At 40.9% G+C, this 115,343-nt stretch carries 84 protein-coding genes (2 of these 84 cut by a window edge); 56 read left to right on the forward strand and 28 right to left on the reverse strand.

Annotated features, from left to right (window positions below; translation table 11 throughout):
• From ESA94_RS19650 to galA, 10 genes are all read left to right on the forward strand, one after another.
• Window positions 1-2,444, forward strand: the 3' portion of a protein-coding gene (locus ESA94_RS19650; protein WP_240671110.1) for a SusC/RagA family TonB-linked outer membrane protein. 598 nt of this gene lie to the left of the window's left edge; only the last 2,444 of its 3,042 coding nucleotides appear in the window; the start codon falls outside the window, past its left edge; it ends in the stop codon at window positions 2,442-2,444.
• 18 nt (window positions 2,445-2,462) lie between these two features.
• Window positions 2,463-4,136: a RagB/SusD family nutrient uptake outer membrane protein gene (locus ESA94_RS19655; protein ID WP_129132662.1), complete on the forward strand. Its 1,674-nt coding sequence runs from the start codon at window positions 2,463-2,465 to the stop codon at window positions 4,134-4,136.
• An 82-nt stretch (window positions 4,137-4,218) separates the two neighbouring features.
• On the forward strand, window positions 4,219-5,211 hold the full coding sequence (locus ESA94_RS19660; RefSeq protein WP_129132663.1) for a metallophosphoesterase: 993 nt from the start codon (window positions 4,219-4,221) through the stop codon (window positions 5,209-5,211).
• A gap of 7 nt (window positions 5,212-5,218) precedes the next feature.
• Entirely contained in the window at window positions 5,219-6,427 is a 1,209-nt protein-coding gene (locus ESA94_RS19665) for an acyltransferase family protein (protein WP_205756023.1), read from the forward strand.
• A gap of 21 nt (window positions 6,428-6,448) precedes the next feature.
• Window positions 6,449-8,083, forward strand: a complete 1,635-nt coding sequence (locus ESA94_RS19670; RefSeq protein WP_129132664.1) for a sodium/sugar symporter — start codon at window positions 6,449-6,451, stop codon at window positions 8,081-8,083.
• A gap of 28 nt (window positions 8,084-8,111) precedes the next feature.
• Window positions 8,112-9,875, forward strand: a complete 1,764-nt coding sequence (locus ESA94_RS19675) for a hypothetical protein (protein WP_129132665.1) — start codon at window positions 8,112-8,114, stop codon at window positions 9,873-9,875.
• 25 nt (window positions 9,876-9,900) lie between these two features.
• On the forward strand, window positions 9,901-11,508 hold the full coding sequence (locus ESA94_RS19680; protein ID WP_129132666.1) for a glycoside hydrolase family 28 protein: 1,608 nt from the start codon (window positions 9,901-9,903) through the stop codon (window positions 11,506-11,508).
• An 11-nt stretch (window positions 11,509-11,519) separates the two neighbouring features.
• Window positions 11,520-13,847 carry a GH92 family glycosyl hydrolase gene (locus tag ESA94_RS19685; protein ID WP_240671111.1) on the forward strand — a complete coding sequence of 776 codons (2,328 nt, stop codon included), beginning with the start codon at window positions 11,520-11,522 and terminating at the stop codon, window positions 13,845-13,847.
• Window positions 13,848-13,857: 10 nt separating this feature from the next.
• Window positions 13,858-15,318, forward strand: coding sequence for a glycoside hydrolase family 28 protein (locus ESA94_RS19690; RefSeq protein ID WP_129132667.1), 1,461 nt, complete (start codon window positions 13,858-13,860; stop codon window positions 15,316-15,318).
• Between the two features lie 126 nt (window positions 15,319-15,444).
• The gene (gene galA, locus ESA94_RS19695; protein ID WP_129132668.1) at window positions 15,445-18,843 is read left to right on the forward strand and encodes a beta-galactosidase GalA; all 3,399 of its coding nucleotides are present in this window, start codon (window positions 15,445-15,447) and stop codon (window positions 18,841-18,843) included.
• A gap of 61 nt (window positions 18,844-18,904) precedes the next feature.
• Here galA and ESA94_RS19700 read toward each other — a convergent pair whose 3' ends face one another.
• Window positions 18,905-19,612 carry a FadR/GntR family transcriptional regulator gene (locus ESA94_RS19700; RefSeq protein WP_129132669.1) on the reverse strand — a complete coding sequence of 236 codons (708 nt, stop codon included), beginning with the start codon at window positions 19,610-19,612 and terminating at the stop codon, window positions 18,905-18,907.
• Between the two features lie 172 nt (window positions 19,613-19,784).
• Between ESA94_RS19700 and ESA94_RS19705 the strand changes: the two genes are divergently transcribed.
• The 12 genes from ESA94_RS19705 (at window position 19,785) to mgrA (ending at window position 40,930) form a co-directional block, all read left to right on the forward strand.
• The gene (locus ESA94_RS19705) at window positions 19,785-23,060 is read left to right on the forward strand and encodes a SusC/RagA family TonB-linked outer membrane protein (RefSeq protein ID WP_129132670.1); all 3,276 of its coding nucleotides are present in this window, start codon (window positions 19,785-19,787) and stop codon (window positions 23,058-23,060) included.
• A 21-nt stretch (window positions 23,061-23,081) separates the two neighbouring features.
• Window positions 23,082-24,674 (forward strand): RagB/SusD family nutrient uptake outer membrane protein, encoded by a 1,593-nt coding sequence (locus tag ESA94_RS19710; protein ID WP_129132671.1) that lies wholly within the window; start codon window positions 23,082-23,084, stop codon window positions 24,672-24,674.
• A 97-nt stretch (window positions 24,675-24,771) separates the two neighbouring features.
• Complete coding sequence (locus tag ESA94_RS19715; RefSeq protein WP_129132672.1) at window positions 24,772-25,713, forward strand: dihydrodipicolinate synthase family protein; 942 nt, start codon at window positions 24,772-24,774, stop codon at window positions 25,711-25,713.
• A 6-nt stretch (window positions 25,714-25,719) separates the two neighbouring features.
• Window positions 25,720-26,859, forward strand: a complete 1,140-nt coding sequence (locus tag ESA94_RS19720) for a Kelch repeat-containing protein (RefSeq protein WP_129132673.1) — start codon at window positions 25,720-25,722, stop codon at window positions 26,857-26,859.
• The gene (locus tag ESA94_RS19725; RefSeq protein WP_129132674.1) at window positions 26,856-28,076 is read left to right on the forward strand and encodes an MFS transporter; all 1,221 of its coding nucleotides are present in this window, start codon (window positions 26,856-26,858) and stop codon (window positions 28,074-28,076) included. The genes ESA94_RS19720 and ESA94_RS19725 overlap by 4 nt, the downstream gene beginning before the upstream one ends.
• A 23-nt stretch (window positions 28,077-28,099) precedes the next feature.
• Complete coding sequence (locus ESA94_RS19730) at window positions 28,100-29,686, forward strand: sialidase family protein (RefSeq protein WP_129132675.1); 1,587 nt, start codon at window positions 28,100-28,102, stop codon at window positions 29,684-29,686.
• 8 nt (window positions 29,687-29,694) lie between these two features.
• Window positions 29,695-30,879, forward strand: a complete 1,185-nt coding sequence (locus ESA94_RS19735) for an AGE family epimerase/isomerase (RefSeq protein WP_129132676.1) — start codon at window positions 29,695-29,697, stop codon at window positions 30,877-30,879.
• Between the two features lie 77 nt (window positions 30,880-30,956).
• Complete coding sequence (locus tag ESA94_RS19740; RefSeq protein ID WP_129132677.1) at window positions 30,957-32,444, forward strand: sialate O-acetylesterase; 1,488 nt, start codon at window positions 30,957-30,959, stop codon at window positions 32,442-32,444.
• Entirely contained in the window at window positions 32,441-34,819 is a 2,379-nt protein-coding gene (locus ESA94_RS19745; protein WP_205756025.1) for a glycosyl hydrolase family 95 catalytic domain-containing protein, read from the forward strand. Before ESA94_RS19740 ends, ESA94_RS19745 begins: the two co-directional genes overlap by 4 nt.
• A 3-nt stretch (window positions 34,820-34,822) precedes the next feature.
• Window positions 34,823-37,420, forward strand: a complete 2,598-nt coding sequence (locus ESA94_RS19750) for a family 20 glycosylhydrolase (protein WP_129132678.1) — start codon at window positions 34,823-34,825, stop codon at window positions 37,418-37,420.
• Between the two features lie 24 nt (window positions 37,421-37,444).
• A complete protein-coding gene (locus tag ESA94_RS19755; protein WP_129132679.1) occupies window positions 37,445-39,751 on the forward strand; it encodes a glycoside hydrolase family 20 protein in 2,307 nt (768 codons plus the stop codon).
• 159 nt (window positions 39,752-39,910) lie between these two features.
• Complete coding sequence (gene mgrA, locus ESA94_RS19760) at window positions 39,911-40,930, forward strand: L-glyceraldehyde 3-phosphate reductase (protein WP_129132680.1); 1,020 nt, start codon at window positions 39,911-39,913, stop codon at window positions 40,928-40,930.
• A gap of 128 nt (window positions 40,931-41,058) precedes the next feature.
• On the opposite strand, the gene ESA94_RS19765 is transcribed toward mgrA, so the two are convergent.
• From ESA94_RS19765 to ESA94_RS19785, 5 genes are all read right to left on the reverse strand, one after another.
• Window positions 41,059-44,016, reverse strand: a complete 2,958-nt coding sequence (locus ESA94_RS19765) for an FAD-binding and (Fe-S)-binding domain-containing protein (RefSeq protein ID WP_129132681.1) — start codon at window positions 44,014-44,016, stop codon at window positions 41,059-41,061.
• A 255-nt stretch (window positions 44,017-44,271) separates the two neighbouring features.
• A complete protein-coding gene (locus tag ESA94_RS19770; protein ID WP_129132682.1) occupies window positions 44,272-44,760 on the reverse strand; it encodes a hypothetical protein in 489 nt (162 codons plus the stop codon).
• Window positions 44,732-45,427, reverse strand: a complete 696-nt coding sequence (locus ESA94_RS19775) for a hypothetical protein (protein ID WP_129132683.1) — start codon at window positions 45,425-45,427, stop codon at window positions 44,732-44,734. The genes ESA94_RS19770 and ESA94_RS19775 overlap by 29 nt, the downstream gene beginning before the upstream one ends.
• 3 nt (window positions 45,428-45,430) lie before the next feature.
• Window positions 45,431-46,165: an SNARE domain-containing protein gene (locus ESA94_RS19780; RefSeq protein WP_129132684.1), complete on the reverse strand. Its 735-nt coding sequence runs from the start codon at window positions 46,163-46,165 to the stop codon at window positions 45,431-45,433.
• A 466-nt stretch (window positions 46,166-46,631) separates the two neighbouring features.
• Window positions 46,632-50,330, reverse strand: a complete 3,699-nt coding sequence (locus ESA94_RS19785) for a M4 family metallopeptidase (RefSeq protein WP_129132685.1) — start codon at window positions 50,328-50,330, stop codon at window positions 46,632-46,634.
• 305 nt (window positions 50,331-50,635) lie between these two features.
• On the opposite strand from ESA94_RS19785, the gene ESA94_RS19790 reads away from it, so the two are divergent.
• The 5 genes from ESA94_RS19790 to ESA94_RS19815 all read left to right on the forward strand — a co-directional run bounded on the left by ESA94_RS19790 (window position 50,636) and on the right by ESA94_RS19815 (window position 55,156).
• On the forward strand, window positions 50,636-52,186 hold the full coding sequence (locus ESA94_RS19790; protein ID WP_129132686.1) for a hypothetical protein: 1,551 nt from the start codon (window positions 50,636-50,638) through the stop codon (window positions 52,184-52,186).
• Window positions 52,187-52,222: 36 nt separating this feature from the next.
• The gene (locus ESA94_RS19795) at window positions 52,223-53,065 is read left to right on the forward strand and encodes a hypothetical protein (protein WP_129132687.1); all 843 of its coding nucleotides are present in this window, start codon (window positions 52,223-52,225) and stop codon (window positions 53,063-53,065) included.
• Between the two features lie 116 nt (window positions 53,066-53,181).
• On the forward strand, window positions 53,182-53,727 hold the full coding sequence (locus ESA94_RS19800) for an RNA polymerase sigma factor (protein ID WP_129132688.1): 546 nt from the start codon (window positions 53,182-53,184) through the stop codon (window positions 53,725-53,727).
• Window positions 53,724-54,341, forward strand: a complete 618-nt coding sequence (locus ESA94_RS19805; RefSeq protein ID WP_129132689.1) for a hypothetical protein — start codon at window positions 53,724-53,726, stop codon at window positions 54,339-54,341. The genes ESA94_RS19800 and ESA94_RS19805 overlap by 4 nt, the downstream gene beginning before the upstream one ends.
• Before the next feature lie 515 nt (window positions 54,342-54,856).
• A complete protein-coding gene (locus ESA94_RS19815) occupies window positions 54,857-55,156 on the forward strand; it encodes a HigA family addiction module antitoxin (protein ID WP_129132691.1) in 300 nt (99 codons plus the stop codon).
• 180 nt (window positions 55,157-55,336) lie between these two features.
• Here ESA94_RS19815 and ESA94_RS19820 read toward each other — a convergent pair whose 3' ends face one another.
• The 3 genes from ESA94_RS19820 to ESA94_RS19830 form a co-directional block, all read right to left on the reverse strand.
• The gene (locus ESA94_RS19820) at window positions 55,337-56,116 is read right to left on the reverse strand and encodes a hypothetical protein (protein WP_129132692.1); all 780 of its coding nucleotides are present in this window, start codon (window positions 56,114-56,116) and stop codon (window positions 55,337-55,339) included.
• A 111-nt stretch (window positions 56,117-56,227) separates the two neighbouring features.
• Complete coding sequence (locus ESA94_RS19825; protein ID WP_129132693.1) at window positions 56,228-58,288, reverse strand: penicillin acylase family protein; 2,061 nt, start codon at window positions 58,286-58,288, stop codon at window positions 56,228-56,230.
• A 16-nt stretch (window positions 58,289-58,304) separates the two neighbouring features.
• Window positions 58,305-59,864 (reverse strand): hypothetical protein, encoded by a 1,560-nt coding sequence (locus tag ESA94_RS19830; protein ID WP_129132694.1) that lies wholly within the window; start codon window positions 59,862-59,864, stop codon window positions 58,305-58,307.
• Window positions 59,865-60,065: 201 nt separating this feature from the next.
• On the opposite strand from ESA94_RS19830, the gene ESA94_RS19835 reads away from it, so the two are divergent.
• The 12 genes from ESA94_RS19835 (at window position 60,066) to ESA94_RS19890 (ending at window position 79,930) form a co-directional block, all read left to right on the forward strand.
• On the forward strand, window positions 60,066-61,226 hold the full coding sequence (locus tag ESA94_RS19835) for a 2-isopropylmalate synthase (RefSeq protein ID WP_129132695.1): 1,161 nt from the start codon (window positions 60,066-60,068) through the stop codon (window positions 61,224-61,226).
• A gap of 114 nt (window positions 61,227-61,340) precedes the next feature.
• Window positions 61,341-62,456: a 3-isopropylmalate dehydrogenase gene (leuB, locus tag ESA94_RS19840; protein WP_129132696.1), complete on the forward strand. Its 1,116-nt coding sequence runs from the start codon at window positions 61,341-61,343 to the stop codon at window positions 62,454-62,456.
• Window positions 62,457-62,774: 318 nt separating this feature from the next.
• Window positions 62,775-63,701: a branched-chain amino acid transaminase gene (locus ESA94_RS19845; RefSeq protein WP_129132697.1), complete on the forward strand. Its 927-nt coding sequence runs from the start codon at window positions 62,775-62,777 to the stop codon at window positions 63,699-63,701.
• 83 nt (window positions 63,702-63,784) lie between these two features.
• Entirely contained in the window at window positions 63,785-65,467 is a 1,683-nt protein-coding gene (gene ilvD, locus ESA94_RS19850; protein ID WP_129132698.1) for a dihydroxy-acid dehydratase, read from the forward strand.
• Between the two features lie 38 nt (window positions 65,468-65,505).
• Complete coding sequence (gene ilvB, locus ESA94_RS19855; RefSeq protein WP_129132699.1) at window positions 65,506-67,254, forward strand: biosynthetic-type acetolactate synthase large subunit; 1,749 nt, start codon at window positions 65,506-65,508, stop codon at window positions 67,252-67,254.
• A gap of 106 nt (window positions 67,255-67,360) precedes the next feature.
• A complete protein-coding gene (gene ilvN, locus ESA94_RS19860) occupies window positions 67,361-67,951 on the forward strand; it encodes an acetolactate synthase small subunit (RefSeq protein WP_129132700.1) in 591 nt (196 codons plus the stop codon).
• Between the two features lie 195 nt (window positions 67,952-68,146).
• Entirely contained in the window at window positions 68,147-69,631 is a 1,485-nt protein-coding gene (gene ilvC, locus ESA94_RS19865; protein WP_129132701.1) for a ketol-acid reductoisomerase, read from the forward strand.
• 6 nt (window positions 69,632-69,637) lie between these two features.
• Window positions 69,638-70,888, forward strand: coding sequence for a threonine ammonia-lyase (ilvA, locus tag ESA94_RS19870; protein WP_205756026.1), 1,251 nt, complete (start codon window positions 69,638-69,640; stop codon window positions 70,886-70,888).
• A gap of 136 nt (window positions 70,889-71,024) precedes the next feature.
• Entirely contained in the window at window positions 71,025-75,542 is a 4,518-nt protein-coding gene (gene gltB, locus ESA94_RS19875; RefSeq protein ID WP_129132702.1) for a glutamate synthase large subunit, read from the forward strand.
• Between the two features lie 39 nt (window positions 75,543-75,581).
• Window positions 75,582-77,090 carry a glutamate synthase subunit beta gene (locus ESA94_RS19880; RefSeq protein WP_129132703.1) on the forward strand — a complete coding sequence of 503 codons (1,509 nt, stop codon included), beginning with the start codon at window positions 75,582-75,584 and terminating at the stop codon, window positions 77,088-77,090.
• A 223-nt stretch (window positions 77,091-77,313) separates the two neighbouring features.
• Complete coding sequence (locus ESA94_RS19885) at window positions 77,314-78,714, forward strand: ammonium transporter (protein ID WP_129132704.1); 1,401 nt, start codon at window positions 77,314-77,316, stop codon at window positions 78,712-78,714.
• A gap of 109 nt (window positions 78,715-78,823) precedes the next feature.
• Complete coding sequence (locus ESA94_RS19890; protein ID WP_129132705.1) at window positions 78,824-79,930, forward strand: outer membrane beta-barrel protein; 1,107 nt, start codon at window positions 78,824-78,826, stop codon at window positions 79,928-79,930.
• Window positions 79,931-80,135: 205 nt separating this feature from the next.
• On the opposite strand, the gene ESA94_RS19895 is transcribed toward ESA94_RS19890, so the two are convergent.
• From ESA94_RS19895 to ESA94_RS19945, 12 genes are all read right to left on the reverse strand, one after another.
• Window positions 80,136-81,185 carry an agmatine deiminase family protein gene (locus ESA94_RS19895; protein ID WP_129132706.1) on the reverse strand — a complete coding sequence of 350 codons (1,050 nt, stop codon included), beginning with the start codon at window positions 81,183-81,185 and terminating at the stop codon, window positions 80,136-80,138.
• A gap of 68 nt (window positions 81,186-81,253) precedes the next feature.
• Window positions 81,254-82,129 (reverse strand): carbon-nitrogen hydrolase, encoded by an 876-nt coding sequence (locus ESA94_RS19900; RefSeq protein WP_129132707.1) that lies wholly within the window; start codon window positions 82,127-82,129, stop codon window positions 81,254-81,256.
• Window positions 82,130-82,284: 155 nt separating this feature from the next.
• Entirely contained in the window at window positions 82,285-82,863 is a 579-nt protein-coding gene (locus ESA94_RS19905) for an NAD(P)H-dependent oxidoreductase (protein WP_129132708.1), read from the reverse strand.
• Between the two features lie 57 nt (window positions 82,864-82,920).
• Window positions 82,921-83,484, reverse strand: coding sequence for a Crp/Fnr family transcriptional regulator (locus ESA94_RS19910; RefSeq protein ID WP_129132709.1), 564 nt, complete (start codon window positions 83,482-83,484; stop codon window positions 82,921-82,923).
• Window positions 83,485-83,506: 22 nt separating this feature from the next.
• The gene (locus ESA94_RS19915) at window positions 83,507-83,899 is read right to left on the reverse strand and encodes a DUF1801 domain-containing protein (protein WP_129132710.1); all 393 of its coding nucleotides are present in this window, start codon (window positions 83,897-83,899) and stop codon (window positions 83,507-83,509) included.
• Between the two features lie 5 nt (window positions 83,900-83,904).
• The gene (locus tag ESA94_RS19920; protein ID WP_129132711.1) at window positions 83,905-84,495 is read right to left on the reverse strand and encodes an HD domain-containing protein; all 591 of its coding nucleotides are present in this window, start codon (window positions 84,493-84,495) and stop codon (window positions 83,905-83,907) included.
• A 120-nt stretch (window positions 84,496-84,615) separates the two neighbouring features.
• Window positions 84,616-85,002, reverse strand: a complete 387-nt coding sequence (locus tag ESA94_RS19925) for a DUF7674 family protein (RefSeq protein WP_449405347.1) — start codon at window positions 85,000-85,002, stop codon at window positions 84,616-84,618.
• A 33-nt stretch (window positions 85,003-85,035) separates the two neighbouring features.
• Entirely contained in the window at window positions 85,036-85,764 is a 729-nt protein-coding gene (locus ESA94_RS19930; protein ID WP_129132713.1) for an SMI1/KNR4 family protein, read from the reverse strand.
• Window positions 85,765-85,954: 190 nt separating this feature from the next.
• Complete coding sequence (locus tag ESA94_RS19935; protein ID WP_129132714.1) at window positions 85,955-88,495, reverse strand: phosphoenolpyruvate carboxylase; 2,541 nt, start codon at window positions 88,493-88,495, stop codon at window positions 85,955-85,957.
• 166 nt (window positions 88,496-88,661) lie between these two features.
• Window positions 88,662-88,949, reverse strand: a complete 288-nt coding sequence (locus ESA94_RS19940; protein WP_129132715.1) for a hypothetical protein — start codon at window positions 88,947-88,949, stop codon at window positions 88,662-88,664.
• 10 nt (window positions 88,950-88,959) lie between these two features.
• Window positions 88,960-89,115: a hypothetical protein gene (locus ESA94_RS21530; protein ID WP_164972806.1), complete on the reverse strand. Its 156-nt coding sequence runs from the start codon at window positions 89,113-89,115 to the stop codon at window positions 88,960-88,962.
• 17 nt (window positions 89,116-89,132) lie between these two features.
• The gene (locus ESA94_RS19945) at window positions 89,133-89,609 is read right to left on the reverse strand and encodes a GIN domain-containing protein (protein WP_129132716.1); all 477 of its coding nucleotides are present in this window, start codon (window positions 89,607-89,609) and stop codon (window positions 89,133-89,135) included.
• A gap of 214 nt (window positions 89,610-89,823) precedes the next feature.
• Here ESA94_RS19945 and ESA94_RS19950 point away from each other — a divergent pair, with 214 nt between their 5' ends.
• The 7 genes from ESA94_RS19950 to ESA94_RS19980 all read left to right on the forward strand — a co-directional run bounded on the left by ESA94_RS19950 (window position 89,824) and on the right by ESA94_RS19980 (window position 98,683).
• Window positions 89,824-92,880: a ligand-binding sensor domain-containing protein gene (locus ESA94_RS19950; protein WP_129132717.1), complete on the forward strand. Its 3,057-nt coding sequence runs from the start codon at window positions 89,824-89,826 to the stop codon at window positions 92,878-92,880.
• Window positions 92,881-92,885: 5 nt separating this feature from the next.
• On the forward strand, window positions 92,886-93,995 hold the full coding sequence (locus ESA94_RS19955) for an acyltransferase family protein (protein WP_129132718.1): 1,110 nt from the start codon (window positions 92,886-92,888) through the stop codon (window positions 93,993-93,995).
• A gap of 70 nt (window positions 93,996-94,065) precedes the next feature.
• The gene (locus ESA94_RS19960) at window positions 94,066-94,698 is read left to right on the forward strand and encodes a response regulator (protein WP_129132719.1); all 633 of its coding nucleotides are present in this window, start codon (window positions 94,066-94,068) and stop codon (window positions 94,696-94,698) included.
• A 304-nt stretch (window positions 94,699-95,002) separates the two neighbouring features.
• Entirely contained in the window at window positions 95,003-95,581 is a 579-nt protein-coding gene (locus ESA94_RS19965; RefSeq protein ID WP_129132720.1) for a Crp/Fnr family transcriptional regulator, read from the forward strand.
• A gap of 73 nt (window positions 95,582-95,654) precedes the next feature.
• Entirely contained in the window at window positions 95,655-96,245 is a 591-nt protein-coding gene (locus tag ESA94_RS19970) for a DinB family protein (RefSeq protein WP_129132721.1), read from the forward strand.
• 101 nt (window positions 96,246-96,346) lie between these two features.
• Entirely contained in the window at window positions 96,347-97,648 is a 1,302-nt protein-coding gene (locus ESA94_RS19975) for a S41 family peptidase (RefSeq protein WP_129132722.1), read from the forward strand.
• Between the two features lie 249 nt (window positions 97,649-97,897).
• Window positions 97,898-98,683 carry a hypothetical protein gene (locus ESA94_RS19980; protein ID WP_129132723.1) on the forward strand — a complete coding sequence of 262 codons (786 nt, stop codon included), beginning with the start codon at window positions 97,898-97,900 and terminating at the stop codon, window positions 98,681-98,683.
• A 54-nt stretch (window positions 98,684-98,737) separates the two neighbouring features.
• Here the strand turns inward: ESA94_RS19980 and ESA94_RS19985 are convergent, their stop codons facing one another.
• The 3 genes from ESA94_RS19985 to ESA94_RS19995 form a co-directional block, all read right to left on the reverse strand.
• On the reverse strand, window positions 98,738-102,223 hold the full coding sequence (locus tag ESA94_RS19985; RefSeq protein WP_129132724.1) for a VCBS repeat-containing protein: 3,486 nt from the start codon (window positions 102,221-102,223) through the stop codon (window positions 98,738-98,740).
• Window positions 102,224-102,276: 53 nt separating this feature from the next.
• On the reverse strand, window positions 102,277-103,509 hold the full coding sequence (locus ESA94_RS19990; RefSeq protein WP_129132725.1) for a hypothetical protein: 1,233 nt from the start codon (window positions 103,507-103,509) through the stop codon (window positions 102,277-102,279).
• Window positions 103,510-103,590: 81 nt separating this feature from the next.
• Complete coding sequence (locus ESA94_RS19995) at window positions 103,591-104,205, reverse strand: Crp/Fnr family transcriptional regulator (RefSeq protein WP_240671113.1); 615 nt, start codon at window positions 104,203-104,205, stop codon at window positions 103,591-103,593.
• A gap of 212 nt (window positions 104,206-104,417) precedes the next feature.
• On the opposite strand from ESA94_RS19995, the gene ESA94_RS20000 reads away from it, so the two are divergent.
• The 7 genes from ESA94_RS20000 to ESA94_RS20030 all read left to right on the forward strand — a co-directional run bounded on the left by ESA94_RS20000 (window position 104,418) and on the right by ESA94_RS20030 (window position 111,163).
• Window positions 104,418-104,894, forward strand: a complete 477-nt coding sequence (locus ESA94_RS20000) for a c-type cytochrome (protein ID WP_129132726.1) — start codon at window positions 104,418-104,420, stop codon at window positions 104,892-104,894.
• A 36-nt stretch (window positions 104,895-104,930) separates the two neighbouring features.
• Window positions 104,931-106,916: a Sec-dependent nitrous-oxide reductase gene (gene nosZ, locus ESA94_RS20005; RefSeq protein WP_129132727.1), complete on the forward strand. Its 1,986-nt coding sequence runs from the start codon at window positions 104,931-104,933 to the stop codon at window positions 106,914-106,916.
• Window positions 106,917-106,998: 82 nt separating this feature from the next.
• Complete coding sequence (locus tag ESA94_RS20010; RefSeq protein ID WP_129132728.1) at window positions 106,999-108,009, forward strand: nitrous oxide reductase accessory protein NosL; 1,011 nt, start codon at window positions 106,999-107,001, stop codon at window positions 108,007-108,009.
• On the forward strand, window positions 108,009-109,241 hold the full coding sequence (locus tag ESA94_RS20015; protein ID WP_129132729.1) for a nitrous oxide reductase family maturation protein NosD: 1,233 nt from the start codon (window positions 108,009-108,011) through the stop codon (window positions 109,239-109,241). Before ESA94_RS20010 ends, ESA94_RS20015 begins: the two co-directional genes overlap by 1 nt.
• A 3-nt stretch (window positions 109,242-109,244) precedes the next feature.
• A complete protein-coding gene (locus tag ESA94_RS20020) occupies window positions 109,245-109,946 on the forward strand; it encodes an ABC transporter ATP-binding protein (RefSeq protein WP_129132730.1) in 702 nt (233 codons plus the stop codon).
• 10 nt (window positions 109,947-109,956) lie between these two features.
• Window positions 109,957-110,724, forward strand: coding sequence for an ABC transporter permease subunit (locus ESA94_RS20025; protein ID WP_129132731.1), 768 nt, complete (start codon window positions 109,957-109,959; stop codon window positions 110,722-110,724).
• Between the two features lie 43 nt (window positions 110,725-110,767).
• On the forward strand, window positions 110,768-111,163 hold the full coding sequence (locus ESA94_RS20030; protein WP_129132732.1) for a group III truncated hemoglobin: 396 nt from the start codon (window positions 110,768-110,770) through the stop codon (window positions 111,161-111,163).
• 70 nt (window positions 111,164-111,233) lie between these two features.
• On the opposite strand, the gene ESA94_RS20035 is transcribed toward ESA94_RS20030, so the two are convergent.
• The gene (locus ESA94_RS20035; protein WP_129132733.1) at window positions 111,234-111,785 is read right to left on the reverse strand and encodes a fasciclin domain-containing protein; all 552 of its coding nucleotides are present in this window, start codon (window positions 111,783-111,785) and stop codon (window positions 111,234-111,236) included.
• Between the two features lie 137 nt (window positions 111,786-111,922).
• Here ESA94_RS20035 and ESA94_RS21535 point away from each other — a divergent pair, with 137 nt between their 5' ends.
• Window positions 111,923-112,099: a DUF6728 family protein gene (locus ESA94_RS21535; RefSeq protein WP_164972807.1), complete on the forward strand. Its 177-nt coding sequence runs from the start codon at window positions 111,923-111,925 to the stop codon at window positions 112,097-112,099.
• Here the strand turns inward: ESA94_RS21535 and lpxB are convergent.
• Window positions 112,077-113,201, reverse strand: coding sequence for a lipid-A-disaccharide synthase (lpxB, locus tag ESA94_RS20040; RefSeq protein WP_129132734.1), 1,125 nt, complete (start codon window positions 113,199-113,201; stop codon window positions 112,077-112,079). The two genes, ESA94_RS21535 and lpxB, sit on opposite strands and share 23 nt — an antisense overlap.
• A gap of 424 nt (window positions 113,202-113,625) precedes the next feature.
• Between lpxB and ESA94_RS20045 the strand changes: the two genes are divergently transcribed.
• Together ESA94_RS20045 and ESA94_RS20050 are read left to right on the forward strand one after the other, a co-directional pair.
• Window positions 113,626-114,024 (forward strand): hypothetical protein, encoded by a 399-nt coding sequence (locus ESA94_RS20045; RefSeq protein ID WP_129132735.1) that lies wholly within the window; start codon window positions 113,626-113,628, stop codon window positions 114,022-114,024.
• A gap of 163 nt (window positions 114,025-114,187) precedes the next feature.
• A complete protein-coding gene (locus ESA94_RS20050; RefSeq protein WP_129132736.1) occupies window positions 114,188-115,033 on the forward strand; it encodes a toxin-antitoxin system YwqK family antitoxin in 846 nt (281 codons plus the stop codon).
• 11 nt (window positions 115,034-115,044) lie between these two features.
• Here ESA94_RS20050 and ESA94_RS20055 read toward each other — a convergent pair whose 3' ends face one another.
• Complete coding sequence (locus tag ESA94_RS20055) at window positions 115,045-115,338, reverse strand: hypothetical protein (RefSeq protein WP_129132737.1); 294 nt, start codon at window positions 115,336-115,338, stop codon at window positions 115,045-115,047.
• Window positions 115,338-115,343 carry the 3' end of a 5'/3'-nucleotidase SurE gene (surE, locus tag ESA94_RS20060; protein ID WP_129132738.1) on the reverse strand. Its footprint extends 783 nt past the window's final position, so the window shows 6 of its 789 coding nt (coding positions 784-789); its start codon lies off the right edge, out of view; it ends in the stop codon at window positions 115,338-115,340. The genes ESA94_RS20055 and surE overlap by 1 nt, the downstream gene beginning before the upstream one ends.

A 115,343-nucleotide genomic window follows, 5' to 3' on the forward strand; every position in this document is an offset into this window, starting at 1 on the left:
ATGCAGTTGCGCCGGATGATATTGCTTCAATGGACATTTTAAAAGATGCCTCTGCCACAGCCATCTACGGTAACAGAGCTTCAAATGGTGTTATTATGGTAACAACCAAGAAAGGTAAAAAAGGAAGACTGCAAACTACCTATAACGGTTACGTAGGTTTTGAAAGTGTAAGCAGCAGTATAAAGCTGATGGATGCTGCTCAGTTAAGAGCCTATGCACAAAAAAATAACTTTACACCAAGCACTAACGATGACAAAGGTGCAAATACCAATTGGATGAAGGCTGTACAAAAAGAATCAGCTTTGTCACATAACCATAATCTTTCTTTCAGCGGAGGTACAGATAAAAGTAATTACAGTGCCAGCCTTAACTATCTGAAAAAGGATGGTATTATGTTACAGAGTAGTTTGGAGAGAGTTATCGGAAGAATAAGTGCCGAACAACATGCATTAAACGATCATTTAACGTTTGGCCTCAATATTATGAGCAGCAGCAGTAAGTCATCCAACACTCCGTTGCAAAACATGGTATTTATACAAGCTGTAAAGTACAACCCAATGTCGCCGGTGTACAATGCCGATGGTACATTCTTTGAAAATCCCAACAACACTCAGTATTTCAATCCTGTTTCAATTATCAAAAATGCACAGGACGATACCAAGTACGGTTCTTTGCAGGGAAGCTTTACAGTAGAAGCAAAACTTCCGTTTAACTTAACATACAATGCCAACCTTGCTTACCAGCGTGGTACCTGGCTGCATGGCGAATATTACAATCGTTATTACTCGCAGAACTACAGCACAGGAAGTTTTTATGTTAATGGCGATCCTGGTGGTGGCCGTGGACTACGTACGTTTTACTCCAATGGTCTTGCCTACAGGGGTTATTACCAAAACAGTTCAAAAACATTAGAATCTTATTTAACCTGGGCTAAACGATTTGGTGATCATAACCTCAAAGCAGTTTTAGGTTACAGCTGGCAAAAGAATACCAGCAACGAAGGATTACAGGCAAGTCAAACCAACTTTGTAAACGATTACACAGGGTATAACAATTTTGGTTTAGGTAACTACCAAACAATAGCTGGGTTTGCTGTAGACTTTGGTGGTTCGGCTTACGAGGAAACCAATTTTATTTCCGACTTCTTGCGTGTAAACTACGATTTCAAAGAAAAGATCCTGTTCCAGGCTTCTGTTAGAAGAGATGGCAGCTCCGTATTTGGTAAAAACAAAGAGTGGGGTTATTTCCCTGCAGCAAGCGTGGCATGGCGTCTTTCCGAAGAAGAGTTCATCAAAAACATTGCTTTCATTAATGATTTAAAATTAAGGGTGAGCTATGGTGAAACAGGTAATGCGTTTGGTTTAGGTGCATACACTGCTCAACGTTTATATAACAAATCCGGTACCTATTACAGCGGTGGAACATTTGAATCGGCTTTCAGATCAACACAAGGTGCAAACCCCGATCTGCAATGGGAAGTTACAGCCACTAAAAACATTGGTGTGGATTATGGCTTCCTCAAAGGAAAGATCAGCGGTTCAATTGATCTGTATGAAAAGATTACAACCGACATGATTTTTGGTTACAATGTTGCGCAATCAATAGACCCAAGCGGATTTATGTATTTGAATGTGGGTAAGATCAGGAACCGTGGTATTGAATTTAGTGTAAACATCAATGCAGTAAATCAAAAGAATTTCAGCTGGAATACAGGTTTAAACTTTGCAACCAATCAGAACGTTATCCTTGATTTAAAAGGCCCTGAACAGTTTGGTATAAATGCCGATTCTACCTACTATACTCGTATAGATGGAACTGGTACAACCGGTAGCAGTCTTCAGATAATGGCAGTGGGTGGACCTTTAGGTCAGTTCTATTCATATCAATATACAGGAAAGAATGCAGCAGGTAAATCCCTGTTTTTAACAAGGTCTAAAACAGATACAACAAACCCAACTTCAATTACAGATTATCATCCTCTTGGTAGTCCGCATGCTAAGCTGATGTTTGGGTGGAACAATAATTTCAAATACAAAAATTTCGATTTTAATTTCTTTGTAAGAGGTGTATTGGGCAATAAAATTTTCAATGCCACACGTGCCGAACTTTCTTATGTGGCAACGGCAGGTCAAAACAACATTAGTGCATATGCTGTTGATGATGCAAGAACTGATGCAAGAAATAATCATTTCTCATCACGTTACGTAGAAGATGGTTCTTACCTGCGTTTCGACAATGCTACCTTAGGTTATCGTTTCAATATCAAAAACCAATACATCAGCATGTTAAGAGTTTATGGTACTGTAAATAACCTGTTTGTAATTACAAAATACAAAGGCATTGACCCTGAGATCAACCAAGGCGGTGCATCATTAGGTGTAGACTACAACAGTTTTTATCCGAAAACACGCACTATTCTTTTAGGTGTATCAGTAGGTTTTTAATGATTTAAAAAACATTTTATGAAGAAGAATTTGAAACAATTTTTTATAGTGGTAGCAGCCGGCTTAGCAATGAGCTCCTGCCACAAAATTGAAGTGAAACCCAATTCGCTTTATACAGAAGCAGTGTTTCCAAAAACAGATGCTGAATTTCAGTCGGTAATGGGTACCATTTATACAAGTTTGCGTGGGCATTATTCACTTGGTTACTGGTTTGCACAGGAACTCAGCTCCGACGAATCAATTTTGCCTGTATATGGTAATAACTGGTTGGATGGTCAAGGCTATATTCAGCTGCATCGTCATAACTGGAACAAAGATCATGGCTGGATAACAACCGTATGGAATGATGCAAATTCAATTGTAGGCCTTAGTAATCAAACCATGTATATTTTCAAAAATGCACCGGAAGGCGATACAAAAAATACAGCCCTTGCAGAGTTGAAAACATTACGTGCCTTTGCTTATTGGGAGCTGCTTGATATGTTTGGTAACGTTCCGTTGGATACCATTTATCCAAGCCCCGGTGTACAGGCAAAAGCTACACGTGCACAGGTATTTGCTTTTGTTGAATCTGAATTAAAAGCGGCAATTCCATATTTAAAAACAGCAACCGGCAGCAGCACTTATGGTAAAGTAACAAAGTGGATGGCGAATGCTCTGCTGGCGAAACTTTATTTGAATGCAGAAGTGTATGCAGGTACACCCAAGTACAATGAAGCAATTGCTGCTTGTGATGCAGTTATCGCCTCCGGAAATTTTGCTGTAGAAGCAAGAGGTACTTATCTCAATCAGTTTTCGCCAACAAATGGACCTTCATTTAAAGAATTGATTTTCGCAATCCCTTACGATCCTTCAACAAGTAATGGTTATTTATTCCATGGCCGTTACGATCTCAACCGTAATCTTGGTATTAAATACCGTTACTCCGGAAGTACACCGGGCACTTATACATTTAGTCAAATAGTAATGAATCAAACAACTGGCAATGGTTTGATCAATGCAAGACCAAGTGGGCCCCGTGCTACATTATCCAGTTTTTACAACAGTTATTTTGCAGCCGATGCCAATGATATCAGAAATAATCAGTGGTTGGTAGGTAATCAATTCTGGTCTGATGGCAGCCCTATCATGGTAAGTACAACCAAGAAAGGCTATAACCAGTTTTATACCGGTTCAGATGGTGCCACTGCTATTACTTATCAACTCTATATCGATTCGGTGATTTCTGCAAGGTTAGATCCTGCTGTTATTGATTTAGGGAATGATGAAGTTGCATGGAACATGGGTATCCGTAATATCAAGTTTTCTCCCGACGCAAATTCATCAAGCCGTAACCAAAGTAACGATGCACCGATCTTCCGTTATTCAGACATTCTGTTAATGAAAGCAGAAGCAATTTTGAGAGGTGGTACAGCAACAAGTGGTCATACTGCTCTTTCACTTGTAAATATGGTTCGTAGCAACCGTACTACATCTGCAGCATGGACAGCTGTTACCTTGAATGATCTATATGCAGAACGTGCACGTGAGTTTACATGGGAGTGCTGGCGCAGAAACGATATGATCCGTTTTGGTCAGTATGAAAATTCGTATGGTTTCAAAACAAATGCGGATACGTATCGTCGAATTTTCCCGATTCCAACAGCGGCAATGAACACTAATCCAAAACTGGTTCAAAACCCAGGTTATTAATATTTTCTCAGCAGTTATAATCAATAGTTAATCACCCCGGGGTTGTCAAGCCCCGGGATTTTTCTATCACTTATATTTATAGATGCAATCACTACTCCAAAAATCAATTCTGTTTGTTTCTTTTGTTTTATGCCATCATTTGCTCAAAGCACAGGTATTGGTAAAAGATTCAGCTGCCTTGCCCGCAGCAGATGCAAAACTTATCAAAAAAGAAAAGGCTTTGCACTTTATTGCCATGGGCGATTGGGGGCGTAATGGCGCCGATCATCAATTGCAGGTAGCAAAGCAAATGAGCATTACTGCCAATGAAATAATGTCGCAGTTTACGATTGCCACAGGTGATAATTTTTATCCAAAAGGTGTCATCAGCGAGTTTGATCCGTTATGGAAATATTCTTTCGAAGATATTTATACCGATTTCCGTTTACAATGGGATTGGTACCCGGTACTCGGCAATCATGATTATATCAGTAGTCCGGATGCACAGGTAAGATATTCGGGCATCAGCAGGCGATGGAAAATGACTGCACGTTATTACAGCAAAACATTTGCGATCAATGGTGATACTACAAATCAGGTATTGCTTCTGTTCATTGATACCAATCCGTTCATACCGGAGTTTTATAAAAATGCCGAGTATGGTCCGAATGTAAAAGGACAGGATACAACAAACCAAAAACGCTGGATGGAAAAACTTCTCAGCACAACATCACCCAACATTAAATGGAAAATAGTTGTAGGACATCATCCCATGTACACCGGTGGCAGCCGAACTGAAGGCTATGATACAAAAGCCATCCGCAATACATTGAAACCGATGTTCGATAAATATAAAGTGGATGTGTACCTGGCAGGTCATGAGCATAGTTTGCAACACATGCAAAGTGCCGGTAACATGCACCACATTATTTCCGGTGCAGCATCAGAAAAAACACCTGCACGTTTAATTGAAAACAGTTTATTGTCAGCATCAGAATATGGGTTCTTTGTTTTTTCAGTTACCGGCAATGAATTGTTATTGCAGGCTGTGAACGATACCGGGAAAATTATTTACACGTACACGATCAAAAAATAATTTCTGTTTGAATCAAGCCACAACATATCACCAACCACCAACAACTGCAAACAACAGGCTTTTATCGCTTGATGCATTGCGTGGTTTTGATATGTTCTGGATCGTAAGCGGCGAAGGAATTTTTCATGGACTGGCTGCTGCCATCAAAAACAAATATGGACTTGTACAGGATAAAACAAGCTGGCAGATTGCTGTAACCGATCAGTTGAGTTTTTTTGAACGCCTGCTTGTTGGCATCAGTAATCAATTGCATCACACAGTCTGGAATGGTTTTACATTTTACGATCTCATTTTTCCACTGTTCATTTTTATTGCCGGTGTAAGCATGCCTTTTTCTTACAGCAAACAATTGAACGGATTGCCCGATGCAAAAAAGAAGATCTATCGTTCACTCATTAAGCGAACCATTCTTTTATTGTTGTTAGGTATGATCGTAAATGGTTTGCTGCAATTTAAACCTTATGATGAAACACGTTTTGCAAGTGTACTGGGTCGCATTGCCTTGAGTTGTTTTTTTGCAGCCATCATTTATCTCAATGCTTCTTTCCGTTGGCGCATTGTGTGGATAGTCGTGTTACTTGTTGGTTATTGGTTGCTCTTAACGTTGATTCCTGTTCCCGGTTTTGGTGCAGGTAATTTAGCAGCAGAAGGAAATTTTGCAGCATATATCGATCGGTTATTCTTGCCGGGTAAACTGCACCGCAGCGTGTACGATCCTGAAGGACTACTCTCAACTATTCCTGCCATTGCAACAGCACTGCTGGGCATTTTCACCGGAGAGTTTTTGCGTTTGCAAAAGTATTCAGCAAAAACAAAAGCGTTGTATTTGACGATAGCAGGAGTGCTGTTATTGCTTGTTGGCTGGCTTTGGGGTTTAGCGTTGCCCATCAATAAAAATATGTGGACCGGTTCTTTTGTACTTTACACCGGTGGTTGGAGTTTATTATTACTTGCGCTCTTTTATTTTGTGATCGATGTACTGGGGTATAAGACATGGAGCTTGCCTTTTGTTTGGATGGGTTGCAATTCTATCTTAATTTATATGGCGGCACATGGAGTGGTGGACTTCCTGTCAACCTCTGAATTTGTATTCGGAGGCATCATCAAACAATTTTCTCCGCAATGGAGCGAAGCGTTATTATGGACAGGTGTTGCACTCATTCAATTTGCTGCTTTGTATTTTCTTTATAAACGAAAGCTGTTTCTAAAATTGTAAAACGATTAACGTACTTGCCAAATGCACAAACTATTACCAGCCGATTACATTGTCTTTTTTATCTACTTCATTGCTGTGTCTGCTTATGGATATTATATCTACCATAAGAAGAAATCGGCAACGATGAACTCCAATGATTTTTTTCTTGCTGAAGGTTCGCTCACCTGGTGGGCCATTGGTGCCTCACTCATTGCATCGAATATTTCTGCCGAACATTTTATTGGCATGAGTGGTTCGGGCTTTGCATTGGGGCTTGCCATTTCAACCTACGAGTGGGCATCGGCAGCAACGCTCATCATTGTTGCGGTGTTCATCATTCCGTTGTATCTCAAGAATAAGATCTACACTATGCCGCAGTTTTTGGCAAAGCGGTATAACGATAGTGTAAGCACTATCATGGCCGTGTTCTGGTTACTGGTGTATGTGTTTGTAAATCTCACTTCCATTATTTATCTCGGTGCATTAGCCATTTCTTCTATTTCACCCATCAGTTTTGAATGGAGCATTGTTGGCTTGAGTGTGTTCTCCATTATTGTAACACTCGGTGGTATGAAAGTAATTGGTTATACCGATGTGATACAGGTGTTGGTGTTGCTCATCGGTGGATTGGTGACAACTTACTTGGCACTTTCATTGCTGGCAGATAAGTTTGGCTTTGATGGAAATATCCTGGAAGCATTAGGTGTATTACGCAAAGAAGCACCCGATCATTTTCATATGATCTTTGATAAATCAAGTCCGCATTACAAAGAGTTGCCTGGCTTGTCGGTATTGATTGGCGGTATGTTGATCAACAACCTGGCGTATTGGGGATGCAATCAATACATTGTGCAGCGTGCATTGGGTGCTGATCTGAAAACTGCACGCAATGGAATTTTATTTGCGGCCTTTTTAAAATTGTTGATTCCTGTTATTGCAGTGCTGCCCGGTATTACCATGTATGTAATGCATCAGAACGGAATGTTTCAACAGGAGATGATGGATGCAGCAACAGGCACCATCAAACCCGATCATGCTTATCCAACCTTAATGAATTTATTGCCGGCTGGTTTAAAAGGTGTGGCCTTTGCTGCATTAACGGCTGCTATTGTTGCATCGCTTGCAGGTAAGGCCAACAGCATCTCTACTATTTTTTCACTCGATATTTATAAAAAGTATTTTGATAAAGACGCATCCGATAAGAAAGTGGTGCGTGTGGGTCGTTGGGCCGTGATCATTTCGATGTTGATCGCAGCCATTGTAACGCCTGCATTAAAATCACTCGACCAGGCTTATCAATTCATACAGGAGTATGTTGGTTTCTTTTCGCCCGGCGTATTGGCCATCTTTTTATTGGGTATGTTCTGGAAACGCACAACAGCAGCAGCTGCATTGGCAGGCGCAGTGTTAACCATTCCAATTTCAACGGTGTTGAAATTTTTACCAACATGGACAAACGGTGCATTCCCTGATTATCCATTCCTCGATCGTATGACCATCACCTTCTTTGTAATTGCCATCATTATGATCATGATGAGTTTATTGAAACCAAACAAACCCGGCGATACACATTCAATTGAAGTGGATAAGAGCTGGTTCAAAGTATCAACAGAGTTTATCATTGGCTCTGTAATTATTTGTGGTGTGCTTGTAGCATTGTACACGGTGTTCTGGTAATGTTATGCATGCATTAAATGAAATGAAGATGAACAGAAATGATTTTTTGAAATTAGGAACAATGGCGGCATTGAGTCCGTTGTTTGTAAAAGCAACTGCTGCAGATTTTTCAGCACCAGTTGATACTGAGTTGATGAATCGTTTGCTTACAGCAAATAATCAACAGGCATCGTTGCTGATGACTTCTGTGAAAGAAGGCAACCTGCGTTTCAGTCGCATGATCGCTTATGATATTGCGGTGCTTACAGCTGCTTATTGTGCAAAAGGATCGACTTATTATCATAATGCTGAAGTGGTGAGCAAGATCGATCTGCTTGTGAAGTTTTTGGCAAGTGCACAATCGGCAGATGGTACTGTGAATGTGGGTAATCTTGAATCGCCACCTGATACAGCATTTCTGATCGAGATACTTGGTCCGGCTGCATCCATCATGCGGAAAGACAACAGCAACGATTTAAAAGATGTGCAGCAACAGTTAAAAGAAATTTTATTGAAAGCTGGTGAAGGACTTGTCACTGGAGGTATTCATACGCCCAATCATCGCTGGGTTATTTGTGCGGCATTGGCGCAGATCAATCATTTGTATCCGCATCAGAAATACATCAACCGCATCAACGATTGGTTAGGTGAAGGAGTTTATATTGATGCTGATGGTCATTACCCCGAACGCAGCGGTATTTATTCCGGTGTAGAGAATACGGCATTTATTACAGTGGCAAGATTGGCGAACAAGCCATCGCTATATGCACCTGTTCGAAAAAATCTTTCGATGTATTATTATTATATCGAACCGAATGGTGAACTGGTCCGCAATGATTCAAGACGGCAGGATCAGTACGAGTATGCTGCAAAAACGAGTACGCTGTTTTATCTGCAATACCGTTTTATGGCAGTTCATGAAAAGAACAAACTCTTTGCTGCTATCTGCAAACAGATCGAAGCGACAAAGGATTTTGAAAAAGATGTGCTTACCCGTTCGTTGTTTTATTTTTTAGAAGATGAAATATTGCAGCAACAACTACCAACAGCAGAAACAGTATCCGATCGTTACGAAAAACTATTTCCGACATCGCATTTGTTACGAATAAAAGAGAAGAATACAACAATGACGTTGTTTGGCGGCACCGATCAGCCTTTGTTGATTGCATCGGGTCGTTCCAACTCGCCTGATTTCTTTTCGTACAGAAGAGGTGATGCAGTACTGAAGTACATGCGTTTGTCTTCCAGCTTTTTCAGCATGGGTTATTTCTACAGTGATGGATTAAAGAAAGAAGGAAACAGTTATGTGCTGCGGAAAAAACTGGAGATACCTTACTACCAACCACTCCCCAAAGAGAAACGAAAAGCAAATGGTGATTATAAATTGTCGCCAAGTGTTGATGATCGTTTCTGGAATAAAATGGATTTCAGCAATCGCCCTGTGAGTAATGTAAAAACATTGGAAACAATCATTCGCTTAACAGAAATAAGAGGAACAGTGGAACTGGAATTTGAACTGAAAGGAATGAAAGGGGTGCCGGTTACGATTGAATTGTGTTTTAAAGAAGGCGGACAATTAACTGGTGTTGCGGCTGCGGATGCAAACGGCAATAGTTTTCTTGAACAGGGCACAGGTGAATATCGTTCGGGTAATGATGTGATCAATTTTGGCCCCGGTGCAAATACACATAAACAGGTGTTGAATCTCGAAGGCGAACGTTACAGCACCCATTTCGGAACATTACGTACCAAAGGAGAGCATGTGTACATTACAGGTACAACGCCTTTCAAACACAAATTGACATTCAGCTGATCGCTGAGATTATTTAATAAGAGAAATGAAGAAGATCGTTTTTATAACAGCGATGTTATTGGTTGTTGAATTTGTTTTTTGTCAGCAGAAAGAATTTTTAATTACTGCTTTTGCTGCAAAGGCAGATGGCAGAACCAATAATGCAAAATTTATTCAGGCAGCAATTGATAAAGCTGCAGCAGCTGGTGGCGGCAAAGTAATTGTATCGAGAGGGAAATTTGTAACCGGTCCACTTGTGTTAAAGAGTGGAGTGGAACTTCATTTGCAGCAGGGAGCTGTATTACTGGGCAGCACCAGCAGAATGGATTACGGAAAAGAAGCAGCACAGGCGCTCATTAGTGCAGTGAATCAAAACAACATTGCAATAACAGGCAAAGGTGAAATTGATGGACGAGGTGCTGAACTGGTGGAAGATGTATATCGTTTATTGAAAGCAGGAAAGATCACTGATGCAGAATGGAAAACAAAACGGCCAACAGAACATAATCGTCCTAAACTTTTGTTGTTTGAATTGTGTAATAATATTCGTGTTACAGGTGTAACAATCAAGAATGGTTCGGGCTGGGTGCAGGATTATATCCGTTGCAATAATCTTATCATTGATAGTATTACTGTTAACAGCGTCAGTTACTGGAACAACGATGGTATTGATATCAGCAATTCAAAAAATGTTACCATCACCAACTGTTATGTAAATGCAGCAGATGATGCCGTATGTTTAAAATCGGATGGAAAAGAACCGGACAGTTGCGTTAATGTTTACATTGCTAATTGCAAACTCCGCAGCAGCGCCAATGCCGTAAAGTTTGGTACTTCATCAAAAGGCGGTTTCAGAAATATTGTGGTAAAAAATATTGAAGTGTCGGATACCTATCGTTCAGCGATTGCACTGGAAGCAGTGGATGGTGGCTTTCTGGAGAATGTAGAAGTACAGCATATAAAAGCAATCAATACAGGTAATGCTATTTTCATCAAACTTGGTCACCGGAATAAAGATGCACGTTACAGTGTGGTGCGCAACATTCACATTAAAGACATGTATGTAGAAGTGCCTGCAACAAAACCCGACAAAGGGTATAACATGGAAGGACCATTGCTGCGTTATCCTCCGGGCGTTTTTCCCGCAAAGCCAGGCGAAGCGCAAAGTGTTTCTCCATGGAATCATACATTGAATGATAGCACTGCAATCATTTACAAACACAATGTATTTCCTTCTTCTATTTCAGGATTACCCGGTCATGATGTGGAATCGGTCACATTGGAGAATATTGAAATTGTGTACGAAGGTGGTGCGGATAAACAACGGGCTTATTTTCCCTGGCAATCGTTAACAAAGATCACCGAAGCAGAAACGGCTTATCCCGAGTTTTCGATGTTTGGTGAATTACCTGCGTGGGGTTTGTATGTGCGACATGCAAAAAACATTCAACTGAAAAATGTAACACTGCGTTATAAAGAAGAAGATTTTCGTGTGCCTTGTATTTTTGATGATGTAAAAGAATTGCAGATACAGCAACTCACAATTCCGCAAAGCAAAGAAATGCCGGTGTTGCTGTTAAACAATGTAAAGGGTTACAGTTTCAAGGAACTTCGTTTACCCAAGCCGGAAAGCGAAGCAATTATTGTTCAATAGAATTACAGGTTATGAAGAGAGTGACACAACAGAAGATAAATAGTAGCAATGCAGGCGACTACATAAAAAAAATATTCAGCTTACTGTTAGCAATGGCCTCGATGGAATTTGCAACTGCACAAAATTTAATGCAGTATGTGCAGCCATTATCGGGCACGGCATCATCTACAACCACCGCAGCTATTAAACACAGCGAAGCAGGCGGAACAGAAACAAACGCCAACACCATTCCGGCAGTCACACTTCCGTTTGCAATGATCCAATGGACAGCTCAAACAAAACAAACAGAGAATAAATGTGTGCCGCCTTACTTCTATAAAGATTCGTTACTCACGGGTTTTCGTGGGTCGCATTGGTTGAGTGGTTCCTGCACGCAGGATTACGGAAGCTTTACGGTGATGCCGATTGCCGGCACATTAAAAACAACAGCGAAAGATTATGCCGTTCGCTTTTCGCATAAAGATGAAATCACTTCGCCAGCTTATTACAAAGTGAAAGCCGGTGCAGTGATAACAGAGATCACTTCCACACTTCGTTGTGGCTTGTTGAAGTTTACCATGCAGCAGGATGATAGTTTGTATGTGTTGGTGACACCTAACAGCGATTATGCAAAAGGCTTTGTAAAAGTGGATGCAGCAAAAGGAGAGATATGGGGTTACAATCCGGCGCATCGTATTTACCAGGGTTGGGGCGAACCAACAGGTTTCAGCGGTTGGTTTTATATAAAGATCGAAAAGCGTTTTACAAAGCGTGGCACATTTGCTGGTGCAACTGTTTTTGCCAATGATAGTGTGTTGCAGAAGAAAGAAGGAGGTGCATTTGCCGGATTCAAGTTGAAGAAAGGTGAGCAGTTGCTGTTGCGTATCGGCACATCGTTCAGCAGTTTGGCAGCAGCAAGGAAAAATTTAGCAACAGAAGTTGGTGCAAAAGGTTTTGATGCCATACGTGCAGCTTCCACACAGCAATGGGAAAAAGCATTGTCACAGGTGCAGGTGCAAACAAACAATGAAAAAGATAAGCGTGTGTTTTATACAGCGATGTATCATTCCATGCAACATCCACGTTTGTTCAGCGATGTGGATGGAACGTATCCTTTGTTTGCAGGTCATGCAAAGCTGAAAAAAATGAATGGTAATTATTACGATGATTTTTCGATGTGGGATATTTACCGTGCACAATTGCCTTTGCTGGAAATTTTGAATCCAACGATGACGAATGATTTTGTGCGTTCGTTGATCTTGAAAAGTGAGCAGGGTGGTTGGTTACCCATCTTTCCCTGCTGGAACAGTTACACTGCTGCCATGATCGGCGATCATGTAACTGCATTCATTGCTTCGGCGTATAACAAAGGCATTCGTAATTATGATGTACATGCTGCTTATGCATTGATGCGGAAGAATGCATTTGAAACACCGGCCAGTTTTGCTGAGTATAAAAATGGTATGGGACGAAGAGCATTAACCTCGTACCTGCAATATGGTTTTGTGCCAATGGAAGACAGTGTACAGGAAGCCTTTCATAAAAAAGAACAGGTGAGCCGAACATTGGAATATGCGTTTGATGATTATGCATTAAGTGTTGTGGCAAAGGGATTGAATAAAACAGAAGATCATAGACTGCTTGCAAAACGTTCGCTCAATTATAAAAATGTGTTTGATTCTTCTGTTGGTATGATGCGTGGCCGGTCATCAACAGGAAAATGGCACGAACCATTCCGTCCCGATCTGCGTGAACCTTATATCACCGAAGGAACACCACGGCAGTATACGTTTTACGTACCACAGGATATTCCCGGTTTGGCAAAGCTGATGGGTGGAACAACAGCATTTGAAAATGCATTGGATAGTTTGTTCAGCAAAAATGAATACTGGCATGGCAATGAACCCGGTCACCAGATACCGTTTTTGTATAACTACACTTCATCGCCTTGCAAAACACAAAGCGAAGTACGCAGAATATTGGCAGAAGAATACAGTGATGGCCCCGGTGGATTAAGTGGCAATGATGATGCAGGACAAATGAGTGCATGGTATGTGTTTGCTGCAATGGGTTTTTATCCTGTCGATCCTGTTTCAAATAATTATCAGCTGAATTCTCCTTTGTTTGATAAGGTAACGATGAAGTTAAAAGGAAACAAAACATTCACATTGCAAACGCATAAAGCAAATCCGCAATCGCTTTACATTGATAAAGTAAAATGGAACGGAGTGCCCTACAACAAAAACTATATCACTTATCAAATGATCATGCAGGGCGGTATGCTGGAATTGTGGTTGACTGATAAGCCAACACAATGGGGTGCATTGCCTGCAAACAGACCAACAGGTTTAACTCAATAAAAGAATAGTCATGTCTACATTCAAAACATATTTCATTGTTGTGCTTTCGTTCATTTGTTTTTCTGCAGCAGCACAACAAGGCAATCGTCAGAAAGTATTTGTGGTAAAAGATTTTGGTGCTGTCGGCGATGGTAAAACAGATGATGCTGTTGCCATTCAAAAAGCAATTGATGCAGCGCATGCGGCTGGCGGTGGTACGGTGTTGTTCACTGCTCCGTTTGTGTACATGGCAAGCCCGATTACTGTAAAGTCGAATATTGAAATGCATTTTCAGGGAGGTGCTAAGTTGCTGGCCAATCCTGATGAGAAAGTGTATACGAAGAGTGCATTCCGCAGTAATCCTGGTGAAGGAACGATCTGGATCGGTGGTGAGAACGTAGAAAATTTTACCATCAGTGGCAACGGTGAAATTGATGGCAACGGTATTTCATTCATGGGTGCAGAGCTGGAAGATTCGTATGAGTTGAAACCATTCAATGTACTTGATCCCCGTCCGCATGTGTTGACCATTGTTGGCGGAAAGAATATCCGCATCCGTGATGTGAAGATCGGCAACTCGGCTTACTGGACAGTGCATCTGATCGGTTGCGATGATGTGGTGATCAGCGGTATTACATTAATCAACAGTTTAAAAGTGCGTAACAGCGATGGTATTGATCTTGATCACAGTAAGAATGTACGCATCAGTGATTGTTATATTGAAAGCGGTGATGATTGTATTTGTTTAAAGAACAGAAGAGAATATGAAGAGTTTGGTGTGTGCGAAAACATTACCGTTACCAACTGCACCATGACATCGAGAAGCTGTGCCATCAAGATCGGTTCGGAGAATATGGATACCATCCGCCAGGTACTCATTGATAATTGTATCATTAAAAAAAGCAACCGTGGTGTAGGTATTCAGCATAGAGATGAGGGTGTGGTGATGGATGTGATCTTTAGTAACATGATTATTGAAGGACATTTGTTCAGCGATGTGTGGTGGGGTAAAGCTGAACCGATTTACATTACAGCATACCGCCGTGCAAAGATCAATCACAAAGATGCCAACTGGCGTTTTCCCAAAGGAGCAACCGAAGGAAAAGTGGGTGTGGTGAAGAATATTTATTTCAGCAACATTAAATGTACCAGCGAAAACGGTGTGTATGTAAGCGCCGAATCGCAGGATAAAATTCAGAATGTGGTATTTGACAATGTGGATGTGTTCATCAATAAAACAACCAGCATACAAGGTGGTATTTATGATCGTCGTCCAACCAATGTGGAAGGCTTTGTAAAAGGAACAACTGCCGGTTTTTATTTTGATATGGTGAAGAAAATTGTAATGAGGAATTGTTCGGTAGAATGGGGTGATCAGAAAGTGAATTATTTTTCAAATGCCATCCGTAGTATGAATGTCGGTTCGTTGAAAAATTTTGGCTTCAGCGGCACATCCGCATTTCCTAAAACAGTGCCCGCCATCAAACAATGATGCATATCAGCAATACAATAGTTAAATAGTGGACTTTGTAAGCCGAAGAGCAATAACTTTACCCTCGTTCAATTTTTGCCCGTCCGACCTGGGTCATCCGGGCGGGCTTAGCAAAACAATCAAACAATGATGAGGGTATTTTTTCTTGCCATACTAACTGTATGCAGTTTGTTTACTGCTTCTGCTCAACGCAAACAAATTAATTTCGACAACAACTGGAAGTTTGCATTTGGTCATGCGGCCAATCCGGAAAAGGATTTCAACTACAGCATTAAAACTATTTTTTCAAAATCAGGAGCAGGAGCTGCTACGGCTATCGATCCGAAATTTAACGACAGCAGTTGGCGCTCTCTCAACCTTCCGCACGATTGGGCGGTTGAATTACCTTTTAGTTATGTAGATAATTTTGATGTGGAGAGTCATGGATACAAACCTGTTGGTGGATTGTTTCCTGCAACAAGTATTGGCTGGTATCGTAAACAATTCAAACTGGAGAAAGCAGATTCAGGCAGAAGGTTTCAACTGCAGTTCGATGGCATTTTTCGTGATGCACAGGTGTGGATCAACGGATTTTATTTGGGCAATAACAAGAGCGGTTATGTAGGAGCGAATTACGATGTAACGGATTTTCTCAACTTCGACCGCAGCAATGTTATTGTGGTAAGAGTTGATGCAACACAATACGAAGGTTGGTTTTACGAAGGTGCAGGCATTTACCGTCATGTGTGGTTGAACAGTTATCCAAGTGCACATATTGCAACAGATGGCGTGTTTGCTTATGCCACTATTAACGGCAACAAAGCAACGTTGAGTGTGGAGACAAGCCTTATCAATGAATATGGCGGTACAGGAAATTATTCTGTTGCTGCTTATGTAACCGACAGGGCAGGCAATAAAATTGCAGTTGGAAAAGAACAGTCCATTGCATTGGGTGTACTTGAAGAAAAAACCATCAAGCAAACCATTGCTGTCAACAATCCAACATTATGGTCACTGGAGAATCCTTACCTGAATCGTGTAGTGGTGGAATTGAAACAGAATGGAATAGTGATCGATCAACAGAAACTGCGTTTTGGTTTCCGTACTGTTGAAATAAAAACAAACGGTGTTTTTCTCAATGGAAAACAAATCAAACTTTACGGCACAAACAATCACCAGGATCATGCAGGTGTGGGCACTGCATTGCCTGATTATTTGCAATACTACCGCATTGGTCTGTTGAAAGAGATGGGTGTGAATGCTTATCGTACCAGTCATAATGCGCCAACACCGGAGCTACTTGATGCATGTGATAGTTTGGGTATGCTGGTGATGGATGAACAACGTTTGCTCAACAGCGGTGCTGAATACATGGATCAGTTTGAACGTTTGGTAAAACGTGACCGCAGCCGTACTTCTGTTTTTATGTGGAGCATTGGTAACGAAGAAGGATGGATCCACACCAACTCATTTGGCAAACGCATTGCCGAAACATTTATCGCTAAACAAAAACAACTCGATCCAACACGTACGTGTACGTATGCTGCTGATCTGGCGAATGTTTATAGAGGTGTGAATGAAGTGATTCCTGTACGCAGTTTCAACTATCGTCACTTTGCTGTGGCCGATTATCATAAAGATCATCCCAATCAACCGATCATTGGAACAGAAATGGGCAGCACTGTTACAACACGTGGTGCATTGGTAAAAGATTCCATTCGAGCTTATGTGCCCGACCAGGACATTACTGCTCCGTGGTGGGCAAGCAAAGCAGAAGATTGGTGGACGCTTGCTGCGACAAACGATTTCTGGTTAGGTGGTTTTGTATGGACAGGTTTTGATTATCGTGGTGAACCTACTCCGTACAAATGGCCGAACAGCAATTCGCATTTTGGTATTATGGATATGTGTGGCTTTCCAAAAAATATTTATTACTACTATCAAAGCTGGTGGACGGATAAAGATGTGTTGCATATTTCTCCGCACTGGAATCATCGTAACGAATGGGGACAACCGAAAAAACAAATTGATGTGTGGGTGAACAGTAACGCTGATAATGTAGAACTGTTTTTGAATGGAAAAAGCTTAGGCAAGAAAGATATGCCACGCAATAGTCACCTGCAATGGAAAGTAGAATTTGAGCCCGGCAAATTGGAAGCAGTTGCGTACAAGAAAGGTAAAAGGCTTACATCAAAAGTTGAAACAACGGGAGCGCCTGTTGAAGTATTGTTGACTCCGTACAAAACAACCATGCTTGCCGATGGTAAAGATGCAACGGTAATGAATGTAACCGTTGTTGATCGTGAAGGAAGAGAAGTGCCCGATGCCAACAACATGATCTATTTTAAAGTTGAAGGCGATGCCAAAATTATTGGTGTAGGCAATGGCGATCCCAGCAGTCATGAAGCAGATAAATGTGCAGATGGTTTGTGGCAACGCAGTTTGTTCAATGGTAAGTGCCAGGTGATCATTCAATCGGGTACAAAAGCCGGTATGTTTAAAGTAGAAGCCAGTGCGAATAATTTATTTACCGGTTCAACGGATGTGATCACGGTTGATCCTGCGAAAACAGGAACGATTACGATTGATGAAAAATATAAACTGAAAGGCGAAGAAGCAAAGTCAAGAGTGGTTGATCAAATGATCGGTGCAGATATTTCTTTCTTACCGGAGCTTGAAGCAAGAGGGATGAAATTTTCTGATAAAGCTGTAACGAAAGATGCGATCGAGATCATCAAAGATCATGGCATTAACTATGTGCGCCTGCGCATTTTTCATGATCCTGCACAAGACAGTGGTTATTCACCAAAGAAAGGTTTCTGCAATCTTGATTACACCAAACAAATGGCGAAGCGTGTGAAAGCTGCCGGATTAAAACTCTTGCTTGATTTTCATTATAGCGATTATTGGGCTGATCCGGGAAAACAATATAAGCCTAAGGCATGGAAAGGTCTTTCGTTTGAAGAGTTGAAGAAAGCCTTGTACGATTATACAAAGATGGTGATGGAAGAATTGAAAGCACAGGGCACATTGCCCGATATGGTGCAGGTAGGCAACGAGATCAATCATGGTATTGTGTGGCCCGATGGTAACGTGGCGAACATTGATCAACTGGCACAACTACTTTGTGCAGGTACGGCCGCAGTAAAAGCGGTTGAACCAAAAACACAAATGATGCTGCATGTGGCATTGGGTGGACAAAATAACGAATCGGTTTTCTTTATTGATAACATGGTTGCACGTGGCGTTCATTTTGATGTGATCGGTCAATCGTATTATCCAAAATGGCATGGCACATTGGCTGATCTTGAAAATAATCTGAATGATCTTGTTCGTCGCTACAACAAAGATGTGATCGTTGTTGAGTATTCAGCCTTGAAAGAAGAAGTGAACAAAATTGCGTTCAGTTTGCCCAATGGAAAAGGGAAGGGTACCTGTATTTGGGAACCACTCAGCACATGGGAAAAGTTTTTTGATAACGATAGGAAGTCGAATAAGTATTTACTGTTGTACGATGAGATGAGTAAGCAATATCTCAACAAATAAATTGTAGCAATTGATAAATACAAACGGGCAACAATTGTTGCCCGTTTGTATTTTAAGCATGTTATTCAAATATCCTTGAAAAATGATTTTCCAAATGGTTACGCATACCATTGCGGAATTGTTCGGGTGTTCCTTTTTCTAATATCTCCACCAGTTCCTTATGCGAAACGAATGTTTTTAATGCAGGTTGTTTTTTCAATAGGCCGCTGTTGTGTACATAATCAAATACAGGTAGCAACATGCGCTGGAACTTTTTCATCGTTTCATTTCCTGTTATCTCGTACAGCTTTCCATGAAAAGCAATTTCATGTTGCACATTAAATAAATGATCCTGTGCTGCTGGTGGTTCATTAGCTACGATTTGTTTTAATTCTTTGATATCATCTTTAGTAACACGATGAAAAAGAAAATCGGCCATACCAATTTCCAGCACCAATCGTATTTCGAAAACTTCTTTTAAAGTTTCCGGCGAAAGGATATGCGGATTCATACTCTTGTCAAGATTTCCAAACAGATCCGGACTGGTAATAACAGCACCTTTCTTCTTTTTCGATTCGATCAAACCCATCAATCGTAAGCGCAACAACGCTTCACGTATAACCGTACGACTAACACCCAACGCTTCCGCCAGTTCAATTTCTTTGGGAATACTGTCGCCCACTTTCAGCTTTTGCTGCTGCAGTAACTCCACCAGGTTGGCTTCAACTTTATCCACCAGGCTGCTGGTTTCAATGGTCTTCAGGTGTCCGTTCAAGAGTGTTTTCGTCATATTATGTAATACTTAATTATTCAAAATTAGGAAAATCGGCCCATTGGCTTTCAAAATCTGCATTGATTCTTAATTACTTAATATAATCTAAAAAATTTATTTGGCAATAAGATAGAATCTTCGTTAACTTTATTATGTCATACATAATACAAAAATAAACAAAATCTGCTGTATGAGATCTTTATTGCTGCTTGGGTTTATGCTGATCACGAGCCTCTTTTCAATAGAGGCATCAGCGCAAACTGTAAAAATTTCCGGGTTGGTATTATCAAAGGATGATAATGCGGCTGTACCCGATGTTTCGGTAACTGTAAAAGGAAAAGGAGCCGGAACAAAAACAGATGCTGAAGGCCGGTTCAGCATTAGTGCTGCTATCGGCGATGTGCTTGTTTTTTCAGGCGTAAGTTTTATTGCGCAGGAAGTAAAAATTGAAACTGCGAACGATCTCACTGTTACGCTTGCTCCATCTGCAACAAAAATGGATGAAGTGGTAGTGGTGGGTTTTGGTACGCAAAAGAAATCGAAGATCACGGGGTCGGTTAGCAAGCTTGATCCAAAAGTGTTGCAAACCGGTGTGCGTTCAAACCCGGCTTCTGCATTGGCAGGAACTATTCCGGGTTTGCGTGTGCAACAAACATCGGGTCGTCCCGGTGCTGTGCCCAGCATTGTATTGCGTGGCGGTACCAACTATAATGGTACGGGCTCGCCATTGATTCTTGTTGATGGTTTGGTGCGTGCTGGTTTCTTTGAAGTAAACCAGGAAGATATTGAGTCGATGGAAGTATTGAAAGATGCATCGGCTACAGCTATCTATGGTGCACGTGCAAACAATGGTGTAATTCTTATCACCACGAAAAAAGGAAAAGCAGGTACATCAAAAATTACCGTGGGTTCAAAAGTGGGTGTTAACCGTTTGAATCTTCCGTTTGAATTTTTGAATGCAAGAGATTATCTCTACTACTCCCGTAATGCAGTAAAGACTTCCGGTATTTATGATGCATCACGTTTATCACAATTAACTGCTGCCGGTCCTTTTGGTACAGGTAACCGTTATCTCGATGGAAGCGGGAATGTAATTGATGGTAACGCCAACTCATTGGGTGTTTGGAGTACCATGAAACTCGATAACACAAACCGTCATAAGCTGAATGATGGTTGGGAAACCATGATCGATCCCGTCAACGGAACAGACACACTCATCTTCCGCAATTTTAATTATAAAGATTACGCATTGCGTGATTACAGTTTAACACAGGATCACAACGTATCGATGAGTGGCGGTAACGATAAAGGAAAATATTATGCAGGCTTTGGTATGTACGATGAAAAAGGTTTGCCCATCAATACATTCTATCGCCGTTACACATTTGTGTTGAACAGTGAATACAAGATACGTCCTTGGTTGACTTCTACTTCTAACTTAAACTTTGCCAATGCAAAATGGCGTGATCCTGTTACTAATTCAGAAGGTAACTATCTCTCACGTTCATTAGGTGCACCTCCAACCATGCGTGGCTGGAACGAGAAAGGTGAATTGCTTGTTGGTAGAGACAGAGGCGATGGTAACCCATTGGTGAACGATGCAAAATTTATCCGTAACAATAACAGCGATAAGTTCACGATCTCACAAGGGTTTAAAATTGATCTGTTGAAAAACCTGTATTTAAAAACAAGTGCCAACCTGTTTTACGATGAAGGTTTTAACGAAAGCTTTGACAGAGATTTTCTGCAAAGCCCCGGTAACATTAATCGTACACGTTCATCATCTGCATCGTTTGGCCGCAGTTTAAGTCAAACTTATAATGCAGTGATCGATTACAATAAAAGTTTTGGTGATCATGACCTTGATGTAATGGCCGGTTCGGAATACTATGATATTTATACCTATGGTCTTTCTGCATCAGGCTCACAGGCACCGTCAGACGATTTTCTTGATCTGCAATATGTTCGTCGTGATGCAACAACACAACCATCGGTTGATTCATACCACGAACGTCAACGCATTCTTTCATTCTTTGGTCGTGCTACTTACGATTACAAAGAAAAATACCTGGTAACAGGAACAGTTCGTAGCGATGGTTATTCAAAACTCATCAACAACCGTTGGGGTACATTCCCGGGTGTGTCTGTTGGTTGGAATTTGCACAAAGAAGATTTCTTCAATGTAAAATGGATCAACGCACTCAAGTTGCGTGCAAGCTATGGACAGAATGGTAACGTAAGCGGCATCAGTGCGTATGGTTTGCAAGGTGGTTATAGTGTTAACCGTTATAACACATCAACAGGTTATTTGTTTTCAACACCACCATTTCCTGATCTGTTGTGGGAACGTTCTTCTACTTACGAAGCAGGTGCAGAAGGAAATATTCTTGGTAAGATCGATTTCACCATCGCATTTTACAAGCGTATTACATCAAACAAAATCTCAAGCTTCAACTTACCTGCAACTTCTGGTATTACCAGTTTAACAACCAACAACGGTAGTATGCAGAACCAGGGTGTGGAAGTGGATGTAAACTATTCCATCATCCGTAAAAGAGATTTCCAGGTTGATGTTGCTGCAAACTTTGCATACAATGCCAACAAAGTATTGAAGCTTCCTAACAATGGATTAGAGAACAACAGACAAGGTGGTTTCCAGGTTTGGGATCCATCACAAAAGAAAATGATCTGGGTTGGCGGTACACAGCAAGGACAGGATCCAAACGTTGCGTATGCTTATGTGGCTGATGGATTGTACCGTACACAAGCGGAGTTGGATGCACATGGTAACCGTGTTGATCTGAACGGTGCAAAAATTTTATTAGGTACTGCAAAATGGGCTGCATTAACACCAGCACAACGTGCAAACTATTACAACATTGCTTTGGGTGATGTGCGTTGGAAAGATGTTGATCAGAATGATACCATTGATTTTCGTGATCGTGTTTACATGGGTCGTACTGTTCCCCGTTTCACAGGTGGTTTCTCTGCCTCTGCACGTTGGAAAGGTTTGTCAGTAAGTGCACGTTTCGATTATGCGTTGGGCTTTGTAGCGTATGATGGTCCACGTGCCTGGTTCATGGGTAATGCACAAGGTACATTCAACACCATTAAAGATGTGTACGATACATGGACTCCAACAAATGTGAATGCAAAGTATCCAACGTACTATTGGGCCGATCAGTTGTTTAAGAACAACGTATTGCGTGAGTCAAGCATGTTCTATAAAAAAGGCGATTACCTCGCATTGCGTGAGATCAACATCAACTATGCATTGCCGTTACAGTGGGCAAATGCTATCAAAAGCCAGGGCATTAACTTTTCTGTTACCATGCAGAATGTTGCTTACTTAAGTAAAGCAACGTTGTACTCTCCTGAATCGGGAAGTATAGCCAACTCAGCAGCAGGCGCAGGTGGTTATCCGCTTCCACGCATTATCATTTTTGGTGCACAGGTAACATTTTAATTCATTTCAATAGTTATAAAGATGAAAAAGATATTCAATGGTTTGTTTCTGCTGGCAATGATCGTTTCGATGAATGCCTGCAAAAAATTAGAACTGGCGCCGGAAGATTATTATGCCAGTGGAAACTTCTGGAAAACCGCTGCTCAGGTAGACGGTGCTATGGTTGGTTTACATAATCAACTGAGAGGTTTTCAATTTACATTTTTCACACTTGCTGAATTACGTGGAGGTGTGTTTAAAGATGCAACAGGTGCAACCGGAACATCATCACTCAACTCTGCAAATATTATTCGCCAGGATTTGCGTGAATCAAGTTCAGGCGTGAGCAGTTGGGCAGGTTTGTATGGTCCTATCTTCCAGGTAAATCTGTTTATTTACAATGTAGAGAAAGCAGATTTCTTAGCTGAAGCAGATAAGAAATATTATCTCGGACAGGCTTATGGCATCCGTGCCTATTATTACTTTCATCTGTATCGAACCTACGGTCGTGTGCCATTGGCAACAGAACCAAAAGTGTTGACCAATACACCAACATCTGCAGAGCAGGCATATTTAGCTCGTACAAAAACAGAAAAGGAATCATTGGATTTTATTAAGGCAGATGTTGAACGTTCGGCTACCAACTTCGGTACAAACTATACAGTGAAATTCAGCAAAGCCATGTGGTCGTTACTGGCAACACAAATGCTGAAAGCAGAAGTGTATTTGTGGAGTGCGAAAGTAAAGATCGATGGAGCTGCACCAACAACTACCACTGCCGATCTTGCAACAGCACGTACAGCTGTAGAAGATGTAATTGCACGTACTGCTAAACTCAACAGCTTTGCCGATGTGTTTAAGTATGGCAACAAAGGCAACAACGAAGTGATCTTTGCGATGCGTTACCAGGTTGGTGAAGCAACAAATAACTATGGACAGTTTATCTATGCACAAACCGATCCGATGAGCAGTTTTGTAACAGTTGGTGGTGCGCCTTTAACATCCGATCAGGCAGGTGCATCTGCAGCTGATCCGTTGAAAATTGCAGGTGGCGGTACCATTATCCGTTACGAATACAAATACGATCTGTTTACGAAGTACGATACTGCAACCGACTTGCGTGCACGATCAACCTTCTTCGATTTTTATCGCACACCAACAGCAACTGCATCAAACAAATTTGTGAACCTGCGTAAATTCTTAGGCACGATAGATGGTACCAACAGAAGTTTTGCAGATGATGTACCGGTATATCGTTGGGCAGAAGCATTGTTGATCTTAGCTGAGATCAAGAACAAGCAAGGACAAGATCCTTCTGTTGAGATCAATGCAGTTCGTCAGCGTGCTTATGGCAGCAATCCATATCCTGTTTATGTAAACGGAAGTTTTGAAGCAAATGAAATTACCATCTTCGAAGAGAGAGGAAAAGAATTTGTTGCAGAAGGAAAACGTTGGTACGATCTGCGCCGCATGCAGGATGCAACAGGCGATCCGCTTGCATTCCGTACCGATCTGCCATTGATTGGTGTGTTGGATAAAGCAACACAATCGTACAAATTGTTATGGCCTATCGACCGGTCAACATTAAACCAGGATCCAACGCTTGAACAAAACATTGGTTATCCCGGAACATAAATCAGTAATCGTTAGTTAATAATCAGCAGTTAGTTTACCGGGAGTAGTCTTACTCCCGGTTTTAAAAAGTATTACCTAAATTTTAGAACTTGTGAATATGAACAGAAAATATTTAGAAGGATTGATTGCCGCACCATTTACACCCATGCATAAAGATGGTTCACTCAATCTTACCATTATACCGGCGTATTATGAAATGTTGAAAGCAAACGGCGTGAAAGGTGCGTTTATTTGCGGATCAACAGGAGAGGGTGTTTCGTTATCGTTAAACGAAAAGAAAGCAGTAGCTGAAGCATGGGCTGCTGTTACAAAAGATGATGCCGGTTTTATTGTGATGCCTTTGCTGGGCGGCACTTGTTTAACTGATTGTAAAGAACTGGCCTTGCATGCAAAAGAGATCGGGCTTGATGCTATTTCGTTTACAGCACCATTTTATTTTAAACCTGCTTCGGTAGAAATGCTGGCGAAGGCTTGCAGTGAAGTTGCATCGGTAGTACCTGATATGCCGTTCTATTATTATCATATTCCGGTGTTAACAGGTGTAGGTTTCCCGATGATTGAATTACTAAAAGCAGTGGATGATCTTATTCCCAATTTTGCAGGTATAAAATACACACATGAAGATTTTATGGATTTTCTTTCCTGCATGAATTTCAAAGATGGGAAGTATGATATGCTGTGGGGACGGGATGAAAACATGTTGCCGGCATTGGCATTGGGTACAAAAGCAGCAGTTGGCAGTACCTTTAACTATGCAGCGCCGTTGTATTACGATTTGATCGATGCATTTAACAACGGCGAATTAAAAACAGCGAATGCTTTACAGCAAAAGTCAATCGATATGATTACTTTGTTGGGTAAGTACGGCGGTATTGCAACAGGTAAAGCATATATGAAATTGCTGGGCATCGATTGTGGTGAGTTCCGTTTGCCTGTAAAGAATATGACAGTAACGGAATTTGAATTATTTAAGAAAGACGTGGAAGCAGTTGGCTTCAATACATTTTCATCACGCTTACAATCCGCAGTGAATGCATAAACAGTAATGATCCGTTTATACATATCGTTTCTTTCACTTCTCATGTTTTTTACTACAGCTATACAAGCACAGAAAAAACAGGAGCTGAAACTGCAATGGAGTATTGCAGCAGAGCTTCCTGTTACCACAAACGGACAAACTGCATTAGGTTTTGCCGGAATGGTTGCTGCTGTGCACAACAATAAATTAATAATTGCCGGTGGTGCAAACTTTCCGGATGCCATGCCTTGGAACGGCGGCAAGAAAAAATATTACGATGATGTGTATGTGTATGCAAAGAAGGGAAGCCGCTTTGTTTTGCAACAGCAAACAAAATTAACCGAGGCCATTGCGTATGCTGCAAGTGGTTCCACAACAAAAGGAATTGTAGTTGCAGGTGGTGAAAATGAACATGGTCTCAGCAAAAAAGTGTACCTGCTTACCATAAACAACACAACGGTTGCAACAACATCGTTGCCCGATCTTCCATTTGCTGTTACCAATGCATCGTTGACTGTTGTCGATTCGAAAATTTATTTGGGTGGAGGTGAAACAGCAACAGAAACAAGCAACCAGTTCATCGTACTTGATCTCAATAACATTGCAAGTGGCTGGCAACAGTTACCTCAATTGTCCAAGCCAACGTCGCATGCAGTATTGCTTGCAATTAACAATGAAATTTATCTCGCAGGTGGCCGTAAGAAAAACAGCAACGGCATCAGCGATTTGTACAGCTCCGTTTATACATTCAATACCTTAACCAATCAGTGGACAGAAAAAGCAGCACTGCCTTATGCATTAAGTGCTGGCAGTGGTGTTGTTTATCAAAACAAAATCTTGTTGTTTGGTGGTGATAAAGGTGCAACCTTTCATCGCACAGAAGAATTAATTGCAGCCATCAACAACAGCAAAGACGAAAACGAAAAGCAACGGTTGACCGAAGAGAAAGCAAAACTGCAAACCAATCATCCGGGGTTCAGTAAAGAAATATTAGCATACGATATTATTGCTGATTCGTGGCAAATGATCGGCAACATTCCTTACGATACACCTGTTACTACTACAGCAGTGAAATGGAATGATTGTTTTATTCTTCCAAGCGGAGAAATAAAAGCAGGGATTCGTTCTTCGTTTATTTTATCAGTTAAAACAACAACTCGAAAATGAGTAGTTCGAAATCATATCCCTGGATCGTTGTTGGTTTACTCTGGGTAGTGGCCCTGCTCAATTATATGGACAGGCAAATGCTCAGCACCATGAAACCATCCATGATGCTGGATATTGCCGAGCTGCAAACAGCTACCAATTTCGGCAGACTCATGGCCATCTTTTTATGGATCTATGGTTTTATGAGTCCCGTTGCAGGTATGATCGCTGATCGCATCAACCGTAAATGGCTCATTGTTGTCAGTCTGTTTGTATGGAGTGCAGTTACATGGACGATGGGCTATGCACAAAACTTCACACAACTTTACTGGCTGCGTGCTGTCATGGGCGTTAGTGAGGCGTTGTACATTCCTGCAGGTTTATCACTCATTGCCGATTACCATAGCGATAAAACAAGGTCACTGGCAGTTGGTATTCACATGACAGGTTTGTATATGGGGCAAGCGCTTGGTGGCTTTGGTGCAACCATTGCATCAGCTTTCTCTTGGAAAACTGCTTTTCATACATTTGGTTTGATCGGTATTTGTTATGCTGTTGTGCTGATGGTTTTCCTGCGGGAGAAAAAAGCAACAACAATTGAAACAACACAAACAGAAAAGCCATCTATTACAAAAGGTCTTGCATTACTCTTCAGCAATATTTCTTTCTGGATCATCTTACTGTATTTCGCAGTACCAAGTTTGCCTGGCTGGGGCGTAAAGAACTGGCTGCCGACATTGTTTGCCGATAGCTTACAAATTGATATGTCGAAAGCAGGTCCATTATCAACCATCACCATTGCAGCATCATCTTTTATCGGTGTCATCTTCGGTGGTATTTTGTCCGATCGCTGGGTGCAGAAAAATATTCGTGGAAGAATTTATACCAGTGCCATAGGTTTGGGTTTAACCATCCCTTCGTTGTTGTTTGTTGGTTTCGGAAGTTCGTTGTTCAGTGTAATTGGTGCAGCATTCTGTTTTGGTTTCGGCTTTGGTATGTTCGATGCGAACAATATGCCCATCCTTTGCCAGTTTGTTTCATCAAAGTACAGAGCAACAGCATATGGACTGATGAACATGGTTGGTGTGTTTGCGGGTGCATTCATCACCGATTGGTTAGGCAAATCAACTGATGCCGGAAACCTGGGAAGAGATTTTGCCATGTTGGCCGGTATTGTATTGGTGGCTTTGGTTGTGCAATTGTTATTTCTTAAACCTAAATCAACAAGTGTTGATTAATCAGTAAAGTGTAAACGATTGATATGAACAAAAAGAGATTTTATTTTTTAGTGTGGTGTTTGTTAATAGCTGCACCAGTTGTATTTGCACAAAGCAAATCAATTATTAAAATTACTGCTATATCGCCGGTAGTTCCTGCTGTAAAAAGAGTTGATCAGAATTTACTGATGCAGATACGCATTTATGTGCCCGCAGGTAAAACAGTTACGTATAAGCAACTGCAGCTGAGTTTTGATAAAGCGGCAGTGGCTGCTATCAGCAAAATTGAATTGTACAATGCAAACACCGAGGCAGTATTGAACAAATCGGCGGTATTACTGACATCGTCCGAAAAAATAACAGCAACAACTGTATTGCCGATCGATCTTACTGTCAATCCTGGCATCATCAATTTACTTGTCTCTGTAACGCTTAATGAAAATGCAATCGTAGGCAGTAAGTTTTTTGCAAAAGCAACACAGTTAGTTACAACAAAAAACGAAAAGCACTTGGTTGTTGAAAAAGCAAGCACAGCTACGGTGAAAACTTCTAATGTGCATCGTGTAGCAGAAGCAGTGCGTTTGGCTGCTGAAGACAATGTACATTCTTATCGCATACCAGGTATGATCACTACCAATAAAGGAACATTGATTACTGTGTATGATGTGCGTTATAAAAACAGTGCTGATCTTCCCGGTAATATTGATGTGGGTATGAGTCGTAGTACCGATGGCGGACAAACATGGCAGCCAATGAAAATTATTATGGACATGGGCGAGCCGCATGAAAACAATGGCATTGGTGATCCTTGTATTCTTTTCGATCCTGTTACAAAAAAATTATGGGTAGCTGCATTGTGGAGCAAAGGCAATCGTTCCATTGCAGGTTCAAAGCCGGGACTTTCACCCGATACAACAGGACAGTTTGTGTTCGTGAGCAGCGATGATGATGGTGTTACATGGAGCAAGCCGTACAGCATTACCGAACAGGTAAAAAATCCTGCGTGGCATTTGTATTTCAATGGTCCGGGTAATGGTATTGCTATGCAAAACGGCACATTGGTTTTTCCATCGCAGTATTGGGATGAAACAACAAAACCTTCTTCCGTTGGTATTCCGCATTCATCGATTATCTACAGCAACGATCATGGTAAAACATGGAAGAGTGGCGTGGGTGCAAAAAGCAACACAACAGAAGCGCAGGTAGTAGAAACAACTCCCGGCACATTAATGCTGAACATGCGTGATAACCGTGGACGTTACAGAAGTGTGGCAACAACAAAAGATATGGGACAAACATGGACAGAGCATGCAACTTCTTATGAAGCATTGATCGATCCTGTTTGCCAGGCCAGCATTATTAAAGCAAGAGTAAATGTAAAAGGACAAATGAAAGATGTGTTGTTCTTCAGCAACGTTAATTCCGATCGTGCAAGGATCAATACTACTGTGAAAGCAAGTCTTGATATGGGAGAAACATGGTTGCCTGCCAATGAATTGCTGATCGATGCAAGAGGAAGTTGGGGTTATTCTGTTTTGTCGAGGATCGATGACCATCATCTCGGATTGTTTTACGAAGGCACAGGTGCCATGTATTTTATCCGTATTCCTGTAAATGATATCATTAAATAAATCAGTTGATGGCTTATACAAGAGAAGACCTGGTTGCTTTGCAGCAATTTTACAGCAACCAGTTGTTGAATGATACCGTTCCGTTTTGGTTTCCCGGTTCGTTCGATACAGAACATGGTGGTTTTTTATTAATGCGTGATGCAGATGGTTCATTGATCGATGATGACAAAGCAGTGTGGATACAGGGAAGAGCTACATGGCTTTTATCAACCTTGTACAACACCGTTGAGCAAAAACAGGAATGGCTGGATGGTGCAAAGTTGGGTTATGAATTTCTCAACAAACATTGCTTTGACAGTGACGGTCAAATGTTCTTTCATGTAACACGTGATGGGCAGCCAATCCGTAAGCGTCGTTATTATTTCTCCGAAACATTTTATGTAATTGCTGCTGCGGCTTATGCAAAAGCAAGCGGCAGTGAAGAAGCAGCTGCCAATGCAAGAAGAGTATTTGGCGAATGTATTGCCTACGCAAGTGGTGAAAAAACATTGCCTGCAAAGTTTACCGGCACCCGACCAACACGTGGTATTGGTGTGCCCATGATCATGACTAATACAGCGCAACAGTTAAGAGAGGTGATTGGTGATGATCGTTGCGATGAATGGATAACAAAATGGATTAGCGATATTGAAACTTACTTTGTAAAAGATGATATCAAATGTGTGATGGAACAGGTGGCGCCTGATGGAAGCATCATCGATCATATTGATGGGCGCACACTCAATCCCGGTCATGCTATTGAAGGTGCATGGTTTATTCTGCACGAAGCAAAACACCGTAACAACGATCCGCACCTGATTGAACTTGGTTGCAAAATGCTCGACTATATGTGGGAGCGTGGATGGGATAAAGAGCATGGAGGCATTTTGTATTTCCGTGATGTGTATAATAAACCTGTGCAGGAATACTGGCAGGATATGAAATTTTGGTGGCCGCACAACGAAGTGATCATTGCTACTTTGCTTGCGTATTTAATGACAGGTAACGAAAAATATGCACAATGGCATAAACAGGTGCATGAATATGCGTACAGTCATTTTCACGATAAAGAAAACGGTGAGTGGTTTGGTTACCTGCATCGTGATGGTAGTATTGCACAAACAGCAAAAGGAAATTTATTCAAAGGGCCATTTCATTTGCCACGACAGGAATGGTATTGTATGCAGACACTGAAGGAACATTTGCTGAAATGATTTTTGCGCATACGGTTGAGCGTTCGTAGAAGAATTATTTTATGTTATTTACAGGAGCATATTTACTTGTTAAGACAATGAAATACTTGTCATTTGGTTTACTTTTTTTTCCCATTGTTGCCACCGCTCAGTTTTCGGTGGCAACTGTTTTTTCGGGCAATATGGTTTTGCAAAGAGAAAAGCCAATTGCTGTTTGGGGAAAAGCCATTCCCGGAAATACTGTTGAAGTAAGATTGGGCAGAAATAGGAGTACCACTGTCACAAAAAGCGATTCATCCTGGATCGTTTATTTACCAAAGCAAAAAGCAAACACAGAAAGTCAAACGCTTTATGTGAGCAGTGCTGATACCGCTGTTCTGTTTTCGAATATTTTGATTGGTGATGTATGGATATGTTCGGGACAAAGTAATATGGAGTGGGCAATGAAAAAGGAAATGCATTGGAATGAAGAGAAGCTCAAAGCAAATCAACCAATGATCCGTTTTATGAATCCGCCTCCTGCCGGTCGTTATGTGTATGGCGTGGCTTATACCGATTCACTCACACGTCGTTTAAATGAAGACAGTTTTTATTTATGGAACGGATGGGAGCTTTGCGATTCAAGTACCGTACAAACCATGAGTGCGGTAGCTTATTATTTTGCCAAAAGCATAGTTGCAAATGAACATGTTCCAATCGGTTTGATCAATCTTTCTATTGGCGGCGCACCTGCTGAAACGTTTATACGTGTTGATGCAATGCGTAACAGTAAACAGTTTGCAGAGAAAGTAAAAGGTAATTGGTTAAGCAATGATGCATTGCCGAAATGGATGCGTCAACGTGGTAGTGAAAATGTAGGCAATCTATCTTTTGTACCTGCAGATGAACTTGGTCCCAATCATGCATACAAACCGGGCTTTGCTTACACGGCAGGTATCGAGCCATTGCTTCAGTTTCCGGTAAGAGGCGTGCTTTGGTACCAGGGCGAAACGAATGCAGAAGAGATTGAACGTGTAAACGAATACCGGTCGTTAATAAAGTTGTTGATCGATGATTATCGGCTGCAATGGAAACAAGCAGATATGCCTTTTTATTGGGTGCAGTTATCTTCTATTGAACGCCCACTGTGGCACATGTTCAGAGATGAGCAACGTAAATTACTGGCTGATGTAAAGAATGGCGGTATGGCAGTTTGTAGTGATGTTGGTGCTAAGAATGATGTACATCCCACCAATAAAAAAGCAGTAGGTGAACGTTTGGCAAGATGGGCTTTATATACTACTTATGGCAAAAAGGAAATTGTTCCTTCCGGCCCACTACCTGTGAAAGCTGTTTATACGAACGGGCAGGTAATTATTTCTTTCCGTTATGCAGATGGTTTGCAAACAAAAAATAACGAATTGTTGCAGGGTTTTTCTATTGATGGTGAAGAAGTAACTGAGGCTTTCATTCAGAATAAACATGTGTTAGTGAAAACGAAACAAAAGCCTGCCTATATTTATTATGGCTGGCAACCATTCAGTAAAGGTAATTTGCTGAATGCTGAACAATTGCCGGCTTCCACCTTTAAACTAAAAGTTGAATGAATAAGTATTTGATTGCTTCCGTTGTTTTTCTTTTCTCAGTAGTTGTAAGCACTGCTCAACGCAACGATGTAACACTTCGTTTTAATGCACCTGCCACACATTTCACCGAAAGTTTGCCGTTAGGTAATGGCCGCTTAGGTGCAATGATGTTTGGCGATATAAAAAAAGAACGCATTGCTCTCAACGAAATTTCATTGTGGAGTGGTGGTCCGCAGGATGCAGATGATGAAACAGCTTTTCAATACCTGAAACCGATACAGGATCATTTGCTGGCAGGTAATAACAAAGCCGCACAGGATATTTTACAACAACATTTTATTTCAAAAGGAAAGGGATCGGGACACGGCAGAGGTGCAAATGAAAAGTATGGTGCTTATCAAACCATGGGCGATCTGTTCATCAGTTGGAAAGACAGTAATGCAGTTGTGACAAACTATAACCGTGTACTCGATCTGGAGAAAGCAATTGCTACCACAACATTCACACGCAATGCTGCAACATATACAGAAGAAATATTTACCGATTTTGTAAATGATATTACATGGGTGCGTTTATCAACTACAAAAAAAGGCAGCATCAACGTTGTGCTTTCTTTGTACAGAAAGGAAAATGCACAGATCAAAACAAAGAAGAATACGATTGCCATGATGGGGCAACTGCCATCGGGAACTGATAAAGGAATGGAGTTTGTAACGGTTGCTCAACCTTCAGTAAAAGACGGAACAATTAAACAGGAAGGAAATGAATTGGTAATCGAAAATGCAACTGAATGCCTGATACGTATTTCATCGGTTACAAATTACGATAACAAAACCGGTAGTCTTACAACAGAAGATATTATTGAAAGAGCATTTCAGTATATCGAAAAATCGAAACAGACTTCGTATGCTGCGGCACAACAAAAAAGTACAGCAGCTTTTCAGCAGCTTTTTAATCGTTGTCGCTGGACTATGCCTGACACAAAAAAGATAGCAGCATTAACCACCAATCAACGTCTCATTAATTATAACAAAGGCGAAGAAGATCTGCAACTGCCTGTATTGTATTTCAACTTCGGACGATACCTGCTCATCTCTTCTTCCCGTCCCGGTTTGTTACCTGCAAACCTGCAGGGCTTGTGGGCTGTTGAATATCAAACTCCGTGGAATGGCGATTATCATCTCAACATCAACATACAAATGAATTACTGGCCGGCAGAGTTAACCAACTTAAGTTCACTTGCCGAGCCGATGCATCGTTTTACATCTTCATTGGTAAATAACGGAACTAAAACGGCGAAGGCTTATTACAATGCAAATGGTTGGGTAGCGCATGTCATCAGTAATCCCTGGTTCTTTACATCACCAGGTGAAGGCGCAGCATGGGGATCAACATTAACAGGTGGTGCATGGTTGTGCGAACATATCTGGGAGCATTATCGTTTCACCAAAGACACGGCCTTCTTAAAAAAATATTACCAAGTCTTGAAAGGAGCAGCACAGTTTTTACAATCCATCTTAATAAAAGAGCCAACACATGGCTGGTTGGTAACAGCGCCATCCAATTCACCTGAGCATGCCTATAAAATGCCGAATGGTTTTGTAGGCAACACATGCATGGGGCCAACAATGGATATGCAGATATGCAGGGAGTTGTTCAACGCATGTATTACAGCATCAACGGTATTAAAAACAGATGCACAATGGCGTAACGAATTAACCACAACTGTAAAACAGTTAGCGCCAAATCAAATTGGTGCAAAAGGTGATTTGAATGAATGGGTGAATGATTGGGAAGATGGTGAACCGCATCATCGCCATGTATCGCATTTGTATGGTTTGCATCCTTACGACGAAATTTCGGTTAACAAAACACCTTCACTTGCAGAAGCAGCAAAGCAAACATTGTTGCAACGTGGCGATGCAGGTACAGGTTGGAGTATGGCATGGAAACTCAACTTTTGGGCACGTCTGCATGATGGTGAACATGCATTGCAGATGTTTAAGCAATTGGTGAAACCTGTTGTGAGCGGCGATGGTATTAAGATGAGTGGCGGTGGTACTTATCCGAATTTATTCTGTGCACATCCGCCGTTTCAGATCGATGGGAATTTTGGTGCAACTGCCGGTCTAGCAGAAATGTTGTTGCAGAGCAATGAAGAAGAAATTGAGTTGTTGCCCGCACTGCCTGCTGGATGGCATACAGGATCAGTAAAAGGCTTGTGTGCAAGAAACGGGTTTAATATCAGTATAGATTGGAAAAATGGAAAGCTTGTGAACTGTTGGGTGCTTGCAAACAATAATGCAGATTGTACACTGCTTTATGCAGGAAAGAAAATAAAACTAAAAACAGTGAAAGGTAAAACTTACCGCTTCGCATGGAGTGATTTTAAATAGAACATGAATATTTTTTTCAGAAAGATATCGTTGCTGTTGCTTACAGCTTTGTTATTGATTGTTGCCAATGGAAAAGCACAGGTAAAACTGCCACTGCTACACGATAGTATGTTTTCAACTTACTATCATCAACGTGTAACTTTTTTTCAATCGATGCCGCAAACGAAAGATGAAATTATTTTTCTGGGCAACAGTATTACCGATGGATCAGAGTGGGCACAACTGTTTAATGATCTGCGGATGAAGAACCACGGCATCAGCGGTGATGTAACAGCGGGTGTCTTGCATCGTCTGCCCGTTGTTACAAACAGGAAACCATCAAAGATATTTTTACTCATTGGTACAAACGATCTGGCAAGAGGTGTTAGTGCCGACAGTGTGTTGAAGAACATGTTACTGATCGCTGATTACATAAAGCAACAATCGCCCAAAACAAAATTATATGTGCAGAGTATTTTACCGGTGAATGAATTGTATGGCAAGTTTGCAGGTCATACAAAAAATACTGAGCTCATTAAAAAAGTAAACGAGCAGTTAAAAGCAAATGCTGTGGCCCATCGCTACCAGTATGTTGATCTGTATAATTCATTCAGTAATGAAAACGGTAAACTGAAACCGGAGTTAAGCAACGATGGGTTGCATTTAATGGGAAGAGCTTATTTGTTGTGGAAGCATGTCATCTACCCCTATGTGTACGATCTGCAACCCAAAGCAGCACTGATTCCGCAACCTCAGCAACTGAAATGGAAGCAGGGCGCATTTGCAATGTACAATTGCAAAACGATTGTGGTAAACGATAATAGCCTGTCGAACGAAGCATCACAGTTGCAACGATACCTGCAATCGATCGGATGGGAAATGAAGTTGACTGATAAAGCAGCTGCAGGCGAATCGTTTATTGAAATTGGATTGGGTAACGTGAAATCAGCACAAAATGAAAGTGAAGCCTATCAGCTTGATGTAAATACTTCTTATGTAAAACTGGTTGCCAATACTGCACACGGCATTTTCAATGCTACACAAACATTGAAACAGTTGTTGCGTTCTGAAACGATGATCGATGCGGTGAGTATTACTGACTGGCCTGCCTTCAGCTGGCGTGGGTATATGATCGATGTGGGAAGAAATTATATGTCGATGCCGTTGCTGAAACAACAGATCGATGTAATGGCAGCCAACAAACTCAACATCTTTCATTTCCATGCAACAGAAGATATTGCATGGCGCATTGCCATCAAGAAATACCCGCAACTCACTGCACTCGAACACATGCTCCGCAACAAAGGCATGTATTACAATGAAGCAGAGATCAAAGAACTGATCGCTTATTGTAAAGAACGGCATATCACATTTGTGCCTGAAATTGATATGCCCGGTCATAGTGCAGCTTTTAAGCGTGCCATGAAAACCGATATGCAGAGTGACAGCGGTTTAATCATCGTTAAAAATATTCTCAAAGAGTTTATTAGAACTTATGATGTGCCTTATATCCATATTGGTGCAGATGAAGTAAAGATCACCAACAAAAACTTTGTCCCGGAAGTAACAGCATTCATCGAAAGCATGGGTAAGAAAGTGATCGGCTGGCAACCGGGTGGTAATTTCAGCAACAGTACTATCCGTCAGTTATGGATGGATGATAATGCACATCACACATCCAACAATCAAATTCAGTTTATTGATTCACGGCATTTGTATTTGAATCACATGGATCCGCTGGAAGCAGTCACAACAATTTTCAACCGCAAAATTGCAGACAAAGAAAAAGGCGATGCAACAACTCTCGGCGGCACCATTTGTATGTGGCATGACAGAGCTGTGAGTAAAGAAGAAGATGTCCTCAACATGAATCCTGTTTATCCCGGCATGCTGGCTTTTGCAGAACGCAGCTGGCAGGGTGGCGGTGTTGATGGCTGGGTGGCAAACATCGGCGAACCGAATACAACAAGAGCAAATGCTTTTGCTGCATTTGAAAAACGCTTGCTCGATCACAAACAACAATTCTATTCTAAGCTGCCATTTCCTTATACTAATCAATCTGATCTTGTTTGGAAATTGTATGGTCCGTTTGCAAACAATGGTGATCTTGCAAAACAATTTTCACCGGAGCAAAAAAGTTTTGATGCAGATAAAACAAAACCAACACTTGAACAGGTTGGTGCAACAGTGATGCTGCGCCATTGGTGGGCGCCGTTGATTAAAGGAGCAATTGCTAATGCAGAAGACAGTACTACCTGGTATGCAGTAACAAAGATCTGGAGCGATGAAGATGAAACGAAACAGTTCTGGATCGGTTTTAATAATCTTTCACGCTCACCTGCAACTGATCCACCTCCGGCAAATGCATGGGATGCTAAACAAAGTGCAGTGTGGGTGAACGGAAAATTAATTCCCGCTCCAGAATGGAAACATGCAGGTCAAAAAGGAAACAGCGAATTGCCATTGGCGGATGAAGGTTATCAGTATCGTATGCCAACAAGCATTCCGTTAAAAAAAGGATGGAACACGGTGTTGCTAAAAGCACCTGTTGGTAGTTTCAAAGGAAAAGACTGGCAAAACCCTGTGAAGTGGATGTTTACATTTGCACCAGTACAATTTTAAATTCTCAATAAATCATCATCGATCATGCCATTAAAATTTGTAAAGTTTTTATTGTTGCTTGCTTGTCCATTAGCGTTATTCTCTCAACAACAGGTATCTATTATTCCGCAACCCGTGGAGTTAAAACTGAACGAAGGGTACTTTATCATCGATAAAAATACTTCACTGCAATACAATGCAACACAAACAGCATTAAGACCTGCTGTTGATTTTTTTGTGAACGCTGTAAAAGATGTTTCAGGCATTTCGTTACAACAGAATAAAGCTGCGTCTAAAAAAATCGAACTGATCCTTTCTGCTGATAAAGCAATGAAACAGGAAGCATACAGCTTAAACGTTACTCCTTCGCTTATTCAGATCCAAGCAAGCAGCTATGCCGGTATTTTTTACGGTATGCAATCTGTTTTGCAAACATTACCACAAGTGCGTACGAATGCTGTATTGCAAGTGCCTTGTATGCAGATCAACGATGAGCCAAGTTTTAAATGGAGAGGTATGCATTTAGATGTAAGCCGTCATTTCTTTTCAGCAGATGTGGTGAAGCAATACATTGATCTGATGGCGATGTATAAGATGAATACATTTCATTGGCATTTGGTTGATGACCAGGGCTGGCGTATTGAAATAAAAAAATATCCAAAGCTTACGTCAACAGGTGCATGGCGTGTTGATCAGAACGATAAAGTGTGGGGCAGTCGTCCGCAGGCAAAACCCGGCGAAGCCGCTACTTACGGTGGCTACTACACGCAGGAACAGGTGAAGGAAATTGTGGCGTATGCTAAAACAAGAAATGTAACTGTTGTTCCTGAAATTGAAATGCCCGGTCATGTGGCATCGGCTATTGCTGCTTATCCGCAGTTGAGTTGTACACAGCAACCACAATTGCCATTAACAGGTGGCAATTACAACAACATGTCATCAAACTATTGCGCCGGTAACGAAGAAGTGTTTTCATTTCTGCAGGATGTGTTAAGCGAAGTGATCGCTCTTTTCCCATCAACTTATATTCATATTGGCGGCGATGAAGTGGATAAAGGTCCATGGAAAAAATGCGAGCGTTGCCAGGCACGTATGAAAAAAGAAGGATTGAAGAACGAAGAAGAACTACAGAGTTATTTTATTAAGCGCATGGAGAAATTCATCATCAGCAAAAAAAGAAAGATGATCGGTTGGGATGAAATACTCGAAGGTGGATTGGCGCCTGAAGCAACCGTAATGAGCTGGCGTGGTGAAGCAGGTGGTATTGAAGCAGCGAAGATGAATCATGATGTGGTGATGACACCGGGCTCTCCTTGTTACTTTGATCATTACCAGGCAGGACCGGAAGGTGAACCGTTGGCCATCGGTGGTTTCAATACAGTGAAGAAAGTGTATGATTACGAACCGATACCAAAAGAGTTAACAGCAGAGCAACACAAATATGTGTTGGGTGCGCAAGGTAATGTTTGGACAGAATATATTTCAACAGCGGAGCATTTAGAGTACATGGTGTTGCCTCGTATGTTGGCGCTGGCCGAAACAGTTTGGTCGCCTGCTGCAAATAAAAACTGGAACAGTTTCAGTGAGCGTTTGCAGTTTCATTTCAAAGCATTTGATGCAAAGGGTTTGCATTATTCGCCGGGCAATTTCACCGTAGATATTAAACCGGCGGCAAAGAATGGAAAACTGGAAGTGGCTTTGTTCTCCGAAGTGCCAACTGCTTCTATTCTTTATACAACCGATGGAACAGCGCCCACAGTATCAAGTGCAGTTTACACACAACCTATTGCAGTATCAAGCACACAAACCATTCGTGCTGTCACCATGCAAAATGGAAAGATCATGAACCTGCAACCTGTTGAGCAACGTTTTGTCATGCACAAAGCAGTTGCTGCAAATGTGCAGTATGTTCATCAGCCTTCAAGATCTTACATGGCCGATGGCATCAACTCATTAACCGATGGTGTGCGTGGAAAATCAGCGGTGAATAAATTCTGGCATGGGTTCAGTAAAAACAATCTTATTGCAACAGTTGATCTTGGTACAGAAAAAAACATCAGTCGTATTTCGCTTGGTTGTTTGCAACATTACCGTGACTGGATATTCCTGCCAACTGCAGTAAAGTTTGAAATCTCACTTGATGGAAAAACATTTACCGAAGTAGTAACTGTGCAGAATGATGTATCGGTTAATACCATCGCACTAACCATCAAAGATTTCACTGCAAAGTTTGTAGCAGCCAACGCACGTTTTGTGCGTGTAACAGCATTTACATTGGAAGCATGTCCCAAAGGCCATCCCGGCGAAGGAAAACCTGCATGGACATTTGCAGATGAATTGGAAGTGGAATAGGAACATAAACAAAAAAGGAAGATTTCAGATCTTCCTTTTTTGTTTATACAACAATGCATTTGTAAAGACAAGTAGTTTAAAAAACTATGAAATACGGTGCAGAATAATTTCTAAAAGTTCAAACTGATGATGTAGTATTGCTTTCTTAATTCCTGTAATATGTACACAGCTGCATCTAACCGATACGATTCCATGAAGTACAACCGCTGCGGTAAAAGCGGTTTGTTGTTGCCTGCCATTTCGCTGGGTCTTTGGCAAAACTTTGGTAATGCTAATGAACTGAAAGGCATGCAGGCTATTTTAGTGGCTGCTTTTGATAAAGGCATTACACATTTCGACCTTGCAAATAACTATGGCCCGCCTGCAGGTGAAGCAGAACGCAATTTTGGAAAAATACTCAGCAGCGAATTAAGTGCTTATCGTGATGAACTCATCATTTCAACGAAAGCCGGTTATTATATGTGGCCCGGTCCGTATGGCGATTGGGGTTCAAAAAAATATTTAACTGCAAGTATCGATCAGAGTTTGAAACGGATGGGTTTGGAATATGTTGATATTTTTTATTCGCATCGTCCCGATCCAAATACTGCAATTGAAGAAACAATGCAGGCGCTGGATCAGATCGTTCGCAGTGGTAAAGCATTGTATGCAGGTATTTCTAATTACAGCGCCGCACAAACAAAGCAGGCTGCAGCAGTATTAAAAACCTTGGGTACGCCTTGTGTTATTCATCAACCACGTTATTCGTTGCTCGACCGTTGGGTGGAAAAGAAAACAACATCGCAAAACGAATCGTTATTGGATGTTGTAGGTAACGAAGGAATGGGTTGTATTGTGTTTTCGCCATTGGCACAGGGAAGGTTGACTGATAAATATCTCAATGGAATTCCTGCAGATTCGAGAGTGGGGCGTTCTTTACCTAATGGTGCAATATTGCCTAAAGATCTCAATGAAGAAATGCTTGGAAAGATCAGTCAATTGAATGCATTGGCAGTGCAACGTAATCAGTCATTGGCGCAAATGGCCATTGCATGGTTGTTGAAAGATGAACGTGTAACATCGGTGCTGATGGGTGCAAGCTCAGTTGCGCAATTGCATAATAGTTTGGATGCACTCACGAATCTTTCTTTTACAGCAGAAGAACTTTTACGCATTGAAGAAATTCTGGAAAGTAAATAAAAGATAGTTAAGTCCTGAGCGGAGTCGAAGTGTGGCGACTTGCTCCCCGGAACGAAGGGAAGAAGAGGGTTAGAATAAGAGCGAATCGGATTAGTATCTGGTTCGCTCTTATTCTTTCAATAAACTTTTTATTTCAACGCTTCCCACAACACTTCCACCGGGTGCAACGCTTTTTTACCTGTACCATCTTTCACCTGGTGGCGACAACTTGTTCCCGGCGCTGCAATAATTACATCATCGGCTGCATTACGCACAGCAGGGAAGAGTACCATTTCGCCGATCTTCATTGAGAGTTCATAATGTTCTTCTTCGTAACCAAACGAACCAGCCATACCGCAACAACCTGAAGGAATGGTTTCTACTTTATAGTTTTCGGGAAACGATAATATTTTCACTGTTGCTGCTGTACCCACCAATGCTTTTTGCTGACAATGACCATGCAACTTAATTTTCTTTTCAGCTGAAGTGAATTGTTCTTTGCTGATATTGCCTTTGTCGATCTCGTTTGCAATAAACTCATCGATCATGTATGTGTTTGCTGCAAGTTGCTTTGCTTTCTCAAAGTTTCCATCCGTTGCCAGATCAACATATTCATCACGGAAGGTAAGGATAGCTGATGGTTCAATACCGATCAGCGGCGTATCTGTTGTTACAATTGGATGTAACAATTCAATATTCTTATTCGCAATTTCTTTTCCTTTCCGTATCAATCCTTTCGACAACCAGGAGCGGCCGCTTTCAATATGTTCAGGTATCACTACTTCGTAACCAAGCTTGTTGAGTAACTCAATTGCTTTGATGCCAATTGTTGTATCGTTGTAGTTGGTGAATTCATCGCAGAAGAGGTAAACGGTGGAGGGTTTAGGGTGTAGGGAACATGTTTCTTCCTTTTGCCCTACAGCTTTTGCCTTTAACCTTTTTTTGCTTTCAACCTTAAACCATTTACTCAACGTCGTGCTATGCATCGTAGGCATTGAACGTTTGGTTGCAAAGCCCGATGCTTTTTTCACCAATGAACTGATGGCTCTGTTCGTCATTACAAAATTGTATAACGATGGTGCAATGGAACCGAGCTTTGATGAATTGGTAAAGTTGGCAATGAGTTTTGAACGAAGGGGCACACCATTGGCATCGTAATAATGCTGCATGAACTCTGCTTTCAGTTTCGCCATATCCACATTACTCGGGCATTCCGATTTACATCCCTTGCAACTCAAACAAAGATCCATCACTTCATAGATCTCTTTATGATCGAAACGGTTTGCTTTGGTTGAGTTGGTTAAAAACTCACGGAGAATATTGGCTCTTGCTCTCGTCGTTTCTTTTTCGTTGCGTGTAGCCATGAAGGATGGACACATTGTTCCACCTGATAAATGTGTTTTACGGCAATCACCACTGCCATTACATTGCTCCGCATGTTGCAATATATCCTGGTTGTGAAAACGGAACACTGTTTTAAACTCCGGTGTTTGCTGACCGGGCACATACCGCAGCATGGTATCCATTGGCGGTGTGTCAACAATTTTATTGGGATTGAAAATATTTTCGGGGTCCCATGTTTTCTTCACCTCTTTCAACAACTGGTAATTCTTTTCACCCACCATTTGCTTAATGAACTCACCACGCAAACGACCATCGCCATGTTCACCACTCAACGAGCCCTTGTATTTATTTACCAGCGTTGCAATCTCTTCTGCAATTACACGGAAAAGACGGTTGCCTTCTTCTGTTTTTAAATTGATGATGGGACGTAAATGAATTTCACCCGAACCTGCATGCGCATAATGCACCGAGTACAGATTATGTTGCTTTAGTATTTCATTAAAGTCACGGATGAAATCAGGAAGATCATTTACATCAACAGCCGTGTCCTCAATCACCGGCACTGCTTTTTCATCGCCGGGTAAATTACTCAGCAAACCAAGTCCGGCTTTGCGAAGCGTCCATATCTTTTTAGTATCATCACCAAACAGGAGAGGGAAATGATAACCCAAACCTGCTGCACGCATTTCTTCTTCCACCTGTTTACAAAGCGCAACAATTTCTTCTCTTGTCTCCCTTGCAAATTCAATCACAAGAATAGCACCGGGGTCGCCCTGCACAAAGAAACGGTTCTTGATCTGCTCTTTATTTTCTTTGGTGCATTCAAGAATGTAGTGATCAATTAGTTCACTTGCACCGGGATTGTATTTTAAACCAATGAGGTTTGCTTTCAACGATTCATCAATGCTGTTAAAGTGCACACAAAGCAAACCCACTTCCTTCGGCGGCAGCGGGATCACATTCAGTTTTATTTCAGTGATGAATGCAAGTGTACCTTCTGAACCTGCAATGAGTTTACAGAAATTGAAATCTATTTCACCTGCAGTGAATGGTGCTGTTTCCAATAACAGATCAATGGCATAACCGGTGTTACGACGTTCCACCGTTTTCTTGGGAAACTCTTTGCGTATCTCCACCTGGTTATCGTAATTGCTCAACATGCTGCGGAGCGAACGATAGATGGTTGCTTCCAGTCCTTCACCTTCACACTTGCTATGAAACTCATCAATGTTCAATGCTTTAAAGCTAGTCTCCGTTCCATCGCTCAGCAAACAATCCACTTCCAGCAAATGTTCTCTTGTGCTGCGGTACAACACCGAATTACTGCCGCAGGAATTATTACCCACCATACCGCCAATCATGGCACGGTTGGCCGTTGATGTTTCAGGACCAAAGAACAAACCATGTGGTTTTAGGAACATGTTCAACTCATCACGGATCACACCGGGTTGCACACGCACCCATTTTTGTTCTTTGTTGAGCTCAATAATGTTTGTAAAGTATTTCGATACATCCACAATAATCCCATTGCCCACTACCTGACCGGCAAGCGAAGTACCGGCCGTACGTGGAATCAATGATGTTTTGTTGGTATGTGCAAAAGCGATGAGCTTTTTAATATCGTCTTTTGATTTGGGAAGGGCAACGGCCAATGGTAACTCACGGTATGCCGACGCATCGGTGGCATACAGGGTACGTATGGTTTTATCGAAATAAAATTCTCCTTCCAGTTGTTGGGCCAGTTGTTGTAATCGTTCGTTCATGTTTGCTGCCTGCAGATGGGCTGCCCAAATTTACGCTGTTTGAAACTTGCAGCTGTTAGTTGATAGGAGAAGGGTGGGAACGATTGCGGGGATGTGACGTTTTGTTGATAGAATATATGCTGTTGAACCATTGTAGTTCATAGGCAATGTCTGGCGTAAGCCGACTCGCCGTGATAGATGTATTGCAGTAAGAGATTTGTTACGGATGACGGCGAGTCCTCTGCAGGAGACTCGCCTCCGAAGAAAGAAGTTAGATTATAGTTTTGCTCTAAGGGTTTCTTTTAGATCATTTTTTTGGAGAATTCCTTTCGCTATTGCATCAAGAAGAATTTTCTTTAGTGAGGCTACTGTGTAACGTTTTAACTTGTCATGTCTTATTCTTTCAATTATATGTTCTTTAACCTGACCTAATTTTGTAAATGTCAACTCCGCAATGTCTCTGTGGGCATTTATTAAACTGCTAACTGGTGTTTCTCCTGGAGAGACAACGACATCTAAACTGTATTTCTGTAAAGAGTTCTCATCGAGTATTACCACATCTATTGTATCAAGATGTTCTTGATTTGCTACTATCGCAAGTGCAGCATTGTCCAAATCGTCCTCTGATTCTATATGCCAAACAGAGAGGGTGTTTCTTGTAGTTTTTAAGCAGTTAGTTATTGCATCAGCAGAAACTTCGTCTGACTTAGTTATATCTAACTGAAACCATTTTGCTCTATTTATTTTTCGTACAAGAAAGGGCATATAATTCTTCTTCAATGTCTTGAATAACTTCTTTTACATAATCTTGAAGCCAAGTAGTTTCGAAATTTATATTTCGAAGTATGCGAAGACTTTCGTTTGAACACCATTTTTCAAAAGCCCTGACTCCTAATTCTTTTATTTCATTATTGGAATGTGATAAGGCTGCCAGTGCAATTGTTTGTCCTTGAGGGAAGATTTGTGTTTCATCAAACCGACTAATAATGAGAAGTATTCCCATTACAATTACTTCGTTCTCAAAATTTGTAATAAATATTTCATTAATCCAATTTCTTGTTGCAAGGGCATTAATATTTAACTGTTCTCTTACTAATTCTTCACTTCTTGAAATATATCCAAATTCGAAATCTTCATCTTTTATTAAAGAGATCAATTTAGGCGTTATATATTTTTTTAAATGTTCATCTCTTCTTTGGTTAATTAAATTTTCTGAGGAACTAATATTGTCAAATGGAATAGATATTGGGCTCTCATAGTCAATTCCAATGTTAGTCATGCTTTTTTCGACTAGCATGTCATAAATATATCTCGACAGGCCTCTTTTTTTACTTTTAGGTCTCTCCCAAGAGAAGTCTGATATGTAACTTGAAATATCATCTTCAGTACTTTGAGATGAAAAATCAATTATTTGTTGTTTGGATTCTTCCATGATTTAGTTTAGCATTTTTTCGTATTGATCTTTTAAATCACTTTCTAGAGACAGGGCGAAATCTAGAAACTTTATTAATTCTGTAATAGTAAATCTAAACTCAGTCGAACCTTGAAAAGTGTTTATGTCGAACTTTAATTCCACTCTGTCTATTTCTTGATTTTGTGAATTTATTTTTAGGTTTCCTATAATTCTATTTATTTCAGAAATTACATTTATATTTTCTTCGTCTTGAATTGTAATCGGAATTCTTGTTACAACTCTATTCTTCCATTCAACCGGTTCATATTCTTTAAAGAAATTAATGGTATTACAGTTTTTATGAAAAATAGCTGCAATACTATCTTTTGTCATTTCTGGTAATAAATATCTTGTCACAAGTGAAAGCCGGTTGAATTTTTTTGGAAATCGTGTATTAATAACATCGACTATTTTTTTTGCTTCTTCCAAAAAAATGTCTAGGGTATTCATGTCAACTACACCTACATCTTTATTACTTTTAATAATATCAATTCTACTACTGCTAAACTCAATACTCCATACTTCATCGGTGGATTTTAGACTTAACCGATTAATTGGATTGGTTGGGTTTAATAAATTTATTTCCTGGGCTGTAACGGGAATAAGCTCTTTATCAGAAAAGGAATCAATAAAATACTTTAAGGTGTCCGGTTTAGGGCTAATATCCTCAAAGCTCCCAAATATGGCAACTTGGTATCTTATGCTTAAGTCTATCATATAGCAAAAGTAGGTGTTACTGTTTTAACATGGTTTCTAGCCTAACATAAAACTCTAATATATGTTATAAAGCGAAATACTTTAAGTAATATTTATTTAAAAATCCTGCCTTTAAATATGATAAGCTATAGTAATTGCCAATACACAAACCGTCCTCGCTGTTGGAAGTCAGCACTTTTTTACATTTTGTTAAAACCCCGTTAACGCCGCATTTTCTACCCAACCCTTTGTGCCCTTGTGGGGTATCTCTATTAAACCGCACAAAAGCGGCATTTATAAACCTTCGTGCCCATGTTGACGTCTTCGCCAACATGCAGATAGGCATTTACAAAAAATATTTATTCGTTGGCGGGCCGCCAACAACAGCGGAAAAATATCTGCACATAAAAATGGAGTAAAATTTATTCTCCCAAAAAAGAAGCAGCCCCTTTTGGGAGCTGCTCTTTTTCATTTTTATCACCTTGCATTAATGCTGCACAACAACCCGTTGTGTCCAGGTATTTTCAGCGTTTTTAACCTGTAGCAGGTAAGTGCCTGCCGGCAGATAGCTAACATCAATTCTTGTATTAAATCGTCCGTTTTCAACAGCTGTCGATTTATTATAAACCTGTTTGCCATTTATATCAAACATTGTCATAACAAGCGATCCTTTTGAAACAGCATCTACATTTACCTGCAATGAGAAAACTGCCGGATTTGGATAAACTCCCAGTGTTGCAATACTTTCTCCGTTTGCACTCAATCTTGCAGCACCTGTTGGTTTATAGAGGTAGAATTTGCCAAAACCATCAGCTGTAACAGTTACAGAATAATACTTACCGTTGTTGTTGCTGATAACCGGTGTAAGTATCTGTGAGTTTTTGTTGTTCAGCAGCGTAAGTGTTGGTGAAGTGGTGCGTAATACTTTTAAGTTTGACAGATCTGCACCCCATGCTGCCAGCTCTTCATTGGTAAAAAACATGGTTACTTCATAACTTACTTTTTTGGCGGTTGTAGCTGATGCTACTTCAAACGTTTTATCGGAACGTGTGCCGTACACAAAACTACTGGTGCCGTTTCCTCCCTGTGAAATATTCATACGTGTACAACCAAGCTCAGTATTGTTACTCTTGATTTTGCCCACTACTTTACCATCTTCAACACTGTACTGCCATGCTTCGGTGTTTTTATCAATGCTTGTTTCTGCAAAGCGTCCGGCTGTAGTCTGTATAGATTTTGGCGATGCTTTCACCACAATATCATCTACAACAAATGCAGGTGCAGGTATGAAAGCAGCGTTGGCATCATTCAACCAACGGAAGCCCAGGTAAAACTCTTTGCCGTTTAAAATTGCAGGAAGTGCAACAGTTTTACTTTGTTTCTGCGGTAGCAATAATAATGGATCACTGCAATCAAAGTATTGTACACCATCAAATGAATATACCAGTATGCCATAATCAAACGGACGGCCGCTGTTTGGAAGTTGTACAATTTCATCAGCAGTAACAGCTCCATCACCATTCAGATCAGGATTTAAACCAACCGGAACATCACGCTCGCCACCAACAGCAAACGTAAAGCTTACGGTAACGCCGCTAACTGTTCTTGCATCAAGTTTGTTTGTACTCAACACTACATCAGTAGGTGTTGCGGATTCGTAAGCAGGAACACCGGTTCCTAATACACTGATGAAGGCTGCATTACCATTACCGAAGTTTGATGCATCACCCACCATCCAGACGTTGGTTGCATTTGGAGCAATACCTTTTGCAGCATTCCAACCTGCCGGCATTACACCTGCATCAAAATTTTCGGAAAGAAGTGTTACAGGAGTTGTACCTATCTGTGGTGCATAATCATCATCTGCAATGGTAAGCGTGTGCGATGAGATGCCCGCACTGAAACCGGCAGGAGCAGTAAAGCTCAACACGACTGTTTCGTCGCCTTCAATATAATTATCACCGTTAATAAGCAGGGTAATTGGTTTCAAACCTTTTTCCGTTGCACTCCAGCTTACTGTTGATGATTGTAAAACATAGTCACTTCCATTAACGGCTGTACCGGCAGCAGTAATTGAAACGCTTGCGGCCAAACCATTATCAACAGGTTTACCAATAAAGACGGTGTAGGTTTTTTGTGAACCGCAACCATTTGCTCCTGTACTTTCGGATGTGGCAGAACTTGCTGCAGCAAAAGTGATAGATGGTGCACATTCACTCACAAATGCATTACCAACACCAACTGCATGCCATGCATTGGTGGTACTTTGATGTTGTGGTGAACAAAGGCCGAACAATTCAACTGCAGCCTGGATAGAAATCATTCTTGCTTCTGCAAATGTTGCAGTAGGAGATAAACGCAGTTCGGTGAGATAAGCGATCTTTTCTGCATCAGCAAAACCTATTCCTTTAACACGAAACGTTTGGCCAATATCATTCATTTGCGATAGATCATTACCTGCAACCAGTTGATAGAACCAATGATTCAGTACACCACTGTTATTGTGTACACCACAATAATCATTTACAAGTGTAGGATCGCAATCAGGATTGCTCCAGAACATTCCACCATATGTATCGGGGTTGCCTTCCGCATTCGGATTATCCATGCGGCGCAAAGCACGACCTGCACGTAAATCAATTTGCTCGCCAATGCCCCATACATCATACGGAAGAGTAGGATCAACATGACTTAACACATAATGCTCAACACAGGCTGCCCATATATCACTAAAGCCTTCGTTCATGGCACCCGACTCTTTTTCATAAACAAGATTGGCGGTGAATTCACAAACACCATGACCAATTTCATGTCCGCATACATCAAGCGATGTTAGTGGTTTAAACCCAACTAATGCCGGGTTATCATCACCTGATCCATCGCCATAGGTCATTACTTCACCATTCCAGAAAGCATTATCATATGCAGGGCCATAGTGTACAAAACTTTTTATTGCTGAGTTATTATTATCGAAACTCAAACGGCCATGAATGATCTTCCAATAGTCATACACCATTTCGGCGCCCCAATGTGCATCAAACGCAATATCATCGTTCTCTGCTTCGCCAACGCCACCGGCGCCGGGTCCGTTTACATCAACACCACGTTTATGATCGTTATAAGTTAATGCATCGCCATCACCCCAATTATTATCAGGATCAGTAAATGAAGTGGCCTGACTGTATAATGCAGGTATGCTTAATGGCAATCCACCAACGGCATTCATATCAAACGTCATTACACCATTGCCCCTGGTTTCATCGTGCAGGATAAAGAATGACGAATTGATAATTGGCGGACGAAGACTATTGCCTGTCCATGCATAAGGAAGAAAACTATTTGCAGGATCGGTTAAACCCAGCAAACCCGCTGTTACTTGTTTTGTTTTAACTGTGCGTTGTCCTGCATATCGTGTTTGTACAATACCATCAGCATGTTTAATAATCATATCCTGCAACAGAATACGACCGTCTTTTGCATCAACATATACATTAGCTCTGTATAATGGTTCTGCTGCATAAATGTTGAATTTGTAAGCAAGACGTAATTGATTTGATTTGCCAATAAAATCTTTAACGATCACTAATTCGCCTTTTGGTTTGTATTGTTCCATTTGCATACGTAAGGCTTCTGCATGCTGTGGTTGTTTCTTCATCATTTCTTCAACTGCCTGCCATGCCATTTTTTGTGGCTTTACAAATGCGATGGCTTTTTGAACCGCAGTTGCTTCGCTGATGCCCGGCTTGGTTGTAAATGAAGATGCAATTTCATAGTAAGCACCGTTCAGTGATTGCAATCTGCCGCTAACAGCACTGGCCATATACTGACCATGTTCAACTTTAATACCACGGTAGTATTGTTGAAATTTCTGAATGGTTATGCCGGTGGCGTGTTTTGTTAACGATGTTTGTTTCCAATCGTCAATTGCTGTACGGCTTGCAAAGGTTGTTCTTAAAGTTGCGTTTGCTTCATTTTGAGAAATAACTGAAGTGGTTTTGAAGGAAAGGAAGGAGGGGGTGTTTCTTACGGGGTCGATTTCAAACTGTCTTACACGGGTGTCTTTGCGGAGGTTTTCTTTTATTTGATTCTGCCGGAGATTCTCCTGGCTAAAAGCTGCGGTTACTATTACTAAATAAGATACCGCTAAAAGCATGCGCTTTCGCATCACAAAATGTAAGCTGAACATAGCAGGTTGTTTAGGTAATAAAAAATTGGGAACACGCTATGTACGAAAGTGAAAAGCTAACGGTTTTTAGTTTTGTCTGTTTCTTACAAATATTTTTTTCTGTAATCTGAAAAAGCGTAGCTGGCCTAATTCATTATTTATCAACAATTTGATTGCTGCTGTTTTTTTGCTCCGCCCTTGCTTTTCCACCAGGTTGTTAAAATCCCGTTAACGCCGCATTTTCTACCCAACCCTTTTGAGCCCGTGTGGGGTATCTCTATTATACCGCACAAAAGCGGCATTTATAAACCTTATAATCAAAGAATATGAAACACACATTCCGCAGCGTATTTACGCTTTTCATGGCCAGCCTTCTTTTCCTCGTTTCCTGCAAGAAACCGGTAGAGCCTCAGCAGCCCGGTGGCGATCCCGGTCCAATGCCCGGTCTTTCCCACAAATACAGAATTACGGCCGATGCATTGCCCGGCTTACCCAATCAACCCATCGCCAACATTTTTGCAAAGTTCGATGTAAAGAATGCGCAGGACGAACTGGTGGTTAACAACAAACTCGTTGCCATCAGCTACAACGGAAAATTTGTAACCGAAGAAATGGAATTGCCTGCAGGTTCGTACCGCATCAGCAAACTCATGATCGTATCGGGCACAGGTAATGTATTGTACGCCGTGCCTGTAACCAACTCGGCGAAAGCAGCAGGAGTAAGCAAACCACTGGCTTATCCAATGGTATTACCTGCAGCTACATCATTGGATATTGCTTCCGAATTTCTGAAAGTGGAAGCAAGCGATAAAGCGGTTGATTTTGGTTATGCAGCGGATGAATTCGGCACTGGTTCAACTCCTGTTGAAGAAGCACTCAGTATCAAAATAAAAACAAGTATTAAAGTTGGTGATGTATTGTACGACAGTATTCCATCTTCTTTGGTCTATCGTACGTTCAGCGCAACAAATGAATTGCTGAGTGTAAAGTTTATCAGTCTTGCTGCCGGTACAAACATTGTACAGTTAGATAAAACTGCAGCACAACACGATTTCATTGTACAAAAGTGGGGCAGGGATTATACCAAGCGTATTGCAAAAACAGACATTCGTACCGATGCAGTATATGTTTTCGGCGAAGAGAAAGAAGCAAAAAAACTTAGATCAGAAATTACTTCACGTTGGGATGGAAACCAGTACAAAGCTGAATCAAAAAATAGTTATCTCTACAATGGTAAAGGACAATTGTTGAAGATCGAATACATGCTGAAAAAAGCAAGCGATGGCAGTCCGTTTATTGCTAAAAGCGAAATGTTTGAATATGCAAACGATAAAGTAGAAAAGATCAATGCGTATGGAGAGAACAATGTGTTTACAGGCGCAACACTCTTTGGCTACAATGCAGCAGGAAAAGTAAACCGTATAACAGAAGATATTCTGAACGGCACAAAAACAGATGTAGCAGTTACTTATCATGGTGCAAATGCAGATGGCATTTCAGAGATCAGCCTGCGTTATAGTTATTCGCACACTTCTATCATCATGAATTATTATCAGCGTTGGAATACTGCAGGTAATCGTTTTTCTGAAAACAGCCAGACAAGTAACGGAAATAATGAGGGTGGGGAATATAGTTATGATCACAACATCAACCCTTATGCACACATGAACTGGCCTAACCTGTTTTTATCAAACACTTCAAAAAACAATCTAGTTGCACAGCAACGCAGCTACTACGGCAGCTATCCAACAAATGTGGCTTACAGTTTCGAATACAAATACGATAACGAAGGGTATCCCATCGAGTTAGTCCGCCGTTACAAATCGTATTTAACCGGACAACATTTGTTTACCACAAAGACTGTTTACAACTATTAGAAAAACACATTTCTTATTATTTTCAAAGCTGATTATATGTTACACAAAATATCATTCATAGCGCTGCTGTTCCTGGTTTCCTGCACAGCGGCCAAGGTATCGGTACCTGCGGGCTTCAGCTCGCAGGCCACCAACATGAAAGTAAAAGGATTGAATGGCTGGATGATCAATCAACGGTTGAGCTTTGGTGAATTCACTACATCGGCTGTAAAGCGTGGATGGGATTTCAGCAGCTCGGTACAGTACACAAAATTCAGTCTCGATCCGCAAACGATGTTGCTGCGTGTGTTCAATGTTGATACCGATGTTCGCAACCTGAAACAGCGCAACAAATTTCAATACACAATACAGGATGGAAATTTAGTAGCTGAAGTGTTTGCAACTGAAAAGTTCAGCGAACATCAACTCGTGTACAAAAGCAATAATGCTTTTCTGGGTCAGGTGAATGCCACGCAGCGTTATGAATATGCATTTACTGCAGCGGTGCTTCCGCTCATGGCAAAAGAAAACGATCCGTGGTCGGTGGTGTTGATGAATAAATATGATGCAAAGAAAGATACCGCACGGCGTTTATTCGATCGTCCGTATGTAGAAGAAGAAGGTTATGCGACCAATGGAAAGGAAAATATTATCATCAGACCGTTGCGACTGGAGAAACTCACCACTAAAAAAGGAAAAGAAACAAAAGTAATGGGCGGCGCTATCCTCACGGGTTACGAATTACGTTGGGATGATGGAGTAGTAGCTATTATTGATATACTTGATAACAGCATCTGGTTTGCCAACAATCTTGATGCAAGAGATAAATTGATTCTGTCAGCCGTTTCATCGGCCATTCTGTTGAAACGAATGCAGGATGTGGAGAATAGGGGCGAGTAGTTAGTGTTAAGAAGAAAGCCAATAGCCGATAGTTGTTAGTGGATAGTAAAATGCAATCTGAAATCTGAAATAAGCAATTTAGCAGCAGTAAAAAAAAGCAGCAGTAACGAAACGAAGTGATAGCCGAGGCATACGATATTGATCAGTTGGTGGAAGATTGCAAACGCAATAACCGCAGGGCACAGGAACAGTTGTACCGTCAGTTCTACAACTATGCGATGACCATTGCCCTGCGCTATTCCCGTGATGAAGCAGATGCTGCCGATATCATGAGTCATGCGTTTGTGAAGATCTTTAAAAGCATGCATACGTTTGATAAAAACAAAGGCGCTTTGCAGACATGGATCAAACGGATTGTGATGAACGAAGGGCTCGATCATCTGAAAGCAAGAGAACGTTTCAGTAAAGACATGGAGTTGGAAACCGTGGAAGAGCCGCAGATCAGTAATACCGTTTTGGAACGGATGGGTGCCGATGAAATTATGAAACTCATTCACCAGTTGCCACCTGCCACACATGCCGTGTTTGTATTGTATGCAGTGGAAGGCTATAATCACCGGGAGATAGCCGGGAAACTCAACATCAGCGAGGGTACATCGAAATGGCACCTAAGCGAAGCCCGGAAAACATTACAACAACAACTCAGCCGTTTTACCGGATGAATGAAAAGTCAACATACGAATTAACCATTACCGAAAAGCTGGAGCAGTTAACGGCACCGGATATGGTGGATGCTATCTGGGCACGCATTGAAGCACAGCTCGATATGGATCTTCCGACAGATGAAGGTCCAACCAATCCACCTGCTGCACCAACAAGTGGTCCACGCAAATGGCTCAACCGTGGATTCATCATTGCTGCTGTTGCTATTATACTCATTTATTTATTCAACAACCGTAAACAAACAATTACTTCCAACGATCAACCAACCATTACTGCACCTGTAACAACACCCAACAACAACGATAACCCGGTACGGAATAACTCGCCGGGTACAACCAATGCACAAACGCCGCAGAATCATTCATCTGCTCCAACAAATTCATCCACTGTATTGCCTGTTGACAGCAATGCCATTGCTCCTGTAACGGGGCCTGTGTTATTACAACCCGATACGGCTGCTGTTAAAACAAATGCAGCGCCGGTATTTACACCGCCGGTTGTTACGCCGCAAAAAAATAATGCACCTGATAGTACCAAGAAGGGCAGGGGTGTAAAGGGTATTACCGATGCGGATTATAAAATTGTACCGAAGAAGGATAGCAGTAAGAATTGATTTGCAGAGTAGCTACTGCCGAAAATTTTTGTTGAGCAGATCCTTTCCCGCAAAGCGGGACAAGCTGTGCCTCAGGATGACATGAAGGTTGGGCTTAGTAAAAGTGATGAGCAATTGTACAAAGCTCAAAAGTGTTGTCTTTCCGACGAAGGAGGAATCTGTTGGGCGTCGATGCTAATTTTTCAGGAACGTCAACTACATCTACACTTTTCTTTACTTTGTAAATTGTTAAACATTGGAATATCAATAAGGACAAGATGGATAATGTTGTAAATAATTTTGAAGTCTGTAATGCGATTAGTAGCCTTCTAAAAGAATTTGAGAGCAGGGGCTTCAAATTAGAAGACCAAGACCTTCGAGATTACCATTTTAAAGAGATGTATTTTAAAATGTCAGGGAATCTTAATTTAATAGAAAATTTCTCACCATCCGGAGTTAAAAGAATTAAGAATAAATTTATTTGTGAATGTCATTGGTCAACAATAGAAATTGTTGACTATCATTAAACATCGTATATGAAACGATTAAAGAATATACACCCCGGCGAAGTTTTGCTGGAAGAGTTTTTGAAATCGATGGGAGTGTCGGCTTATAAACTGTCCAAGGATACCGGTATTCCCCAAACACGTATATATGCTATCATTAAAGGTAACAGGGCTATTACGGCAGATACAGCATTGCGCTTGTCAAAATATTTTGGTGTATCTGCGAAGTTCTGGTTGGGCCTGCAGGATGATTTTGATATTGAAGAAGGAAGCCGCCAATTAAAAAGTACATTGAATTCTATTCAGCGGTTTGAAGGTAACGCTGCTTGATATACAAGACTCTTTTCGTATTCCTTTACATGTTGTAGTACAAGATTTTTCCGGCAGACGCTTCGTTCCTCAGGATGACAGGAAAGTTGGGCTTAGTGAAAGTGATGAACTGTTGTACAATGTTCAATAAAGCTGTCTTTCCGACGAAGGAGGAATCTGCTTATATAAGGAAACTAATACTTAGTGGAACTTATAAGTTTTTATGCTTGTTATTTGTGAGTAATTAATAGAACCTTGGAAAGATTTGCTATGATATGTAGTTCCATTTATTGTTATCTTGACTCTCAGCAAAGTTTGAAAATCACCTTTATAGTTATAAATGCTTGAGACCAATATTTCTCCAGGCTTCAGTGGGGTTACTCCATAATAATTTGCCGGTACGGAAATCTGAAGTGGTGAAAAAAGAGTTTCGATAGGCTTCCATGATCCGGTTGAATCTATTGCCTCCTGCACAATAGGGACATTATATTTTCGATGACGAATTGTAACTGCCGTATCAGATAAATTAATCAGATAGACTGAGTAACCTTTGAAGATTGCTTGATTTGTGTTTTTTGCATCCATTGTAGTGTAACGATCTTTTTCAATATATCCGACCCTTCTTTCGGGGTAATACTTTTTGTCATTCTTAATCCAAAAAAAGTATTCATAACAATCTAAATTTTGTACGGTGTCGACTATGATTATAAAATTGGAGTGTATGGAGTCTCTTAATTTACTGAGCAGAGATTCGTTAGGATAATACAAAGGAATAGAAGGCCATAGTATCAAAGAATCATAAGGTTGACCAATTGAAATAACTCCCCACATCGCTGACTTGGAAATAGGTTTATTAACCGGCGAGTAATATTTAGAAGATGTTTTAAATGAATCTGGAAAGTTAACACTTATACTTTGGCAATTACAAAAAGTATGGAGCAATAGAAAACTTAGTAACATTATTGATTTTCGAATGCTCATAAATTATCCTTTATATCCGAATTTATATCATTTTACTCATGTTAAAGTCCGCAATGGCAATGAAAGATAGTCGGTTTATGCCGTTGTTGGTTGCCTGACCAGTCAACAAACTTATAACATTATCCCCCCCGGCCAATAAACCCTCTCTGCCATCTTATACACTTCTTCCTTCTTTAACGTCATGCGTTTTGTTTTTTGTTGAAGGTATAATTCCACTTGGTCATCAAAATGTTTGTTGCCCGGTTTTGCAGAAGCACCATACATGTTTACACTTTCAATCAACGGCAATGCATTTTTTTGAAAACGTACAAACATGATCAATCCATCACCACCAACAGATTTTAGTTTACCTTCTTTATAATTACCTGTCCATTGCGGTGAAAGCAGATCAGGAAAACCCCAGAGTGGCCATTCTTTATCGCCACGCACCAGTTTTTGAATATCGCCCAATGTAAGATCGGTTGTTTTAAAATGCGAGATCATATAACTGTGTACATAGGCAAGTGTTTCTTCCGCTTCCGGTTGGGTGAGTGTGTGTGCAGGACCATAACCCAGTTTTTTTGCGAGGTACAAATAGCTGAGCAGAAATACTCCGGCTCCTTTACTGTCGGCAGTTCCCTGCTTATCCCATGATTTTAGATTGTTGATGAGTGAAGCATATTGCGGATACGCAGATTCATTTAATAAGAACAACGTATCAATATTATGCGGGTAATGCAATGTTGCAGGCAGTTGCTTATCGAATTTTATTTTCTTAAAACGTTCGTAATCCAATTGTGCGGCAGGCATTTGTTCAACTACACGCATGCTGCGGTTGTTATGCCATGTTTCCCAACCATCGGCTACAGGAAATTGTTCTGCTTTTAAATTGTTGGCTTCGTCGGTTGCATAAAACGAAGAATGATTGGTGTTGAACACATAACAATTCGTTGGATTTAGATATTGTGGATGTTCATTCATTTTCCGAAACTCAGTCCACAATGTTTTGGATGTATTGCCGGGTACAGTCGACTTCCAGTTGTATTGCGGCGAAGTATTGCGCACCGGCACCAATCCGTTGTTGATATAAAAAATAGTATCGTACTTATCAGCATAGGTAATATTGAACATTGACAGATGCTGATCTTTAATAGCTGCATAAAACTCTGTGAAGTTTTTTGCCTTATCCATATTATACCATTGTTCCAGCACACGTATGTCCATATTGGCACCAAGACGGATAGAAAAGAATCCCTGTTTGTTCTTCATCGTTGCTCCATACTTACTCCAATACAGTTTTCGTTTTACGCCAATGGGAATTCCTTTAATGTGAAGTGTAATCGTTTTCTCTTCCAGTTTTATCCATTCACCATCAAATTTGTATTGCTTACTGTTTGCAGGATTCATCTCCAATTGAAACACATCTACACGATCGACATAGTTCACTGTATGTGCCCAACCTAAATGTTCGTTCACACCATGAAGTATACATGGGCCACCTGCCAGCAAACCGCCATGTATGTTCAATCCTTCTTCACTGTTGATATGTGCTTCATAAAATGCCTGCGATCCCGTATTGGGCTGGTGTGCATTGATCAACAAAAACGCTTCACCTGTATTTGTTTTGTTTGGATGCACAGCAATCGCATTGCTGCCTTTTTTATTCAACTCAGGATCGGTTTCAACCGTATTGTTGAAGATCGCCATCAACGCTTTGTCAGCGCCATTGAAAGCTGTTAATGCCAATACTGATGATGCAATGTATTCTTTGGCCGTAACAGGAAATATGTTTTTGTGCAGCACTTCTTTCGGATGCGCTTTTGCATAATCGTTAATGCCCTGCACATAACCATTAATGAGTTTCAGAAAAGCAGGGGAGAGTGTATGCCATTTCTCTTCGGTAATTTCCATGCAACGGAATAAGGCAAATGCATAATCGGCTGCTGCGCCGGCTTTGCCCTGCACTTTACCCATTAGTCCCTTCGCAGGTAACACAACATCTTGTATACTGTTGAAATCATCTTCTGCATGTGCCCATGCAAGACCGTAAGCGACTTCTGCGTCAGTCTTCGCAAAAATGTGTGGCACACCAAAACTGTCACGAACGATTTCTATTTTTTTCGGATCGATCGATTGTGCATTTCCATAAAAGAAAAGAAAAGCAAAAAATAATAAGGCAAGTGTATATTTCATAAGTAAGTGAGGAGTATTATGGATGTACAGCTGTTTTTTTCTTTCGCTTGTATTTGTGGTGAATGATATCCTGCACCGGTACATTTTCAATTTTACTTTCCAGCCAGCTGATCACATCGAGGTACACAAACGCTCTTGTTTCAAAGCGGTTGCCTTCGTATTGCCGTATACTTTCTAACAGTTTCTGAAAAGCGGGTTTAATTTTTCCCGGCGATAATTGTAGTGCATTCCGTAAGAAGCGGAACATCTCTTCTTCCACCGCACTCAGGTTTTCCATTTTACCCATGAAGCGGTACACCGATTTAATGAGGTATTCCAGCAGATCGTAATTGCCCAACTCAAAGTGTGCAATTAAATGCAGCAAACGTGCGTAGCATTGCAGATCGGTACGCAGATCAACTTTCCAGTTAATGATCTTGTTGAGGTATTCAATTGCTTTTTCATTGTTACCACTGCCAAAATACAAACAGGCAATTTTATAATAGAAGGTAAGTACACGATGGCGGTCGAGGAAGAGTTCGTACTCATCCAGCTTTTCTTCAATGCCGGGTATTAAACGAAGCCCCTGCGAAAATGTTCCTTCCAGGAAATGTTTATTGATCTTGGCAATGGATAGATACACAAAACAAAGAATACGATAGTTCTCATTTTGCTGCGCCACTTTCCGATGTGAAAATTTTTCAAGTTGATCAATCGCTTCAATCAACTTTGCTTCATTGCTCAAATCAAAATGTGCACTCATCAAATTGTGCATGCCTTTAATGTAGTGAGCTGTTTCTGCTTCCAGCATCCCCGGATATTTATCAAACAGATCAACCCATTTTTGCGTGTAGCGATAAAACAACAAATAATCCTGGCGGATGAACGCTACCCAGCAATGCGATTGAAAGAGGTACAACTGCTCGTAAAAACCGTTGAGCTTTTCTGCATTTTTGGGTAAATGCGTTTCAAAATATAGTTTGGCTTCATCGCCTTCTTTCTCATTTCTTGCCACCCCATTTTTAATGTACCAGCTGTACAACTGCAACGATAAGTTGGAGAGTTGCGATACACTGGTCAGCTGTTCTTCCACAGCCGCCGACTCTTTCGATAGTTTATCGGCACGGTCCTGCATACTGCGGGTGATGTACAATGCCTCGATCTTCTTTTCAAAAAACAGGATCTGTTGCAGGTAGGTGATCTGTTCGTATTGTTTGGCCAGCTCCTTCATTTTATCCAGCACCTTCAGGCTTTGGAGGTAAAGGCCTTTGTTGTAAAGAATACGGGCAAAATCCATCTGCTCGTTCAGCTGGATGGTGATATTGTCTTCCTGCTTAATTAATCGTAAACTGCTGAGGATCGATTTGTACAGGTGGGCCTTGAGGTTGCTCAGTTGCTGTTTGGCAATGCTTTGGTTTTTGCGCAAAAGGGCCGCTTCGTCATAGTCATCCATCTTATCCATGGCATCGAAGAGCTGGATGATCTTCAGGTTCGGATCGGCCGAGTTTCGCTTCACATAAAGCTTGAAATTCCTCTTTTCGCTCTTTTCCAGCGACTTTACCAATTGAAAGGTCGTATCGGTCGATCTGTTGGGCATCGTAATTCGTTTCTCCTGAAACCCTTGCCAGTCAAGGGTTTTCAATTTAAGGGTCGTACTTATCTGTCGTAAAATACATGAAATAAGGTTTGCCTGACCCTTCCTTAAGAAATAATTTTATGAAGCAGGTAGGGTACTTCAAAACTTCAGACAAAGTCAGAAGGAATTCAACCTGCTTTTTTACAACTATTAAAGATTATTATGGCCGACAAACAAGTGTTCATTTTTGATACCACTCTCAGAGACGGGGAGCAGGTACCGGGTTGCAAGTTAAACACGAAAGAGAAAATTGAGCTTGCACTGAAATTAGAAACCTTAGGTGTTGACATTATTGAAGCCGGCTTTCCTATCTCCAGTCCGGGCGACTTTGAAAGCGTAAACCAAATATCGAAAGTTATCAAAAACGCAACTGTATGTGGTTTAACCCGTGCAGTGCAAAAGGATATTGAAGTGGCGGCGGAAGCATTAAAGCCTGCAGTTCGTCCACGTATCCACACCGGTATCGGTTCATCCGATAACCACATCAAATACAAATTCAACTCCACAAGAGAAGAGATATTAGAACGTGCCGTTAAAGCGGTTAAGCTTGCCCGTAATTATGTGCCCGATGTAGAGTTTTATGCCGAAGACGCAGGTCGTGCCGACCTGCAGTTTTTGGCGCAGTTGACCGAAGCGGTTATTGCAGCAGGCGCAACAGTGGTAAACGTTCCCGATACAACAGGTTTTTGTTTACCGCATCAATATGCAGAAAAGATGGCTTACTTAATGAACAATGTAAGCAATATTGATAAAGCGATTCTTTCCTGTCATTGCCATAACGATCTTGGTTTAGCAACTGCTAACTCTATTGCAGGTGCAATTGCGGGTGCACGCCAGATCGAGTGTACCATCAACGGTATTGGCGAACGTGCAGGTAATACGTCATTGGAAGAAGTGGTGATGGCTATTCGTAAACATCCGGAACTTGGTCTTTACACCAATGTTGATCCGAAACAATTATTGCCGATGAGTCGTTTGGTGAGCGAAACCATGCGTATGGTCGTACAACCAAACAAAGCAGTTGTTGGTGATAATGCATTCTCTCATTCATCAGGTATTCACCAGGATGGATTTTTGAAAGAAGCAACAACATACGAGATCATTGCTCCTGAAGAAGTAGGTGCCGATACATCGAAGATTGTATTAACAGCACGCAGCGGACGAAGTGCATTGGCCTATCGTTTCAAAAATCTTGGTTACAGTTTTGATCGTAACCAGGTAGATGAATTGTACGAACGCTTTTTGCAATTGGCCGACTCGAAGAAGGAAGTAGAAGATGCTGATTTGAAAACATTGGCGGAACAGGTTGTTGTTACCGCATAAAATAAATGCTCATTCTTTTTAAAAGGGATGAGCATTTTACATAACGGCCATCAGAAAACGAACAAAGATTCATTAATAACGATAAAGCGAGAGCCAAGAAAACACGACCTGATCATGGAAAAGAAAATAGCCATATTAAATGGAGACGGAATTGGTCCTGAGGTAACAGCACAATCCATTAAAGTGTTAAATGCCATAGCACAGGAATATGGTCATGTATTTCATTTCAGAGAAGCGTTGGTTGGTGCCGATGCAATTGAAAAAACCGGAACGGCTTTACCTTCTGAAACGATTGATATTTGTTTAGATAGCGATGCGGTTTTGTTCGGTGCCGTTGGTCATCCAAAATATGATAACGATCCTACTGCAAAAGTTCGTCCTGAACAGGGATTGTTTGGCATTCGCAAAGCATTGGGCTTGTTTGCCAATATCCGCCCGGTAATTACGTATAGCGGTTTACAACATTTATCTCCGTTTAAAGCATCACACCTTGAAGGCGTTGACCTGGTGATCTTCCGTGAGTTGACCGGCGGTATTTATTTCGGTGAAAAATATACGAGTGAAGATGGAAACAAAGCAAGTGATGAATGTGTGTACACCCGCCCGGAAATTGAACGCATTGCACACCTTGCATTTAAACTTGCGCAGGGAAGAAAGAAAAAAGTAACACTGTTCGATAAATCAAACGTTCTTGAAACATCACGTCTGTGGCGTAAAGTGGTGCAGGAAATTGCAACACAATATCCTGATGTAACTGCAGAGTATATGTATGTAGATAATGCAGCTGTGCAGGTGATCTTAAATCCCAAACAGTTTGATGTGATCTTAACAGAAAATATGTTTGGTGACATCATCAGCGATGAAGCAAGTGTACTTAATGGATCAATGGGAATGTTGCCATCAGCATCAGTTGGTAACGGTACAGCTTTGTTTGAACCTATTCACGGAACATTTCCAAAGGCAGCAGGGAAAGATATTGCCAACCCCATCGGTTCCATTTTATCCACTGCATTGATGCTTGAATACTTTGGACTGAAAGAAGAAGCACAGATCATTCGTGATGCTATCGACTGGACATTGCAGCACAACTTTGTTACAAAAGATATTGATCCGATGAATTTTTATTTCACCAGCACCATTGGTGATTTAGTGAGTGAATATGTGGCTGGTAAAATTCCGGGCACAATTAAGAAAGAGAATATTGAGTTGCGTAAGTCAACGATAATATAAAAGGTATAAGGCGTAAGGTATAGGGAAGAAGGAAGGCAGTGAAGACCTTAAACCTTATACCCTAAACCCTCAACCTTCAAAAAGTTCTTTGTTTATTTTCAATAAGGCGGTATATTCGTTCCTCGAACAACGCACTATGTTGAAAAGCAAATTAAATAATCTACTACTAGCAAACACAATTGTCATTGTGGTAGTCATTATTATTCCTGCTCTCAACGGAGGTGTTAGTTGTATGTAAAACGAATTTTAAAATTAAACATAACGACCCGCCTCCAAAAGAGGCGGGTTTTTTATTACCGCAAAAAAACGAAACAGCGTATGGCGTCTTATTACAACAACGAAACAATTCTGTATCTCAACGGAGAGTTTGTAAAAGCTGCTGAAGCAAAAATGGATTACTACAGTCAGAGTTTTCATTATGGCTACAGCGTGTTTGAAGGCATCCGTTCTTACAGAACAGTGAATGGTGAAACGAAAATTTTTAAAGCCAAAGAGCATTACGATCGTTTACAACGTTCGGCTGAGTTGGTGAACCTTCCTTATCACTGGACAACCGAGGAGTTAACGGAAGTAACCTACGAAGTGTTGAAGCGCAATGATCTGCAGGATGCTTATATCCGTCCCGTAGTATTTGCACCGGCCAACATGAGTTTTGTGCAGAATGAAAAATCGTTTTTAGTAATTGAAGTATGGGCCATGCAACCATTTCTCGGCGATAAGTTGTTGCGCATTATGACCAGCTCGTTTGAACGTCCGAATCCAAAAGCGTTCAAGATCGAAGCAAAAGCAGCAGGTCATTATGTAAACTCATTGCTCGCCAGTCATGAAGCAAAAGCAAAGGGATACGATGAAGCATTGTTACTCGATATGAATGGCAATGCAGCAGAAGCACCCGGTGCTAATTTGTTTTATGAAAAGGATGGCAAACTGTTTACACCCGCAAAAGGAAATATTCTGCCGGGTATTACAAGAGCAACCGTGTTTGAAATATGTGAGGAGTTAGGAATAGAAGTGCAAGAAAAGTTCTTTACAGTGGATGAGTTGAAACAGGCAGATGCTGCTTTCTATTGTGGCACTGCAGCAGAAGTGATCGGCTTTGACAGTTTGGATGATTACAAGTTTCCGTTAAAGTGGGAAGAGAGTGTGAGCAGGAAAATTCAACAGGCGTATAAAAACCTGGTAGTTGAAAAAGCAATTGAACCACAAATACAGGAAGACGCAAAGAAGCACGAAGTGGTAGCATAAAGCAGAATAGAATTAAAAACGTACAAGAGTGCGACGCAACAAAAGCTAAATAGAATAATAACTGACGACAACAAAAAAATACAATGGCTGAATTAAACAAGTATTCGAAAGTATTAACGCAAGATGAAACACAACCGGCTGCACAGGCTATGTTGTATGGTATTGGCTTAACAGAAGAAGATCTCAAAAAAGCGCAGGTGGGTATTGCAAGTATGGGTTACGATGGTAACACTTGTAACATGCACCTGAACGATCTGGCAAAAGTGGTGAAAGAAGGTGTGTGGCAAAATGAATTGGTTGGTTTGATCTTTAATACAATCGGCATCAGCGATGGTATCAGCAATGGTACCGATGGTATGCGTTATTCATTGGTGAGTCGTGATTTAATTGCAGACAGTATTGAAAGCGTGTGCGGTGGTTTTTATTACGATGGTTTAATTGCATTACCTGGTTGCGATAAAAATATGCCTGGTGCTATTATGGCAATGGGTCGTTTGAACCGTCCTTCCATTATGGTGTACGGTGGAACTATTGCTCCCGGTCATCATAAAGGCGAAGAACTCAACATCATTTCTGCATTTGAAGCGTTGGGTAAAAAATTAGCAGGTGCAATTACACCTGAAGATTTTAAAGAAGTGGTGAAGCATAGTTGTCCGGGTGCAGGTGCATGCGGTGGTATGTACACAGCAAACACCATGGCTTCTGCAATTGAAGCATTGGGTATGAGTTTGCCTTACTCATCATCAAACCCTGCTATTAGTGATGATAAAAAGAATGAGTGTTTAGATGCAGGAAGAGCAATAAAAGTGTTGTTAGAAAAAGATATTAAGCCAAGAGATATCATGACGAAGAAAGCATTTGAAAATGCCATCGTCACCATCATGATCTTTGGCGGAAGTACAAATGCCGTATTGCATTTGATCGCTATGGCGAAAAGTGTTGGAGTTGAATTAACTCAGGACGATTTCCAACGCATCAGCGACAAAACACCGGTGCTTGCTGATTTTAAACCAAGCGGTAAATTTTTGATGCAGGAATTACATGCACATGGTGGTGTACCTGCTGTAATGAAATATTTGCTGGATAAAGGTTTGTTGTATGGTGATTGTATAACCGTAACTGGTAAAACAATTGCAGAAAATTTAGCGGACATCGAACCGATCAACTTCGAAACACAAAAAATTATATTCCCGTTAGAGCAACCATTGAAAGTAACAGGTCACTTGCAAATTCTTTACGGCAATCTTGCTGAGAAAGGAAGTGTAGCAAAGATCAGTGGTAAAGAAGGCGAACGTTTTGAAGGACCAGCACGTGTGTTTGATGGAGAGAAAGACCTGGTAGCAGGTATTGCAAACGGAAGAGTAAAGAAAGGTGATGTTGTAGTGATCAGGTACGAAGGACCAAAAGGTGCACCGGGTATGCCCGAGATGTTGAAACCAACTTCAGCAATTATGGGTGCAGGTTTGGGCAAAGATGTGGCGTTGATCACTGATGGAAGATTCAGCGGTGGTTCACATGGTTTCGTCGTCGGTCACATCACTCCGGAAGCATTTGAAGGTGGCTTGATTGCATTGGTACAAGACGATGATGTGATTGAACTGGATGCAAGTAATAACAAGATCACGCTTAAAGTAGCTGACGAAGTGATTGCAGAAAGACGTAAGAGTTGGAAACAACCTGCATTAAAAGTGAACAAAGGTGTATTGTATAAATATGCCATGTGCGTGAAAGATGCTTCACAAGGTTGTGTAACAGACGAAGCATAAGAACAACAAGCAAAAAAGCAATGATTAAAATAAGTGAAATGGAAACACTCACAATAAAAGAAACGAAAAAGCAAGTGGAAGAAAAAAAATCCATTAGTGGTAGCGTAGCAGTGTTAGATGCGTTACTCAACGAAAACGTAAACACAGTATTCGGTTATCCGGGTGGTGCAATCATGCCTATCTACGATGCATTGTATGATTACAATGATCGTTTGGAACATATTCTTGTTCGTCATGAGCAAGGTGCAATTCATGCAGCACAGGGTTATGCAAGAGCAAGTGGTAAAACAGGTGTTGTGTTTGCAACAAGTGGTCCCGGTGCAACAAATCTTGTAACAGGATTGGCAGATGCAATGATCGATTCAACACCGGTTGTATGTATAACCGGACAAGTGTTTGCACACTTACTTGGTACTGATGCATTCCAGGAAACTGATGTGATCAACATTACAACTCCTGTTACAAAATGGAATCACCAGGTAACAGATGCAAGTGAAATTCCTGCTGCATTGGCAAAAGCATTTTATATCGCAGGCAGTGGTCGTCCCGGTCCTGTGTTGATCGATATTACCAAGAATGCACAAATGCAGTTGTTCGAATATGAAGGTTACAAGAAGTGTGAACATATCCGCAGCTATCGTCCAAAGCCGATCGTTCGTAAAGAATATGTGGAAGAAGCTGCAAAGCTTATTAACGCAGCAGAACGTCCTTTTGTGATCTTCGGACAAGGTGTGATACTTGGGAAAGCAGAAAAAGAATTCAAAGCTTTTATTGAAAAAGCTGGTATTCCTGCTGCATGGACCATCATGGGTATGAGTGCTATTCCAACCGATCATCCGTTGGGTGTTGGTATGTTGGGTATGCATGGTAACTACGGCCCCAACTTGTTGACGAATGAATGTGATGTGTTGATCGCTATTGGTATGCGTTTCGATGATCGTGTAACCGGCCGTTTAGATAAATATGCCAAGCAGGCGAAAGTGATTCATCTCGATATTGATCCTGCAGAAATTGATAAGAATGTAAAATCAACCGTTCCTGTTTGGGGCGATTGTAAAGAAACATTACCACTGCTCACTGCATTAGTGGAAAGCAAAGTGTATCCGCAATGGTTACAGAAATTCCACGACTGCATGGAAAAAGAAAAGTCAACCTGTATTGAACCTGAGATGAATCCTGCAGGCGATATCTTAACCATGGGTGAAGTAATTAAAACACTCAACGAGTTAACAGATGGTAATGCCATTGTTGTAACGGATGTTGGTCAGCACCAGATGGTGGCCTGCCGTTATGCAAAAATGAATCACAGCAAAAGCAATATCACCAGTGGTGGTTTAGGAACGATGGGTTATGCATTGCCTGCAGCTATTGGTGCAGCGTATGGCGATCCAACACGTACAACTGTTGCAGTAATTGGTGATGGTGGTTTCCAGATGACGTTGCAGGAGTTGGGAACGATCATGCAGTTTAAACCAAACGTAAAAATTTTAATTCTGAATAACCAGTTCTTAGGAATGGTGCGCCAGTGGCAGCAATTGTTCCATGAAAAACGTTATTCGTTTGTTGATATCACAAGTCCTGATTTTGTGCAGGTGGCGAAAGGTTATTATATCGATGGACAACGTATCAGTGAACGTTCACAATTAAAAGCTGCATTGAAAACAATGCTCGATCATGAAGGCAGCTATCTGCTGGAAGTGATGGTTGGTAAAGAAAACAATGTATTCCCGATGGTGCCACAGGGCAGGGGCGTTGCAGAAATTGTATTAAGTAAAGAAGAAATCTAAAACAAGTCAGGAAAGTCGGAAAGTCAATAGACAGAAAGACGATTCTGAAAACATAAACACACTTCCGGACTTCGGTCTTGCCGACTTCCGGACTAATTTGAGAGTTATGCAAAAACAGGAATTTACCATAACGGTATATACAGAGAACCAGATCGGTTTATTGAACCGTATCGCTATTCTCTTTTCCAAACGAAAGATCAATATCGACAGTTTAAATACATCACCAAGTGAAGTAGACAGTGTGCATCGTTTCACCATTGTGATCAACGAAACAGAAGAAGTGGTGCGTAAACTCTGTCGCCAAATTGAAAAACAAGTGGAAGTGTTGAAAGCGTATTACAACACCAATGAAGAAATCATCTGGCAGGAACTGGCTTTATACAAAGTGCCAACAGAGGTCATTGCTGAAGAAGTGAAAGTTGAACGTTTGTTGAGTCAGTATGGTGCAAAGGCTGTAGTGATCCGTAAAGATTATACTGTGTTTGAGGTAAGCGGGCAACGTGATGAAACAGATGCGTTCATTAAAGTATTGGAGCCGTACGGATTAATTGAATTTGTACGCAGCGCAAGAGTAGCGATCATTAAAGCAAGTGATGGCTTCCACAAAAAACTGAAAGAGTTTGAATACCGTGAGCCAAGTGAAGAAGTGATCGAGAACGAATATTTAGATAAGAACGAAGAGGTGTTTGAAATGTAAAGCCCCCTCGTCTGAACCATGATTTATGTGATTGGTTGGATGAAAGGATGATGAATAAAGTTGATGTAGTAGAAGAGTGCGACGCAACAGAGGATGATGAGCGTTGATGTCGCTGGTAACATAAAAATTAAATTTTTAAATCTAAACTTTCTTTGCTTGTTGTGAGCAAAGGCAAAACAAAAAAGAGAAACGAAAATGGCAAATTACTTTAACACACTTCCGCTCAGGGAACAGCTTGCACAGCTTGGTGTATGTGAATTTATGGACCGTAGTGAGTTTGCGGATGGTGTGAATGCGTTATTGGGAAAAAAGATCGTCATCGTTGGTTGCGGTGCACAAGGTTTGAACCAGGGTTTAAACATGCGTGATTCAGGATTGGATATTTCGTACACGTTACGTAAAGAAGCCATTGCAGAAAAACGTGCTTCATGGAAAAATGCAACAGAGAATGGTTTCAATGTTGGCACATACGAAGAATTGATCCCAACTGCTGATCTCGTGTTGAACTTAACTCCCGATAAACAGCATACATCAGTAATTAAAGCCATTATGCCATTGATGAAACAAGGTTCTACTTTGTCGTACTCACATGGTTTTAATATTGTGGAAGAAGGTACACAGATCCGTAAAGATATTACGGTGATCATGGTGGCACCTAAGTGTCCGGGTACAGAAGTGCGTGAAGAATACAAGCGTGGTTTTGGTGTACCTACTTTGATCGCTGTGCATCCTGAGAATGATCCTGAAGGAAAAGGTTTGATCCAGGCAAAAGCATATGCTGCTGCAACAGGTGGTCATCGTGCAGGTGTGTTGCGTTCATCATTTGTTGCCGAAGTAAAATCGGATCTGATGGGTGAGCAAACCATTTTGTGTGGTGTGTTACAAACAGGTTCTATTCTTGCTTTCGATAAAATGGTAGCGAATGGTGTTGATGCTGCTTATGCATCAAAATTGATTCAATATGGTTGGGAAGTGATCACTGAAGCGTTGAAGCACGGTGGTGTTACTGCCATGATGGATCGTTTATCAAATCCTGCCAAGATCAAAGCATTTGAACTTTCACAAGAGATCAAAAATATCTGGCGTCCGTTGTTCCGCAAACACCAGGACGATATCATGAGCGGCGAATTTTCATCAACTATGATGAAAGACTGGGCAAATGATGATAAGAACTTACTCGGCTGGCGTGCAGCAACAGGCGAAACTGCATTTGAAAAAACTGCACCTACTTCAGCTAAAATTGCTGAGCAGGAATATTTCGATAATGGTTTGTTGCTCGTTGCATTTGTACGTGCAGGTGTTGAACTTGCATTTGAAACAATGGTTGCTTCAGGTATTAAAGCAGAAAGTGCTTACTACGAATCATTGCACGAAACACCGTTGATTGCTAATACAATTGCACGTAAGAAGTTGTTTGAAATGAACCGTGTAATTTCTGATACAGCAGAATATGGTTGCTACCTGTTTGATCATGCAGCAAAACCAATGCTTACAGAATTCATGAAAACAATTGATACAGATGTGATCGGTAAAAACTTCAACGATGGTAAAGATGCAGGGGTTGATAACAAAGAACTGATCGCTGTAAATGATATTCTTCGTTCGCACCCTGTTGAACAGGTAGGCGCTGTATTGCGTAAAGCAATGACCGATATGAAGAAGATCAGCACTGAAGCATAATTAAGAATGAATACTGCATCGAACATACAATTAGATTTTAACGGCGCCGCACTGCGTATTAAAAAAGTAGTGCACAAAACGCCGTTGCAGTTAAACCGCAATCTCTCCAAGAAGTACAACTGTAAAGTGTACCTCAAGCGTGAAGATCTGCAGGTGGTACGCAGTTATAAATTGCGTGGTGCTTATAACATGATGAGCAGTTTATCCACCGAAGAATTACAAAAAGGTGTTGTATGCGCAAGTGCAGGTAACCATGCACAGGGCTTTGCATTCAGTTGTAAAAAGCTCAATGCAAAAGGTGTGGTGTTCATGCCTGTGATAACGCCCAATCAAAAGATCAACCAAACAAAAATGTTTGGCGAAGATTTTATTGAAGTGCGTTTGGTGGGCGATACATTCGATGATTGTGCTGCTGCGGCAAAAAAATATACAGAAGAAAACGGTATGACCTTTATTCCTCCTTTCGATGATCTGCGCATCATCGAAGGGCAGGGTACCGTTGGTGTGGAGATACTGGAAGAACAGAGTGAAATTGATTACATCTTTATTCCGGTTGGTGGTGGTGGTTTAAGTGCGGGCATTGGTTCGTATTTCAAAACCTATTCACCCAAAACAAAAATTATTGGAGTAGAGCCGGAAGGTGCTCCATCAATGAAAGAAGCGTTGGCAGCAGGTCATCCTGTAACTGTTGAAAATATTGATCGCTTTGTTGATGGTGCTGCTGTAAAACGTGTAGGCGATATTCCGTTCAGCATTTGTAAAGATGTGTTAGACGATATGCATCTTGTGCCTGAAGGAAAGATCTGTTCTACTATCTTAAGATTATATAACGAAGATGCCATTGTAGTTGAACCGGCAGGTGCGTTAAGCATTGCTGTGTTAGATGACTATGCTGATGCCATCCAGGACAAAACAGTTGTTTGCGTGGTGAGCGGAAGCAACAACGATATTGATCGCATGCAGGAGATCAAAGAACGAAGCCTGCAGTACGAAGGGTTAAAACATTATTTCCTCATACGATTTGCACAACGACCCGGTGCATTAAAAGAATTTGTAAATCATGTGCTCGGTGAAAACGATGACATTACACGTTTTGAGTACATGCAGAAGCATAATAAAGAAACAGGTCCGGCATTGGTGGGAGTGGAGCTGCGGAGCAGGATGGACTATGATGCGCTTTTAGCCAATATGAAAAAGTACCAGATTAACTTTACCGAACTAAACAAGAACGATAACCTGTTTGGATACCTTGTGTGATGTTTGTGTTAAAAATATGACAGACCTCACAACGGGTGTTAGTTGATTTATTTGGTAATTTTAGACGATTGCTTGCTATTTCAGGAACCTAAACCCTGATACAAATAATATTTTTAATTCAAAACTTGCATGTAGAATGGCAGGCAACCAAGGTTTATACAACCCGGCATTTGAACACGATGCTTGTGGTATCGGCTTCGTAGCGAGTATCAAAGGCTACAAATCTCATCAACACATCAGTGATGCATTAACTGTTCTTGAACGTATGGAACATCGTGGTGCATGTGGTTGCGAAGATAATACCGGCGATGGTGCAGGTATTATGATCCAGGTTCCACATGAATTCTTCTTTGAAGAATGTTTAAAGCTGGGTGTACATCTTCCTTCATTTGGAAAATATGGTGTGGGTGTGTTGTTCTTCCCGAAAGAAGTAAAGCTTCGTGAAGAGTGTCGTGATATTTTCAACCGCACAGCAGAAAAGCTGGGTCTTGAAATTTTGACGTACAGAAAAGTACCCGTGAATCCGGATGGTATTGGTCCTTCTGCATTAAGCGTAGAACCGGAAATGGAACATGTGTTTATTGCATGTCCCGATCACATTACCAATGCCGATGAGTTCGAACGCAAGTTGTTTGTATTGCGTAATCATGCAACGCATTTAATTAACAGTACAGTAAAGAAAGATGCCATTGGTTTTTACATTGCATCACTCTCTTATAAAACAGTTGTTTACAAAGGACAGTTAACCAGCGGACAGGTTCGTGGTTACTTCCCCGACTTAAACAACAAACGTGTGGTGAGTGCATTTGGTTTGGTACACAGCCGTTTTGCAACCAACACATTTCCTTCATGGAAACTCGCACAACCTTTCCGTTATATTGCACACAATGGTGAGATCAATACATTACAAGGTAACCTCAACTGGTTAAAGTCTTGTGAGCATGGTTTCTCTTCTCCCAATTTCACAAAAGAAGAAATGGAGATGTTGTTGCCAATTGTTTCCGGCGGACAATCAGATTCTGCATGTTTAGATAACATGATCGAGCTGTTAACCATGACAGGTCGTTCATTACCGCATGTAATGATGATGTTGATTCCTGAAGCATGGGATGGTAACGATCAGATGGATCCGGTGAAGAAAGCGTTCTACGAATACCATGCAACGATTATGGAGCCATGGGATGGTCCGGCATCTATTTCATTTACTGATGGTAAAATGATTGGTGCTACACTTGATCGTAATGGTCTTCGTCCTTCACGTTACTGCATTACTACCGATGATCGTGTAATTATGGCGAGTGAAAGTGGTGTATTGTGGGTTGATCCGAAAACCATTGTAAAGAATGGCCGTTTACATCCCGGTAAAATGTTTGTGGTGGATATGGAGCAAGGTCGCATCATCAGTGATGATGAATTGAAATCAACCATCTGTTCGCAAAAGCCATACGCCGATTGGTTAAATCAAAATAAAATACGTTTGGAAGAATTGCCTGAGCCACGTGTAGCCTTTACACATCTCAGCGATGAAAGCGTACATAAATATCAAAAAGCATTTGGTTACTCAACTGAGGATATCGATACCATCATTACGCCAATGGCGCTCGATGGTAAAGAACCGATCGGTTCAATGGGTACCGATACACCGTTGGCTGTATTGAGCGATCAGCCGCAACATCTTTCTTCTTACTTCAAGCAATTGTTTGCACAGGTAACCAATCCGCCGATCGATCCTATTCGTGAGCGTATGGTAATGAGTCTTGCAACCTTTGTTGGTAACAACGGTAACCTGTTGGAAGAAGATCCGATGCATTGCCACACGGTAGCATTGAAACAACCGATCCTTACCAGCAGCGATCTGGAAAAGATCAGAAGTATTGATACCGGTAAGTTCCAGGCAAAAACCATTCAGATCTATTTCCGTGCAGATGGTAAGCCCGGCTCATTAAAAGCAGGTCTCGATCGTATCTGTCGTTATGCAGAAGATTCTGTGCGTGATGGATTTGAAGTGTTGATCCTTTGCGATCGTGCAGTAGATAGTGATCATGCTGCTATTCCATCGTTACTCGCAACTGCTGCAGTACATCATCACCTTATCCGTAAAGGATTACGTGGCGAAGTAGGTATTGTTGTTGAAGCAGGCGATGTTTGGGAAGTACATCATTTTGCATGCTTGGTTGCTTTTGGTGCAACAGCCATCAATCCATACCTCGCATTGGCTTCTATCCGTAACATGAAAGTGAACGGTAAACTCGAAACAGAACTCGAGTGGGAAGTTTTGCGTAAGAATTATGTGAAAGCTGTTTGCGATGGTTTGCTGAAGGTATTCTCGAAGATGGGGATCTCTACCTTGCAATCATACCAGGGTGCACAGATCTTTGAAATACTTGGTTTGAACCAGGAAGTAGTTGATAAATATTTCACAGGTGCAACAAGTCGTATACAAGGTATCGGTCTGGAAGAAATTGCACGTGAAGCTTTGGTGAAACATTACTTTGCTTTCAGCAAAAAAGATATTCCGGTAGATCGTTTACCGGTGGGTGGTGTTTACCAGTGGAAACGTAAAGGCGAATTCCATTTGTTTAATCCAACAAGCATTCACCTGTTGCAGTACGCAACAAAAATGAACGATTACAATACGTTTAAAAAATATACAAAGTATGTAAACGATCAGAGCGAAAAAGCTGCAACGCTGCGTAGCCTGTTCGAATTTAAACGTACCCGTCCTGCTATCAGCATCGATGAAGTGGAGTCTGCAGAAAACATTTACAAACGTTTTGCTACAGGTGCTATGAGCTTCGGTTCTATTTCGTGGGAAGCACATACAACATTGGCGATTGCCATGAACCGCTTAGGTGGCAAGAGCAATACCGGTGAAGGTGGTGAAGATGAAGTACGTTACGAACGTTTACCAAATGGCGACAGTATGCGTTCTGCAATTAAGCAGGTTGCTTCTGCACGTTTTGGTGTAACAAGTTTGTATCTCACAGAAGCAGATGAGTTACAAATTAAAATGGCACAAGGTGCTAAGCCGGGTGAAGGTGGACAGCTGCCGGGTCATAAAGTAGATGACTGGATCGGCCGTACACGTCACTCAACACCTGGTGTTGGTTTAATTTCACCTCCTCCGCATCACGATATTTATTCGATTGAAGATTTGGCACAGCTCATCTTCGATTTAAAAAATGCCAACCGTGCTGCACGTATTAACGTAAAGCTTGTAAGTAAAGCTGGTGTGGGTACGATTGCTGCGGGTGTAACAAAAGCAAAAGCAGATGTAGTATTGATCAGTGGTTTTGATGGAGGTACAGGTGCATCACCTATTTCATCTATCAAGCATGCAGGCTTGCCTTGGGAACTTGGTTTGGCTGAAGCACATCAAACACTGGTGAAAAATAAATTGCGCAGCCGTGTGGTAGTGCAAGCCGATGGTCAGATGAAAACAGCCCGTGACATTGCTATCGCTACTTTGCTTGGTGCAGAAGAGTGGGGTGTTGCAACAGCTGCATTGGTTGTTGAAGGTTGTATCATGATGCGTAAGTGTCATCTTAATACTTGTCCTGTTGGTGTGGCCACACAAGATCCTGAATTGCGTAAGCGTTTCAGCGGCGATCCTGATCATGTGGTAAATTTCTTCCGCTTTATTGTACAGGAGTTGCGTGAAATTATGGCTGAGCTTGGTTTCCGTACGATCAATGAAATGGTAGGCCAGGTAGATAATCTGCAAATGCGTGAAAACATTACGCATTGGAAATTCAGCAAGCTTGATCTTTCTCCTGTTCTTTACAAAGAACCGGCTTCTGCAACAACAGGATTGTACTGTGCAGAAGATCAGGATCATGGTTTGGCAGAAGTGCTCGACTGGAAATTGTTGGCTGCAGCAAAACCTGCAATTGAAAAGAAAGAAAAGGTTACAGCTTCATTTGAAATTAAAAATACCGATCGTACTGCAGGTACAATTCTTTCGAACGAGATCACAAAAGTGTATCGTGGAGAAGGCTTACCGCAGGATACGATTCATTTTAAATTTACCGGTACTGCAGGACAAAGCTTTGGTGCATTTAACACCAATGGTATTACACTCGAGCTGGAAGGTGATGCAAACGATTATTTTGGTAAAGGTTTAAGTGGTGCACGCCTCATCGTGTATCCGCCAAAAGCAGCAACATTTACTCCTGAAGAAAATATCATCATTGGTAACGTTGCGTTCTATGGTGCAACAAGTGGTGAAGCATTCATTCGTGGTAAAGCAGGCGAACGTTTCGCAGTTCGTAACTCTGGCGCCAACGTAGTTGTTGAAAGTGTAGGCGATCATGGTTGCGAATACATGACAGGTGGACGTGTAGTGATCCTTGGCGATACAGGCCGCAACTTTGCCGCAGGTATGAGTGGTGGTATTGCTTATGTGTATGATGTGAAAGGAAAGTTTGCAACTAACTGCAATAAAGAAATGGTTGATCTGGATCCTGTGGGAGCAGATGATGTTGCAGAATTAAAACAAATGATCAGCAAACATTTTGAATACACAGGCAGTGCTGTTGCAAAATTTGTTCTGGACGATTTCGAAAATCAACTCCAACATTTTGTAAAAGTATTCCCAAGCGATTACAAAAAAGTGCTGCAGAAGTCTTCACAAATTGCAGTGGCAGGTAAATAATCATCTAATTCAGCGAAAGCGTTATAAATCGTTTTAGAAATGGGTAAACCAACCGGATTTTTAGAATTTACAAGAGAGCTTCCATCAAAGCGTAGTGTGGAAGAGCGTGTAGGCGATTACAAAGAATTTGTAAACCGTTACAGCGATGAAAAGCTGAACCAGCAGAGTGGACGTTGTATGAATTGTGGTGTTCCGTTTTGTCACAGCGGTTGTCCTTTAGGCAACGTTATTCCCGAGTTCAACGATGCGGTGTATAATAAAGAGTGGAAAGATGCGTACGATATTCTTACATCAACCAATAATTTCCCTGAGTTTACGGGTCGTATCTGTCCGGCACCATGCGAATCTGCATGTGTGTTAGGCATCAATCAACCGGCAATTGCAATTGAAGAAATTGAAAAGCATATCATTGAAATTGCTTTCGAGAAAAATTTTGTACAGCCGAAAAAGATCAACAAACGCACAGGAAAAAAAGTGGCAGTGGTAGGTAGTGGTCCTGCAGGTTTGGCGGCAGCTGCTCAGCTGAATTATGCCGGTCATACAGTTACTGTATTTGAACGTGATGATCAGCCCGGAGGTTTGTTGCGTTACGGTATTCCCGATTTTAAACTGGAGAAATGGGTAATCGACCGTCGTGTAAAACTGATGGAAGAAGAAGGTGTAACATTTAAATGCAACGCCAACGTAGGTGTAAATGTAAATGTGAATGATCTGCTGCGTGAGTTTCATGCCATCGTTCTTGCAGGTGGTTCAACAGTACCACGTGATCTGAATGTTCCCGGTCGTGAATTGGATGGTGTTTATTTCGCAATGCAATTTTTAAAGCAACAGAATAAACGTAATGCCAATCTCGATCCGTTAGCAAACGCAGCTATTGAGAGCAATATACTTTCAGCAGAAGTGTTGGCAACGGGTAAAAATGTTGTGGTAATTGGTGGTGGCGATACAGGAAGCGACTGCGTAGGTACAAGCAACCGACATAAAGCAACATCGGTAACACAATTTGAATTAATGCCAATGCCACCAACAGGTCGTACACAGTTTATGCCCTGGCCAACTTATCCCATGACGTTGAAAACATCTTCCTCGCATGAAGAGGGTGCCGATCGTAAATGGGCTGTTGCAACCAAAGAATTTATTGGTGATGAAAATGGTAAGTTGAAGGCATTGAAAATTGTTGACCTTGAATGGAAGAGCAGTGCCGATGGTCGTCCGGCATCTTTTGTAGAAAGAGAAGGCAGCGAACGGATTATTCCCTGCGAACTTGCTTTATTGGCAATGGGTTTTGTAAATCCGCAATATGCCGGTTTGCTTGAGCAGTTAGGAGTTGACTTGGATGAACGTAAGAATGTAAAGGCAACGGAAAAAGAGTATAAAACAAATATCAATAAAGTGTTTACTGCAGGTGATATGCGTCGTGGTCAATCACTGGTGGTTTGGGCTATCAGCGAAGGGCGTGAATGTGCACGTAAAGTAGATGAGTTTTTAAGCGGTGGAATATCCGTTTTGGAGACAAAAGATCAAACTGCTGCAGCTTTAATGTTTTAGTAAGAGTTTATTTGTTGGGTAATATGATGCCCAACTTGTTTAAACAGGTGTAAATAATTGAATTTTAAATTATTGCACCTGTTTTTTTGTTGCCATTCAATAAATATTAAAAAATATAAAATGTGAAATAAACTAACGTGTTGTATTAGTTTTTATCGGTAGTTTAGTTAAATAATAATTAATTAAATAATTAATTAATATCTAAACCAAAAATCGATAGACCATGATTAAAAAAGTAACCCCACGGCAAATTGCCCCCTTCCTCATTTTGGCAGCCGTAGCCATTGCCTCGTTGTTCATTCCGGTTGTTCCCGGTTTTGAAGACAAAGCAGGCGTTTATAATCCTGCAGATATTGCCTGGATTATTGTAGCAACAGCATTAGTATTTCTTATGACACCCGGCCTTGCCTTTTTCTATGGCGGTATGGTGCACCGTAAGAACGTTATTTCAACAATGATCAAAAGTGTGGTTGCCGCAGGTGTGGTAGGCGTACTTTGGATTGTAGTTGGCTTCAGCCTTGCCTTTGGTTCTTCCGTTGGTGGTTTCATTGGCGATCCTTCTACTTTCCTGTTCTTTAAAGATGTTACCTCAGGTGCTCCCTGGAGTTTAGCACCAAGCATACCGTTAGCGTTGTTTGCTTTGTTCCAGATGATGTTTGCAATCATTACTCCTGGTCTGGTAGTAGGTGCCGTTGCTGAACGTATCCGTTTTACATCCTATATCCTGTTTACCGTTTTATTTTCATTATTAGTTTATGCTCCGCTTGCGCATTGGAGCTGGCATCCGGATGGATTCCTGTTTAAAATGGGTGTTCTCGACTTTGCAGGTGGTACAGTAGTACACATTTCTGCAGGTTGTGCTGCACTTGCCGGTGCATTGGTATTAAAGCGCAGAAAAGTACACATCGAAAACAAAGAAATTCCACCTGCAAACGTACCATACGTATTGATCGGTACCGGTTTGCTCTGGTTTGGTTGGTTTGGTTTCAATGCAGGTTCTGCATTGGGTTCAAATGCATTGGCGGTTTCTGCCTTTGCAACAACAAACACAGCAGCAGCAGCAGCAGGTTTAAGCTGGATGTTCTTTGATGTTGTACGTGGTAAAAAACCTTCTGTACTTGGTTTTTGTATTGGTGCAGTAGTTGGTCTTGTTGCCATTACACCTGCAGCAGGTTTCGTAGGTATTCCTCAAAGTATCTTCATTGGTGCAGTAGCAGCCATCATTTCTAACATCGCAGTATACTACAAACAAAAATCAAGACTTGATGATACATTGGATGTATTCCCTTGTCATGGTATTGGTGGTATGGTTGGTATGCTTATGACGGGTTTATTTGCGTCAAAAGCAGTTAACACAGCCGGAAACGATGGTTGGTTCTACGGTAACTTCGATTTCTTCTTTACGCAGTTAAAAGCGCTTGTAATTGTTGTTGCATTCAGCTTTACTGCATCATTCATCATCTTTAAATTCATCAACTTTATTCTGCCTTTGCGTGTAAGTGAAGAAGAAGAAGAGTTGGGTCTGGATGCTACACAGCACAACGAAAAGTATCTGCAAGGAACTTTGCTGGTTGCTAAAAATGGCCAGATGAAAGAAGAAGAAGCAGATCAGATTTCTGAATAATCACATTATTAAATATCGATTTCCATTAGAAAAAAAAGGTACAGCATAATAATCTGCTGTTGACGCAACAGATGTGCTGTACCCTTATTAACACTTAAAATCAATTACAATGTTACGAAAATTCTTCGCAACGGGGTCTTTCCTGTGTGTTACCTTATTGTCTTTCGCTCAACAAAATTCATCGCTCGAAAAAGTAACTCCGCCAACTGATTCAACAGCGGCAGCAGCAGATGAACCAGAAAAAAAACCGGCTTTAACCATTAGTGGTTCTGCAGATACATATTTCAAATACGACTTCGCTAAACAAGGTTCTAACAACAGAACAAGCTTTACAAATGCAAACAACACATTTGCTATTGGTATGGCATCTGTTAAATTTGAACATGCAGGCGATAAAGTAAGTGCTGTTGCAGATTTAGGTTTCGGCCCACGTGCAATGGAATTTGCTTACAATGATGCAGGTATTTTTGCTGCAGTTAAACAATTGTATGTTTCATATGCTCCTGTTGAAAGCCTCAAGTTTACTGCAGGTACTTGGGCTACACACGTAGGTTATGAATTAGTTGATCCGCAACTTAACCGTAACTACAGCATGAGCTACATGTTCACCAATGGTCCTTTCACACACACTGGTGTTAAAGCAGATTTAACTGTTGGTAAAAGTGGTTTCATGGTAGGTATTGCAAACCCTACAGACTATCGTTTATTACCTGCCGGACAAATTGAAAAGAAATTTTTTATTGCACAGTACAGCCTTGCTGCAACTGACGGTATTAAATTGTATGCAAACTTTGTTGCCGGTAAAAACCCCGACACTTCTCTTGTAAATCAAATTGACTTTGTAGGTACGTTTGCTGTTAGCAGCAAATTCAATATTGGTGTTAACGCTACACTCAACAATACCAAAGCATGGGATGGTTCTAAGAACGAAGATGCTAAAAGCTGGTGGGGTGCTGCTGCATACCTTAACGTTGATCCTACAGATGTGTTTGGTTTAACACTCCGTAGCGAATTATTCGATGATAAAGATGGTGTAAAAGGTTTTGGTACATCCATCTTCGCAAATACACTCTCTGCCAACTTTCGTGTAGGTGGCTTCACTTTCATTCCTGAATTGCGTATTGAAAGTGCCGGCGCTTCTATCTACAGCGATAAAGATGGTGCAGGAACAAAATCAGCTGCCAGCTTCCTGTTGGCTGCCGTGTATAAATTCTAACTCGAACAACGGCCATTCAGTTTCCTTTTTTATATATGGCAGGCCCGCTCTTTCTATAGCAGGCAATCGATTACCCCTTTGTTTTTACAAAGGGGTTCGATTTTAGAAATTTTAATGATGGTAATCGTAACTAAGCATGAGAAAAAGAAAGTCTCTCCGTTTGGAGAGACTTCTTTGTTTATAAAATGATTTTAGTTGATGTGGACTATACCAATGGTTCCTGTTGGCTTAAGCAATGGAAACTGCCCAGTCCCCAGATGATCTCTGTTGAATCAATTCCAACAACATCACGATCAGGAAAACATTGCTGAATGATCTGCAATGCTTTTTCATCTTTTGCGCAACGGAAGGTTGGAACAATCACCGATTTGTTAGCGATATAAAAGTTTGCATACGATGCAGGTAAACGTTGTTCATCATACAGCACTTCATCCGGCATGGGTAACTCCACAATGTTGAGTTGTTTGCCATTGAGCAAACGCATGCTTTGCAGCTGTTTTAAATTATGTTGCAGCAGATCGTAATTCTCATCTGCTTTGTTTTCTTCAATAACCGTTAATACAGTGTCTTCGTTTACAAAGCGAACTGTATCATCAATATGTCCATCAGTATCATCACCAATAATGCCTTCATCAATCCACAAAATCTGTTCAACACCATAATAGTTAATGAGGTATTCTTCAATTTGTGATTGATTCAAATGCGGGTTACGGTTTGGATTGAGTAAGCATGCAGTTGAAGTCATTAATGTGCCTTTGCCATTGAACTCAACAGAGCCTCCTTCCATGACGATGCCGGGATTGAATACCGGTAAGTTGTAATGCTTGCCAATCAATGTTGGGATCACATCATCCAGATCGTAGGGAGGATATTTATCGCCCCATGCATTGTATCCCCAGTCGACAATTACTTTCTTTTGTTCAGCATTTGGGTTAATGAGAAATGCCGGACCATGATCTCTGCACCAGGCATCGTTGGTAGGATGAAAAAAGAATTCAACTTTGCTCAGATCAACAGCTGCTGTTTGTAAATGCCCCAATGCAAAATTCTTCATGGCTTCATCTGCCACATTAATACGCACCTGTTCACCTTTCGTCAATTCTTTAATAAACTGAGCGTAGTATGGAAAGATGGTATCAATTTTTCCCGGCCATGAAGCTTCCTTATGCGGCCACGAAAGCCATGTTGCTACATGCGGAGCAAATTCAGCAGGAAAGATGTATCCAAGTTCTTTGGGAGTAAGTTTTGAGTTCATAGTTAATAGTTCATCGATCATGGTTGTTGGCTCATGCTATGAACAATGAACCATCTACCATGAGCAGTTTAATCTTCATCAATAAAACGCTTTGTAATTGGCTGATACGAATCAATTCTTCTGTCTCTTAAGAAAGGCCAGTGTGTGCGGTAACGATCACTCTTGGTAAGATCAAGTTCCTGCACATGAATTTCTTCTGCATCATGCGATGCTTTGTACAGCAATGTGCCAAATGGATTGCTTACAAATGAACCCCCCCAGAATTTCATTGCACCATTCTGCTCAAGCCCAACACGGTTAACACTCACTACATGCAAACCATTTGCAACTGCATGACTGCGTTGTATTGTTTGCCATGCATTGTATTGCTCGGTATTGGTTGCTTCATCCTGCGATGTTGCCCAGCCAATAGCTGTCGGATAGAATAAAATTTCAGCACCCATCAATGCAGTAATACGTGCTGCTTCAGGATACCACTGATCCCAGCAGATAAGAATACCTATTGTAGCAAATTTTGTTTTGAATACTTTATAACCCAGATCACCGGGTGTGAAATAAAATTTCTCGTAATACGCAGGATCATCGGGTATATGCATCTTACGGTATTTGCCCAAGTAAGCACCATCAGCATCCAGTACAGCTGTTGTATTATGGTATAAGCCCTGTGTACGTTTTTCAAACAACGAAGCAATGATCACCACACCTAACTCTTTCGCTACTGCACTCAACGCATCGGTTGATGGACCGGGAATTGCTTCTGCCAGCAGGAAATTATCATAATTCTCTTCATCGCAGAAATAAAGCGAAGTAAACAACTCCTGTAAACACACGATCTGTGCGCCTTTGGCTGCAGCCTCCCTTGTTTTGGCGATAGCCTTTTGCAGATTCTCTTCTTTATTGGCGGTGCAACTCATTTGCACCAACCCAACCTGTACTTTACTCATTGTGCTTTTTTTAAGAGGGGCAAAAATACAGAAATAGTTGGGAGAGGAGTTTACAGTTGATTAGTTTATGGTTAAGGCAGTTATCTCCGGCAGCTTTTCGTTGGTCAGGCGACCAATGAAGGCAGCGTTGTTAAGCATTCTTTCATTTAGCCCTGCTACTTCAACTCTTCGCCGGCAACAACCATTTTTCCAAGCCATTTTTTGCGAAATGCTTCACTTGAATCTTTTACCGGTGCAATAAAGGTTACATGTACAGGCTTAACACCGCAAAATTCAAGCGTGCCTTTTTTAAATTGGTTGATGGTGGGACTTTTCATAAACAGCCAGTCGTACCAGCGGGGTGTATCGGCAGTAACGATGATGTGTGCTGTTTTGCCTTTCAATAATTTTTTAGGGAAAGGTTTGCCCGGCACCGGTTGATAGGTGATACCCGGCAGAAAAACCCGGTCAATAAAACCTTTCATAATGGCAGGATAGCCATACCACCACATCGGGAATACCCATACCAAGTGATCGGCCTGTTTTATCTGTTCAACAGCGTTTAACAGATCGGGCTCGAGTTGTGTACGTTCCCGATAACCATGTTGCAGGTTTGGGTTGAAGTTTAATTCGCCGATATTGAGTTGTGTAAACTGTGCATTCGTTTTTGCCAATCCTTCTTTGTATGCATTTGCCAGCGCATGATTAAAACTTTCCTTATCGGGGTGACCATTAATAAGCAATACTTTTTTCATCTTCCTGTTTTATACAAATGAACAGGAAGCCATTGCAATGAAAAAGGACAAATGTCTCTATATCGTAATTGCTCTTCGTATGCGGCTGAGATGACGTTGTGTAATGCCTAAATACGATGCCAGGTGCTGTAAGGGGATCTGCTGCAAATAATCAGGATGTTTTTCTAAGAGGTCTTTATACCTGTTCTCTGCGTTTTCTTTTTGCAGGAGAAAGACACGCTGTTCCATTTTCATGTATTCCTGCTCAGCTATCAGTTTTGAAAACCGCAGCCAGTTTGTGCTGCTTTGCTCCAGCTGCAGAATAGTTTCACGTGGGATGGCATATACTTCGGCATCCGACAGCGCATGAATATTTTCTACCGATTTTTCCTGTGTAAGAAAAGAAGAGTAAGCGGTGATAAATGTATTTGCAAAAGCGAAACAATAAGTGATTTCTTCGCCGGTGGTATTGGTATAGAACGAACGGAATAAACCCGATTGAACAAACCATACATGTTTACAAACCTGCTCTTCACGAATAAGAAAACCGCCTTTACCGATCTTACGGTAACTGGCAGCCTGTAAAGCTTTTTCTATTTCATCGTTGCTGAAAAGATTAAATGAACGCAGGTATTGTTCCATGTATGCAAAGCTACGTGCTTGTTTATTTCAATCGTTCCAGTACGCCTTTGCGTTTAACAATATTCTTATAATCCCATTGAATGTCTCTTCCTTTTTGCAGCCAGCGTTTTAGATCTTTGGTTTTCACTTCCGATGCATTGTTATAAAAAATGGAAGCGTCTTTGAATTTTTCTCCTCTTACATTTAAACTTTCTTCATCAAAACCGATGCCGCTCCAGAACATAAGGCGAATTCCTTTTTTCTGTTTACTGTAACCAACAATGGGGTTGCCCTCCAAAAACCAAACGGGATGAGCATGCCAGATCTTGTTCTCCGCTTCTTTTAATGTTTTGCTGATCTCTGTTGCCAGCAGATCACAAATCGCTTTATCATCCGGCGTTTGTTTGTTGTTGTAGGCTTGAATGTCGGGGAGCATAATTTTTATTTTTTTAGTATTCCTTTTTCAACACTTTCATTGATGAGGTTCTCTGCATATTTCCAAATGCCGGCTGAACCTTCTTTAATTGCTTTTTTCTTGTCGTATACTTTTTCATACGACACATCAAATTCCTTCCATGTGCCGCCGTTGTTCGATGTGTTTTGCAGCAAAGGTTCAAACCGGTCCATTGATCTTGCAAATTTTGCTTCATCGGTTATGCCGTCTTCAAACTCTTTCCATACTGCAATAAAATCTGCTGCCTGTTCTGCAGGTAAAAGTCCAAAGATCCGTTTTGCGGCGAGCAGTTCTTCTTCTGTATTGGTATGGTTTTTTGCAGTGTCGTAAATAAACGTATCTCCTGCATCAATTTCTACAATATCGTGTATCAATACCATTTTCACCACTTTCAACACATCAATTGGCTTGTTCGAATGTTCGGCTAATACAATCGTCATCATGGCCAAATGCCAGCTGTGCTCTGCATCATTTTCGTGCCGTTCGCTGTTGAACAGTTTTGTTTTGCGTTGAATGTATTTCAGCTTGTCGATCTCTTTGATGAAGGCGACCTGTTGTAATAAATGAGCTGGTTGCATGGTCTTTAAATTTTAGAGAAGCCAATGCAAAATTAAGACTCTTTGAATCTTTATTCCGAAAGAATGAATGGAGATGCATTGCAGAGAAAGGATACAAAACTGGATTAGGGAGTTTCTTATTTAACTATCCGACTCTCTATAAAAGTTGAATAGTTTAAAGTAGTTTTTTTTAGTTTCTGATCCCATCATTGTTTTAATAAGTTCCCGTGTTTCCCGTTTTGCTTCCATAATGGTTACCAAAAAGTCTGTATATATTATTGATGTCAAAGGGAGGTCTCCTTCATGAAAGTATCTTTCAATTGTGTCCATCAGCCTTCTGGCATCAATTTCGTCCCCTTCTTCAACCCATTTCGCCATTTCTTCTGAAAGATCTGACATAATTAATGAGTTTTCAACACTGTTGGGGCTCCTGTCATAATTGTCCCAGGTTTTCAATTGTTTCATTCTTGGGAAATCTTGTCTGATTTCATTATAAAAATTGTCGAAGTTCTTTTTATGTAACAACATTGTAGTTGAATAGGTATCTCGTCTAAAATAGATTTAACCGAATAGTTTCGAAAAGAATCCTTTTTTCTCTGCCTTTTCAATACCCCAAATTAATTCGTCAGTACATTTTATTGCTTTGTCCAAGTTAGGGCCAAACTTGCCCCAAGCAAAGCCGGATTTGGTTGGTTTGTCTCTCAAATCTGCAATAACGAAATTGTCTGCAAGTGTCAATGCAAAATTTTTAAGTGTTGTATCATCAGAGTTTCTTGCTTCAGTGATTTCAATAAATCCGTTGTTATTTTTCCAAATGTCAAATACAGTCTTTTCGTGAATAGTATTAAGGTTTGAGTTTTCAATATCTCTCCCATACTCGTCAATATGATTGATAAATTGTGCAAGGTTGTCAGATTGTTTTACAACAACTGCCGGGTCGTGGCAAACGTAAAAAACGTTGCCCCAAATTCCTTTGCTGTCTATATCTAAAATCCAAAAATTTCCAAAACCATCGTGTCCAAGTTGTACAGAGTATGGAAATATGTTTTCAAATCCAAATTGTCCAACACCGTCAAAAGTAATTTCATCAATGCCGTAAAATTCAAAGCCTTTTGTGAAACGTAATAACTCTCTTACATCATTTGGAATTTGTCCTGTTGGAAGCCTTTGTGCTAGTAGTTCAATTTCATTGTCTGTCAAGCCTTCCCGTAGTTCAATTTTATACTCATCTCCATCTTCAGAAATGTATGTGTTTTCTAATAGCGATTTTAATTGTTCAATAACTGTCATGTGGCGAAGTGTCAGTATTATTACCTGCAACACTAAATTATACGCCACATCTCACAAAACCAAATTCTGCGAAGTGTCCATATTACAACAAAGTTTAAGGAGGGGATAAATGAAAAGTAACACTTTCTGGAACAAAAAAATCCGTGCAGCCTACACCACACGGATTTTTCAATATCAGTAAAACCCAGCCTTAGGCAGAGTTTCTCGCTGCATTAATAATACCAAACGAACAACGGATGATGAGCTTTTCGTAAGCCGCTTTGCTTGGTGCATTTTGCTGGCCGTTTAACTCTCTGCATTTTGCAATAGCATATTGTTGTATGGTGAGAATCGGCAACACAATACGTTCACGCATTTGTATAGAGAGTTGTTCAACAGGATATGTTTCCATCAACTCTGTATTACCACTCAACAACAACACATACTTTTTGGTGAGTTCGTATTCGTTATAAATTTTCTGCCATATTTCACCATACACCGGATGGTCACGCAGATACTCTGTTAACGGGAAGAAGCATTTTTTCATCGCCATCTCACAGTTATCCATCAGTGTTTTAATAAACAGCGAATTGTTGTACAGTTGTTTAATCTCGCCAAAACGTCCCTGGTCGTCCAGTGCTTTTAATGCAGTACCCACACCATAATAACCGGTAACGTTTTGTTTCAACTGGCTCCATGCACCAACGTAGGGGATAGCACGCAGGTCTTTTAATTCCAGTCGTGCAGAACCTCCACGTTTTGCAGGACGGCTTGCAATATTGGTATCGCTGTAATATTTCAGCGGACTTGCATCTACCAGGTATTGCATAAAGTAAGGATGCTTTTTTAAATCGCTGTAAGCTGCATAGCTGGTGCCTGCTACTTCCATAATCAAGGCTTCCTCTTCTGTACTGAGTGTTACTTTATTACTTGCAAACAAATCGTTACTGATGCCTGCATTCAACAGTTGTTCAATGTTGAACTGTGCAGCATCGGTTGTGCCAAAGTTGGAACTTACCGTTTGTCCCTGTATAGTAAGTTGTATTTCTTTGTTGGAAATATGTTTGCCCATCGATGCATAAAACTTGTGCGTTTTACCACCGCCACGTGCAGGAGGGCCACCACGACCATCGAAGAACATTACATCAAAATCATATTCTTTTGAAATGCGGCTCAGTTCTTCTTTTGCTTTATATATTCCCCAGTTGGCCATGAGGTAACCACCGTCTTTTGTACCATCGCTGAAGCCAAGCATAATGGTTTGTCTGCGTCCACGACGGATAAGATGCTCTCTGTACACTTCGTGTGTGTACAGTTGCTTCATTACCTCCGGTGCACTTTTTAAATCTTCAATTGTTTCAAACAACGGAACAATATCTAAGTTAAGATGATCCTTATCCCAGCCGCTTAACAGTAACAGTTGAAATACTTCCATTACATTTTCAGCACTTGTACATTGGCTGATGATGTAACGGCTGCAACCATCGGCTCCGTTCTGTTGCTGAATGGTGCGGATGTTTTTCATTACATCCAGTGTTTCTTTTACCATATCGGTTGTAGCTGTGTTTTCTTCATCCACTGCATAGCCGGGTAAAAGCGGAAAGTTAACAGCACCTTCTTTTGCTGCAATAGCCGATAACACTTTGCTGTGCACCGAACTGTCCTGGCGAATGTCGAGCGATGCAAAATGCAAACCAAACAACTGCACTTTATTAATAAATGCATCAACCTGGTTCTGGAACAATCCATTGTGTTGATGAATAAGAATGCTTCTTATTTCAAACAGCGTTGCAAGTACTTCTTCTTTGGTTAAACTGGTAGTGTGTCCGGGAATAAAAATGTTATCGTAGAGTTTCTTTTCTAATCCTGCCAGCAAAACATCAACGCCCTGGAAAGTAAGACGGCGTTTCATGCGGCGTACATCAAGGTAATAACATTTAATAATAGAACCACGTAACAGCTCTGCTACTTTCAATGTAATATCTGTTGTTACAAACGGGTTACCATCTCTGTCGCCACCGGGCCAGAAACCCATGCGGATAAGAGGTTGGTCAAATTCAATACCAAGCTGTAACTGTGTTTTAATGTTGCTGTAAATTCTTCCTGCAGCTGCATAAAAAACATTTTCTAAATACCAGATCAAGCTTACGGCTTCATCGTAAGGAGTCGGTCGTTGCTTTTTTAGAAACGGCGTTTTACCTAACTGTTGCAGATAGGTATTAATGAGCGTAGCATTATTTTCTGCAAGCGCTTTCGATAAATCGTGTATGATACCTAATACAGAGCCCGGATAGAATTGTGTAGGATGTGCTGTTAATACCAAACGTATACAGTAGTCGCTCAGTTTATCAAGCAGTTCCTGTTCGTTACCTTTTGTTTGTACTTCGTTTAACAGATGTTTTATTGAACCTGCACCCTGCATATCATGTACATCACGATAAGCAGCATCTTCCAATGCATCAAACAAAACAATCTGGCGTTCGGTGTATTGCACAAAACGAAACAACAGATCAATTTGCTCCTGTTCTTTGCTGTAAGAAGTATGACGTTGAAAAAAATCGTTGATGATTTCAACAGGACTTTGCTTCTTTTTATAACCATCTTCTGTATTGGTTAAAAGAAGCGAAAGTAAAATACCTGTACGTTCAATCCGGTGAAACGGTAACGAGGTAAACAAGCTGTTGTAAAGTTGAAACTTAATACCTACCTGGCTCTTGAATTGTTGAAGCCCGGTTGTGTTTGAAAATGACATAGTAATCCTGGTTTAAAAGCAGGCGATCGTTGAGCGGAAAGATAAAAAGAATTACAGGGCTGGAAAAATTTGTTTACGCAAACGATAAAGCCGCCTTACGGGGCGGCGTTGATTGTACGATCAGGTAAGAGTTGCGGACAGGCGGTTTAAAATAAGTTAAGTGCTTTTAAAGGCTGTTGATGGTTAATAAGGTTTCATGGTTAATGCGTTGTGTTTCTCTGCAGGCTTGCAACGGCCGTGTTTTTATAGTTTGCTTGCAACTGTTTGTTTTTGTTTTAATGCCAGACAAATGAACGGTAGTAAAAGGCCGCAAGTGATTTTTTATTTCATGCGCCAACAACACCGCTTTTTTGTTGAGGTTGTTGTTTTTGTTTGTCAGCACATGCATCGATGGATAATTTTTTACCACCAGCCAGGCTGTTAAAACAGTAAGTAATAAAAAACCTTTTTTCATGTTGTGTGGCTTAAATGGTTAATAACAATTCAAAGATAGCAGGCGCAAAAGCCTGCACAATAGCATAAATATGTGAATAGTTGTAATAGTTGTATGAAGTGTGGTATTTATACAACGAATCGTTTTGGGCAAATAAAAAAGCTGCCCTTTTACAGACAGCTTTCATTTCCCGAAGTTGTTGAGTTAACGGGGAGCATTTGTTCTGTTCCATTTCTGAACCAGGATATCAATGCCCTCATCGGCTGCAAATACAATGTTGCCGATATTGTTAATTTCAACTTTCGATGCGCCACTTAATTTTACCTGTAATTCTGTAGAGCTTAAGTTACCCTGGCTGCGTATGTACGACGAGCCGGTAATAATAAGATTACGCAGGTTTTGAACAGGTATAAACACTGTTACTTTTTTGTGCATCGAACCTTTTTTGCTGAGGATACGCAGCTTTCCGTTTTTTTCATCGAGTACAACTGCATTTGCAAATTTTTCTTCGCCTGCAATGCGAATGTTGTTTTCGTTGCTTTCAGTCAACACCACATCAATATCGTGGCTTATTTCCAAACTGCTGAAGCCTGCGGTTAGCTTTACTTCACGTGTTACAATTTCTGCTTTTGCAGCTGCGGCTGTAAACAGGCCGATGAAAAGAATAAATAGATACTTCATTGATGATAAGGTTTGCGGCTTTACGCCTTTTTTGTTTGATAGGTTTAACAGTACAAAGATGCTTTGCTGTAAAGACGTTGACAATCGCATATCCATGTTTAATGAACGGATTGTGGCTGCTAACAGTGCCACACATCACATAATGATGTGGTTTTGCCGCAGGCATTCTTTTATGTAACACACGTTGTTTACATTTGATGGAGTAAGCTTTTGCATGAGAATCATTTTCACCCTTCTTTTTATTTGTACAACTGTTGTGCAGCTTGCAGCACAACGTTTCTCTAATGCCTTTAACCGCATCAGTACCGAAGATGGGTTGGGTTTACAGTCGAATGTAATTTTCAGCATTTACCAGGATAAAAAAGGTTTTATCTGGATCGGTGGCAGCAATGGCGTACAGCGTTTCGATGGTGGTAAGTTTGTAACCTTTGATCCCGATGGTACAAAAGGCGATCCGTTACCTACTGTTGCAGTAAACCAGATTTTACCGTATGATAGCAGCAGTATGTGGCTCGGCGTTTTTGCTATGCGGCAGGTTGGTATTTTTAATCCATCAACTTACACGTACAAAATTGTACCCATTAAAACATCCAAGCCGCTTCCTGCACGTTCGGAATTTCATATGTGGCAGGATGGTTATGGTAATACCTACATCAACATAAGGCAATACGGCAAAATTGTAAAGTACGATAAAGCACAAAATGCATTTACCGAAAATACTGTATTGAATACTTTGCCTGAAAACTGGAAGATCGGGTTCAATACTTTTCATGATACCGTAAAGAAACGTTACTGGAGTGTTTGCGACAGTGGGCTTGTTGTTTATGATGAAGCAAGCAAACAAACATGGTACAGTGGTTATAACCCTGCAAATCTTCCCCTGCTCAACAACAAACAATTAAATTATAACGTAACCGAAATTTATATTGATAAACAACGAAGGCATTGGTTGTTTAACTGGCCCGGGAGCCAGCAGTATAATTGTTTTGATGAGAGTGGCAAACCGTTGAGCGATACTGCAGGTTTAACGGGTGTCAACACATCGTATTCAGAAGTGCGTAGTTTCTTCGAAACAAAACAGGGCGATTTGTGGTTGTATGGTCTGGCAAATCTCTATAGCCTATCCAACGAAAAAGATCCCATCAACAAAGGCTTTCAGTTGTACCGCACACAATACCTCGACAATTACGGAATCCGTTACGAAGCCATCAACCAGTTGTACGAAGACAGAGATGGCGTTTTGTGGATTGCCAGCGATCAGGGATTGTATTACACGTCGAATGCATCTACCGACATTGTAAATATGTACCTCTCAGCCATACCCGGTCAATATAGTGTTACCGATTTAACCGAACTGCAAAACGGCGATTACTGGATAAGCACATGGGGTAAAGGTATTATTACACTTGGGCGTAATTTTAAACCTTATCCATCGCCGTTATACAAACAAATGCCGGCAAACGATGCGCATGGTTATAAGTTAACATGGAGCATGTGTCAGCAAAAAACAACCGGTAAAATATTTATTGGTTGCCAGTTTGGTTTATTGATGGTGCACGATGTTAAAACACAAAAAACAGAATACCTGCATCCGCCGGAATTTGATAACCGCACCATCCGTTACATCGTAGAAGATAAAAAAAACATGCTTTGGTTTGGTACACAGGCAGGGCGTTTAATTAAGTACGATGGAAAAAATTATCGGACTGTACTTGATCTTGGTGTTGGCGCCATCATCTACAAATTACTGGTTGATAACGATGGATGGATATGGGTGGCCACACAGGATAAAGGTATTTATGCGGTTAATGCTGTTACCGGAAAAGTGGAACAGCATTACACAGCCTACACTGCAGCAAATAAACTCTTTACCAATTCCTGCGACGATCTGGAGCAACTCAACGACAGTATTATTTATGCAGCAACATCTGCATTAAACATCATCAATAAAAAAGCAAAAACAGTACAACAAATAACAGTACGCAATGGGTTGCCTTCTAACTCTATAAAGCGTTTGCGGTTGGATCGCAATGGTTATCTCTGGATCATTACACACAAAGGTCTTTCCCGTTACGATCATAAGCGAAGAAGTTTTACAAGCTATGGAAGTAAAGATGGCATTTTGATGGGCGAGTTAACCGATAAGGCCGATTTTATTTGCAGCGATGGTTATGTAATGTTTTCGGGTGTAAACAGTTTGTTGTTTTTTAAACCCGAAGCGTTTCGCCGCAGCGATCCGCCGCCCGATGTTACGTTAACCGATTTTTTGTTGGGCAGCCAGTACCAGCTTATTGATTCGTTGCAGCGTTTACGTGAAGTACGTTTAAATTCCGATCAGAATAATTTTACCATCAGTTTTGCCTCACTCGATTTTAAAAACAGGGAGAAGTTTATTTACTATTATAAAATGGAAGGCCTGCACAAAGACTGGATCCGTGCAGATCGTTTATCGGTTCCCTTCAATGAACTTTCTCACGGCCGTTATGTGTTTAAAGTAAAAGCAGAAAGCCTTGATGGACTGGTTTCAAAAAACATTACTACGCTAAACATTTTTGTGAAGCCACCTTTCTGGCAAACCAAATGGTTTATAACCTTGCTGCTGGTTATTGTTGCGTTGATCGCTTACAGTATGCATCGTCTTCGGCTTAAACGCTTTTTTGAAGTGGAGAAAATCCGCAACCGTGTAGCACGGGATCTGCACGATGATATGGGCAGCACACTCAGCACTATCAATATCCTCAGCTCAATGGCCAAAGCTAAACTTACTACCGATACACACAAAACTGCAGAATACATCAGCAAGATCAGCGATAACAGTCAGCGGATGATGGAAGCAATGGATGATATCGTGTGGGCCATTAAACCTGCCAACGACACAATGCAGAAAGTGGTGGCACGTATGCGTGAATTTGCAACCAGTGTGTTCGAAGCAAAAGATATTGAACTCGATTTTAAGGCGGATGAAGAAGTAAACGAAGCGAAAATTGATATGGAAGGCCGCCGTGATTTCTTTCTTATTTTTAAAGAAGCAGTAAACAACGCTGCCAAGTATGCACGTTGTACAAAAGCAGAAGTACATGTGTTTATTGCAAACAAGAAACTTGTACTGTATGTAAAAGATAATGGTGTTGGTTTTGATGTAAAACATGCAGACGGAGGAAACGGCCTCGGAAATATGCAGAAGCGTACCGATGCATTAAAAGGAAAATTACAATTAACATCCATAGCAAGAGAGGGAACCGAAGTTGTGTTAACCGTTCCGCTTAATTAAAAATTATGACCCGTTCACTTAGCCAGAAGTTCCGTTTTTTTACATTCGTCTGCATTGCATTGCTGGCGTATGTACACGGCTACAACCTGGAGAACGGCTATCTTGCTCCCTTCAGTTCGGTAGAAGAACCATTAACCATTACTACCTTTTTCGAGTATTTTGTTGCAAACGGTTTACTGCGGTTTCGTATACCAATGTTGTTTATGATTTCGGGTTACCTCTATGCAACATACGATCATCGTCCATATTTGCAACAGGTAAAAAACCGTTTCCGCACCTTGCTTGTTCCTTACTTTGTGTGGAGTGCATTGGGTTTATTGTTTACATTTTTGCTGCAACAGTTTCCATACACTGCAAATATTGTTTACGAAGCAGGTATCGATCAGTTGGGCGATAACAGGCCGTATACAGCTATTGGTTGGAATGGAGTAATTGAACGTTGGTTGCTTGCACCCATTGCTTACCAATTGTGGTTTATTGTTGCTTTGTTTGTATTTAATCTTTTATACCCTGCAATACGGTGGTTGGTATTAAAAATTCCATACATCTGGTTGCCGTTTACATTCCTTTTGTTTTTTGTTTCTATTGTAAATATGCCGTTTATTGATTTCAGGGGATTGTTTTTCTTTTCGCTGGGTGTATGGATTCAGAAACGGAATTTTTCATTGGAAAAAGAACCGCAATGGTTTAGTCTTGGTCTTGCATTAATTGTGTTCATCGGCTTCTCAATTATTAAAACATTTATGGCCTTTGAGCTGGAGCCAAACACACCGCAAACATGGACGGTACTGATTTTTATGTACCAGGTAGCTGTACTTGCCGGTATTATGAGTATGTGGTTTGGAGCCGATCGTGTAATAAAATGGTTCCTGAGTAAACGATGGTACCACAGCATCAGCAGCTATTCGTTTTTTATTTTTGGCATACATGTTCCATTACTGCCGTATATGATGCAATGGGCAGTAATGAACACAGCAATGATTCCCAATTACCGTTTACTCTGTTACCTGTTTGTACCATTATTAACATTGAGTATTTGTGCCGCTGCAGGTATGTTGCTGCATCGTTTTCTTCCAAAGGTCTACGGATTTTTGACAGGTGGCCGTGGCTTCTGATAACTTACACATGTTTATGTGATGGATGGCAAATGGCCTTCCTGTACTTTTGTAGAAATAAAAAATCAATATGATTAAAGTAATGCTGTACGAGGATAATCCGCAGTTGCGTGAAGGATTAACGATGTTGATTGATGGCAGCGATGGATTTACAGTATTGGCTTCTTACAAAAACTGTGATAATGTTACCGATGAAGTTGCAGCCTGGAACCCCGATGTAATTTTGATGGATATAGACATGCCCGGCACCAATGGGATTGAAGGGCTAAAAAAAATACGGGCTACAAACGGCAACGTAAAAATTTTAATGCTCACTGTTTTTGATGATAACAAAAATGTATTTGATGCAATAAGAAACGGAGCCAACGGCTATGTGTTAAAGAAAACGCCGCCTGCAAAACTGCTGGAGTATATACAGGAAGGAGCGAGTGGTGGAGCACCAATGACGGCTTCTATTGCAACACAGGTATTGAAAATGTTTTCGCAGATAACACCATCGCAAAATGAAGATTATAATTTAAGCGATCGTGAAAAGCAGGTGTTGCAATTGCTGGTAGATGGGTACAGTTATAAAATGATCGCTTCAGAAATGTTTATCTCCATCGATACTGTTCGCAGCCATATTAAAAAGATCTACGAGAAGCTTCACGTTAATTCCAAAAGCGAAGCAGTGGCAAAAGCATTTAAAGATAAATTATTGTAACAGCGATTGTCTGTTGGTAAGCAGCCCCGGTTATGTCGGGGCTGCTTTTTTATATCCTCATTTCAACCAACAAATTCAACAGCTCACACAGTTATGCGATTGATTTGTGTGTTGCTGCAATCTATCTTCACATCAGTTACGTTAATACATTAAACCATGTTTTATGAACGATCTGATGTGGACGCATATTTATGTTGTAGCAACAGGCAGCAGCGTTCGTTACCTGCTAATCAACTGTACAGGTAATCCCGAAAATAACTGAAGCTTCTTTATGCTGTAAGCTTCATTGCCTATCTTTAGTGCAATGGAAATTACTTTGCTGCAACAGTTTGTACAACAGATTTCTCCTTTGCCACAGGAAGAACTGGAAAGGTTTACTGCTAACTGGCAACCGCTTACTGTTAAGCGTAAAACCATTCTTACCGCAGCAGGAGAAACCGAACGTTACCTGTATTTTGTATTGGAAGGTGTGCAGCGTGCTTTTTACATCGGCGACGAAAACAAAGAAGCAACAATTGTATTTACTTATCCGCCTTCGTTTAGCGGTGTGGCCGATAGTTTTCTTACACAAACGCCATCGCTTTATTTTCTCGAAACAATTACAGCCAGCAGGTTTCTGCGTTTGCCTTATGATGAAGTGGAAGCCATGCGTAAATCATCTCCACTCATTCAGCAGTTGTTGTTTAAAGCCACAGCGTTTGCATTAAAAGGTGCATTGCAACGCCACATCGAGCTTCAGTGTTTCAGTAATGAAGAAAAGTTTAAAACACTGTTGAAACGTAGTCCGCACATACTCAACCTTGTTCCGCACAAATACATCGCTTCTTACCTCGGTATGGATGCCACCAACTTCAGCAAATTGCTTGGTTCTGTAAAAATCTGATTCCGGTAAATCTTGGTTTTTACCAAGAATGCTTTCTGCCGTTCTGTTGAAATTTGTTTAAAATTAAAAAACAATGAAACAGATTAACAGCAACAGCTTGCTTGAGCTTTTACAAAACGATGTGCGGGAGCTGCTGTTGCAATGCAGCCAATTGCAAAACACAGATGTTGCCTGGTTAACAACGCAGCCTGCTGCAGGAAAGTGGAGTGTGGCACATGTGCTGGAGCATCTCAATATTTATGCACGTTACTATATCAATGCCATTGAGCAGAAATTACATTTAAATCAATCGGGTGCCAACCTTGTGTTTACACCCGGCTGGCTGGGGAACTATTTTACACAGCTGATGAAGCCTGCGTCAGATAATAGTTTAAAGTCGAAAATGAAATCACCGGCGAATGCAGTACCATCTGCTCAACCCGATGCCTTGGCCATGTTGCAGGAGTTCATCAATCATCAACATCATTTACTTAACCTTTTGCAAATAGCCCGTACTGCTAACCTCGATTACATTCGTGTGGCTACCACCCTCAGCAAATTAATTACGTTAAAACTGGGCGATACCTTCCGGTTTTTTATTGCACATGAGCAACGTCATTTTTTGCAGATCAAAAGCACATTACAAGTGGTAGGGCCTGTTGTTGCTGACCTGCAGGAGAGATGATGTAATAGTTTGCCACATCATCTCAGCCAGCCATCTTATTTTCACATGTTCATGTGGCCAAGGCAACTGTTCAACAATACTACATTTGGAAAAAGAAATGTATGAAACAGCTTTTTAACCTTATCATCTTTTGTTTTGTTCTGCTTTCATCATCTAACGCACAAATTACAGCACAACAAAAAAAAGAAGCTGTAGACAGTGTAGTGAAATTGATGAATGAGCGTTACATATTTCCTGAAACAGCCAAACAAATCGAACTTTTCCTGCGCAGGCAGCAGGTCGCTAATGTTTACGAAAGCATTACCGATGGTAACAGCTTTGCGGCCAAACTCACCAATGATGTCCGCAGTATTTGTAACGATAAACATGTAACTGTCCGGTACTCACCCGAAGTGTTACCTGTAAGCCGTGGAAACATGATGCAGATATCGGAAGAGGAACGAAATGGCTATGCAGAATTTTTGCGGTTGGAAAATTATGGTGTAACAAAGCTTGAGGTGCTGAAAGGAAATATCGGCTACATCGATTTTAAATTTTTATGCGGTACAGAATACGCAGGCGAATTTTATGCAGCCATGATGAACTATGTGCAACACACCGATGCACTCATTATCGACTTTCGTAAATGCGGCGGTGCCATGAGTGATAATGTGATCCCTTTTCTCTGCAGTTATTTTTTCGCAGATAAAACACATCTTAACGATCTCTACTGGCGTGATGGAAATTTTACACAGCAAACATGGACACAGGTGGTGGTGCCGGGTAAAAAATACCTCAATAAGCCTGTCTACATCTTAACCAGTGGAAGAACTTTTTCAGGTGCAGAAGAAATGGCCTATGATCTTAAAAATTTAAAACGTGCAACGATCATGGGTGAAGTAACAGGAGGCGGCGCCAATCCGGGTGGTTCAATTAATGTTACCTCTCACTTCAATATGTTTTTGCCAATCGGCAGGGCAATCAACCCCATTACAAAAACAAACTGGGAAGCAGTAGGAGTACAACCCGATACACTTATTCAATCAAGACTGGCTTTGCACAAAGCGCATTTGCTTGCTATGCAACAAAGCATGCAAACAACTACCAATGCACAATGGAAAGATGAATTAAAGCGGTTGATTGCAGAGCATGAAACACAGGTGCCGCAATTGGTGAAAGTAACGTTCCGGCTAAAAGGTTATCCAACAGCAAAAAATATTGTAGTTGCAGGTGGTTTCAACGATTGGTCTGTTTCTGCTGCAAAAATGAAAAAGACAGGTAACGAGTGGATAGTGGAAACAGAAGCTGAGCCAGGCAAACATCTGTACAAATTTGTGGTAGATGGTGAATGGATCCTTGATCCGGCAAACAAACAAAGAGCATGGGAGAATGGGTATGAGAACTCTGTTGTGGTTGTAAAATAATTTTTCAAAGCCAGTAACATTGTTTTCAGCAGAGCGTATATAAACAAACAAAATGATTCACATATTTATGCGATTGTGATTGGACGGAAAATTAAAGAGTTTTACAAAGTCATAATCAAGTAGAAATTACAGTTGCTAACCAAACACCATTCAGCAAGTTTTCAATTACTCTTTTTCACATATTCATGTGGTTGTAATGGCAGAACAAAAAACGAAATTTGCAAACCTTATCATCATTAAACCTTTAGTATGAAATTCAACCTTGGTAAAGCAGTATGGCTGCTTGTGATTACCGTTAGTGCTTCTTCCTTTTTCATTTCCTGCAAAAAACCAACTTCCGAACCTTTACCCGTTACAAAAATTAAAACAGTTGTATCAACAGACGATGAGCTGATTTTTGAATACAACAGCAACGGCACAGTAAAAACAGTACAGTTGCGAAACAGTTTTGTTACATCGGGCGATCTGGTTAATTACCAGGTTCATTATAACCAACAGGGAAAAATAAGTGAAATTATTTCGGATGAAGATATCCGCATTGTACCTGTTTATGTGGAGGGCAAATTAAAAGAAGCTGCTTTTAAAACATTGGCTGGTGATCTCTTGCTGCAAACAGATTATGCGTACCTCGATGAGCGGTTAAAAACAATCACCATCACAACAGCTGCAGGTCAGCCATGGATGCGTTTCGGATTTGATTACAACGCTCAGGGAAATATTGCCAAAACATCTTTTTTTGTACAGGATCCTTTAAACCCGAATCAGTTTATTTCAAGTGGTACAGTTGCTTATACCTACGACGCTAAAATTAATCCGCTGAATGAAGTAAACGATGTGTTGCACCTGTTGTGGTTAGCTGTTAACCCGAATAATATTTTAAGCGAAATACATAAAGACAGAGATGGTTTGCTGGAAGAAACAGTTAACTACAACTATCAATATCATTCCAATAACACACCTAAGTCGGCTGTAATGCAATCGACAGTTCCGGGACAGGCAACAGAAAATGTTCAGTTGTTCTTTGTTTATTTCTAACTTTTTTTCAGCATACAGTAGTTGGTATCGCCCGGGTAGTTTTGCCCGGGCTTTTTAATTGGCAAGTGTAAATCTTGCCGATTGCGAACCAAAAGAACTGCCAAAATAATATTCTTCTTTCCGTTGTTTGCCATTCTTTAATTGTACAAGTTTGTTTGTTGTTGCAATTTCAACAGGAGCAGTTGATCTTGTTTGTTTTAAATGGAATAATCGTAAGCGTCCCTGGTTTTGTGCTGCAACAACTGCAATTGATCCATTATAAGGAAACTGTATCAACGATCGGGCATTGCCCGGCACAAGAATACCACTTTGTAAAATAGGTAAAGGTTTAAAGTTGCCTGCGCCATCGCCTTGTAATAACAATCCGTTCGATGCATCAATGCGTCCCTGGTTCGGATGCATATCGTAAAGATTTCCTGTAAGCAGAATATCCATATTGCCATCTGTATTGTAATCGTTCACAGCCATACCAAATACCGAGCTGAATTGGGCCTGCACAGGAAGTGTATGTACTTCAAAATTAAACTTGCCTTTGTTTTCGATCCATACAGATGCAAGTGTTGTAACCGTTAATTTCAATTCGTTCTCCCGGTTAAAATTGCTCAACATTTTTTCCATGTCGGCATTGGCGTATGTATTGTAAACAGGAAAAAACTTTTTAATGGAAGGAATTTCATCTGCCAGCTGATCACGGTATGCAACAGGAAATTCTTTAACAGGTCCATGCAGTGTTGCAGGTTTCCATATGCTTAACAACACATCGTAACGGCCATTGCCATCGTAATCGTTGCTGTATGCATGCATCGGTTGCTTTTCTGTTGCATGATAGTAACCATTGTTGCCAAAGTTGCCTGCAACATAATCCATGTCGCCATCATTATCCATGTCGGCTGCTGTAATACTGTTCCACCAGCCCGTTAAAGCATCGGTTGAAGTTTGTTGCAGTACAAGTGTTCCTTTATCGTTACGGAAAAAACGAATGCCCATCCAGTAACCTGTAACAAGCAGATCTGCATCGCCATCATTATCAACATCGCTCCAGGCTGCATCGGTTACCATGCCGATGCTTGTTAATTCCGGCGCCACTTTAGCAGTAACTCTTTCAAAAGTGATGACTCCTTTTTTACTGTTGTTGCGCAGGAGAAAACTTGTTTCTGCTTTTGGATATTCACCTGGCACAGCTTTGCCTCCAACAAATAAATCAACATCACCATCTCCATCATAATCGGCACCTTTTACACAAGACTTGCTGTTTGTGAGAAGAGGAAGCGCTATACTGTCGTACACAAAAACTGCATTGCCGTTATTGATAAACAAACGATCGGCATAGCCAACACTGTTCTTAGGTAATTCGTTACCACCGCTGCAGAAATATACATCCAGATCTTTATCGCCATCTGCATCAAATAAACAGATGCCTGCATCATCGGCTGCTTGTTTAGTTGTTGTAAGCAGTTGTTTAGTGAACTGATGATTGCTTTGCTGCAGGTAAACAACAGGAGGTTCGGGTAAGCTGCCGGCAATAATAATATCGCTTAAACCATCTCCATTTAAATCGCCTGCTGCCATAGCCGGACCTGATTGTGAAAGCTTGAAAGGCAGCTGACGTTGTGTATTAAAATCTACATAATCGTATTCGTTGTGAAAAAAATCTAAACCTGTTTGTGAGGTGATGTTACTGAACAGATTGGTAACTGCAATGGATGCCTGTACTTCGTTATCGGGTTGTGCATTGGCCGATTGACTGATGGTGATTGTTTGATTCGTTACCACATCTTTCACTACTTCTTTTTTACCATTGGGCCAGTAAACAACTATGGAATCAATTTTAGCAATACTATCTAAACCAAAGTGCAGAATGTTTTCGGTTGAGCTCATGTAACCATGGTAAGGTGTATTTTCTGCAACCTGTTCTCCTCCTTTGTACATGAGTTTTACAAATACACCAATGCCGTTGATGTTGGATGTATCGCCACGGAAACGAATGCGGAGATAATTCTTTCTTTGTTGGGCTTCGTTGAGTTTGTTTTCAAGCAAACTTGCTTCCATGTTGGTATTGTTGATGATCACATCCAGATCGCCATCATTGTCAAAATCTGCAGTGGCAATACCGGCAGAGTAGGTGGGTATGTTCCAGCCCCATGCCAATGTTTGATCGCTGAAGGTTAAGTTGCCATTGTTACGATAGATGTAATTACTGATCTGGACCGGAGGCTGCCGTTGAATTAACTCTTCAATACTTGTTGCAGTTTGCGATTCTCTGTAAGCAACAAAATCAAGATCGGTAACATCTTTCGGTAAACCATTCGTCGTCATCAGATCTTTATAACCGTCATTGTCTGCATCGGCTAATAAGGCAGCCCAACTCCAATCGGTATTGGCAATGCCGGCGAGGTAAGCAATTTCGCTGAACACAGGTGCACCAATCGTATCATTTTCTGTTAAACGTGGCCCCTGGTTTAGCTGCAGTGTATTACGTACAAGCTGGTAAGGAAAACCAAACTGCGTGGAATATTGATACCAGTTGTAATCAACCGGATTAAACATCATCTTCTGCCGGTAATTATCTTCCGGCATCATATCCATTTCAACAATATCGAGCAGGCCATCGTTGTTAATATCACCTGCGTCGTTGCCCATTGCATTTAAACTGCTGTGTTTAAAATACTCGTTGTTGCGGTTGGTGAATGTGCCGTTTTTATTGTTGATGTAAAGGATGTTTCCGCTGAGGTAATCGTTGCTGATGTAAATGTCTTTCCAGCCATCACGGTTAATATCAAGCACACTTATACCAAGGCCATTACCTTCCCACAAAATGCCGGCTTCTTTTGTAACGTTGGTAAACACCGGATGCTTTAGTGTATCATTCCAATCGTTGCGAAATAAAATATCGTTGGTAAAACCGCTGCCATCATTTTTAATTTTTCGAAAATTGTTCGGAAACTCCTGGTTCAGATCGTTCACTACAAGGTATACATCAAGGTCGCCATCGTTATCATAATCGAAAAAATTAGCCATATGTGTACTAACGGTGTCAATCAAACCATATTCAGCTGCACGTTCTTTAAACGAAGGAATTTTTGTTACAGGATCAACACCTGTGTTTACATACAGCATATCTTTTTTCAGTTCGGCACTTTGCCAGGCAGCTGCACAAACATAAATATCTAAAAGACCATCATTATTAATATCTACAACAGTGGCACCACGGCTCCATTTTTTACTTCCATCCACACCGGCTTTTTCCGTAACATCTTCAAACTTAAGATTGCCCCGGTTAATGTATAAACGATTGGATGCAATGGATGCGGTAAAATAAATATCGGGTAAGTTATCGTTGTTGAAATCGCCAATGCCAACACCACCGCCATTGTAGAGGTATTGATAGTTGACCATATTCATTTGGGAGTTCTCAATAATTTCGTTGTTGAACGTAATGCCGCTTTGGGCAGAAGGCACGGCAACGAACAACGGCTTTTCTTTCTTTGCGCAGGCGCTGAACAACAGCAACGCAAACAATAACAACAGTGGCAATCGCATAAACAGTAGTATAGTTACCCGAATATAGGATAAATACACTGTACGCCCACGGTTTAAGCAGTCGCTTTAAGTGCAGGTTGTTTTAGTAATAAAACCAGCAATCCGCTTAGAATAATACATGCCGATACAAGCAAAAAATAGTTGGCAATGTTAAACGGCTGACTTTGCATGGCTCTTACTCCCTGCAACATTAAAATAACTTCGTTAAACAAAACGCCTGTTACAAATACCCATGCTGCAGTTGTTGCAGTACGGCCGGGCAGCACTAATAGTTTTTCTTTTAGCAACCAGCCAACAATAAACACACTTACAAAACAAAGCAATACAAGATGCAGGAATCCGATAACGATTGACCGCAAACCAAACGCATAAACATTTAATTGCGGAATGGCAGATAAGCCCTGCATCAGAATTTTTAATGCAAACGCACATCCTGCAATTATCCAGAACCATTTTACTACAGGCATCAATTGTTCATTGAATGTTTTTCTGTTTCGGTAAACAAATTGCAGCAGGTACCACAATGCAGGCAATTGAAGAAGAGCCCCGGTTACTGCCAGGTAATACATCCATACAGGTATACGCATCCACATCAACGAAAGAAACCATGCAGGTATTAATGCAGCAAGCAGCAAATAATAAAAGCGGTTGATGAGTATTGCATCAGCCGGGTTGCTGTTTTTTTGAATAACTGCAAAAAAGACCCCGGCTATTGTAAACAAAAACCAACCATTGTATTGAAAGTGCAGGTAGAAATAAACCGAACCGAAATACAGATCCTGCTGCAGGTTGCGTGTTGCCATTAAGTAAGCCAGCAGAAATGTACCTGCCGATGAAGCAACACTGCACAGCTGCCCTGCAATAATAAATTTTCGACTGATGGCGCTAATGTTTCGCTGCAGTATTTCTTTAATAACAAGTAAGGCAAATGCATACGATACAAAAATGGAAGCAGTTGAAAATGCAATAGAGCCTGTGTCGTAACCCGTAAACGGAAAAGTAAACAACATGCCAAAGCTGCTCATTTGTTGTGCCACCAATACCCATTCGAAACGGCGAAGACTTTTTTCTGAAGGTTGCAAAACATAAATAACCGCAATGTATAATGCAAGACTTACCCAGCCTGCAAACGCAAAATGAGAGTGTGCATGCAACAAATGTTTCTGTTCAACAAACGGTAAGGGAAACAGTATTTTGTAACGCAGTAAAACACCCAACGTTGCCAGTAAAACAAAATTGAATAATGCAAAGCGGGTCCACTTACTGTAAAAATTTGTAAAGCTCATATCAAATGCAAAGCACAGGAAAGAGATGAAAATTGCTTATGATTAAAGTCATAGTAAAAGATGAGGTTGTAACAAACAGGCTCAACAGAATACTTTTCCCCGTTCGATTTGCAGTTTGCCTTTTTCGTGCAGCTCACGAATGGAACGGATAACTGTTTCAACACGTAAACCCGTCATGTCGGCAATTTGCTGGCGTGTTAAATCAATTTTTAATTTTTCATTAGCCGGAATGCCGTGGCTTTTTTTGTATTCATTCAATAAACTGATGATGCGGTGCGACGGACCATACGATGAAATTTCTTTCGACATCATCGATTTAAAACGTAAACGCCTGGCAAGCGTTTGTGTAAAGCCAAAATGAATTTCAAAATTATCTTTCAGTAACTGCAGAAAATTTTCTTTTCGTAAACGGATAACAATACTGTCTGTATCGGCAACTGCACTGGCGGGGTAAGTAGCATCATCGAATAATGGTGGTTCGCCAAAACTTTCACCTGCTTCAAAAAATCCCTGTATAAACTCTTTGCCTTCATCGTTGCAATTGCACATTTTAATTCGGCCTTCTACCACCTGGTAATAAAAGTGGGCATTGTTGCCTTCGCAAAAAAGTACCTGCCCCTTTTCAATGTTATGCAACGTTGCTCCCCAGGCAAGAAGCAGATCGGTATCAATGATACAGGTATTGGTTTGTGACATGGAGGCAAGTTAGCCTCCGCATCCCGGATGCAGCAGTGATTGCAAACACTGTATTATATGATTTACGTCATAAAAATAAAGGGCTAATAGCGCAAAAATTGCATTTTAACTGGCATGAACAACGGGCGGTGGTTAATTATGACTTCAATCATAATGCGAGGTTTTACACCGTAGTAATCTTGTTCTGTCAAAAAACAAAAAAATAGTCACATATGAAAAAGTTACTTCTTGTACTGGGTGTTTGCGGGTTCATTTATGCCTGTGGCAGCAACTCATCAACCGAAAACAAAAGCAGCGATGCAGCTGAAAACAAAACACCGGCAGCAACTGAAAATCCATCCAACGATCCTAACCGTGGTATTGGCAAGTTTACTAAAGTAGATGTAGGCGCAACCTTAGATGCAACGATGGCTGAAGCTGGTAATAAGGTGTATGATGTAAAGTGTGCAAGCTGCCATAAACTAAGTGAAGAAAAATTAGTTGGTCCGGGCTGGAAAGATGTTACCAAACGCCGCACTGCAGAATGGATCATGAATTTCGCTACCAACACCGATGAAATGTTAAGCAAAGACCCCGAAGCAATGGCACAACTGGAAATATGTTTGGTGCGCATGCCCAACCAGGGATTAACTGATGATGATGCAAGACACATTTATGAATTTATGCGCAAGAACGATGGCGTAAAATAACAAAGGCAATTCTTTTTAACTCTTAATACAAAACAAATGAAACGTTTTAAAACACTACTGCTTTTAGCGATCCCGGTGCTTGCCTTATATACTACGGGATGTAAACCAAAAGGTGCAAGTGGTGCAGCTGCAACCGGTAACGCAGCAAAGGCTTATGTAGCTCCCGGCAAATACGATGAGTTTTACAATTTTGTAAGTGGCGGTTTCAGCGGACAAATGAGTGTGTATGGTTTGCCAAGTGGAAGATTGTTCCGTGTAATTCCTGTTTTTTCTGTTGATCCTGAAAAAGGCTGGGGTTACAGCGAAGAAACAAAACCCATGTTAATGACATCGAACGGTTTTGTTCCATGGGATGATCTGCATCATATTTCTTTTTCACAAACAAATGGTGAAATTGACGGACGCTGGAGTTTTGGTAATGCCAACAACACACCACGTGTTGCACGTATCGATAATAAAACTTTTCGCACTGCAGAAATTCTGGAGTTGCCAAATAGTGCAGGTAACCACTCTTCTCCATTTATTACAGAAAACTCGGAGTATCTCGTTGCAGGTACACGTTTCAGTGTTCCTGTTGGAGATAACCAGGATGTACCTATTGCTTCTTATAAACAAAACTTTAAAGGAACCATCAGCTTTGTAAGCATTGGTAAAGAAGGCGACCTGGATATTGCATTCCAGTTATTACTGCCCGGTGTAAACTTCGATCTCAGCCGTGCAGGTAAAGGACCAAGCCATGGTTGGTTCTTCTTCAGTTGTTATAACAGCGAACAGGCAAACACGTTGCTTGAAGTAAATGCATCGCAACGTGATAAAGATTTTATTCTTGCTGTTAACTGGAAAAAAGCAGAAGAGTATTTGAAAGCAGGTAAAGGTGTTAAACAACAGGTTCGTTATGCACATAACAAATGGGATGAAAAAACACATACTGCAAAGCACGAGATCAGAACAGAAGTAACAGTACTTGATCCTGCTATCTTGAAGGATATCTGCTATTTCATTCCTTGTCCTAAATCGCCTCATGGTTGCGATACCGATCCTACAGGCGAATACATTGTTGGTAGTGGTAAACTGGCTGCAGTAATTCCTGTATTCTCTTTCACAAAAATTCAAAAAGCAATTGCTGATAAGAAATACGATGGCGATTTTGGCGGTATTCCTGTAATTAACTACGAAGCAGCTTTGCATGGTGAAGTACAGAAGCCCGGCCTCGGACCATTACACACTGAGTTTGATGCAAACGGTAATGCGTACACTTCTTTTTTTGTAAGCAGTGAAATTGTAAAGTGGAATGTGAAAGAACTGAAAGTGCTGGATCGTGTACCTACTTACTATTCAATTGGTCACTTATCTGTTCCCGGTGGCGATACACGCAAACCATTTGGCAAATATGTTGTGGCTTACAACAAAATTACGAAAGACCGTTACCTGCCTACCGGTCCGGAGTTAACACAAAGTGCACAGATCTACGATATCAGTGGCGATAAAATGGAATTGATTCTCGACTTCCCAACTATTGGTGAGCCACACTATGCAGGATCAATGCCCGCATCGCTTATTAAAGACAAGAGTCAGAAGATTTATAAGATTGATGAGAACAATCATCCTTACGTAGCCAAAGGCGAGAAAGAAGCAAAAGTGGTGCGTGAAGGAAACAAAGTGCATGTGTACATGACATCAATCCGTTCGCACTTTGCACCCGATAATATTGAAGGTGTGAAAGTAGGTGATGAAGTATACTTCCATGTAACCAACCTCGAACAGGATTGGGATGTACCACATGGCTTTGCAGTGAAAGGTGCATTAAATGCTGAGTTACTCATTATGCCCGGTGAAACATCTACATTAAAATGGGTTCCTGAAAAAGTGGGTGTATATCCCATTTACTGTACCGATTTCTGTAGTGCATTGCACCAGGAAATGCAGGGCTATGTGCGTGTGTCGCCTGCAGGAAGTAATGTGCCGCTTACATTCAGTTTAGGTAAGCAAGGTGCACCTGAAGCAGAGGCTGCAAAAAAATAAGCGATCTCAAGTATAGATGATTATCATTTCTGTAAGGGCCGGCAGCAGGCCGGCCTTTTTACAGAAAATTAAAACACGAAAGATGAACAACAAATTGTCGGTTAAAGCACGCTATATTTCATTGCTCTGTGCAATAGGTTTAGCTGTGTCGCTGTTGTTTCCTTTATGGCGAATTGATTTAACAGCGCCACAATACCCTGAAGGATTGGGATTAAAAATTTATCCGCATAAAATTGGTGGCGATGTAGATGTGGTAAATGGATTGAACCATTACATTGGCATGCGCACTTTACATACCGAAGATTTTTTTGAATTTACGATTCTGCCTTACGTTATTGCTGCGTTTGCGGTGTTTGGATTATTAACTTTTTTGATCAATCGCCGCTGGTTTTTTTATACATGGGTTGTATTGTTTGTTGCATTTGGTGTTATTGCCATGTTCGATTTTTATCGGTGGGAATATGATTATGGACACAATCTCGATCCCAACGCTGCTATTGTTGTGCCGGGTATGGCTTATCAGCCACCGTTGATAGGGTTTAAACAACTGCTCAACTTTGGTGCGTATTCTTTTCCCGATGTTGGTGGATATATTTTTCTGCTTACCGGGTTGTTATTGGTTGTGATGCTGTTTTTTGAATTCAGATTGTCGCACAAAAAAGAGATACCTGTTAATGCTGTACTTACATTGGCTTTGATTTTTTTATTACAGTCGTGCAATGTAAAACCGCAACCCATTGCTTATGGCAAAGATGCCTGTCACTTTTGCAAAATGATCATCAGCGATAAAAAGTTTGGGGCAGAAGTGGTAACACAAAAAGGAAAAGCTTACAAGTTTGATGATACACATTGCCTGCTTGCATTCATCAATAAAAAAGAAGTGCCAGTTACTGAAATTGCTGCCACTTATCTTATCGATTACACACAAACAGAAAAATTAATACCTGCAGAAAAAGCTTTTCTGCTGCAGGGCAATACTGTTCGTGGACCGATGGGCGGTACGATTGCAGCTTTTGAAACAGAAGCAGCCATGCAACAGGTACAAGCTGCATGGAAAGCAAATACAATTACCTGGAAAGAAGTATTACCCTGATGCGATTACTTATAACCATATTGTGCTGTTGTGTACTCAACGTTGTAAAAGCCCGTACACTTACAGTTGGGAAAAGCAAAATGTACAGTTTGGTAAAGAAAGCTGTACAGGCTGCAGCTGTGGGTGACACAATTTACATTTACCCCGGTGTGTATAAAGAGCAGCACATTGCTATTGCAAAAACAATTCACCTGAAAGGTATTGGCTTGCCTGTACTTGATGGCGAAAAAAAATACGAGATACTGACCATTCGTGCCAATAATGTAACAGTGGAAGGAATCTGTTTTCGTTACTCAGGCAGGAGCAGTTATATGGATATTGCGGCTGTGCGTATTGCAGAAAGCAGAAACGTAGTTATCAGAAATAATGTTTTTGAATATGCATTCTTCGGCATCTATTCGCAGCATGCAACAGCATGTGTAATTGAAGGCAACCGGCTTTCTTCCGATGCAAAAGATGAAATCAGTTCGGCCAATGGTATTCATTGCTGGAAGAGCGACAGTATGTTCATTAATGGAAATACAATTACGGGTCATCGGGATGGGATATACTTTGAGTTTGTAACCAACTCACACATAAAAAATAATTACAGCTATCAGAATGTTCGTTACGGATTACATTTTATGTTTTCCAACAGTGATACTTATACTTCCAATACATTTCGTAATAACGGAGCAGGCGTAGCAGTAATGTATTCCAACCACATCAACATGTATAAAAACACATTTGCCGATAACTGGGGTAGTGCAGCTTATGGTATTCTGTTAAAAGATATCAGTGATGGCACTATCGAAGGCAATAAATTTCAGAATAACAGTGTAGGGGTGATGATGGAAGGAAGCAGCCGCTTACAAATGCAGAAGAATACGTTTGCACAAAATGGCTGGGCAATGAAGATACAGGCCAACTGCATGGATAATGTGATTACGCAAAACAATTTTACCGGCAACTCTTTTGATGTGGCTACAAATGGCGAATTGGTATTGAGCAGGTTTGAAAAAAATTACTGGGATAAATATGAGGGCTACGATCTTAACCGAAATGGTATTGGCGATGTGCCATACCGGCCGGTGAGTTTGTATGCAATGATCACCGAACGCAATCCGTCGAGCATGATGTTGTACAGAAGTTTTATTTCATCGTTGATCGACAAGATGGAAAAAGTTATGCCTGCACTTACACCTGTTGAATTGAAAGATGATAATCCGTTGATGAAACCTTTAAAATTCTGAGCTATGCTGATAGCATCGAACGTTACAAAAACATTTGGCAAACTGAAGGCACTCGATAATGTGAGTGTTACCTGCAATAAAGGACAAACCATTGCATTGATTGGTCCCAACGGAAGTGGTAAAACAACACTCATTAAAACTATGCTGGGCATGGTCGTACCGGATAGTGGGTTTATTACATTCGATCAGCACAATATTCTGCACAGCTGGCATTACCGTGAACGGATCGGTTATATGCCACAGATCGGTCGTTACCCCGATAACATGACCATTGCACAGGTGATGGATATGATGAAAGACATTCGTAAGAGTAATGTGCTGGATGAAGACCTGGTAAAAGAATTTAAGTTGCCTGCATTGGCGCAAAAGAAAATGCGTACACTCAGTGGTGGTACCCGGCAAAAAGTAAGTGCATCGCTGGCCTTTCTGTTTAATCCTGATGTGTTGATCCTTGATGAACCGACTGCCGGACTCGATCCGCTTTCGTCGGAAATACTCAAACAAAAAATTATTGCCGAAAAAGAAAAAGGTAAACTTATTTTAATCACATCGCATATCCTCAGCGAACTCGATGATCTTGTAACAGAGGTCATTTATATGCAGGATGGTAAACTGCAGTTTCATAAAAGTATAGAGCAGCTGCAGCAAGATACCGGCCAGGTAAAACTTACACAGGCAATTGCACATGTAATGAAAACACATTAAACAACAGCGTATGCGCACCATCGTAAAATATGTAATGCTCGATTTGCTGAAGAACCGCATTGTAATGGGTTACACATTGCTGTTGCTTGTTATCTCTTTCGGTATGTTCAGCATCGATGCCAATTCAACCAAAGGCGTATTAAGCCTTATGAACATAGCACTCATTTTTGTGCCGCTTATCAGCATAATTTTTTCAACCATTTATGTTTACAACTCAGCAGAGTTTATTGAGTTGCTTGTGGCGCAGCCTTTAAAGCGAAAAGCATTATGGCTGAGTATTTATTGCGGGTTGGCATTATCGCTTTCGCTTGCTTTTTTAATTGGGGTAGGGTTGCCTGTGCTTATTTACGAAAGTTCGGCAACGGGATTGGTGTTGGTTATTTCCGGGTTATTTCAAACGCTCATTTTTACGGGCATTGCTTTGCTTGCATCTGTAAAAACAAGAGATAAGGCAAGAGGCATTGGCGTATCAATTTTAACCTGGTTTGCTTTTACACTCATTTACGATGCCATTGTAATGTTATTGCTTTTTCAGTTCAGCGATTATCCGCTGGAAAAGCCGATGATCGCATTAACCATGCTCAACCCGGTTGACCTTTCACGCATTTTAATCTTATTAAAGTTGGATATTTCGGCAATGATGGGTTACACCGGTGCAGTGTTTAGCGATTTCTTTGGCGGTAAGTTGGGAATGCTGGTATCGGCAATTGTACTCTTGTTGTGGGCAATGGTTCCTGTTTGGTTTTCGGTAAAACAATTTCAACGCAAGGATCTGTGATGCAGAGCAGGTTCTTCTTTGTGCTAAACATCAAACACATTCGATGAAAAAAGATATTGAAACAACCGATGATATTGTGTTGCTTGTAAACTGCTTTTACGAAAAAGTAAAACAGGATAAAACGATCAGCTTTTTCTTTAGCAAAGTGGTGGATGTGAATTGGGAAAAACATTTACCGGTGATGTATCGTTTTTGGGAGAATATTATTTTTCATAGTGGCGGGTATACCGGAAACCCAATGCAGGCGCATACAGCTCTGAATGCAAAACACACAATGCAAGCTTCTCATTTCGAAAAATGGATCGAGCTGTTTAATACAACGGTAGATGAATTGTTCGAAGGTGCTAACGCATTGCTGGCAAAACAAAGAGCTTATTCTATTGCAACGGTTATGCAAATAAAAATTGCTGCATCAGCAAACGATCAACCTGTTTATTAATTTGCTGTTCATAAAAAGAAAGAGGCATCTGCTTGGATGCCTCTTTTGATATGGTTATTTCAAAGGGTTATTATTTTGCAGGAGCAAGCAATACGCCGTCTGTTACATAGATGATTCCGTTGCTTGCAGGAATTGTAGCAACGATGTTAATGCCGTTCACTGTCATCTTTCCATCTTTGTTGCCAATAGTAATGTTTTGTCCGCTGGCCATGCCATAAGTAAGTCCATCACTCATCAATGCATCTTTCAACACGCCCACATATACATGGTATTCAAGAATGCTGCGGAGCTTGTCTTTGTTTTCGGGTTTCAACAAATTGTCGAGTGTGCCTGCAGGTAATTTATCGAATGCTGCATTGGTGGGCGCAAAAACCGTAAAAGGTCCGGCATTGGAAATTACATCTACATACTGTGCTGCCTTTAAACCTGCAACCAGGGTTGTATGATCTTTACTGCCGGCTGCAATTTTTACAATGTCCTTTGCCGATTCATTGTCTTCAACAGTTGATTGGCCACCATCGGCGGTAGTTGTAGTTGCAGCAGCAGTGTTACTGTCGGTTGAATTGTTGCACGAAATGCAAATGCCCAGCACAAGAGCAGGGAGTATAAAACGATAGTTCATAAACAGGGTTTAGTCTTTAAACAAATGAGAAATTATCACATCGAAACTAAAACAGCTGCTTCCAACAGTTTATGATTGAAGTCATATTCAACCCAACTTTCTTCTAACTTTGTTGTTGCTATTAAAAAATATGTGTTATGGGAATTCTACGCCAGGTTGCCGAATATCTGTACATTAAAAAGCCCGATCCAAACGAAGAAAAAACGCAATGGATGAAGTATATGCATGGCATTAACCGCATTTCCATTTTTGTATTTCTGTTTGCGATGCTGGTATTGCTGCTGCGTTACGTTATTCTGCCTTTATTCCGTTAAGAATTGCTTTTGCAGCAGCTGAAGATGCATGACCGCCTGCCTGCAGAACGGAGCGTAGTTGTTTGTAATCCTGCAACATGGTTTCACGCTTTGCTGCACCAGGCAAAACAGAACGCAACTCCTGCACAAGATTTTCTGTATTCATTTCATGCTGAATTAATTCTTTCACCACTTCTTTATCCATAATAAGATTTACCAGCGAAATGTATTTGATGTTAACCAAACGTTTTGCGATCTGGTAACTTATTTCGTTGCCTTTGTAGCAAACAACTTCGGGTATTTCAAATAAAGCTGTTTCCAATGTTGCAGTGCCCGATGTTACCAACGCTGCAGTTGCATGATGCAGTAACGAATAGGTTTGATTACTTACATAAGAAACATTTGTATAAGGATTTAATAATTCGTCGTAAAACGAACTCTCGAGCCCGGGTGCTTTTGCAACAATAAACTGGTAACCGGGAAATTGTGTACTTACATCCAGCATAACAGGAAGCTTTTTCAGTATTTCCTGTTTACGGCTGCCGGGTAATAAAGCAATAATGGGTTTTGATCGATCGCCTGTGTGCTGGAGTGTTTGCTGATCTTCTGTTTTAAAACGATCGATCTCTTCCATTAACGGATGACCAACATATTCAACAGGCCAGTTCCATTTTGTTTGATAGTAAGGTTGCTCAAACGGCAGTATCACCAGCATCTGATCGATGCATTGTTTCATCATCTTCACCCTGTTTTCTTTCCATGCCCAAACCTGCGGAGAGATGTAATACACTACACGGATGTTTTCTGCTTTTGCCCATTTGGCAATGCGTAAGTTAAAGCCGGGATAATCAATCAAGATGAGCACATCGGGCTTATGTGCAAGAATATCTTCTTTACAAAAAGCAAGATTGCTGAAAATAGTGCGGATGTTTTTAATTACTTCCACAAAGCCCATGAAAGCAAGATCACGGTAATGTTTTACCAATGTGGCTCCTGCTGCCTGCATTTTTTCGCCACCCCAGCAACGGATCACCGCTTCATGATCGTTATGATGAAGTTCTTTAATAAGATTGCTGCCATGTAAATCGCCGCTTGCTTCGCCTGCTATAATGTAATACTTCATGTAAATGTTCTTAACGATAACTTCTTTGGGCCAGTTGTTGTCTGTTTGCGCAAAGATAAACATCTCTTGTATCTGCCGTTTTATGCGTAAACTAAGCCATAACATAGAGTTAACAAAGCATCAAAACAGCCATTGGGCATCATGTAGAAAAAATGCTGAAACCCTTTGCTGGCAAGTGTTTACGAAAGCCTTTTTTAAATTTAAGGCCATAAAACCTGCGTTTATTTGACTTGTGCTGCAGTTATTTGCGGTTTACTTTTGTGTTGTCAATGATGCTGAAACACTCAAAAGCATCGGTCCGTACAAAACATCTCCGGAGTTCAAAAATTGACAATTCTGCTTGCTCCAACGATACTTGTTCCTCTATGCGATTTTTGCCTTTGAAAAAAGAAACAATTATTTTAAAAATTTAAAGCATAGTAAAATGAAAACAACAGTAAAAAATGCAGTAATTGGTTTATTAACCTTGTTAACTGTAACAACAGGATTCAGTGCGAACGCAACAACAGTAAATGGTGTAACTCCTGGTGCTGAATTGAAAATGATCGGTCGTGTAGATAATCAGCCTGTATTTCAACTTTCTTTGAACAACGCAGCAAACGAAAAATATGTAGTTGTAGTGAAAGATGAATTCGGTGCAATTCTCTACCAGGAAAATGTAAGCGGTGTAAACATCAAACGTAAATACCAATTAAATACCGAAGAATTAGGTTTTGTTGGTATTACCATTGAAATCATCAGCTCAAAAGAAGCAAAACCGGCTGTGTTTACAATCGAAAACAGCACACGTGTTGTTGAAGAAACATTGATCGTTAAACAATAAGCCTGAGAATTTAGTCATAATCAAATAGACAAGGGTTACGGGTCGCCATTTTTGGCGACCTTTTTTTTTACAGCTTGTTAATGTTATGAAGCAGGAAAAAAACTGACTGCAATCTGTGCTATCGGGTGTTAGTGCACCTTAACTTTGCAACAGATTGTAGCGTATGAACAAAAATTTACTCGGTTTTTTTATTGCATGTGTAATATTTAAAGGCTCTTTTGCTCAGCATCATTTTCACGCATCGGGCAACCCTCCAAAGCTTCCGGTCGAAATTTCAGTTTTCACATTTAGTCATTCATTGTTTAAGAGTTATCCTTTCAGTTTAACTAATGACGGAAGTCTGCAGGCTGTAACCAACAATGGTTCTGCATACAGTGCCACCGGCAAAAAAGGAAAACTGCATGGCAGCTGGCAAAGCAGTTACGCCAATGGCCAGTTACTCGATCAGGGGCATTTGATAAAAGGTGTACCAAACGGCGAGTGGAAAGTTTGGAATGCGGCAGGGCAGTTAATTGCTTTGCGTACTTACAATGCCGATCTGTTTCACCGGGTTAAAAGAGAGGTGGAGCTGAATCATCCGAAAAATTATTCGTTTGCTATTACAGCCCGTTATAAAAAAGAGGGCAGGGATGCTGTAAAGTTTTTGCAGGCAGGTTCATCGTTTATTCAGCAAAGAGCATTGCGCACAAGTGATATTGCCGACCTTGTACATATTAACAGTACAGATATGCTGCATTATCATCCTGCATTTAACGATTGTCTGCATCATGGCCTTTACATGAATTATTTCGAGAATGGTATTGCAAAGGATTCTGGTCATTATAAAGAAGGTTTGCGTGATGGTGTGTGGATACACCGCACTACCGAAGGCACATGGAAAGGTGCTTACAAAAACGGCATCCGCTACAACGAATGGAAGTTGTACAATGCCATGGGAAAGTTGAGCCTGATCATCTTCTATAATAAACAGGGAAAAGAAACCGGTAGAAAAAAAATGGGACTTTCGTAAGCCCCGTTTTTTTACATAAAGAATTTGGCGTAAAGAATAATGAGGCCATACATCACCGTCATGGCAAAAATGCCGACCGCTGTTTTATCTCTTCTCGAATTAATAAACAAGGTGAAAAGAATAATGTTTGCAATTAAACAAACACTGCCTGCAGCTGTAAGCATTGCTTTATTGGTAAAGAAAAATTCTACAAACTCACCAAAGCTGATGGATGGTGCTTTTACAAAATAATAAATTACAAGACCTAAGATGGGAGCGAGTGCCCCTAACGCAATACCAAAAGGTAGTTTATCCAGTTTCAGCATCAGAA

Source organism: Lacibacter luteus, assembly GCF_004118265.1.
Classification (GTDB): domain Bacteria; phylum Bacteroidota; class Bacteroidia; order Chitinophagales; family Chitinophagaceae; genus Lacibacter; species Lacibacter luteus.

Bases quoted from the DNA above. Each gene is read 5' to 3' on its own strand.
- lpxB (WP_129132734.1), bottom strand. From the start codon at position 113,201: ATGAAGTATTACATTATAGCAGGCGAAGCAAGCGGCGATTTACATGGC.
- ESA94_RS19685 (WP_240671111.1), top strand. From the start codon at position 11,520: ATGAAGAGAGTGACACAACAGAAGATAAATAGTAGCAATGCAGGCGAC.
- ESA94_RS19725 (WP_129132674.1), top strand. From the start codon at position 26,856: ATGAGTAGTTCGAAATCATATCCCTGGATCGTTGTTGGTTTACTCTGG.
- ESA94_RS19805 (WP_129132689.1), top strand. From the start codon at position 53,724: ATGAATGAAAAGTCAACATACGAATTAACCATTACCGAAAAGCTGGAG.
- ESA94_RS19880 (WP_129132703.1), top strand. From the start codon at position 75,582: ATGGGTAAACCAACCGGATTTTTAGAATTTACAAGAGAGCTTCCATCA.
- ESA94_RS19755 (WP_129132679.1), top strand. From the start codon at position 37,445: ATGCCATTAAAATTTGTAAAGTTTTTATTGTTGCTTGCTTGTCCATTA.
- ESA94_RS19765 (WP_129132681.1), bottom strand. From the start codon at position 44,016: ATGAACGAACGATTACAACAACTGGCCCAACAACTGGAAGGAGAATTT.
- ESA94_RS19905 (WP_129132708.1), bottom strand. From the start codon at position 82,863: ATGAAAAAAGTATTGCTTATTAATGGTCACCCCGATAAGGAAAGTTTT.
- ESA94_RS19715 (WP_129132672.1), top strand. From the start codon at position 24,772: ATGAACAGAAAATATTTAGAAGGATTGATTGCCGCACCATTTACACCC.
- ESA94_RS19780 (WP_129132684.1), bottom strand. From the start codon at position 46,165: ATGATAGACTTAAGCATAAGATACCAAGTTGCCATATTTGGGAGCTTT.
- ESA94_RS19690 (WP_129132667.1), top strand. From the start codon at position 13,858: ATGTCTACATTCAAAACATATTTCATTGTTGTGCTTTCGTTCATTTGT.
- ESA94_RS20045 (WP_129132735.1), top strand. From the start codon at position 113,626: ATGAAAACAACAGTAAAAAATGCAGTAATTGGTTTATTAACCTTGTTA.
- ESA94_RS19945 (WP_129132716.1), bottom strand. From the start codon at position 89,609: ATGAAGTATCTATTTATTCTTTTCATCGGCCTGTTTACAGCCGCAGCT.
- ESA94_RS19735 (WP_129132676.1), top strand. From the start codon at position 29,695: ATGGCTTATACAAGAGAAGACCTGGTTGCTTTGCAGCAATTTTACAGC.
- ESA94_RS19940 (WP_129132715.1), bottom strand. From the start codon at position 88,949: ATGAAAAAAGGTTTTTTATTACTTACTGTTTTAACAGCCTGGCTGGTG.
- ilvB (WP_129132699.1), top strand. From the start codon at position 65,506: ATGGAAACACTCACAATAAAAGAAACGAAAAAGCAAGTGGAAGAAAAA.
- ESA94_RS19730 (WP_129132675.1), top strand. From the start codon at position 28,100: ATGAACAAAAAGAGATTTTATTTTTTAGTGTGGTGTTTGTTAATAGCT.
- leuB (WP_129132696.1), top strand. From the start codon at position 61,341: ATGGAAAAGAAAATAGCCATATTAAATGGAGACGGAATTGGTCCTGAG.
- ESA94_RS19845 (WP_129132697.1), top strand. From the start codon at position 62,775: ATGGCGTCTTATTACAACAACGAAACAATTCTGTATCTCAACGGAGAG.
- ESA94_RS20015 (WP_129132729.1), top strand. From the start codon at position 108,009: ATGCGATTACTTATAACCATATTGTGCTGTTGTGTACTCAACGTTGTA.
- ESA94_RS19935 (WP_129132714.1), bottom strand. From the start codon at position 88,495: ATGTCATTTTCAAACACAACCGGGCTTCAACAATTCAAGAGCCAGGTA.
- ESA94_RS19720 (WP_129132673.1), top strand. From the start codon at position 25,720: ATGATCCGTTTATACATATCGTTTCTTTCACTTCTCATGTTTTTTACT.
- ESA94_RS20050 (WP_129132736.1), top strand. From the start codon at position 114,188: ATGAACAAAAATTTACTCGGTTTTTTTATTGCATGTGTAATATTTAAA.
- ESA94_RS19895 (WP_129132706.1), bottom strand. From the start codon at position 81,185: ATGAACTCAAAACTTACTCCCAAAGAACTTGGATACATCTTTCCTGCT.
- ESA94_RS19815 (WP_129132691.1), top strand. From the start codon at position 54,857: ATGAAACGATTAAAGAATATACACCCCGGCGAAGTTTTGCTGGAAGAG.
- ESA94_RS20020 (WP_129132730.1), top strand. From the start codon at position 109,245: ATGCTGATAGCATCGAACGTTACAAAAACATTTGGCAAACTGAAGGCA.
- ESA94_RS19885 (WP_129132704.1), top strand. From the start codon at position 77,314: ATGATTAAAAAAGTAACCCCACGGCAAATTGCCCCCTTCCTCATTTTG.
- ESA94_RS19680 (WP_129132666.1), top strand. From the start codon at position 9,901: ATGAAGAAGATCGTTTTTATAACAGCGATGTTATTGGTTGTTGAATTT.
- ESA94_RS19980 (WP_129132723.1), top strand. From the start codon at position 97,898: ATGAAATTCAACCTTGGTAAAGCAGTATGGCTGCTTGTGATTACCGTT.
- ESA94_RS19915 (WP_129132710.1), bottom strand. From the start codon at position 83,899: ATGCTCCCCGACATTCAAGCCTACAACAACAAACAAACGCCGGATGAT.
- ESA94_RS19990 (WP_129132725.1), bottom strand. From the start codon at position 103,509: ATGAGCTTTACAAATTTTTACAGTAAGTGGACCCGCTTTGCATTATTC.
- ESA94_RS19655 (WP_129132662.1), top strand. From the start codon at position 2,463: ATGAAGAAGAATTTGAAACAATTTTTTATAGTGGTAGCAGCCGGCTTA.
- gltB (WP_129132702.1), top strand. From the start codon at position 71,025: ATGGCAGGCAACCAAGGTTTATACAACCCGGCATTTGAACACGATGCT.
- ESA94_RS19995 (WP_240671113.1), bottom strand. From the start codon at position 104,205: ATGTCACAAACCAATACCTGTATCATTGATACCGATCTGCTTCTTGCC.
- ESA94_RS19675 (WP_129132665.1), top strand. From the start codon at position 8,112: ATGAACAGAAATGATTTTTTGAAATTAGGAACAATGGCGGCATTGAGT.
- ESA94_RS19775 (WP_129132683.1), bottom strand. From the start codon at position 45,427: ATGGAAGAATCCAAACAACAAATAATTGATTTTTCATCTCAAAGTACT.
- ESA94_RS20035 (WP_129132733.1), bottom strand. From the start codon at position 111,785: ATGAACTATCGTTTTATACTCCCTGCTCTTGTGCTGGGCATTTGCATT.
- ESA94_RS19960 (WP_129132719.1), top strand. From the start codon at position 94,066: ATGATTAAAGTAATGCTGTACGAGGATAATCCGCAGTTGCGTGAAGGA.
- ESA94_RS19710 (WP_129132671.1), top strand. From the start codon at position 23,082: ATGAAAAAGATATTCAATGGTTTGTTTCTGCTGGCAATGATCGTTTCG.
- ESA94_RS19750 (WP_129132678.1), top strand. From the start codon at position 34,823: ATGAATATTTTTTTCAGAAAGATATCGTTGCTGTTGCTTACAGCTTTG.
- ESA94_RS19705 (WP_129132670.1), top strand. From the start codon at position 19,785: ATGAGATCTTTATTGCTGCTTGGGTTTATGCTGATCACGAGCCTCTTT.
- ESA94_RS19930 (WP_129132713.1), bottom strand. From the start codon at position 85,764: ATGACAGTTATTGAACAATTAAAATCGCTATTAGAAAACACATACATT.
- ilvD (WP_129132698.1), top strand. From the start codon at position 63,785: ATGGCTGAATTAAACAAGTATTCGAAAGTATTAACGCAAGATGAAACA.
- ESA94_RS20000 (WP_129132726.1), top strand. From the start codon at position 104,418: ATGAAAAAGTTACTTCTTGTACTGGGTGTTTGCGGGTTCATTTATGCC.
- ESA94_RS19830 (WP_129132694.1), bottom strand. From the start codon at position 59,864: ATGCCCAACAGATCGACCGATACGACCTTTCAATTGGTAAAGTCGCTG.
- ESA94_RS19700 (WP_129132669.1), bottom strand. From the start codon at position 19,612: ATGACGAAAACACTCTTGAACGGACACCTGAAGACCATTGAAACCAGC.
- ESA94_RS20055 (WP_129132737.1), bottom strand. From the start codon at position 115,338: ATGCTGAAACTGGATAAACTACCTTTTGGTATTGCGTTAGGGGCACTC.
- ESA94_RS19975 (WP_129132722.1), top strand. From the start codon at position 96,347: ATGAAACAGCTTTTTAACCTTATCATCTTTTGTTTTGTTCTGCTTTCA.
- ESA94_RS19785 (WP_129132685.1), bottom strand. From the start codon at position 50,330: ATGTTCAGCTTACATTTTGTGATGCGAAAGCGCATGCTTTTAGCGGTA.
- ESA94_RS20010 (WP_129132728.1), top strand. From the start codon at position 106,999: ATGAACAACAAATTGTCGGTTAAAGCACGCTATATTTCATTGCTCTGT.
- ESA94_RS19770 (WP_129132682.1), bottom strand. From the start codon at position 44,760: ATGCCCTTTCTTGTACGAAAAATAAATAGAGCAAAATGGTTTCAGTTA.
- ESA94_RS19950 (WP_129132717.1), top strand. From the start codon at position 89,824: ATGAGAATCATTTTCACCCTTCTTTTTATTTGTACAACTGTTGTGCAG.
- ESA94_RS19745 (WP_205756025.1), top strand. From the start codon at position 32,441: ATGAATAAGTATTTGATTGCTTCCGTTGTTTTTCTTTTCTCAGTAGTT.
- ESA94_RS19820 (WP_129132692.1), bottom strand. From the start codon at position 56,116: ATGAGCATTCGAAAATCAATAATGTTACTAAGTTTTCTATTGCTCCAT.
- galA (WP_129132668.1), top strand. From the start codon at position 15,445: ATGATGAGGGTATTTTTTCTTGCCATACTAACTGTATGCAGTTTGTTT.
- ESA94_RS19825 (WP_129132693.1), bottom strand. From the start codon at position 58,288: ATGAAATATACACTTGCCTTATTATTTTTTGCTTTTCTTTTCTTTTAT.
- ESA94_RS21535 (WP_164972807.1), top strand. From the start codon at position 111,923: ATGGGAATTCTACGCCAGGTTGCCGAATATCTGTACATTAAAAAGCCC.
- ESA94_RS20030 (WP_129132732.1), top strand. From the start codon at position 110,768: ATGAAAAAAGATATTGAAACAACCGATGATATTGTGTTGCTTGTAAAC.
- ESA94_RS19920 (WP_129132711.1), bottom strand. From the start codon at position 84,495: ATGCAACCAGCTCATTTATTACAACAGGTCGCCTTCATCAAAGAGATC.
- ilvN (WP_129132700.1), top strand. From the start codon at position 67,361: ATGCAAAAACAGGAATTTACCATAACGGTATATACAGAGAACCAGATC.
- ESA94_RS19795 (WP_129132687.1), top strand. From the start codon at position 52,223: ATGTTACACAAAATATCATTCATAGCGCTGCTGTTCCTGGTTTCCTGC.
- ilvC (WP_129132701.1), top strand. From the start codon at position 68,147: ATGGCAAATTACTTTAACACACTTCCGCTCAGGGAACAGCTTGCACAG.
- ESA94_RS19970 (WP_129132721.1), top strand. From the start codon at position 95,655: ATGAAACAGATTAACAGCAACAGCTTGCTTGAGCTTTTACAAAACGAT.
- ESA94_RS21530 (WP_164972806.1), bottom strand. From the start codon at position 89,115: ATGAAAGCTGTCTGTAAAAGGGCAGCTTTTTTATTTGCCCAAAACGAT.
- ESA94_RS20025 (WP_129132731.1), top strand. From the start codon at position 109,957: ATGCGCACCATCGTAAAATATGTAATGCTCGATTTGCTGAAGAACCGC.
- ESA94_RS19985 (WP_129132724.1), bottom strand. From the start codon at position 102,223: ATGCGATTGCCACTGTTGTTATTGTTTGCGTTGCTGTTGTTCAGCGCC.
- ESA94_RS19835 (WP_129132695.1), top strand. From the start codon at position 60,066: ATGGCCGACAAACAAGTGTTCATTTTTGATACCACTCTCAGAGACGGG.
- ESA94_RS19955 (WP_129132718.1), top strand. From the start codon at position 92,886: ATGACCCGTTCACTTAGCCAGAAGTTCCGTTTTTTTACATTCGTCTGC.
- mgrA (WP_129132680.1), top strand. From the start codon at position 39,911: ATGTACACAGCTGCATCTAACCGATACGATTCCATGAAGTACAACCGC.
- ESA94_RS19740 (WP_129132677.1), top strand. From the start codon at position 30,957: ATGAAATACTTGTCATTTGGTTTACTTTTTTTTCCCATTGTTGCCACC.
- ESA94_RS19900 (WP_129132707.1), bottom strand. From the start codon at position 82,129: ATGAGTAAAGTACAGGTTGGGTTGGTGCAAATGAGTTGCACCGCCAAT.
- ESA94_RS19670 (WP_129132664.1), top strand. From the start codon at position 6,449: ATGCACAAACTATTACCAGCCGATTACATTGTCTTTTTTATCTACTTC.
- ESA94_RS19910 (WP_129132709.1), bottom strand. From the start codon at position 83,484: ATGGAACAATACCTGCGTTCATTTAATCTTTTCAGCAACGATGAAATA.
- ilvA (WP_205756026.1), top strand. From the start codon at position 69,638: ATGAATACTGCATCGAACATACAATTAGATTTTAACGGCGCCGCACTG.
- ESA94_RS19925 (WP_449405347.1), bottom strand. From the start codon at position 85,002: ATGTTGTTACATAAAAAGAACTTCGACAATTTTTATAATGAAATCAGA.
- nosZ (WP_129132727.1), top strand. From the start codon at position 104,931: ATGAAACGTTTTAAAACACTACTGCTTTTAGCGATCCCGGTGCTTGCC.
- ESA94_RS19965 (WP_129132720.1), top strand. From the start codon at position 95,003: ATGGAAATTACTTTGCTGCAACAGTTTGTACAACAGATTTCTCCTTTG.
- ESA94_RS19890 (WP_129132705.1), top strand. From the start codon at position 78,824: ATGTTACGAAAATTCTTCGCAACGGGGTCTTTCCTGTGTGTTACCTTA.
- ESA94_RS19660 (WP_129132663.1), top strand. From the start codon at position 4,219: ATGCAATCACTACTCCAAAAATCAATTCTGTTTGTTTCTTTTGTTTTA.
- ESA94_RS19790 (WP_129132686.1), top strand. From the start codon at position 50,636: ATGAAACACACATTCCGCAGCGTATTTACGCTTTTCATGGCCAGCCTT.